This is a genomic window from Erythrobacter sp. F6033, assembly GCF_023016005.1.
Lineage (GTDB): Bacteria > Pseudomonadota > Alphaproteobacteria > Sphingomonadales > Sphingomonadaceae > Erythrobacter.
Map to the genome: position 1 here is coordinate 681,246 of NZ_JALKAZ010000001.1, position 115,343 is coordinate 796,588.

Annotated in this window: 104 protein-coding genes and 1 tRNA gene (2 of these 105 cut by a window edge); 63 read left to right on the top strand and 42 right to left on the bottom strand. The window is 57.5% G+C overall.

Annotated elements, in window-relative coordinates:
• Both MWU39_RS03175 and MWU39_RS03180 read right to left on the bottom strand, forming a co-directional pair.
• Positions 1 to 1,903: the 5' portion of an EAL domain-containing protein gene (locus MWU39_RS03175; protein WP_247158530.1), read on the bottom strand. 431 nt of this gene lie to the left of the window's left edge; only the first 1,903 of its 2,334 coding nucleotides appear in the window; the start codon lies at positions 1,901 to 1,903; its stop codon lies off the left edge, out of view.
• Positions 1,904 to 2,008: 105 nt separating this feature from the next.
• Entirely contained in the window at positions 2,009 to 4,225 is a 2,217-nt protein-coding gene (locus MWU39_RS03180) for a FecR family protein (protein ID WP_247158531.1), read from the bottom strand.
• Positions 4,226 to 4,385: 160 nt separating this feature from the next.
• Between MWU39_RS03180 and MWU39_RS03185 the strand changes: the two genes are divergently transcribed.
• The 5 genes from MWU39_RS03185 (at position 4,386) to MWU39_RS03205 (ending at position 15,573) form a co-directional block, all read left to right on the top strand.
• Positions 4,386 to 5,981: a ShlB/FhaC/HecB family hemolysin secretion/activation protein gene (locus MWU39_RS03185; protein WP_247158532.1), complete on the top strand. Its 1,596-nt coding sequence runs from the start codon at positions 4,386 to 4,388 to the stop codon at positions 5,979 to 5,981.
• Between the two features lie 264 nt (positions 5,982 to 6,245).
• A complete protein-coding gene (locus MWU39_RS03190) occupies positions 6,246 to 7,637 on the top strand; it encodes a multiheme c-type cytochrome (protein ID WP_247158533.1) in 1,392 nt (463 codons plus the stop codon).
• 3 nt (positions 7,638 to 7,640) lie between these two features.
• A complete protein-coding gene (locus MWU39_RS03195) occupies positions 7,641 to 9,596 on the top strand; it encodes a heme-binding protein (protein ID WP_247158534.1) in 1,956 nt (651 codons plus the stop codon).
• Positions 9,597 to 9,598: 2 nt separating this feature from the next.
• Positions 9,599 to 11,455, top strand: coding sequence for a hypothetical protein (locus tag MWU39_RS03200; RefSeq protein ID WP_247158535.1), 1,857 nt, complete (start codon positions 9,599 to 9,601; stop codon positions 11,453 to 11,455).
• Positions 11,455 to 15,573: a hypothetical protein gene (locus MWU39_RS03205; protein ID WP_247158536.1), complete on the top strand. Its 4,119-nt coding sequence runs from the start codon at positions 11,455 to 11,457 to the stop codon at positions 15,571 to 15,573. Before MWU39_RS03200 ends, MWU39_RS03205 begins: the two co-directional genes overlap by 1 nt.
• Positions 15,574 to 15,610: 37 nt before the next feature.
• Here MWU39_RS03205 and MWU39_RS03210 read toward each other — a convergent pair whose 3' ends face one another.
• The 4 genes from MWU39_RS03210 to MWU39_RS03225 are packed head-to-tail and all read right to left on the bottom strand — an operon-like array spanning position 15,611 to position 21,558.
• On the bottom strand, positions 15,611 to 16,480 hold the full coding sequence (locus MWU39_RS03210; protein WP_247158537.1) for a metallophosphoesterase: 870 nt from the start codon (positions 16,478 to 16,480) through the stop codon (positions 15,611 to 15,613).
• Positions 16,481 to 16,482: 2 nt separating this feature from the next.
• The gene (locus MWU39_RS03215) at positions 16,483 to 18,240 is read right to left on the bottom strand and encodes a cytochrome c3 family protein (RefSeq protein WP_247158538.1); all 1,758 of its coding nucleotides are present in this window, start codon (positions 18,238 to 18,240) and stop codon (positions 16,483 to 16,485) included.
• Between the two features lie 10 nt (positions 18,241 to 18,250).
• A complete protein-coding gene (locus MWU39_RS03220) occupies positions 18,251 to 19,114 on the bottom strand; it encodes a hypothetical protein (RefSeq protein WP_247158539.1) in 864 nt (287 codons plus the stop codon).
• A complete protein-coding gene (locus MWU39_RS03225; RefSeq protein ID WP_247158540.1) occupies positions 19,114 to 21,558 on the bottom strand; it encodes an NAD(P)-binding domain-containing protein in 2,445 nt (814 codons plus the stop codon). The genes MWU39_RS03220 and MWU39_RS03225 overlap by 1 nt, the downstream gene beginning before the upstream one ends.
• Before the next feature lie 108 nt (positions 21,559 to 21,666).
• Here MWU39_RS03225 and MWU39_RS03230 point away from each other — a divergent pair, with 108 nt between their 5' ends.
• A complete protein-coding gene (locus MWU39_RS03230) occupies positions 21,667 to 22,635 on the top strand; it encodes a tetratricopeptide repeat protein (protein WP_247158541.1) in 969 nt (322 codons plus the stop codon).
• A 52-nt stretch (positions 22,636 to 22,687) separates the two neighbouring features.
• Here the strand turns inward: MWU39_RS03230 and gdhA are convergent, their stop codons facing one another.
• On the bottom strand, positions 22,688 to 24,043 hold the full coding sequence (gene gdhA / locus MWU39_RS03235; protein WP_281501064.1) for an NADP-specific glutamate dehydrogenase: 1,356 nt from the start codon (positions 24,041 to 24,043) through the stop codon (positions 22,688 to 22,690).
• A 245-nt stretch (positions 24,044 to 24,288) separates the two neighbouring features.
• Here gdhA and MWU39_RS03240 point away from each other — a divergent pair, with 245 nt between their 5' ends.
• The 3 genes from MWU39_RS03240 to MWU39_RS03250 all read left to right on the top strand — a co-directional run bounded on the left by MWU39_RS03240 (position 24,289) and on the right by MWU39_RS03250 (position 31,090).
• Entirely contained in the window at positions 24,289 to 26,022 is a 1,734-nt protein-coding gene (locus tag MWU39_RS03240) for a BCCT family transporter (protein WP_247158543.1), read from the top strand.
• Between the two features lie 354 nt (positions 26,023 to 26,376).
• The gene (locus MWU39_RS03245; RefSeq protein ID WP_247158545.1) at positions 26,377 to 29,049 is read left to right on the top strand and encodes a TonB-dependent receptor plug domain-containing protein; all 2,673 of its coding nucleotides are present in this window, start codon (positions 26,377 to 26,379) and stop codon (positions 29,047 to 29,049) included.
• Between the two features lie 79 nt (positions 29,050 to 29,128).
• Positions 29,129 to 31,090: a tetratricopeptide repeat-containing sulfotransferase family protein gene (locus tag MWU39_RS03250; protein WP_247158546.1), complete on the top strand. Its 1,962-nt coding sequence runs from the start codon at positions 29,129 to 29,131 to the stop codon at positions 31,088 to 31,090.
• On the opposite strand, the gene MWU39_RS03255 is transcribed toward MWU39_RS03250, so the two are convergent.
• Complete coding sequence (locus MWU39_RS03255; RefSeq protein WP_247158547.1) at positions 31,087 to 31,425, bottom strand: tRNA-binding protein; 339 nt, start codon at positions 31,423 to 31,425, stop codon at positions 31,087 to 31,089. The two genes, MWU39_RS03250 and MWU39_RS03255, sit on opposite strands and share 4 nt — an antisense overlap.
• 121 nt (positions 31,426 to 31,546) lie before the next feature.
• Here MWU39_RS03255 and MWU39_RS03260 point away from each other — a divergent pair, with 121 nt between their 5' ends.
• The 10 genes from MWU39_RS03260 to MWU39_RS03305 all read left to right on the top strand — a co-directional run bounded on the left by MWU39_RS03260 (position 31,547) and on the right by MWU39_RS03305 (position 42,446).
• Positions 31,547 to 32,038: a (2Fe-2S)-binding protein gene (locus tag MWU39_RS03260; RefSeq protein WP_247158548.1), complete on the top strand. Its 492-nt coding sequence runs from the start codon at positions 31,547 to 31,549 to the stop codon at positions 32,036 to 32,038.
• Positions 32,039 to 32,041: 3 nt separating this feature from the next.
• The gene (locus MWU39_RS03265; RefSeq protein WP_247158549.1) at positions 32,042 to 34,282 is read left to right on the top strand and encodes a molybdopterin cofactor-binding domain-containing protein; all 2,241 of its coding nucleotides are present in this window, start codon (positions 32,042 to 32,044) and stop codon (positions 34,280 to 34,282) included.
• Between the two features lie 41 nt (positions 34,283 to 34,323).
• Positions 34,324 to 34,785, top strand: coding sequence for a c-type cytochrome (locus MWU39_RS03270; protein WP_247158550.1), 462 nt, complete (start codon positions 34,324 to 34,326; stop codon positions 34,783 to 34,785).
• Positions 34,786 to 34,804: 19 nt separating this feature from the next.
• Entirely contained in the window at positions 34,805 to 35,749 is a 945-nt protein-coding gene (locus MWU39_RS03275) for an XdhC family protein (protein WP_247158551.1), read from the top strand.
• A complete protein-coding gene (locus MWU39_RS03280) occupies positions 35,742 to 36,326 on the top strand; it encodes an NTP transferase domain-containing protein (protein WP_247158552.1) in 585 nt (194 codons plus the stop codon). Before MWU39_RS03275 ends, MWU39_RS03280 begins: the two co-directional genes overlap by 8 nt.
• A gap of 176 nt (positions 36,327 to 36,502) precedes the next feature.
• A complete protein-coding gene (gene eda / locus MWU39_RS03285; RefSeq protein WP_247158553.1) occupies positions 36,503 to 37,141 on the top strand; it encodes a bifunctional 4-hydroxy-2-oxoglutarate aldolase/2-dehydro-3-deoxy-phosphogluconate aldolase in 639 nt (212 codons plus the stop codon).
• Between the two features lie 39 nt (positions 37,142 to 37,180).
• Positions 37,181 to 38,272 (top strand): FAD-dependent oxidoreductase, encoded by a 1,092-nt coding sequence (locus tag MWU39_RS03290; protein ID WP_281501143.1) that lies wholly within the window; start codon positions 37,181 to 37,183, stop codon positions 38,270 to 38,272.
• 45 nt (positions 38,273 to 38,317) lie between these two features.
• Complete coding sequence (locus MWU39_RS03295; protein ID WP_247158555.1) at positions 38,318 to 40,456, top strand: bifunctional TVP38/TMEM64 family protein/FAD-dependent oxidoreductase; 2,139 nt, start codon at positions 38,318 to 38,320, stop codon at positions 40,454 to 40,456.
• A gap of 95 nt (positions 40,457 to 40,551) precedes the next feature.
• Positions 40,552 to 41,841, top strand: coding sequence for a nucleoside transporter C-terminal domain-containing protein (locus MWU39_RS03300; protein ID WP_247158556.1), 1,290 nt, complete (start codon positions 40,552 to 40,554; stop codon positions 41,839 to 41,841).
• On the top strand, positions 41,841 to 42,446 hold the full coding sequence (locus tag MWU39_RS03305; RefSeq protein ID WP_247158557.1) for a CDP-alcohol phosphatidyltransferase family protein: 606 nt from the start codon (positions 41,841 to 41,843) through the stop codon (positions 42,444 to 42,446). Before MWU39_RS03300 ends, MWU39_RS03305 begins: the two co-directional genes overlap by 1 nt.
• 1 nt (position 42,447) lies before the next feature.
• Here the strand turns inward: MWU39_RS03305 and MWU39_RS03310 are convergent, their stop codons facing one another.
• The gene (locus tag MWU39_RS03310) at positions 42,448 to 43,254 is read right to left on the bottom strand and encodes a DUF1499 domain-containing protein (RefSeq protein ID WP_247158558.1); all 807 of its coding nucleotides are present in this window, start codon (positions 43,252 to 43,254) and stop codon (positions 42,448 to 42,450) included.
• Between the two features lie 103 nt (positions 43,255 to 43,357).
• Entirely contained in the window at positions 43,358 to 45,052 is a 1,695-nt protein-coding gene (locus tag MWU39_RS03315; protein ID WP_247158559.1) for an iron ABC transporter permease, read from the bottom strand.
• Between the two features lie 32 nt (positions 45,053 to 45,084).
• Here MWU39_RS03315 and MWU39_RS03320 point away from each other — a divergent pair, with 32 nt between their 5' ends.
• The 4 genes from MWU39_RS03320 to MWU39_RS03335 all read left to right on the top strand — a co-directional run bounded on the left by MWU39_RS03320 (position 45,085) and on the right by MWU39_RS03335 (position 48,886).
• Complete coding sequence (locus MWU39_RS03320; protein ID WP_247158560.1) at positions 45,085 to 46,116, top strand: ABC transporter ATP-binding protein; 1,032 nt, start codon at positions 45,085 to 45,087, stop codon at positions 46,114 to 46,116.
• A 60-nt stretch (positions 46,117 to 46,176) separates the two neighbouring features.
• Positions 46,177 to 47,220 carry a Fe(3+) ABC transporter substrate-binding protein gene (locus MWU39_RS03325; RefSeq protein WP_247158561.1) on the top strand — a complete coding sequence of 348 codons (1,044 nt, stop codon included), beginning with the start codon at positions 46,177 to 46,179 and terminating at the stop codon, positions 47,218 to 47,220.
• Positions 47,221 to 47,223: 3 nt separating this feature from the next.
• Positions 47,224 to 47,922: a hypothetical protein gene (locus MWU39_RS03330; RefSeq protein WP_247158562.1), complete on the top strand. Its 699-nt coding sequence runs from the start codon at positions 47,224 to 47,226 to the stop codon at positions 47,920 to 47,922.
• A 136-nt stretch (positions 47,923 to 48,058) separates the two neighbouring features.
• Positions 48,059 to 48,886 (top strand): ferredoxin--NADP reductase, encoded by an 828-nt coding sequence (locus MWU39_RS03335; protein ID WP_281501065.1) that lies wholly within the window; start codon positions 48,059 to 48,061, stop codon positions 48,884 to 48,886.
• 87 nt (positions 48,887 to 48,973) lie between these two features.
• Here the strand turns inward: MWU39_RS03335 and MWU39_RS03340 are convergent, their stop codons facing one another.
• Positions 48,974 to 50,470, bottom strand: coding sequence for a hypothetical protein (locus tag MWU39_RS03340; RefSeq protein WP_247158563.1), 1,497 nt, complete (start codon positions 50,468 to 50,470; stop codon positions 48,974 to 48,976).
• Between the two features lie 501 nt (positions 50,471 to 50,971).
• Here MWU39_RS03340 and MWU39_RS03345 point away from each other — a divergent pair.
• The 4 genes from MWU39_RS03345 (at position 50,972) to MWU39_RS03360 (ending at position 54,039) form a co-directional block, all read left to right on the top strand.
• Positions 50,972 to 52,114 carry an acyl-CoA dehydrogenase family protein gene (locus tag MWU39_RS03345; protein ID WP_247158564.1) on the top strand — a complete coding sequence of 381 codons (1,143 nt, stop codon included), beginning with the start codon at positions 50,972 to 50,974 and terminating at the stop codon, positions 52,112 to 52,114.
• A gap of 12 nt (positions 52,115 to 52,126) precedes the next feature.
• Complete coding sequence (locus MWU39_RS03350; protein WP_247158565.1) at positions 52,127 to 52,867, top strand: SDR family oxidoreductase; 741 nt, start codon at positions 52,127 to 52,129, stop codon at positions 52,865 to 52,867.
• A gap of 447 nt (positions 52,868 to 53,314) precedes the next feature.
• Complete coding sequence (locus tag MWU39_RS03355; RefSeq protein WP_348646364.1) at positions 53,315 to 53,800, top strand: SET domain-containing protein-lysine N-methyltransferase; 486 nt, start codon at positions 53,315 to 53,317, stop codon at positions 53,798 to 53,800.
• Positions 53,797 to 54,039 carry a hypothetical protein gene (locus tag MWU39_RS03360; protein ID WP_247158566.1) on the top strand — a complete coding sequence of 81 codons (243 nt, stop codon included), beginning with the start codon at positions 53,797 to 53,799 and terminating at the stop codon, positions 54,037 to 54,039. The genes MWU39_RS03355 and MWU39_RS03360 overlap by 4 nt, the downstream gene beginning before the upstream one ends.
• Positions 54,040 to 54,166: 127 nt before the next feature.
• On the opposite strand, the gene MWU39_RS03365 is transcribed toward MWU39_RS03360, so the two are convergent.
• Entirely contained in the window at positions 54,167 to 54,421 is a 255-nt protein-coding gene (locus MWU39_RS03365; RefSeq protein ID WP_247158567.1) for a cold-shock protein, read from the bottom strand.
• 473 nt (positions 54,422 to 54,894) lie between these two features.
• Between MWU39_RS03365 and MWU39_RS03370 the strand changes: the two genes are divergently transcribed.
• Positions 54,895 to 55,920, top strand: a complete 1,026-nt coding sequence (locus MWU39_RS03370) for an aldo/keto reductase (RefSeq protein WP_247158568.1) — start codon at positions 54,895 to 54,897, stop codon at positions 55,918 to 55,920.
• 55 nt (positions 55,921 to 55,975) lie between these two features.
• Here MWU39_RS03370 and MWU39_RS03375 read toward each other — a convergent pair whose 3' ends face one another.
• Positions 55,976 to 58,657 (bottom strand): TonB-dependent receptor, encoded by a 2,682-nt coding sequence (locus MWU39_RS03375; RefSeq protein ID WP_247158569.1) that lies wholly within the window; start codon positions 58,655 to 58,657, stop codon positions 55,976 to 55,978.
• A 124-nt stretch (positions 58,658 to 58,781) separates the two neighbouring features.
• Positions 58,782 to 60,326 carry a hypothetical protein gene (locus MWU39_RS03380; protein WP_247158570.1) on the bottom strand — a complete coding sequence of 515 codons (1,545 nt, stop codon included), beginning with the start codon at positions 60,324 to 60,326 and terminating at the stop codon, positions 58,782 to 58,784.
• A 329-nt stretch (positions 60,327 to 60,655) separates the two neighbouring features.
• On the opposite strand from MWU39_RS03380, the gene MWU39_RS03385 reads away from it, so the two are divergent.
• The 11 genes from MWU39_RS03385 (at position 60,656) to MWU39_RS03435 (ending at position 73,145) form a co-directional block, all read left to right on the top strand.
• Positions 60,656 to 61,054: a tetratricopeptide repeat protein gene (locus MWU39_RS03385; protein WP_247158571.1), complete on the top strand. Its 399-nt coding sequence runs from the start codon at positions 60,656 to 60,658 to the stop codon at positions 61,052 to 61,054.
• 305 nt (positions 61,055 to 61,359) lie between these two features.
• A complete protein-coding gene (locus tag MWU39_RS03390) occupies positions 61,360 to 61,911 on the top strand; it encodes a lytic transglycosylase domain-containing protein (protein WP_247160292.1) in 552 nt (183 codons plus the stop codon).
• Positions 61,912 to 61,960: 49 nt separating this feature from the next.
• Positions 61,961 to 62,269 (top strand): TrbC/VirB2 family protein, encoded by a 309-nt coding sequence (locus MWU39_RS03395; RefSeq protein ID WP_281501066.1) that lies wholly within the window; start codon positions 61,961 to 61,963, stop codon positions 62,267 to 62,269.
• Between the two features lie 8 nt (positions 62,270 to 62,277).
• Complete coding sequence (locus MWU39_RS03400) at positions 62,278 to 62,589, top strand: VirB3 family type IV secretion system protein (protein WP_247158572.1); 312 nt, start codon at positions 62,278 to 62,280, stop codon at positions 62,587 to 62,589.
• A gap of 42 nt (positions 62,590 to 62,631) precedes the next feature.
• Complete coding sequence (locus MWU39_RS03405; protein WP_247158573.1) at positions 62,632 to 65,073, top strand: VirB4 family type IV secretion/conjugal transfer ATPase; 2,442 nt, start codon at positions 62,632 to 62,634, stop codon at positions 65,071 to 65,073.
• Positions 65,070 to 66,257: a type IV secretion system protein gene (locus tag MWU39_RS03410; RefSeq protein ID WP_247158574.1), complete on the top strand. Its 1,188-nt coding sequence runs from the start codon at positions 65,070 to 65,072 to the stop codon at positions 66,255 to 66,257. The genes MWU39_RS03405 and MWU39_RS03410 overlap by 4 nt, the downstream gene beginning before the upstream one ends.
• The gene (locus tag MWU39_RS03415; protein WP_247158575.1) at positions 66,254 to 67,063 is read left to right on the top strand and encodes a TrbG/VirB9 family P-type conjugative transfer protein; all 810 of its coding nucleotides are present in this window, start codon (positions 66,254 to 66,256) and stop codon (positions 67,061 to 67,063) included. The genes MWU39_RS03410 and MWU39_RS03415 overlap by 4 nt, the downstream gene beginning before the upstream one ends.
• A 37-nt stretch (positions 67,064 to 67,100) precedes the next feature.
• Positions 67,101 to 68,231: a TrbI/VirB10 family protein gene (locus MWU39_RS03420; RefSeq protein WP_247158576.1), complete on the top strand. Its 1,131-nt coding sequence runs from the start codon at positions 67,101 to 67,103 to the stop codon at positions 68,229 to 68,231.
• Between the two features lie 12 nt (positions 68,232 to 68,243).
• Entirely contained in the window at positions 68,244 to 69,284 is a 1,041-nt protein-coding gene (gene virB11 / locus MWU39_RS03425) for a P-type DNA transfer ATPase VirB11 (protein WP_247158577.1), read from the top strand.
• Positions 69,285 to 69,369: 85 nt separating this feature from the next.
• Complete coding sequence (locus MWU39_RS03430) at positions 69,370 to 71,577, top strand: RNA degradosome polyphosphate kinase (protein WP_247158578.1); 2,208 nt, start codon at positions 69,370 to 69,372, stop codon at positions 71,575 to 71,577.
• Positions 71,574 to 73,145 carry a Ppx/GppA family phosphatase gene (locus tag MWU39_RS03435; RefSeq protein WP_247158579.1) on the top strand — a complete coding sequence of 524 codons (1,572 nt, stop codon included), beginning with the start codon at positions 71,574 to 71,576 and terminating at the stop codon, positions 73,143 to 73,145. Before MWU39_RS03430 ends, MWU39_RS03435 begins: the two co-directional genes overlap by 4 nt.
• 3 nt (positions 73,146 to 73,148) lie before the next feature.
• Here the strand turns inward: MWU39_RS03435 and MWU39_RS03440 are convergent, their stop codons facing one another.
• Positions 73,149 to 74,012: a queuosine precursor transporter gene (locus MWU39_RS03440; protein ID WP_247158580.1), complete on the bottom strand. Its 864-nt coding sequence runs from the start codon at positions 74,010 to 74,012 to the stop codon at positions 73,149 to 73,151.
• A gap of 69 nt (positions 74,013 to 74,081) precedes the next feature.
• Between MWU39_RS03440 and MWU39_RS03445 the strand changes: the two genes are divergently transcribed.
• Both MWU39_RS03445 and MWU39_RS03450 read left to right on the top strand, forming a co-directional pair.
• Positions 74,082 to 74,158, top strand: a tRNA-Arg gene (locus tag MWU39_RS03445).
• Between the two features lie 124 nt (positions 74,159 to 74,282).
• Positions 74,283 to 74,624: a hypothetical protein gene (locus MWU39_RS03450; RefSeq protein ID WP_247158581.1), complete on the top strand. Its 342-nt coding sequence runs from the start codon at positions 74,283 to 74,285 to the stop codon at positions 74,622 to 74,624.
• Here MWU39_RS03450 and MWU39_RS03455 read toward each other — a convergent pair whose 3' ends face one another.
• The 8 genes from MWU39_RS03455 to leuC form a co-directional block, all read right to left on the bottom strand.
• Complete coding sequence (locus MWU39_RS03455) at positions 74,625 to 75,404, bottom strand: NUDIX domain-containing protein (protein WP_247158582.1); 780 nt, start codon at positions 75,402 to 75,404, stop codon at positions 74,625 to 74,627.
• 317 nt (positions 75,405 to 75,721) lie between these two features.
• Complete coding sequence (gene grxD, locus MWU39_RS03460; protein WP_247158583.1) at positions 75,722 to 76,054, bottom strand: Grx4 family monothiol glutaredoxin; 333 nt, start codon at positions 76,052 to 76,054, stop codon at positions 75,722 to 75,724.
• 39 nt (positions 76,055 to 76,093) lie between these two features.
• Positions 76,094 to 76,321: a BolA/IbaG family iron-sulfur metabolism protein gene (locus MWU39_RS03465; RefSeq protein ID WP_247158584.1), complete on the bottom strand. Its 228-nt coding sequence runs from the start codon at positions 76,319 to 76,321 to the stop codon at positions 76,094 to 76,096.
• A gap of 9 nt (positions 76,322 to 76,330) precedes the next feature.
• On the bottom strand, positions 76,331 to 76,654 hold the full coding sequence (locus MWU39_RS03470) for a DUF1476 domain-containing protein (protein ID WP_247158585.1): 324 nt from the start codon (positions 76,652 to 76,654) through the stop codon (positions 76,331 to 76,333).
• Positions 76,655 to 76,726: 72 nt separating this feature from the next.
• Positions 76,727 to 77,725, bottom strand: coding sequence for an NADPH:quinone oxidoreductase family protein (locus tag MWU39_RS03475; protein WP_247158586.1), 999 nt, complete (start codon positions 77,723 to 77,725; stop codon positions 76,727 to 76,729).
• A 13-nt stretch (positions 77,726 to 77,738) separates the two neighbouring features.
• Positions 77,739 to 78,338 (bottom strand): 3-isopropylmalate dehydratase small subunit, encoded by a 600-nt coding sequence (leuD, locus tag MWU39_RS03480; protein WP_247158587.1) that lies wholly within the window; start codon positions 78,336 to 78,338, stop codon positions 77,739 to 77,741.
• 12 nt (positions 78,339 to 78,350) lie between these two features.
• Complete coding sequence (locus MWU39_RS03485; RefSeq protein ID WP_247158588.1) at positions 78,351 to 78,557, bottom strand: isopropylmalate isomerase; 207 nt, start codon at positions 78,555 to 78,557, stop codon at positions 78,351 to 78,353.
• 46 nt (positions 78,558 to 78,603) lie between these two features.
• Entirely contained in the window at positions 78,604 to 80,031 is a 1,428-nt protein-coding gene (leuC, locus tag MWU39_RS03490; RefSeq protein ID WP_247158589.1) for a 3-isopropylmalate dehydratase large subunit, read from the bottom strand.
• Between the two features lie 124 nt (positions 80,032 to 80,155).
• Here leuC and MWU39_RS03495 point away from each other — a divergent pair, with 124 nt between their 5' ends.
• From MWU39_RS03495 to MWU39_RS03505, 3 genes are all read left to right on the top strand, one after another.
• Positions 80,156 to 80,569, top strand: coding sequence for a thioesterase family protein (locus MWU39_RS03495; RefSeq protein ID WP_247158590.1), 414 nt, complete (start codon positions 80,156 to 80,158; stop codon positions 80,567 to 80,569).
• A gap of 73 nt (positions 80,570 to 80,642) precedes the next feature.
• Positions 80,643 to 81,437 carry a fatty acid desaturase gene (locus MWU39_RS03500; protein WP_247158591.1) on the top strand — a complete coding sequence of 265 codons (795 nt, stop codon included), beginning with the start codon at positions 80,643 to 80,645 and terminating at the stop codon, positions 81,435 to 81,437.
• The gene (locus MWU39_RS03505) at positions 81,434 to 81,931 is read left to right on the top strand and encodes a sterol desaturase family protein (protein ID WP_247158592.1); all 498 of its coding nucleotides are present in this window, start codon (positions 81,434 to 81,436) and stop codon (positions 81,929 to 81,931) included. The genes MWU39_RS03500 and MWU39_RS03505 overlap by 4 nt, the downstream gene beginning before the upstream one ends.
• A gap of 202 nt (positions 81,932 to 82,133) precedes the next feature.
• Here MWU39_RS03505 and MWU39_RS03510 read toward each other — a convergent pair whose 3' ends face one another.
• From MWU39_RS03510 to MWU39_RS03570, 13 genes are all read right to left on the bottom strand, one after another.
• The gene (locus MWU39_RS03510) at positions 82,134 to 82,541 is read right to left on the bottom strand and encodes a SufE family protein (RefSeq protein WP_247158593.1); all 408 of its coding nucleotides are present in this window, start codon (positions 82,539 to 82,541) and stop codon (positions 82,134 to 82,136) included.
• A 52-nt stretch (positions 82,542 to 82,593) separates the two neighbouring features.
• Positions 82,594 to 82,770, bottom strand: coding sequence for a hypothetical protein (locus MWU39_RS03515; protein ID WP_247158594.1), 177 nt, complete (start codon positions 82,768 to 82,770; stop codon positions 82,594 to 82,596).
• The gene (locus tag MWU39_RS03520; RefSeq protein WP_247158595.1) at positions 82,767 to 83,024 is read right to left on the bottom strand and encodes a hypothetical protein; all 258 of its coding nucleotides are present in this window, start codon (positions 83,022 to 83,024) and stop codon (positions 82,767 to 82,769) included. The genes MWU39_RS03515 and MWU39_RS03520 overlap by 4 nt, the downstream gene beginning before the upstream one ends.
• The gene (locus tag MWU39_RS03525) at positions 83,021 to 83,368 is read right to left on the bottom strand and encodes a hypothetical protein (protein WP_247158596.1); all 348 of its coding nucleotides are present in this window, start codon (positions 83,366 to 83,368) and stop codon (positions 83,021 to 83,023) included. The genes MWU39_RS03520 and MWU39_RS03525 overlap by 4 nt, the downstream gene beginning before the upstream one ends.
• Positions 83,365 to 83,640, bottom strand: a complete 276-nt coding sequence (locus MWU39_RS03530; RefSeq protein WP_247158597.1) for a hypothetical protein — start codon at positions 83,638 to 83,640, stop codon at positions 83,365 to 83,367. The genes MWU39_RS03525 and MWU39_RS03530 overlap by 4 nt, the downstream gene beginning before the upstream one ends.
• Complete coding sequence (locus MWU39_RS03535) at positions 83,640 to 83,942, bottom strand: hypothetical protein (protein ID WP_247158598.1); 303 nt, start codon at positions 83,940 to 83,942, stop codon at positions 83,640 to 83,642. The genes MWU39_RS03530 and MWU39_RS03535 overlap by 1 nt, the downstream gene beginning before the upstream one ends.
• Positions 83,942 to 84,307, bottom strand: a complete 366-nt coding sequence (locus tag MWU39_RS03540; RefSeq protein WP_247158599.1) for a hypothetical protein — start codon at positions 84,305 to 84,307, stop codon at positions 83,942 to 83,944. The genes MWU39_RS03535 and MWU39_RS03540 overlap by 1 nt, the downstream gene beginning before the upstream one ends.
• The gene (locus MWU39_RS03545) at positions 84,304 to 84,648 is read right to left on the bottom strand and encodes a hypothetical protein (RefSeq protein WP_247158600.1); all 345 of its coding nucleotides are present in this window, start codon (positions 84,646 to 84,648) and stop codon (positions 84,304 to 84,306) included. The genes MWU39_RS03540 and MWU39_RS03545 overlap by 4 nt, the downstream gene beginning before the upstream one ends.
• On the bottom strand, positions 84,648 to 84,938 hold the full coding sequence (locus MWU39_RS03550) for a hypothetical protein (protein ID WP_247160294.1): 291 nt from the start codon (positions 84,936 to 84,938) through the stop codon (positions 84,648 to 84,650). The genes MWU39_RS03545 and MWU39_RS03550 overlap by 1 nt, the downstream gene beginning before the upstream one ends.
• 62 nt (positions 84,939 to 85,000) lie before the next feature.
• On the bottom strand, positions 85,001 to 85,381 hold the full coding sequence (gene pspC, locus MWU39_RS03555) for an envelope stress response membrane protein PspC (protein WP_247158601.1): 381 nt from the start codon (positions 85,379 to 85,381) through the stop codon (positions 85,001 to 85,003).
• The gene (gene pspB, locus MWU39_RS03560; RefSeq protein ID WP_247158602.1) at positions 85,378 to 85,686 is read right to left on the bottom strand and encodes an envelope stress response membrane protein PspB; all 309 of its coding nucleotides are present in this window, start codon (positions 85,684 to 85,686) and stop codon (positions 85,378 to 85,380) included. The genes pspC and pspB overlap by 4 nt, the downstream gene beginning before the upstream one ends.
• Before the next feature lie 16 nt (positions 85,687 to 85,702).
• Positions 85,703 to 86,392, bottom strand: coding sequence for a phage shock protein PspA (gene pspA / locus MWU39_RS03565; RefSeq protein ID WP_247160295.1), 690 nt, complete (start codon positions 86,390 to 86,392; stop codon positions 85,703 to 85,705).
• Between the two features lie 275 nt (positions 86,393 to 86,667).
• Positions 86,668 to 86,931: a hypothetical protein gene (locus MWU39_RS03570; protein WP_247158603.1), complete on the bottom strand. Its 264-nt coding sequence runs from the start codon at positions 86,929 to 86,931 to the stop codon at positions 86,668 to 86,670.
• Positions 86,932 to 87,049: 118 nt separating this feature from the next.
• On the opposite strand from MWU39_RS03570, the gene pspF reads away from it, so the two are divergent.
• From pspF to rbfA, 10 genes are all read left to right on the top strand, one after another.
• Positions 87,050 to 88,108 (top strand): phage shock protein operon transcriptional activator, encoded by a 1,059-nt coding sequence (gene pspF, locus MWU39_RS03575; protein ID WP_247158604.1) that lies wholly within the window; start codon positions 87,050 to 87,052, stop codon positions 88,106 to 88,108.
• Between the two features lie 84 nt (positions 88,109 to 88,192).
• The gene (locus MWU39_RS03580) at positions 88,193 to 88,504 is read left to right on the top strand and encodes a hypothetical protein (RefSeq protein ID WP_247158605.1); all 312 of its coding nucleotides are present in this window, start codon (positions 88,193 to 88,195) and stop codon (positions 88,502 to 88,504) included.
• 180 nt (positions 88,505 to 88,684) lie between these two features.
• Positions 88,685 to 89,275 (top strand): ribosome maturation protein RimP, encoded by a 591-nt coding sequence (gene rimP / locus MWU39_RS03585; protein ID WP_247158606.1) that lies wholly within the window; start codon positions 88,685 to 88,687, stop codon positions 89,273 to 89,275.
• Complete coding sequence (nusA, locus tag MWU39_RS03590; RefSeq protein ID WP_247158607.1) at positions 89,275 to 90,906, top strand: transcription termination factor NusA; 1,632 nt, start codon at positions 89,275 to 89,277, stop codon at positions 90,904 to 90,906. The genes rimP and nusA overlap by 1 nt, the downstream gene beginning before the upstream one ends.
• Positions 90,887 to 91,708, top strand: a complete 822-nt coding sequence (locus tag MWU39_RS03595) for a DUF448 domain-containing protein (RefSeq protein ID WP_247158608.1) — start codon at positions 90,887 to 90,889, stop codon at positions 91,706 to 91,708. The genes nusA and MWU39_RS03595 overlap by 20 nt, the downstream gene beginning before the upstream one ends.
• Before the next feature lie 17 nt (positions 91,709 to 91,725).
• The gene (gene infB, locus MWU39_RS03600; protein WP_247158609.1) at positions 91,726 to 94,260 is read left to right on the top strand and encodes a translation initiation factor IF-2; all 2,535 of its coding nucleotides are present in this window, start codon (positions 91,726 to 91,728) and stop codon (positions 94,258 to 94,260) included.
• A 13-nt stretch (positions 94,261 to 94,273) separates the two neighbouring features.
• Entirely contained in the window at positions 94,274 to 94,459 is a 186-nt protein-coding gene (locus MWU39_RS03605) for a hypothetical protein (protein WP_247158610.1), read from the top strand.
• A 10-nt stretch (positions 94,460 to 94,469) separates the two neighbouring features.
• The gene (locus MWU39_RS03610) at positions 94,470 to 94,910 is read left to right on the top strand and encodes a PaaI family thioesterase (RefSeq protein WP_247158611.1); all 441 of its coding nucleotides are present in this window, start codon (positions 94,470 to 94,472) and stop codon (positions 94,908 to 94,910) included.
• The gene (locus MWU39_RS03615; protein ID WP_247158612.1) at positions 94,910 to 95,467 is read left to right on the top strand and encodes a DUF1697 domain-containing protein; all 558 of its coding nucleotides are present in this window, start codon (positions 94,910 to 94,912) and stop codon (positions 95,465 to 95,467) included. Before MWU39_RS03610 ends, MWU39_RS03615 begins: the two co-directional genes overlap by 1 nt.
• 4 nt (positions 95,468 to 95,471) lie before the next feature.
• Positions 95,472 to 95,885: a 30S ribosome-binding factor RbfA gene (gene rbfA, locus MWU39_RS03620; protein WP_247158613.1), complete on the top strand. Its 414-nt coding sequence runs from the start codon at positions 95,472 to 95,474 to the stop codon at positions 95,883 to 95,885.
• Here rbfA and MWU39_RS03625 read toward each other — a convergent pair.
• Together MWU39_RS03625 and MWU39_RS03630 are read right to left on the bottom strand one after the other, a co-directional pair.
• Positions 95,882 to 96,454 carry a YceI family protein gene (locus MWU39_RS03625; protein ID WP_247158614.1) on the bottom strand — a complete coding sequence of 191 codons (573 nt, stop codon included), beginning with the start codon at positions 96,452 to 96,454 and terminating at the stop codon, positions 95,882 to 95,884. The genes rbfA and MWU39_RS03625 overlap by 4 nt on opposite strands.
• Positions 96,455 to 96,566: 112 nt before the next feature.
• A complete protein-coding gene (locus tag MWU39_RS03630) occupies positions 96,567 to 98,204 on the bottom strand; it encodes an AbgT family transporter (RefSeq protein WP_247158615.1) in 1,638 nt (545 codons plus the stop codon).
• 152 nt (positions 98,205 to 98,356) lie between these two features.
• Between MWU39_RS03630 and MWU39_RS03635 the strand changes: the two genes are divergently transcribed.
• Entirely contained in the window at positions 98,357 to 98,932 is a 576-nt protein-coding gene (locus MWU39_RS03635; RefSeq protein WP_247158616.1) for a thymidine kinase, read from the top strand.
• 32 nt (positions 98,933 to 98,964) lie between these two features.
• On the top strand, positions 98,965 to 99,678 hold the full coding sequence (locus tag MWU39_RS03640; protein WP_247158617.1) for a site-2 protease family protein: 714 nt from the start codon (positions 98,965 to 98,967) through the stop codon (positions 99,676 to 99,678).
• Here the strand turns inward: MWU39_RS03640 and galK are convergent.
• From galK to MWU39_RS03660, 4 genes are read right to left on the bottom strand one after another with little or no spacing between them, the layout of a single operon-like run.
• Complete coding sequence (galK, locus tag MWU39_RS03645; protein WP_247158618.1) at positions 99,675 to 100,718, bottom strand: galactokinase; 1,044 nt, start codon at positions 100,716 to 100,718, stop codon at positions 99,675 to 99,677. The two genes, MWU39_RS03640 and galK, sit on opposite strands and share 4 nt — an antisense overlap.
• Positions 100,715 to 101,800, bottom strand: coding sequence for a galactose-1-phosphate uridylyltransferase (locus MWU39_RS03650; protein WP_247158619.1), 1,086 nt, complete (start codon positions 101,798 to 101,800; stop codon positions 100,715 to 100,717). Before MWU39_RS03650 ends, galK begins: the two co-directional genes overlap by 4 nt.
• Positions 101,797 to 103,293, bottom strand: coding sequence for a glycerol-3-phosphate dehydrogenase (gene glpD, locus MWU39_RS03655; protein WP_247158620.1), 1,497 nt, complete (start codon positions 103,291 to 103,293; stop codon positions 101,797 to 101,799). Before glpD ends, MWU39_RS03650 begins: the two co-directional genes overlap by 4 nt.
• 8 nt (positions 103,294 to 103,301) lie before the next feature.
• A complete protein-coding gene (locus tag MWU39_RS03660) occupies positions 103,302 to 105,584 on the bottom strand; it encodes an alpha-galactosidase (RefSeq protein ID WP_247158621.1) in 2,283 nt (760 codons plus the stop codon).
• Between the two features lie 167 nt (positions 105,585 to 105,751).
• Here MWU39_RS03660 and MWU39_RS03665 point away from each other — a divergent pair, with 167 nt between their 5' ends.
• From MWU39_RS03665 to MWU39_RS03695, 7 genes are all read left to right on the top strand, one after another.
• Positions 105,752 to 106,576, top strand: a complete 825-nt coding sequence (locus MWU39_RS03665; protein WP_247158622.1) for an AraC family transcriptional regulator — start codon at positions 105,752 to 105,754, stop codon at positions 106,574 to 106,576.
• A gap of 258 nt (positions 106,577 to 106,834) precedes the next feature.
• Positions 106,835 to 109,741 (top strand): TonB-dependent receptor, encoded by a 2,907-nt coding sequence (locus tag MWU39_RS03670; RefSeq protein WP_247158623.1) that lies wholly within the window; start codon positions 106,835 to 106,837, stop codon positions 109,739 to 109,741.
• 217 nt (positions 109,742 to 109,958) lie between these two features.
• Positions 109,959 to 111,425, top strand: a complete 1,467-nt coding sequence (locus tag MWU39_RS03675) for an SLC5 family protein (RefSeq protein WP_247158624.1) — start codon at positions 109,959 to 109,961, stop codon at positions 111,423 to 111,425.
• A 43-nt stretch (positions 111,426 to 111,468) separates the two neighbouring features.
• Entirely contained in the window at positions 111,469 to 112,392 is a 924-nt protein-coding gene (gene truB, locus MWU39_RS03680) for a tRNA pseudouridine(55) synthase TruB (RefSeq protein ID WP_247158625.1), read from the top strand.
• A gap of 11 nt (positions 112,393 to 112,403) precedes the next feature.
• A complete protein-coding gene (gene rpsO / locus MWU39_RS03685) occupies positions 112,404 to 112,673 on the top strand; it encodes a 30S ribosomal protein S15 (RefSeq protein ID WP_247158626.1) in 270 nt (89 codons plus the stop codon).
• A 175-nt stretch (positions 112,674 to 112,848) separates the two neighbouring features.
• Positions 112,849 to 115,149: a polyribonucleotide nucleotidyltransferase gene (pnp, locus tag MWU39_RS03690; protein ID WP_247158627.1), complete on the top strand. Its 2,301-nt coding sequence runs from the start codon at positions 112,849 to 112,851 to the stop codon at positions 115,147 to 115,149.
• Between the two features lie 95 nt (positions 115,150 to 115,244).
• A protein-coding gene (locus tag MWU39_RS03695; protein WP_247158628.1) for a spermidine synthase crosses the window boundary here: on the top strand, positions 115,245 to 115,343 show its start. It continues 585 nt past the right edge of the window; 99 of the gene's 684 nt are visible here — the first part of the coding sequence; it begins with the start codon at positions 115,245 to 115,247; the stop codon falls past the right edge of the window.

Genomic DNA, 115,343 nt, shown 5'->3' on the forward strand with positions numbered 1-115,343 from the left:
GATTATTAATTGTTTTTAGCTTACTTTCAGCTTCGTCGAGGAAGTCATCATCGCTCAGCAATTGAGCTGATATGTTGACAGCGATATTGAGGGCAAAACCATTCGCACAAGCGGCGTCGAGTTTGCTCATGGCCTCGCCCATAACAAACACGGTCAGCTCTTTGATACGGTGCTTGGTTTCCAAGAGCGGAATAAACTCTGCGGGTGAAATACGGCCGAGTTTGGGGCTGTCCCAGCGGACCAAACACTCTGCTGAGCTTATCAAGTTGTCATTCAATCTGAGCTTGGGCTGATAAACAACCGAAATTGAACCATTTTCAAGCGCGTCATCCAATTCACCAAGCAGCCTTTGGCGGAATTGGGCGCTTTCGTGGATGGTCTCTGTATTTGATGACCACACTACATCGCGTTTGCGGGCATCAGCCGACGCATGGAGTGCACCTTCGATTGATGTGTCGGTCCATCCGAAGTTTGCGCTGATCCGAAAGCGTTCGTTCTCAACTTCAATCGGGGATGTGAAGAGCGCGCGTGCACTGGCGAAGATGTTATCGGGATCAGTGATCGCCCCGCTTGTTACCAGCCAACCAAAGATGCCGCTATCAATGCGATAGACCTTTGCATCGCCAGCCAGCAATTCAAGCCGCTTCACGATTTGTCGGTCCAATTGAGCGATGTTCTCGGTTCCAAGCACGGTCATGACGTCGACGAAATCGGCGATCCGGGCGACGGCAATATGTGCAGTGGGGTGCCGTTTAAGTGCGCCTGCCATAGCTGCAGCGTTGCCGATTCCGGATGCCGTATCGGTCATGCGTTCGGCCCGCAGGTTGGCAGCGGCATTCAAAGTGCGGTGCATGAATACAAACGCACCGAGGAAAAGGATCGAGCCGGAAAGCGGGATGTAAATCATCGATGCCTGATCGAGCATAAGAGCAGTGCCGATCAATCCGATTGCACAAGCCGTCGCCAATTGTGTTGGTTTGGACCAAGCCTTGTTTGAACGAGAGGCCCAAATCAATGCCGCCGCGATCATAGTAAAAACGAGGGCGAGCGTTAGGCCAGTTGATAGATCTCCGCGACTTCGATCCTGTAAGAGGGTCTCTGCTGCTTGAGCCTGAATGACCACCCCTGGCTTTACCCCGAACAATGCGGTCGGGTAGCGATCGCCAAGCTCAATCGCGGTGGCACCAAAGACGAACCGTTTCCCTTGGACATCTTCGCGTGCAACGCGGCCTTCCAAAAGGTCGATGAACGACACCCGCGGGATAGTTTCGACGTCGATCGCCTGATCAATGCGGAAAAATTCACCAACCGCGCCGGCTTTCTTTGCCAACATGTTGGGCAGAGATGGGCGCGGCATATCGCTCGTGGTGACGCCGTTGGGGTAGAATGTGATGTGGCCATCGGCGCTCGGGAAAACATTGACCGACGCAAGGAAGGCATGTTCGCGGAATTCCGGTATCGGCAAAGCTTCCGAATAGACTTCGCCGTCTGCAGTTTGATTGACCTGCCGAAATGTCGGCAGGATCACTGGCTGATCGATAGATGCAAATGCGGAAGCGAGGCTTTGATCGTCTGTTTGATTTGAATGCGAGGAGAAGTCGACGTCGAACGCGATTTGCTCTGCGCCAAGCCTATCAAGCTCGGCAACGGCTTTTGCGTAGTGGCTGCGAGGCCAGGGCCATTGATTGAGTTCCAACAGCGAACGCCCATCAATTTCGACAATCGCGATTTCACCGCTCGCTGGAGATATGCGCAAAGTATCGCGACCATCTCTGACGGAATTCTCGATCCCGTTCCCGATGCCGGAGACCAGCATCAAACACGCCGCCGCAGCCGCAATCACGAATGCCCACGCGCTGATCCGCGCATTCACATTTGGAAAGATTGATCGCGCAATTCGCAACGCACACCTCCTTCTAGCTGGCGCCCATCGCCAACAGAAAGATATCTATGCCTGAAAAGGGTTACCGCGCCGTTTGTATTGGCACACCCTTTTGCCTCGAATTGCTCAAGCAGGATCGAGAGATTCGATACTTTCAATCCGGCCCCGTGCGCCATCACGGTAATCGTGAAGATCAGCAGCCCCGCTACCCGCTCCATCGAATCCGCCCTCCACCAGCGCATTGTCCGAAAGTCCAAGGTCGCCGCCAAGATCGAATTCGTCGGAGTTGTTTAGCGTAACGGAGAAGCTGCCTCCATTTTGGGTCAGGCCAATGGTGTCATCGTCGCTGAAGTCTTTGCCGCCACTTCCGCCATTACCATTTCCGTTGTTGCCTTGGCCATTGGCACCGCCGTTACCGTTGCCGTTTCCAAAATTGCCATTGCCATTGCCATTGCCATTGCCATTGCCATTGCCATTGCCATTGCCATTGCCATTGCCATTGCCATTGCCATTGCCGTTGCCGTTGCCGTTGCCGTTGCCGTTGCCGTTGCCGTTGCCGTTGTTTCGGCCTTTGCCCCGGTTCTTGTCGTCATCGCCATCGTCATCGTTAGACTGACCATCATTGCTGTCGCTGTCGTCGCTTTCATTGGAGCCTAAGCCGAGGTCCGCACCGATATCAGTCTCGTCATCGGCGCTACCGGTTGAGTCGTCGTCATCTGCGATGGAATCGGTTTCATCGCCGCTTCCATTGCCACCGCTTCCGCCGTTCCCATTCTCGCGTTCGATGCAAAAGATCTGACCGCACGCGCGGCCGTCGCCGTCGTTCAAACTGTCGCGGCCTGAGGGTTCACCTTCATCACGACTATCGACGCAAATGCCTGCGATACAAAACCTCTGATCATCGTTCGAGTCTGAAGCATCGTTGCTTCCGTCAATCGCACCGTCGCCAACATTCTCGGGGTCGCCATCGCCGTTGCTCATGCCGTCTGGGTCCAACACAACAACATCGTCGGCATCATCATTTTGGCCGTTGCCGTTACCGTTACCGTTACCGTTATTGCCTTGGCCGTTGGCACCGCCATTGCCGTTTCCATTTCCGAAATTGCCGTTCCCGTTGCCAGGCGCGTTTTGATCATCGGCCCCGTCATCGGCCAAGACATCGACGTCGTCGTTATCATCTGGTTTTTCGCCGCCAGAGCAATTCGGAACGCCGGCACACGATCCGTTTTCCTGATCTTCGGCGTAGTTCAAATCATTGCCATCACCGACGTTCGGTGCAACCGGCTGATCTGATCCGTCAGCTTGCTCAATGATCGGCTCAACTACGGGCGGGTCGATGGAGACAGCGGAATCCACTACAGCGCCGTCGGAATCCGACTGTTCTGCGTCCGCTTCACCTGTATCGACTGCGTCGTCGATCGGAGTTGTATCCTCTGCTTCAATTGGCTTGGCGCCGATCACGGCTTCGATAGTTGAGTCTGCCGCGAATTCTGAATCATTTGCCGAGCGAACGTCGTTTGCTTCGGCGCCGCTGGTGTTGTCGTCTACGCGAACCGTTTGCGAGACAGGGATGGTCCCGACCCGGCGGTTTTTGTTCCCCGAGACGGCGTTGTTTATTGCAAGCCTGCTTGAGGACGCATTTGCAGGCTGGTCGGCACGACCATTATTGGATGCTGCTGCGACCGCTGGCGTTGCCTGCCCGGATGTCTCGCGGCGCGATGACACCGATTTGACGAATTCCGGTGCACCGCGAACGATTGCTTTCTGGATTTCATCGGCGCTTCGACCTGGCGCAACGATCATCAGGTTTTCAAGATCGCCCGCCTCCACAAGTCCGACAAGGCCGGGAGTCAGAAGTGCTGCCTCCAGATCATCGTTCGTCGCAACTTCGACTGCGCCTTCGGTGACTTGGACGCTTGAGTTTGTGCCGGAGACTGACACGTTAAAGGTCGTGCCCTTAACAACCGCCGCCATATAAGGGGTCTGCACACCGAAATGCGGTGTCGACTTTTTCTCGATTTTGAAAAGAGCGTTGCCGAGATTCTGGAAAAACTGGATCACTGGCCCAGCTTCTTCCGGCACTGCAACCTTCAATTCGGCGCGCGGTGAAACGACGACGAATTCTTGACCGCGAACGAGCACGGCGCGCCCTTTCGGGCCGGTGCGGATCACATCGCCTGGTTCGACGGTGCTGTTCTGTCGGGCGGAAAGCACTTTGCCATCGCGCACAATCGTAACGGTGCCGCTCGCTTCCGACACTTTCCAGTCCGGGGCCGCAGCAAGCGCGCTGGTGCTTGCGAACAATGTCGCGAGCGCAATCGTGCGTTTGGTGAAAGTGAACATGACCCAACTCTTCTTAAAAATATTTGTCGACGTAAGCCGAATAGCGAATGGGCGTTCAATGAAGGGTGAAAGGCGATGCTTACGGGGAAGTTAATTCCGGCTGACAGGTAAGGAATTCTTAGGTGTGAATGACTAGGCGGCCCATGAATTGGAGGCCCGAATGCTGTCGAATAAAGCGCTGGCTATGGTCGCATTGACGTGCGTACCAAGTTTTGCAGTGCATTCACAAAATGTTGAAAATACGCCGAAAATTGTGTTTTCGGATGTGTTGGTTGTTGCACAACCAGCGGTTGCGGCCCCGCGCGAATCCAATGATCAGATCAGCGCGGTTGTGATTTCGGGCAATGAAGCAATTGATGAGTTAAAATACCAGGCTAGGGTTGAAGCATTCTTTGGCGAGCCGCTGACCGATGAAGTGCTCGATCAGCTTACTGATGAGCTTGTTACTCTCGCGAAAGAAGAGGGCTTCCCTTACGCTCGAACCACGATTGACCGCGATGCTGCGGCTCTAGGCATTGTGCAGGTGAACGTAGACGAAGGGCGCATCGATGAGATCGCTTTTGACGGCTATGAAAACGCAATGGCGATGCAAACACTGTCGACATTGACCGGTCGGCCTGCATCAAAGCGTGATCTTGAATCCGCTCTGCTGCTTGTTTCCGATATTCCGTCGGTCTCGCTTCGCGGAGCAAAATTGCGCCGTATTGAAGGCCGCAATGTGCTGGTTGTTACGCTCGAAAAGCGTGATGCGCGGGCTCGCATCGGCTTCGACAATTACGGGACCGAGACTTTCGGGCCAATCCGCGCCAGCGCTTCGACCCAGATGACAGATGTTCTGTCATCGGCGGACGAACTGCGCACATCCGTCCGCATAAATCCGATTGAGCCGGAAGAATTGTTGTTCGTTTCCGGCTTCTACAAAACGCAGCTAACGGTAGATGGTCTGACATTCTCTGTATCTGGCGGGCTGGGGACCACGGATCCCGGCGGCGCTTTGGGTGGCTCTGACATCACCGGTGAAACGCGCCGGATCAACGCGCAATTTGCTATGCCTGTGAAGCGTACCAAAAAAGCGAGTGCATGGGTGGAAGGTGACGTTTCCTACGCCTCGATCAAGCAGGATGATCTTGGGGCGTTGCTTCGCGATGACACTTTGGTCACGGCGTCGGTCGGCCTGCGCACACGTTTTGCCTTCGCTGGCGGAACGGCGCGAACCGGAGTGTGGCTGGAGCGCGGCATAGGACTCCTTGGGGCAACCCGTCGGGGCGATCCGATTGCGTCGCGCGCCGATGGCGATGGCATATTCACCAAGGTCCGCTTTACGGCAGACGCCAACCTTCCGCTCGCGAAAAGATTGAGCCTCTACCTCTCTGCGGGTGGTCAAATTGCAGACAGGCCGCTGCTCGCCGGTGAAGAGCTCGGGCTGGGCGGCGCGTACCGCACGCGAGGATATGATTTTGCCGAAGTGCTCGGCGATGAAGGCGTCTATGGCCTTGCCGAGATGCGTTACAATTTGAACACGGGCGATCTTCCGCTCGATTTCCTCCAACTCTATGCCTTCGCTGATGGCGGATATGTCAATGACATCGCGCAATCGGGCGGTGAGGGCTCGCTGTTCTCGGCTGGTCCGGGAATACGCGCCCGTCTCGGCGTACTTGATCTGGAAGTCGAGAGCGCGTTCCCGCTGGGCGGAACGGGCGAGCGCAGCACCAGCGACGATCCAGAGATCAATGTGCGCGCCGGTGTGAGTTTCTGATCCTTCAGGCTGTGTTCCGACCTCGTCCGGGGCAATTACCAACTAACATTTGCTGCTTGCATCCGATGCCCACAATTGGGACAAGGTCGCGGGTTGCATGATATGTAGGAGTCGGGCTTTAACAGCCCAACTTGGCGGGACTGTACAAGTCTTCTGTCGGCAAGGTCGGTAGTCTGACGACTGTCGGCTTGGGCAGAAGACCTGTTTTGGGATTGTGTTCCGGCAGGCATGGACGAAACAGGCGCATCTCGCGGGGGGAATGAGATGACGACACCACAGGTGCAATGGCGGCCGAAATGGCTTGTCCGGCAGGATTCTGGCTTCGTGGCTAGGGTCACTGCCGCGCTTTGCTTGTTGATTGCAGTTCCAACCAGTGTCGCAAATAGCAACTCTACCTATGAAGGTGTGGCCAGCTGCGCCGGTTCGACATGCCATGGCCGAGCCGAAGGAAACGGTGCTGTGGTCCGTCAGGATGAGATCGCGACATGGCAGGAGCCATCTTCACCCAGCGGCGCGCACAGCAGGGCCTTCGCTGTACTTGCTGGCAAGCGCGGCCAACAAATCGCGACTAGTCTCGGGCTAGGCAAGGCCACCCAAGCTCCCGCCTGCCTCGGTTGTCATGCAACCTATGTTCCCTCTACGCAGCGTGGCGCCCGTTTCCGCACAGATGATGGTGTCGGCTGTGAAAGCTGCCACGGGCCATCGGGTGAATGGCTTGCTGCACACTATGCGCGTCCTGCAACGCATGCTTCGAACGTCGCGAAGGGTCTGACTCCTCTGGAGAACCCTCAGGCACGCGCAAATGTCTGCCTCGATTGCCACTACGGTTCGACCAAGACCGGCCAGTTTGTAACCCATTCAATGATGGCGGCGGGGCATCCTCGTGTATCGTTCGAACTCGACCTGTTTAGCGCCCTGCAACAGCACCACGATATTGATGGTGATTACACCGCGCGCAAACGTGCGCCGAACGCCGTCCGGTTCTGGGCAGTCGGGCAAGCCGAAGCGGTAAAACGTGCGACCAGCCTGTTTGCTAAGCCGAAATTTGGCGCGGAGGGCGCTTTCCCGCAGCTCTATTTCTACGACTGTCACTCCTGTCATCGGACCATCACCGATGCACAGCAACGCAAGCTGACTTTTGAAACCAATCCGGGCCGCCCGATTCCATTTGGCAACCCGCCGTTCAATGATGAAAATATCATCATGCTTTCGGCGGTCGCGGGCGCGCTTGTGCCCGGCCAGGCAGACAGCTTTAAATCGGCGAGCCGCGATTTCCACCGTGCCATGGGACAAAGCGGATCGGACGCAAGGCTTGCCGCGCAGGAGCTTTCCCGGCGGGCAGGGGCGCTGTCCAATGCGCTAAGCCAGCGTGCCTACGCAGATGCCGACGCGTTTCGGGTGATTGAGATCGTATCGAGCAAGGCGACGTCTGATCGGTTCACCGACTATGCCGGATCGGTTCAGGCTGTGATGGCGATCGACACGCTGCTCAACGCGCTTGTGAAAGAAGGCCGTGTTTCGGTGGGCGCAGCGGCGGGAATACGGAGCAATATCAATCGCGCCTATGCTTCCGTGGCCGAACCGAATGCATACCGCCCCGCCGAATTTCGCTCGGCCCTTAAATCCGCTTCCGGCGCAATTGGAAGGTTGCGCTGATCGATGAAGGGGGGATGGAAAATACTGGCAGCGGCGCCTCTATTGGTGCTCGCGTCGTGCGGAGGAGGGGGAAGCTCGCCAAGCGGCGGCGGAACCAGTTCTGGTCCACCTACGCCTCCACCGCCACCGCCATCGCCGCCACCAACCGGCGGGTTCTTCAGCGTTCCTGCGGCAGAAAGCCTTAGCGCTGCAGAAGTCGGAGCCGTCATTGCACAAGCTGCCGCTCAGGCCGCGTCTCAGGGGGACGCGGCAACAATCGCTGTCACGGATCGCGTCGGCAATGTTCTGGGCGTTTTCCAAATGCCCGGCGCTGGCGCCACAGCGGACATTCCCGGCGCGCCCAACGGGCAAAATATCGATGCGCAGGGACTGACCATACCAGCGACAACGGCAGCCATCGCGAAGGCAGTGACCGGAGCCTATTTGTCGAGCGGCGGGAACGCGTTTTCAAGCCGGACGGCGAGCATGATCGTGCAAGAGCATTTTCCGCCTGCACCCACAACAGCCGGATTGGAAAGTGGCCCTCTGTTCGGGGTGCAGTTCAGCCAATTGCCGTGCAGCGATCTTGTGAGCCGCGCAAGCGACGGCATGATCGGTCCGCAGCGTTCGCCGCTTGGCCTGTCGGCTGACCCTGGCGGTTTCCCGCTCTACAAGAACGGTGTCGTTGTTGGCGGTATCGGTGTCATTGCAGACGGCGTTTACGGATCCGATCCGAACGTGCTCGATGTCGACAACGATGTAGATGAACCGATCGCCTTGGCCGGGACGGTAGGGTTCGAGGCACCAGTCAGCATCCGCGCAGATCGCATTTTCGCCGATGGAACATCACTGCGATACACCGATGCGACATACGCGCAGCTTAGCTCGGTCAGCGGCGCTAGCTTTGCAGGCACAGCCGGATCGATTGTTGCGGTCGCGGGATACCACTCTGGTGGCGGTCTGATCGCGGGCACTGCCTATGGCAGCGAAGCCTCTGGCATCCGCCCTTCGACGGCGAGCGAATTTTCGCTGACCGACGCGTTTGTCTTATCGAATGGCGCTGGCATGAACCGCTTCCCCATTCGCGCTGGCACAGACGGGGCGGACATTGCTTCGCCAATTACCAGCGCAGAGGCTCAGGCAATCCTCGAAGAGGCCTTTAAGGTGATGACGCGCGCGCGGGCGCAAATCCGTCAGCCATTGGATAGCCGCGCGCAGGTGAGCATCAGTCTGGTCGATACTCGGGGGCGGGTGCTCGGTATCGTTCGTTCCCCCGACGCACCGATTTTCGGCATTGATGTGAGCCTTCAAAAAGCGCGCACAGCGAACTTTTTCTCCGGCGCATTCGCCGCGAATGAGCTGGGCGCTGCGGCTGGTGAAGTGCCGCAGTTCGTGAACCGCGTTCGGACTTTCCTGAATGATCCGAACGCTCTCACCGGATCGTTTGCCTTTGCGGATCGATCTGGCGGCAATCTGTCGCGGCCTTTCTTCCCCGATGGCGAAGTCGGTCAGCCGCATGGGCCGCTCTCGCGCCCTATCGATCAATTCAACCCGTTTTCAACCGGTCTGCAATCTGCGTTGATTGTCGGCAATGTCGGTCAGCATCTCGGCTTTGTTCAGGGCGCCAATCTCGACACTCCTGACAATTGTACAACCCTGCCTCAGATAAATGCAGGCGAGACGCGGCTGGATAACGGAATCCAGATTTTCCCCGGCTCGGTGCCAATCTATCGCGGCAACCAACTGGTCGGCGGGATCGGTGTTTCGGGCGACGGGATCGATCAGGATGATATGATTTCGTTTCTCGGCCTCCATAATGCTGGGCAAAGCATCGGCGGGATCAACAATGCGCCGCTGGATATCCGTGCAGACCGGATTGTGGTGCAGGTTGGCGGGCGTGAAGTTCGATTGCGTTACGTCAATTGTCCGTTCGCGCCGTTCCTCGATACCAATGCGCAAAATGTGTGTGAGGGGCTGTAGCAATGGCTGTCTCGCTCATTCCTTTAGCGATGATCGCGCAACCAGCGCAGCAGGCTGAAGAACCGCCTGTTGTTCCTGCGCAAGAAGAGACGGTTCAGGAGCCGGATTGGGAGAAAGAACCGCCGCCGGTTGATCCCGGCATCATCGAAGGCCGTGAGCGGCCCGGTTTCCAAGGAGAACTGCCAGACCGGATTGACCAGACCAACGAAGGCGCTGCGCGGGCTCCTCCACCGGAAGCATTTCCGACAGACCAGATTCCGATTCCAGATCGCTGGCGGCTGATCGAGGATTTGGGGCTGCTCAAAGAGGACATCCTCGATCCGTACAACCAGAACACTTACAAGGGTGATCGCCCGATCAATCCGGATAAGGTTCCGTGGTTGCCAATTACAGGCGATGACTGGTTCTTCGTCGTCAACGCGATCAGCGACAGCGTCTATGAGCCGCGCACATTCCCAATTCCTGTCGGCATCCAGACCACCGAAGACGTCGACCGTTTGGATGTGTTCGGCGATGATTTTTCGACCGTCCTGTCCCAGACATTCATTGTCGGCGCTGCGCTTTTGAAAGGCAGCACGGCCTATAAGCCGCCCAGCGTCGAATACCGCGTAACGCTCGCTTACAACGTCAATTATGTCGACGTGCCCGAGCGAAGAGTATTGTTTGTCGAGCCTTCGCAGGAAAGCGACCGGCTGGATCATTTCCTCGGCGTGCAGGAAGCCTTTGTCGACTACCACTTCACGCAGTTCGACAATGACCGTTTCGATTTCATCTCGATCCGTGCCGGCATCCAGCCGTTCCAGTCCGATTTCCGCGGTTTTCTGTTCAACGACAACCAGCTCGGCGTGCGGCTGTTCGGTAACCGCGACAACAACCGGTTTCAGTTCAATCTCGGCGCGTTTTGGCGGCTTGAGAAAGACACCAATAGCGGCCTGAATTCAGTCGTGAAAACGCCGCGCGATGACTTTGTGTTTATCGCCAATGCCTATCGGCAGGACTTTCTTATCCCTGCGCTGACCAGCCAGATCACTTTCGCTTACAACCGGAACCGCGAAGCGGGCGATATCGAGATTGACGATAACGGATTTCCCGTGCGCCCGGCACTGCTCGGAAACTTGCGTGGGCGCGATTACGATGCCTACTATATCGGCTACAACGCCGATGGCCGCGTCGGACGGATCAACGTCACCGCGAGCGCCTATTGGGTGCTGGGCGAGGATCGGAACAACATCTTCACCGGCGAACCCGCCAGCATCAATGCGCAGTTCGCAGCGGCGGAACTTAGCTATGACCGGGACTGGATGCGGTTCCGCCTGTCGGGTGCATATCAAAGCGGCGACAGCGATCCGTTTGACGACACACAAGGCGGGTACGACGCGATCTTTGAAAACCCGGTCTTTGCAGGCGCGGACACATCATATTGGATACGCCAGACCATCCCGTTTGCTGGCGGCGGACGCGCGGTTTCTGTGAATGGCCGCAATGGCATCCTGAACAATCTGCGCAGCTCGAAGGAACAAGGGCAGTCGAACTTCGTCAATCCCGGCCTTATTTTGGCAGGAGTGGGCGCAGACTTAGACCTGACACCGGAATTCCGGCTTTCAGCCAATGCCAATCATCTCTGGTTTGAAGATACAACGTCTCTGCAAGTGCTGCGCAATGAAGGCTCGATCCCGAAAGAGATTGGCTATGATCTGTCGGCGGCTGCGATCTGGCGACCCAAGGCAAACCAGAACATCGTTTTCCGCCTGTCCGCTGCGACACTGATCGCTGGTGATGGTTTCCGCGATCTGTTCGATGCGCGGGCTGGCGGGCGCGAATTCGTCTCTGTTCTTGCAAATGTGGTGCTGACTTACTGATGAAACAGCTACGCGCATCTCTCGGCAAACACTTGCTACAACAACTCGCTCTGGTGGCGGCGATTGTCACGCTTGGCCTGGCGATCTTCGCAAATGAGACAATGGCGGCGGATAAGGAAAAGCCGGTCAAGCGTGATTACAGCCGCGTGATTGCCGCGCCTGCACCTGCGAACCAATCGGTCGCGCAGATGATGGCAAAGTCGGAAGGCTGCAACACCTGCCACGTCAAAACTGATGCACCGACAATGCACGTAACACCCGCCGTGCGGCTGGGTTGCACCGATTGCCACGGCGGCGATGCGAGCGTTCGAGGCAATTCGGAATTGCCGCATGATCATGCTGATTATGTCGCGGCACGCGACCGCGCCCACGTTCTACCGAAATATCCCGATAGCTGGCACTGGCCGTCGTCGGCGAACCCGAAACGCTCTTACGCGCTGCTCAACAAAGAAGCGCCGGAATTTGTGAAATTCGTGAACCCATCGGACTACCGCGTGGCGCGCGAGGCATGCGGGTCTTGCCATATTCAATCCATCGAAGCGGCTGAACGTTCGATCATGGCGACAGGCGCGATGCTGTGGGGCGGGGCGTCGTACAATAACGGTCTGCTGCCGTTTAAGAACTATCTGCTCGGTGAAGCCTACACCCGCAATGGCAAACCTGCGAAACTTGTCTCGCCAACCGGTCCAAGCGGCGAGCTGACCGAAGATCAGATTGCGCGGGGCGCGATCAAGGAAATGTATCCGCTGCCGACATGGCACGTGCTGCCGCCGGGGGACATCTTTCGCGTGTTTGAGCGCGGCGGGCGCACAATCAACTCGCAATTCCCCGAAATCGGTTTGCCCAACCCGACGGGGCAGATTCAACGGCTTGAGGAGCCGGGCCGACCCGACCTGAAACAGTCCAACCGTGGTCCGGGAACCGGTCTGCGCGTAGCGATCCCTGCGCTGAATATTCACAAGACGCGCCTCAACGATCCGTTTACATGGTTCATGGGTACCAACGATCAGCCGGGCGATTATCGCCATTCCGGCTGCGCCTCCTGCCATGTCGTTTACGCCAATGACCGTGAACCGCGCCACTCGCTCACCTATGCAAAATATGGCCGCGATGGTCAGACGATCACAAGCGATCCAACGATTGCCAACAAGCTCGAAAAAGCCTCGGGCTATGGCAAGGATGATAAGGGTCATGGCGGTCTGAAACAGCCGGGCAAGACCTATGACGATGATGCGCTAACGATTGATGGCAAGATGAAGGAAAAGGGGCACCCGCTCCAGCACGTCTTCACCCGCTCAATCCCCACTGCGCAGTGCATGAATTGCCATATGCACCAGCCGAACATCTTCCTGAACTCGTATCTCGGTTACACGATGTGGGATTACGAGAGCGACGCGCCGCTGATGTGGCCGAAAGAGCAAGCCTATCCCACTGCCGAGGAAGTGCGCGAAGTCATCAAGCGCAACCCCGAAGGCGCAGCTCCGCGCGGCAAATGGGCTGATCTCGATTTTCTCCGCAATGTCTATGACCTCAATACTGAGGCCAAGGACACGCAATTCGCCGATTATCATGGCCACGGCTGGAATTTCCGCGCGATCTTCAAACGCGACCGCGAAGGCAATCTGCTCGATAAAGAAGGCGAGATTGTCGACAATGACGATCCAGAAAAATGGCGCAAGGAAGGCGAGGGCAAGTTTGTCGAGCCCGGCACCAACCCGGGCAAAGCCGTTCACCTGATGAGCATCCACGCCGAAGTCGGCATGCAATGCGCGGATTGCCATTATGAGCAGGACAGCCACGGCAACGGACTGATTTATGCCGAGGTCGCAAACGCGATCGAGATCGGATGTAAGGATTGCCACGGCACGCCGGACGCATACCCGACACTGCGCACTAGCGGCCCCGCTGCTCCGCCAAAAGGCCACGATCTTGCGCTGCTACGCAACCCGGATGGTAAGCGCCGCTTTGAATGGATCGACAATGGCGACGGCTCGCGCAAGCTTATGCAACGGTCGATTGTTGACCCAGAGCTTGAGTGGGAGGTCAGCCTCGTCAAAGACTCGGTCGATCCCGACATGCCCACCTTCAACGGCAAAGCTGCGCGGGCCAAGCTGATGAGTAAATACGGCGCGGAAACTGGCAAGTTTGAATTCGGAACCGGCGTCGAAGAAGAAGACCGCGCGCACCAGGATCCGGAGATGGCGTGTTTCACATGCCACCTGTCTTGGACGACGAGTTGCGGCGGGTGTCACCTGCCGATTGAAGCCAACTGGAAGACCAAATCGCATCGCTATGAAGGCGGCGAAACGCGCAATTTTGCGACCTATAACCCGCAGGTCGCGCGCGATCAGATGTTCCAGTTGGGTAAGCACCAGACGACCAAGGGCAATCAGACCGCACCGGTCCGCTCGTCATCGGCGCTGGTATTGTCTTCGACCAATATCAACCGCGAGCGTATCTACGTGCAGCAGCCGCCGATCAGTTCGATTGGCTTCTCCTCACAAGCCTTCGCGCCGCATTTCCCTCACACTGTACGCGGCACTGAGACCAAAGGCTGTTCGGACTGTCACCTCTCAGAAAAAGAAGACAACAACGCGATCATGTCGCAGCTCCTGCTGCTCGGCACGAACTATGTGAACTTCGTCGGCATGCATGCATGGACCGGACAGGAAGACGGCTTCACCGCCGTTCGCGTGACCGAATATGAAGAGCCGCAGGCCGTCATCGGATCCTACCTGCACAAATACGCTTATCCCGATTATTGGGGCATGCATGTCGATAACAATGGTCGCGAACTCAAAGACTGGGTGCGCGGCAAAGCCTTTGACGAAGATCTGAGCGGGGAAACTAAACCGTTCGAGGAATTCGTCAATGTTCACGAGGGCACAAAGGACCGCGTTGGCTGCCTACAATTGCGCGGTGAGTATATGTTCGTGGCGGAGGGCCGTGGCGGCTTCCGCGCGTACGATGTTGCCTCGATTGCAAACAAAGGCATTTCCGAGCGGATTATCACTGCGCCATTCTCACCGCTTGGCCATGACACGCATGTCGATACCACCAACGCGACCTGCATGGCGCTGGCTACGAACCAGCCCATCGCGCCGACGCGCAGCACAGCGGAACTGCGTGAGATCAATCAGGAACAGGCGTTCCTGCCGATCTACAATTATGCGGTGATTACCGATGCGGTTGAAGGCTTGGTGTTGGTCAATGTGAATACGCTGGCTGACGGCGAGTTCCGCAACAACAATCTCGACCGTAAGGTTTTTGCGGATGGCAGCACTGCTTGGAACCCCGATGGTGTTCTGAATGGGGCTTCGCACATTCACCTTGCTGGTGAGGTCGCTTTCATCACTGCGGATCGAGGGCTTGTAGTGGTTGATCTGGCCGATCCCAGTGCGCCGAAAGTTGCTGCGATTCGCGAGCTGACCGACGCACGGGCGAGCACGATCCAATTCCGCTATCTCTGGGTCACCGATGTAGATGGCGTAAAGCTGTTTGATGTCACCGACATGCGCAATCCGGTCGCCGTGCCAGAAGGTACGGTTCCATTGGCCGATGCGCAGCGCATCTATGTCGCGCGAACATATGCCTATGTCGCGGCGAAGAATGACGGTCTTGTGATCATCGATGTGACCCGTCCGCGTGCCCCTGTGATCTCGCAAAAAGTCACGCTTGGCGGGACGCTCAACGATGCGGAGGACGTGATCGTCGCCTCAACCAATGCCTCGCTGTTTGCCTATGTCGCCGATGGCCGCAACGGGATGAAGGTGCTGCAACTGACCAGCCCCGACAGCCAGCGCAACTTCTATGGCTTTAGCCCGAAGCCAGTGCCGGAATTGGTCGCATTCGCAAAAACATCCGCGCCAGCGATTTCGCTGTCCAAAGGCCTCGATCGGGACCGTGCGGTGGACGAAACCGGCGGTCAGATGGCGGTATTTGGCAGGCTTGGTTCACGGCCATTCACTCGGCCCGAGATGGAGAAGCTCTTCATGACCCGATCAGGCATTCCGTGGAAGGTCTCCGACGAGGTCAACATGAATGCTTGGATGGGCGCAAACCTTGATGAGACGCCGCGTAACGTGCGCCGCCGCGAGGATGATTTCACCGGAGAATAGATGACCACTGGCCGCACGATTGCAGCGGCCCGTTTGATCAGGTTCGCTCGTCGAGTAGTCCCTGCATCATGGGTTTCAAATGGTCGCTATACCGCGCGAGCGTTGGCCAATCGCCAACAGGCTGCAGGTGCGTGACAAGCGTATCATCATGCCAGCGGTGCAAGCTGTAGAATGGCGGTTCGGCGTCCACGATCCCGCGCTCATCTGCGACCTCGGTATCAACAGGGCGCAGGTCCAGCGTGACGGCAGGTGCGACGGCTGGTGTCACGCTAAGCGGGATACCGGCAACAGCTGAAAACACCGGGCGATGCAAATGACCCGATCCGATACCGACAATCTGTTTGTGGCCGGAGACGACGGCGTGAAAGCGCTGATACCAGGGTTCGCTAGCCTTGGGATCCATCCAATCGATCCCGGCCACAACTGGCGGGTGATGCAGGAAGATCATGGTCGGCGTGTCAGGATGTGCCTCAAGTTCACGCGTAACCCACGCCGCGCGTTTTTCGCAGAAGCCGCCACCATGGCGGCCCTGTTCCAGCGAGTCGATGCAGAGCACGCGAAATCCGTTGAGCTCGATGGCATATTGCACAAAGCCATCGTCATTTTCGTATCCCGGAAACACATCGACCAGAATACTTCGGGTGTCGTGGTTGCCTGTCATCGGATAGACGGGGAAGGGGCAGGCTTCGATTGCGCTGCGCAAACGCGCGTAACAGTCCCGGTCGCCGCCATCAGCAAGATCGCCGGAAAGGATAAGGATATCCGGCAGAACATCCTGTGCGAGGATATGATCGCGGACATCCAAAAAGCGTTTGTAATTGAACTCGTTTTCACCCGCGCTCGGGTCAAAGCCGATATGAATATCGGTTATCTGCGCGATCAAAAGCGCCGGTTTGGCATCTCCCATCCTCAGCGCTTTATCCCTTCGAGTATGGCAACCAGATTGGCGGGCATTTCATCCCCCCTCTCCGGCGCCCATGGTTTGGCAGGCGTGTGATAGGCGTGGCACATAGCGCAGCTTGATGGCACGATTTTGTCGGTTTTCACAGCCGCCTCGCCTTTGTGGCAATCGCGGCAACTGGCGAGATCGGGGATCAAGAGGTCGGTCGCTTCGCCAGATGTATCGGCTTCGTGACAACTGATGCAGGTCTCATCCTTGTGAGCTTCATGATCAAAATAGCCGTGGAAGAGGAATTGGTCGGGCAGGTTCACTGGCATCACATCCGCAACACCATTGGTGGTGGTGGGCAGGTGGCATTCGCCGCACACACCGTTGGGCCCGAGTGCGTTGCTGATCGAAAGGTAGGCGCCGAATGGCCGCCCGAAATTGGAATAGTAGCGGCGGCCTTGCGCGAATTGGCCGGGGCGGGTTCGTCCGCTTGATGCTGCCGGACGCGACCCGCGACTGACCTTCCTTAGGTCTTCACGAAGGTCATCGACATCGCCGTGACGCAGGCTAGTGAAACCCGAACCCGAGCGGCCCGAGACGAGGCTGTGGCAGCTTTCGCAGGATGACTCCATTTCGACCGGTTTGAAGCCGACTTTGTCGTCCGTTTCAGTGTGGCAATCGCTGCATTCCAATGCCGCGCCATATTTCCCGATGCTCAGCGCCATTCGGGCGACACCGCCCTGCTCATCCATGTGGATGTCATGCGGGAAGATAAGCCCGCTCATTTCGACTGGATTTGCATCGAGCGAGACGCGCATCGGCTTATCAGCGGCGAGCTTGGTGTAGAAAGTCGGGCGGAACTGCGGATGCTCTTCGCCGAAATCGTGCGCATTGCCGAGCGACGTGTCGGTCAGGCGCGTATCGAGATCGTTGTGGCAATCGGAGCAGAATTGCTGGCTGGCCGGTTCTTGCTTGACTGGGCCTTCGTGTTCGGTGTGGCAGTTCACACAGCCGAGTGGGCCTTCCTTGCCAAAGCTCTCGGCGATTTTCCACTGGAGCGCATCGCCAGCGCTGAACGGCGGCATGCCGGTGGCAAGGCGCGGTTTGTCGGCGTGGTCGCCCAATTCCTCGTGGCAGGTCAGACAGGTCGCATCCTGCACCGATACAAAGGGCGTGACGTGGCAGGCTTCGCAGTTTTCTTCGAGGCTGTGGTGCGCAAGACTCAATTCGCCAGTGCTCCATGTGCTGTCGAACACAACCTGTCCGGGCATATCGCTTTCCGGATCATTCTCGACCGGATCGCGGGTCAGGTGCGTGATTACGGGGATCGAAAGTAGAGCGATCAGAATGACTGCCGCAAACGCCCAAGACATGATCCGTTTGCTGGGTAGGGCGCTGGCCAAAGCAAAGCCGCGCAGCACGTCTTTCGTGTCGCTGCTTTCCGCCTGCTTGATCGTAATGCTGGTCGTGTCTTCGCGCCCAATCGTCAGCCGCGATGAGCCAAGCGACAGTTCCGCGCCTGCATTGGGCGCGATTTCAGCGCTGGTTTCCGTCTTGCCATCAATCCCGAAGCCAAGCCCGCTGACGCTTTCGACGATCAGGGTGCCATCGGGCGCTTCGTGGATGCGGACGTGATGTTGCTCAACCGCAAGATCTGGCAGATGGATGTCGTTATCAGTGGCGCGGCCAATCGTCAGATCGGATTGATCGAGCGTGCGATCGCGCACAATTTCCCGCCCGGCGGTGGTGAAATCTACAGTGCGGATCAGGAACGCCATGCTCTCACCCTCACCAATAATAGAACACGCTCACGACATGCGCGAGCAGTGCGGCGAGCAATGCGATGGTCGCCGGAATATGGATGAAGAGCCACACTTCGAGCAGCGCACGGATGCGCAAGTGGCGGCGGATTTGGGCAAGCTGTTCGGATCGGCGAGTAAGCAATGTGGTAACGCGCTCTTCGGCTTCGCTTCCTCCTGAAGGCATGTTTTTGAGAGCTTTCGCCGTGGCACATCCCGGATAGGAACCGGAAAGGCGACCCAGAGCGCCTCCGTAGAACACATCCTGTTCAAGCGCGGCGATAATCAGATCAGATTGTGCGCGGTCGAGCGGTTGCGCTGCGCTATCAAGCTGGCGGTCAATCGCGGTCAGCGCGTCGATCATCTCCCCGCGCGTCAGTTCCTTGCGGTTTGAACTCAGTTCGGCGGGCAAGGTGGCGTAGGCCCAGACGCCGTAAATGCCGGTGATGATCACCAGTAGCATCAGCACATAGGCGAGCGTATGGACGTTCCAGCCGATTTGGAAACCAGTGTGAAGCGTACCGATCACGATCAGTGACAGCCCGAGCCACACATGTGCGCTCGTCCAAGCTTTCAGGCTCCAGTGACCGGTTGTGATATTACGTTTGCGCACGCCCAGCAGGGATAGCCAGATGATCAGCAGCAGCCCGATCGTGCCCAGCGTATAGCCATACCAGCTGCCACCATTCGGGCGCGGCTCCTGATCAATCAGCGCATAGCCGACGCCTGCCGCAATGCAGAGCACGACCGCAATTTTCAGCCAGCGCCAGTTCCTGTGCTTAAGGAAGCTGACATGATCGGCATCGCGCCTTTGCTCGTCCTGCTTGAACTTGTTCTGCGCTGTGCTGGCCATCACTCAACATCCTCGGTGATCTTGGTGAAGGTCAGAAATTTGTCGGGTGACACGCGGATCGCCGCGCCAGTCGGGCAGGCGCGCACGCAGGCGGGGCCGCCTTTGATCCCAGCGCACATATCGCACTTGATCGCCTGTTTCGGCTGTTCGGGATCGCCATTGGTCTTGCGCCATTTCGCCGATGCCTCGCCGGGGCCGGGGCCGCTGCCAAATAGCAGCCATTGCAACAGCGATGGTTTCTTCGGCGGTTTCGGATCCATGCGGATCACACCGTAGGGGCAGTTGCGCTGACAATTGCCGCAGCCGATGCAGGTCTCGTCGATAAAAACTTCGCCATCGGGGCCGCGCTTGATCGCGTTGGGCGGGCAATCGGCCATGCAGTGTGGGTGCTCGCAGTGGCGGCATGACGTCGGCACGTGAAGGTGCGCGTAGGTTTTGCCCGCCTCGCGATCGAGCCGCGAAAGTCCCTCATGCGCGTCGGCGCAGGCGCTTTCGCAATTGTCACAGCCAATGCAGAGCTTCTCATCAATCAGCAGCACGTCGGTCGCTTCGCCCAGTCCCTGATCGACGAGGAAGGATGCGGTTTCAGAATACATATCGACGGCGCCGTCAAAATCGTCTTTGCGGCTTTCGATAAAGGCGTTGATCTCGCGCCGACCCGCCATATCGGAGAGCGCACGCTCGCGCACAGCAGGGTTGCGCTCCATCAATTCCATAAAGCCTTCGCCAGGTAAGCGGATAACTTCGGACTTGATTGCAGCCTTCACCGTCGCGGTGCGCGCTGATCCGTCGATCACTGCCATTTCGCCAACATAGCTGCCAGCGGGGAGGTAAGAAAGGAACACGGGCCTTCCGCCGATGGCCTTCTCGACGATCATCGAACCGCGGCGGATGATGAAGATGTCTTTGTCATCCGCGCCTTCTTCGATGATCACCTGACCGGCGCGGATATCCATCACTTCGCTGCTTTCGACCAGCGGCGCGACGTCTTCTTTGGTCAGGCCCGATCCGAACATTTGCAGCAATTGCCGCTCAACCGAGATGCGATTCACCGCGCGCGCTGCGCCGGGTGATGTGGCAATCAGTTTAAGCGCAGCGGTGCGCGACAGTTCAATGGCAACAACAGGTTCAGCGGCGCGAATGGTAGCGCCCCTGCGACGACCAGAGATCAGGCCGACCTCGCCAAAGATTGATCCTTGCTCGATCGGCACGGTGATTGATGGATCATCCGGATTGACTTCAACCGCGACGGAGCCCTCGGCGATGGCAAACATCGACGATCCCGGCGCGCTGCGGGTGAAGATCACGTCGCCCGCCTCGTAAGCGTGAACCGCGCTGTCGAGCATCAGTTCGCGCAGCTGCAGCGTGGAAAGCTCTTCGAGGATGGAAACATTGCCGCCAAATATTCCGAGCCAGTGTTCGACATCGTGATTGCCGGGCAGAACGCTGAATTTCTCGGCGAGGATCGGCTCGTCGGCAGGCTTCAGTTCCTCATTACCGTTGAGGAATTCGATCACGTCATAGCCCTGGTTCATGCAGTGCTTGATCAGCGGATACCCCGCGAGCGCGCCGATCACGTGAATGCCGGGTTTGGTGGTTTCAAAAGCAGGTGTCAGCTTGGGAAAAGCGCCGCGTTCTTCACTGGTGAACTCGATCCCCATCGCTTCGACAAAGCCGCGCGGCGGCTGTGAACCGGTGCGCGCGATTATACGGTTGCAGGGAATGGTTTCCTGACCGTCGCGCGTTTCCAGCACCAATTCGCCGTTCTTCACCTCGGCAGGGCTGGTTTCGCGGCGGACGCTGATGCGCCCCTCTTGTTCGGCTTCTTCCAGCAAAGTGACATTGGCTGCTTTCGCGCGGGCGAAACTGTCGCGGCGGTTGAGGATAGTCACAACATTGCGCTGCGCATCATCAGCCGCGAGTCCCAGAGCGTTCTCGATACCTGCGTCGCCAGAGCCAACCACGGTGATGTGCTCGTCGAAATATTCGCCCGGATCATCCAGTTGGTATTGGATCATCGGATCATCGGCGCCGGGGCAGCGCAGCATATTCGGATTGCCTTGCGTTCCAATGCTGAGAACGATGGTTTCCGCTCGCACGGTCTCCCCGTTCTTCAGCGTGATCGTGAAATTGCCTTTGTCGCCTTCGACCTTGGCAACCTCGGCATTCATCATGACGTTCACATTTTGCGCGGCGGCCTGTTCGTCCCAAATGCCAAGGATCGTCTCGCGCTTGCCCGCGTCGAAATCAAAGTCACTGCGCAGTACCAGATTGGAGGGCGTCGCCATGACGTGCTTGCCCTTTTGGTACTTGTAAATCGTGTCAGAGAGGTGATCGGTTTTTTCGAGTAGGACGTGGCTCATTCCAAGCGCTGCTGCGTGTGCAGCGGCACTCAATCCGGCAGGGCCGGAGCCAACAATGGCGACTTTATACAAGTCCGACAATCTATCCCCCCCTTTGGATAGATTTACACCCATCGCCACCATAGGGAAGTGGCTCAAAGATGCCAGAGAGAATTGCTCAATTCTCCCGGCGATGTTAGCGCCCGGCACATGGGATTGGACAACGAAATGACCGAAGCTGACACCGATACGAACGCCAAGACTGAAGGCAGTTCGAAAGCTGGCTGGATTTTGCTTGGCGCGGCGGCGCTGCTGGCCGCTGGATCGGTCGCATATAATGTGATGGATGCGGGCGGCGGAGAGGAAACCGAACAGGTTGCCGCAAGTGGCCAGCCAAGCATCGAAGATCTGCGAAAACTTGCCGAAGCATCCTCCGATGATGCAGGCGCGTGGGGTGATCTAGCCTACGCTCATTTCGAACAAGGCGAATTTGCAGAGGCCGCCGCTGCCTATGAAAAGGCTGTCGAGATTGATGCTGGCGCTGCGATCCTTTGGTCTGCGCTGGGTGAGGCGCGGGTGATGGCCAATGACAGCGCCGCACCGGATGCCGACCCGCTTCCCGCTGCGGCGATGGATGCGTTTGCGAAGGCACTGGCGATCGATGATAGCGATCCAAGAGCGCGCTATTTCATGGCGGTGAAGAAAGACGTTGATGGCGATCACGCAGGCGCAATTGCGGACTGGCTCGATCTGCTTTCTGATACGCCGCCCGGTGCGCCGTGGGAGCAGAACCTTGTCGAGACCATCCAGCAAGTCGGTGCGATCAACGATATCGATGTTGCGCAGCGCCTAGCCGCTGTCAGCGATGGCAGAATGCCGGTTGCGAATGGCCCTGCAGCGTCAAATGTTCGCGGGCCGAGCGAGGCAGAACTGGCCGCGGCAAGCGCAATCCCACCCGGTGAGCAGCGCACCATGGCCGAAGGAATGGTCGCCCAACTTGAGGCCCGCCTTCAAAGCGAGCCGGACAATCTGGACGGATGGGTCATGCTGATGCGCAGCCGCATGACATTGGGAGAGCCCGGCAAAGCAAAGACCGCGCTAACCGCCGCTGTCGCCGCCAATCCAGACTATGAAGGCGAATTGAAACGGCAGGCGCAGGCGCTCGGTGTGCCGCAATAAAAAGGGCGACCCAATCGGGCCGCCCTTTTGAAATTGCGCTTTGGCGTGGTGCTTAGACGACGCCGAATGCCAGCATTGCGTCTGCGACTTTTTTGAAGCCTGCGATGTTTGCGCCCTTCACATAGTCGACATAGCCATCGCCATCGTCGCCATACTCTACGCATTTCTCGTGAATGCCTTCCATCAGATCGGTCAGCATGTCGCCAAGGCGCTCCTGGTTCCAGCTGATCCGCTCCGAGTTTTGGCTCATTTCGAGGCCTGACACCGCAACGCCTCCAGCGTTCGCCGCCTTGCCCGGTCCATAAAGGATTTTGGCATCGTGGAAGACTTTTACGCCTTCTAGCGTGGTGGGCATATTCGCGCCTTCGGAGACGCCTTTGCAACCATTGCTGACCAGCGATTTCGCTTCGTCTTCATTGAGCTCATTCTGCGTGGCGCAAGGCAATGCGAGATCGCATTCGACGCCCCACGGCCGTTCACCTTCGTGATATGTCGCGCCTTTGAACTCATCGGCGTATTCGCTGATCCGGCCGCGTTTCACGTTTTTCAGGTGTTTGACCCAGTCGATCTTTTCTTGATCGATGCCGTCCGGGTCATGGATGAAACCACCGGAATCCGACATGGTCAGAACCTTGCCGCCAAGCTGCGTGATTTTCTCCGCTGCGTGCGTCGCGACATTGCCTGATCCGGAAATAACGGCGCTTTGCCCTTCGACATCATTACCCTGATGTTTGAGCATGTTTTGCAGAAAATAGACCGCGCCGTATCCGGTCGCTTCGGGCCGCATCTGCGATCCGCCATATTCCTGACCCTTGCCAGTTAGCACACCTTCCCAGCGATTGGTCAGGCGTTTGTATTGGCCGAACATGTAGCCGATCTCGCGACCGCCAACGCCGATGTCACCCGCAGGCACATCGGTGTTCGGGCCGATATGACGGTAGAGTTCTGACATAAAGCTTTGGCAGAACCGCATCACTTCGCTGTCGCTCTTGCCGCGCGGATTGAAGTTTGCGCCGCCTTTGCCGCCGCCCATAGGCAGGCCCGTGAGCGAGTTTTTGAAAGTCTGCTCGAATGCGAGGAATTTGAGCACGCTTTCCGTCACACTCGGATGGAACCGGATGCCGCCTTTATATGGGCCAATCGCGTTGTTGTTTTGAACGCGCCAGCCGCGCTGTACGCGGATATTGTGGTTGTCATCTTCCCAGCAAACACGGAACGAAACGACGCGATCCGGCTCTGCAATGCGGCGCAGGATTTGCGCTTCGTGATATTCGACTTTGTCGGACATGAATTCAAAGATGTCCTGCGCCACTTCGTGCACAGCTTGGATGAATTCGGTTTGCCCCGGATTGCGTTTTTTTACGCCTTCCATGAATGTCGCTAGGTCTACGTGATCTGAAACGGCCAAAGTGCTTCTCCCCCAAAAAACAGCGCGACCAACGGATTTGATGGTTTTGTTATGTGGCTCTCTATCAGCGCAAAGCGCAGTCCATGCAAGGGTTGCGACCCTTCCCAATCGGTAGGGTTGCAAAAGAGGGCCAGCCGTATAGGCTTATCTACTCTTCCTTCACCGCGCAGTTGTTTTGGGCTTTTCAATGGCCTGCATCCGCGCAGCTTCGCTCTTTGGCGGGCCAACCAGAGACGCGTCTTTTTATGACTGACAATTCCGCAGCAACCACTTCGACAGATGATCTGCCGATTGAACCGCCGATGGTCGAATTGTCGATCCCGACACATGACAGCGGTTTTTATGACGGGTTCAGCCGCGAGGTCTCGATCCCCGGCAAGATCATTGTTTCGCTGCTGATTATGTGGGCGATATTCTTTCCGCTCAATGCGATTGAAACGCTGAAGGCGGCGAATGATTCCATTATCGCGATGTTTGGCGGCTGGTACATCTATCTGACCGCCGCTCTAGTTGTAGTGTGCCTTGTTCTCGCGCTGATCCCGCAATCGGGAAGGCTGCGTCTGGGCGCTCCTGATGAGGCTCCTGAGTTCAGCCGCTTTTCGTGGTTTGCCATGCTTTTCGGCGCAGGTATCGGGATCGGGATGCTAACATTTTCTACCGGAGAGCCGCTCGCGCACTTCGCCAACAACCCCGACATCATTCGCGGGGATGTTGAGGCACTGTCTGCCGAAGCTGTGCGATCCGCTTACATGTACACATTCCTGCACTGGGGCTTCGGCGCGTGGTGCACCTATGCGCTCGTTGGCCTCGGCATCGGCTATGTCTCGCACCGCCGGGGATTGCCTCTGACGATCCGGTCCAGCCTTGCGCCGCTGTTTGGCAAAGTGATGTCTGGTATCGGCGGGCATATCGTTGATGTGGTCGCCGTGGTCGCGACGATCCTTGGCGTGGCTTACACGTTGGGCTTCGGCGTTGAGCAGTTTGTTGCTGGCCTTTACCGGATCGGATTTGGCGAATGGCTGATGACGGAAAAGCCCGATGGTGGCGGTCTTGGCGCGTCTTCGATGGGGATTATTCTGGCGCTTGTCGTGCTCGTCGGGGCGTCGACGGTCAGCGCATTGTCGGGCGTCGGCCGCGGGATCAAATGGCTTTCCAACCTCAATATGGGCCTTTCTTTTGGTCTGCTCGGGCTGTTCGCGGTCGCTGGATCGGGGCTCTATGCCATCGAACTGCTTTGGAGCGGGACTTTGGATTACATTCTCACACTGCCTCAGCAAACGCTGACCTTGTTCAAGGCTGACGGGAGTGAAGTCGGTGATGCGCTGGTCGCGTGGCAGCTTGGCTGGTCGGTTTCTTATTGGGCGTGGTGGATCGCGTTCGCTCCTTTTGTGGGCATGTTCATCGCACGCATTTCGCGCGGTCGGACGATCCGCGAATATGTGCTCGGCGTGGCGCTTGTGCCGTCGCTGATGTGCTTTGTCTGGATGGCGCTTGCGGGTGGCACCGCGATTGATCTTGAGCTGAGCGGTGCTGCGGGCGGGTCCATCCTCGAAGCATCAATGGCGGATCAGCTTTATGCGACGCTTGCGGTTATGCTCAGCGAAGGGACCATGATGATCGTTTCGGGCCTCGTCGTAATTCTGCTGATGACATACCTGATAACCTCCGCAGACAGTGCGATCCTGATCGTCAACACGATCAACGGGGCTGGCGATGATGAGGGCAGCCGCCGTTATCACATCGTATTCTGGGGCATCGCGCTCGCTTTTGTGGTCGGCTCCATGTTGATTCTTGGCGGGATTGAAGCGATCCGCGTCACCATGATTATCGGCGCGCTGCCGTTCTCTGTCGTGGTCGCGTTGATGGCCATTTCGATCTGCAAGGCAGTGGCTTATGATCTGATCCGCAAGCGGCATGGTGTTCCGACCACCGCAGAGGCGTGTGAGAACTGGGACGGGAAAGTAACTCCCGCTGAATAAGTAGTGTGATTTTTGCCTATCTATAAATACAGATAGATGCATACTTGCCACTATTTGAATTTGTAGATGATATTTTGCGCGCCGTTTTTAGTAAAAATCCAGATAGATTTGCTTCATAGGTGAATTACATCAGGTGGACTTGAAAGTTCGCACTTTGACTTTGTTTGTGGTTATTCTGCAACAAGCATGTCGTTGTTCTGCAAATCTTACTGCCTAGCTGTGGCCACCTGCATAATGGGTTGTTATTGGGAACTGAATCGAACGTGATGCTTATCAGTAACTGTTCGTTTCTTGGGGAACGCCGTTGCACTCTGCACCCGCGACCCAGTCGAAAGCTCAAAAGGGGCCCATTACATGTCGAAGTTTATTGGCGGCGCGTCAGCAAGCGCGCTCGCAATTGCTATCGCATCACCTGCAGTCGCACAGGACAACACCGCTCAGCCAGAAGCAGAGCAACCTGAGCAGCGCGGGGGTGTCAAAACCATCGTCGTTACCGCGCAAAAACGCAGTGAAGACCTTCAAGACGTTCCAGTATCAGTCGCCGCTATCGGCGCTGAACAGCTCGATGAGCTGAACATTGATACGTTCGAAGATTATCTCGAGCAGCTGCCGACTGTTACCGCAGGCGGCAACGGCCCGGGCCAGAGCACGATCTACATTCGCGGTCTCGCATCGACCACGCCGAACATCACCGTTGCCGGTGTTGCCGGTCTCGCCCCGAACGTGGCGCTGTATCTCAATGATCAGCCGCTCGCGCAGCCGGGCCGTAACCTTGATGTATACGCGGCCGACCTTGAGCGTATCGAGGTTCTCTCCGGTCCACAGGGCACGCTGTTCGGCGCAAGCTCGCAGGCTGGCGTTGTCCGTCTCATCACCAACAAGCCAAGCCTGAACGGTTTTGACGCTGCATTCTCTGCTGGCGTTTCCTTCACCAAAGGCGGTGAAGCAAGCTATCAGGGCGAGGCCATGGTCAACGTCCCTGTCAGCGATAACATCGCGCTGCGCGGTGTTGTCTATCTCGACGACAAAGGCGGCTACATTGATAACGTCGCTGGCACGCGCTCGCTTCGTGAAAGCGGCCGGTTCCGTCCAGCGGGCACTGTCCGTTCGAACGGTGTCCCGGTGAACGCCAACCGCGGCGGTTTCCAGTCTGATGCGGCAACGCTCGCGCTGATCGATGCCAATGTCGACTTCATCGAAGCTGACAATGCCGGTATCGCTCAGGATAACTTCAACGACACCCAGTATGCTGGTTTCCGCGTAAGTGGCCTTTGGGAAGTCACTCCTGATTGGACAGTGACCGTCGCGCACCAGCGCCAGAGCCTTGAATCAGATGGCGTGTTCTTCGCCGATCCTGAATTGAACGGCCTAGACGATCTCGAAATCGAGCGTTTTGAAGAAGATCGTCTCGAAGACAACTTCTCGAACACAAGCTGGACGGTCGAAGGTCGCCTCGCGATGCTCGACGTCGTTTACACCGGTGCTTACACCGACCGCGAAAGCACGCAGCGTGCGGATTACACCGACTATCTGTTTGTCGGTCAATATCTGCCGTATTACATCTGTGATGGCGGGGTAACGTATCCCGGAGCAGGCGGTCCTGCTGGCACTTGTCAGGCCCCGAACCTTTACATCAACTCGTTCAGCAAAACCGAAGTGTTCACGCAGGAACTGCGTTTTAGCACTCCGGATGACTGGCGCATTCGTTTCCAAGGCGGCGGTTTCTATTCGGACCTCAGCCTCGAAGAGCGCGTCGACTTTGCCTATCCGGGCAACGTAGCGGCCCAGCCATTTGGTCCGTTTGCGCCGAACTTCCCACAGGACACAGGCTTCACTTCGCTTGACGGTCCGTTCCCTGCAGAAACGATCTTCCGTAACGACATTCGCCGTACGGACGAGCAGTTTGGCTTCTTTGGTGAAGCCAGCCTGGACGTTGTGCCAGACTTGCTGACCGTCACCTTCGGTGCGCGTTACTACGACATCGAAGTCGACTTTGAAGGCAGCGCAAACGGTTCGTTCTGTAACTCGGGTGGAACGGATCAGAACGCGTTCGGCACCGACATCAGCGATCTTTATGATGGTGACGGACAGTTCACTTTCATCGGTTCGTGCGATCCGGCGCTTCGTCAGACATTTGATCTGAACGACAGCTTGGCGGACATTGAAGCGGCGGGTCTTTCCGCAACACAGGCACAGCAAGTGTTCAACGCCGTTCGCGCGCCAGATGTGGCCGCGACTGACGGTGTTATCGTGAAGGGTACGGTCACACTGACCCCGAACGAAGACCTGCTGTTCTATGCGACCTATTCGGAAGGTTTCCGTCCGGGTCTGCTGAACCGTCCAGGCGGCGCGGCTGGTCCAAACGGCTTCACCGTCCCATTCGCTGTCGATACCGATGAAGTGAAGAACTATGAACTCGGTTGGAAAATGGACCTGATCGATGGTCAGTTCCGTTTCAACGGTTCGGCTTTCTTCGTCGACATTTCGAACCTGCAAACGCAGATTTTTGATCCTTCGATCACCAACCTGTTCTTCTCGGATAACGCTGCAAACGCAGAGATCTACGGTGTCGAAGCCGACTTCACGATTGCTCCATATGCAACGCCGGGTCTGACCATTGCGGGTGCTTTCTCGATCCTCGACACAGAGATCACCGAAGTGCTTACCCCGACAACCGACGTAATCGCCGGTTCGGAACTGGCCTTTGCGCCGGGCTTCCAGGGTAACCTGCGGATGCGTTACGAATGGGATCTGTCCAGCTCAACCGAGGCTTACATCCAGCCGCAGGTCAGCTATTCGGGATCGAAGTTCACCGACATCATCCAAATCAACAACATCGAACTCGACAGCTACACGATTGTCGATCTTCGCGCCGGGATTAAGAAAGACCAGTGGTCGTTCGAAATCTTTGGTGAGAACCTGTTCGATGAGCGCGCTCAGATTTCGGGCAACTTTGGTAACGACCGTGCGCGGATCGTCACCAACCGTCCGCTGACCGTGGGCATGCGGGTTGGTTTCGACTACTAATCGAAACGAATACCATCATTCGAAGGGCGGGGGTGAGCAAGGCGTTCACTCCCGCCTTTCTTTTGTCTAGACGAGAGCCATGACCCGCGAAGCACAGCTAAAATCCGCGCAGCAAGCGATGCAGGCAGGACAGTTTGACGCTGGCCTTGCCGAGGCGCGCGCTATTCTCTCCGAAGCAGAGGGCGACGGCGAAACGCTGTATCTGGCGGCGGTTGCCTCGCGGTATCTCAGGGATTTCAGCGGCGCTCAGGATTATCTGGCGCAGCTGCACGCGGCGATGCCGGAATATGGCCGTGCGTGGCAGGAGGAGGGGCATCTTGCCTTGGCTCGCGGTAACAATGCCGCAGCCCTCGACGCCTTCACACGCGCCACCCGATTCAACCCTGCTCTGGAAGCGAGCTTTCGAGAACAGGCACGGCTGCTAGGCGAGGCAGGGCGCGTTCCCGAAGCACAGGCCGCAGCCGCGCAGCAACAGCGCCTTTCGCGTCTGCCGCGTGAACTGGTCGCGGTCACCAATCATCTTGCTGAAGGTCGCGTGATCCGGGCCGAGGAAATCTGCCGCCACTATCTGCGGCAACATCCCCGAGATGTCGAAGGTATGCGCCTGCTGGCTCGGATCGGGATAGAACTTGGCATTCTGGAGGACGCGGAGTTCCTGTTGGAAAGCGCGGTGGCCTTTGCGCCCGACGATATTCAGTTGCGTCTCGACTATGTCGACGCGCTGCGGCGCAGGCAGAATTTTGAGAAAGCGCGCAGTGAAGCGGAAGCACTCTATGCCCGTGATCCCGAAAACCCGCTGTTCCAATCGCGCCTAGCCATCGAGAGCATGCAAACGGGCGATTATGATCGCGGCTTAAAGCTGTTCGATGCGGTGCTGGCGAAATTGCCGAACGATCCCGCGAACCTAACCAGCAAAGGTCATGCTCTGAAGACCACTGGCGCGCAGGCTGATGCTATCGCGAGCTACCGCACGGCGATAGCGTCGAAGCCCGATCACGGCGACGCGTGGTATGCTCTGGCGAACCTCAAGACGTATAAGTTTGAAGACGCCGAACTTGCCGCGATGCAGGAGCAAGCCGCGCGTGCCGACCTAGCCTTTATGGACCGGGTTCATATCGCATTCGCTCTGGGCAAAGCGCATGAGGATCGCGGCGATTACGAGGCCAGCTTTGCGTCCTACGACGAAGGCAATGCGCTTAAGCGCGCGCAGACCCGTTACAGCGCGGAAAGCATGGGCGAAGAGCTGGCCAAACAGCGCGAATTCGCGACCGCCGAGCTGTTCAAGAAGCATGCGGGTCAGGGCCACGATGCGCCTGATCCAATCTTCATTCTTGGTCTACCGCGCGCAGGATCGACCTTGCTTGAGCAAATTCTCGCCAGCCATTCGCAGATCGATGGAACGCTGGAATTGCCCAATATCCTAGCCCTCGCGCACCGCCTTCGCGGACGAAAGGCCGGGCAGTCACGCTACCCCGAAGTCCTGCATGATTTGACAGGCGAGCAGCTTGAAAAGTTCGGACAGGAATTCACCGAAAACACGCGCATTCACCGGCAAGGCGCGCCGTATTTCATCGACAAGATGCCAAACAATTTCCGGCATATTGGCCTGATCCATCTGATCCTGCCGAATGCCAAAATCATCGATGCGCGCCGCGCGCCGATGGATTGCTGTTTCTCAGGCTTTAAACAGCTTTTTGCCGAAGGGCAGGAGTTCACATACGGACTTCATGAGGTTGGCCGGTACTACGCCGATTACGTCGATCTGATGGAACACTGGGATGACGTGCTGCCGGGCAAAGTTCTGCGGGTTCAACACGAAGATGTTCTCGACGATCTTGAAGGACAGACCCGGCGGATGCTCGACTTCCTCAGCGTGCCGTTTGAAGAAGCGTGTCTCGCCTTTCACAAGACAGAGCGCGCTGTGCGCACAGCCTCCAGCGAGCAAGTGCGTCAGCCGATCAACCGCAAAGGGCAGGGCGCATGGCAGCCATTCGAACCATGGCTGGATCCGCTAAAGGACGCGCTCGGCGATCTTGCCTAGGCTAGCCGCGCGCCATCCGGCACATCACCGTCCGGTGTTGCGAGTACAATCGCGCCGCCCTCATCGGGAAAGCCGAGCACCAACACTTCAGACATAAACGGACCGATCTGGCGCGGCGGGAAGTTGACGACGCCCATCACCTTGCGCCCGATCAAGCTTTCCGGCGTGTAATGCTCGGTGATCTGGGCCGAGCTTTTCTTCGTGCCGATCTCGTCGCCAAAATCCACGATCAGCTTGATTGCAGGCTTACGCGCTTCGGGAAACGGCTCGGCAGAGATCACCGTTCCAGCGCGAATATCCAGCGCCATGAATGTGTCGAATGTCGTTTGTTCCATGCCACTATATTAGGTCAGGAAGCAGGCACGTGAAAGAGTCTTTGGTGCGCCTCTTCCCAAGGCGCGGCGCTTAAGATAAATTGCGTTTCGCAACCGAGAGCACATGCGGGGAATATTCGAAATGGCGAGCTTCACTCTTAATGGTCAGCCGGTCACGGTCGATGCGGATCCGGCGATGCCGATCCTTTGGGTCGTGCGTGAAAAGGTCGGTCTTCCAGGCACCAAATTTGGCTGTGGTATCGCGCAATGCGGAGCCTGCACCGTGCATCTCGATGGTGAACCTGTGCGCAGCTGTTCGACACCCGTTTCCGCCGCCGAAGGGCGCGAAGTGACCACTATCGAAGGCATCGCCGGCCCCGAGGGCGAACTGACAAGAATTCAGCAAGCCTGGATCAGCGAGCAAGTTCCGCAATGCGGTTATTGCCAGTCTGGCCAGATCATGGCTGCGACTGCTTTGCTGCGCGACAATCCGAACCCGAGCGATGACGATATTGATGCCGCGATGTCCGGGAATATCTGCCGCTGCGGCACCTACACCCGCATCCGCCGCGCGATCAAAGTCGCTGCAGGTCAGGAACAACCGCTCTCCGAACGTCTTTCGGGGGAGGCATAAGCCATGAACGATCTTACTCCTGAAAAGAAACAGCGCAGCAAACTGGCCAAATGGAGCCGCCGCGGATTTATTGGCGCTGGCGTTTTGGCGGGTGGCGGATTGCTGATCGGTATTGGCGTTCGTCCCGGTAACCCGGTTGGTTCGCTCGCATCGAAGGTTGCTGGCGGCACTGGCGAGCAACTGGTCAACAGCTGGGTTAAAATCGACGCGAACAACATCGTGACAGCGATCGTTCCGCATTGCGAGATGGGGCAGGGCGCGCATTCGGTGCTTGCACAGATGCTCGCGGATGAACTCGACGCGGCTTGGGACAATGTCCGCGTGATGCAGGCTCCGGCTGATGGCAGCTACATCGTCAGCGATACGGCGCGTATGTTCGCTGCACCGTTTACGCTCAACGCAGCCGACTGGCTCGAGCCGACATGGGATGGTCTGTTCACCCAGCTTGGCAAATCGATGGACCTGCTGATCACTGGCGGTTCGTCTTCGATCCGGTCAACCGGCCAATATCAGATGCGGATCGCAGGCGCTGCTGCGCGCAAAATGCTGATCGGTGCAGCGGCCGATGAATGGGGCGTTCCTGCGGGCGAAATCGAGACCAAAGACAGCACACTTACACATAAGGCGTCGGGCAAATCTGCGCCGTATTCCGAATTTGCGAGCGCGGCTGCCGAACAACCCATGGATGCAACGCCAACGCTCAAAAAAGCTTCCGAATATCGCTTGATGGGTAAGAGTAAGCTGCGCACGGATATTCCTGCGAAGATCAATGGCACGGCCGAATTCGGCATCGATGCTGCGCCGGAAGGACTTGATCTGTCATACGCAGCCGTCATCCGTCCGCCAGTGCCCGGCACGTCTGCCGAAAGCATGGATGCTAGCCGCGCAAAGGACATGTCCGGCGTGCATCAAATCTTGAACATGGGTAACTTCGTCGCCGTCGTCGCTGACAGCTACTGGCAGGCGCAGCAGGCGGTAAACGCGCTCGACATCACATGGAGCAAATCGGAAAGCCCGATCAAGACCATGGACGATCAATTCGCAGCCTTCGCCAAAGCGATTGACGCTGGCGGTGAAGAGGCGGCGGCGCGCGGTGATGCCAAAGCCGCCTTTGATAAGGCCGCGACCAAGATCGAGGCGGAATACAAAGCACCGTATCTCGCGCACGCACCGATGGAGCCGCTCAATTGCACCGCGAGCTTTGCGGATGGCAAATGCGAGATCTGGACCAGCACCCAGGTGCCTTTGATGGCGCGCAGCGCGGTGGCTGAATCCGTTGGCCTATCGGCTGACGATGTGACCATTCACCACCCCTATCTGGGCGGCGCTTTCGGTCGGCGATTGGAAAGCGAATATGTCTCCATGGCGGCCCGCGTTGCCAAGGCAACAGGCTATCCGGTCAAGCTGATCTGGAGCCGTGAGGAAGACACGCAAAAGGCGATGTATCGCTGCGCCGACCTATGCCGGTTCCGCGCCGGTTTGGACGAGGATGGCAAGTTGTCATCCTATCACAGCATCTTCACCCAGCGCCATGATCCGGCGGAAGCCTGCGTCCCTGCGATGTATGACATTCCCAACACCAGCGTGAATGTGGCGGAGGCCGAATTGCATCTGCCGTTTCAGGCGTGGCGCTCTGTCGATCACTCCCAGCAGGGCTGGTTTATTGAGAGCTTTATAGATGAAGCGGCCTTTGAAGCGGGCACCGATCCGCTCGAATACCGGCTTGCCATGTTGAAGGATGCACCGCGTCACACGGCTGTTCTGCAAAAGGTTGCCGAGATGAGCGACTGGTCTGGCGAACGCGCCGAGGGCACTGCAAAAGGCGTCGCAATTGTCGAAAGCTTCGGCACAATTGTCGCCGAAGTGATCGAAGTCGACATGTCGAATGGCAAGCCGAAAATGCTCAATTGCTGGGCTGCGTGTGATGCGGGTTACGTGATGAATCCGGATGGATTCCGTAACCAGATCGAAGGCGGCATTGTCTTCGGGTTGACCGCTGCGATGTATGGCGAGCTTGAGCTTGTCGATGGCGCGGTCAAGCAAAGCAATTTCCACGATTACAAGATGTTGCGCATGAACGAAGTGCCGAATATCGAGGTTGCCCTGATCAATTCGGGCGATGTTCCGGTAGGCGGTGCAGGTGAACCGGGACTGCCGCCAGCGGCTCCAGCGCTGACCAATGCGATCTTCGCCGCTACGGGTGAGCGAATGCGCGAATTGCCAATTGCGAAGCGTTTCACTTAAGCGTTTCAACAGAGACACAACGAGACATAAGGGGACAGACCATGCGCAAACAGGCGTTGATGGGTACCGGATTACTGACAATCATGCTGACCGCATGTGGCGGATCGAGCGAACCAGAAGTGGTTGAGCAAATCGTCGTGAGCGAGCCGGGTGAGATTGCTCCGGTTGAAGCTCCGGCTGGTGACAGTTCTGTCGATCTCGTCGCGGCTGGTGAAGCCGCCTTCGCAGTGTGCGGTGGGTGCCACGTTGCAGAAAGCGGCGAAGCTTCGAGAGCGGGCCCCAACCTTTACGGCGTCGTTGGCAGATCTGCAGGCTCGCTCGATGACTTTGCCTATTCCGATGCGCTGGCAGGGTCTGGCATCACATGGGATGCCGCGCAGCTCGACGAGTTTATTGCCAACCCTTCCGCGGCCGTTCCTGGCACAATCATGGTGGCTGGTGCGGTCGCCGATGACGAACGGCGCGCAGCCATTATCGCGTATCTGGAAAGCCTGAGCGAGTAAGCGTGGGCGGGGCAGCCCGGTGCATTTTCACAATGTCTTTCTGTTCCTGAACGAGGCTCGCCTCGCTGGGAAAGCGAGTGTGCTCGTCACGGTGTGCGCAGTAGAGGGCTCCTCTATGCGCAATCCGGGTACGGTGATGGGCGTCGCCGAAGATGGCAGCTATTCCGGGTCATTGTCCGGAGGCTGCATTGAAAATGCCGTCGTGGCCGAGGCGCTGGATGTCCTTAAGGCAGATGCACCGCGCATTGTTCGCTTTGGGGCTGGCTCTCCTTATCTTGACATAAAGCTGCCCTGCGGTGGCGGGCTTGATCTGCATTTTCAGCCGCTGGGTTACAGCGATTTGGCGGCCGCCTGCCTCGGTTCAATTCGGGGACGGTCGGCGTTTTCCATCGCTTTGGCGGATGGCAGTGCGCAGCATGTTCCCGCATGGGAGCCCGCCCAATTCGATGTGCGCTCTGGCACCGGAATATTCGGGCATTGGCCCGCGCCGCAATTGCAGATTGTGGGCCACGGCGCCGGTGTCGAGGCGCTCGCCGATTTGGGGCGGACGATGGGATGCTGGGCAAGCGTGCTCACATCTGACGAGGCCATTGTCGCATCGCTCAAAGCGGCAGGCAACGCCGTTCAACTGATCGAGCGGACCACCCAGACCGACCTGCTCGAAAGTGATCCTTGGACGGCATTTGTCTTCCTGTTCCATGATCACGATTGGGAGATTGATCTGATCGCCGCAGCGCTTGACCTACCGCACTTTTACTTCGGTGCGATGGGCGGCCGCAAAGCGCACGCCATGCGCAGCGAAGCGCTCCAGAAAAAAGGGATCAACCAAGAACAACTCGCGACAATTCATGCTCCGATTGGCCTGTTCCATTCTTCGCGCGATCCGCAAACGCTCGCGCTATCAACGCTCGCCGAAGTGGTGCGTGCCTATCATGGGGCCGATTTTGAGGCAGAGCGTGCCTGAGCAAAAGCGCTTGGCTGTTGCGGTTCTCGCCGCGGGCGCATCGCGAAGGTTTGGCGAAGCCGACAAGCTAAGCGCCGAATTTCGGGGCGAGAAACTGGGGCTTCACGCGGCCAGGGCCATTCCGCGCCACCTGTTTCAGAATGCTTGGGTGATCTGTGCCCAGACAGAGCATCCCTGCGCTGCCGAGTGGCGCGCGATGGGCTTTGATATTCGCGCCAACCCTAAGGCGAACGAAGGCATGGGAACATCGGTCGCGCTTGCCGCTTCACTCGCGGCTTTCACCAAAGCGGATGCGCTGATGATCGTGCTGGCAGATATGCCGTTTGTCCCGGAAAGCCACTTAGAAAAATTGGTCAAACGCGCGCTGGCGGACGGCCCCGATCACATTGGCACTTCGGCAAACAAGGACGCCTGCCTGCCGCCCGCGATTTTCGGATCGGATCATTTCGCGCGGCTTGCGCAGCTGGCGGTGGACAAAGGTGCGCGTGAAATATTGTCGAGAGGGGCGGTTGTAGAATGCCCGCCCGATTGGCTTCGGGATATTGATACGTCGGGCGGTCTGGCGGCTTTGGCCTAAATCCTGACGCGCAATGTTTTGTGCTGCCGAGTACGAAAAAAGCGTTTCGTCTTTCGGCGCACGCGGGTATCGCGAGCCAGACGCCGAGAGGGTTTTTCCCTACGACAACACAGGATAGATGCATTTGGGTGCGGCGGTTCCGCGGGGTCGGAACCGATTGGACAAAGGGATAGAAAATGGCCGGATTGAATGAACGATTGAAAGCAGCACCGGTGGTGCCTTTGATCGGAGACAGCGACGCGGACCGGGCGGTTGCCACGGCAAAAGCGCTCGGCGAGGGCGGTCTCAGCGTGATCGAGGTTGTGCTGCGCAGCGAAGGTGCGCTCGAAGGCATGAAGGCGATTATCGAGCATGGCGGCGATATGATCGTCGGTGCGGGCACCGTTCTGACGCTTGATCAGGCAAAAGAAGTCCACAAAGCGGGCGCGCAGTTCATCGTTTGCCCCGGCCTTGTCGATGAAATCGCCGAATATTGTCTTGCTGAAAGCATCCCGTTCTTCCCCGGCACAATGACAGCGGGTGAGGTGCAACGCGCCTATGCTTTGGGCCTGCGCGATGTGAAATTCTTCCCGGCAAGCCTCGCTGGCGGTGTGCCCATGCTGAAAGCGCTGGGTTCGGTGTTCCGCGAAATGCGCTTTATGCCGACAGGCGGCGTTTCAGCGGCGAACCTGCCCGAATTTCTTGCCTTGCCGCATGTGATGGCATGCGGCGGAAGCTGGCTCACTCCGAAAGATGCGGTCGAAGCGGGTGACTTCGCCGAAGTCACCCGGCTGGCTGCGGAAGCGGTCACCATCGCTCAGTCCGCACGCGGCTAAGCCGCCAATCGGCTGACTATCACCGCGCACAATATCCTTCTGGTCGGCGGCGGCCACGCGCATGTGGCGGTCCTCGCCGACTGGATCCACAATGGCATTCCGGCAGCGCGCGCGACGCTGCTGACGCCGTCTCGCACGCTTCGCTATTCGGGCATGGTTCCAGGGTGGATCAGCGGCCAATATTCGCGCGACGATGGTCTGGTCGATCTGGCCGCACTGGCCGATAGCGCAGGCGTGGATTTGGTGTTGGAGCGATGCGAGCAAGTTGATCCCGAAGGCAAAACGGCACGCGCTTCCTCTGGTACGGTCATATCCTACGACCTTTGCTCAATCGATACGGGCGGCGTTGGCCGCGCAGCGCAAGTGTTGGGTGATGATGCACGGATATTGGATGTCCGCCCGATTGATCGCTTTGTTGATCGTATCGAAACGATCGGAACGCCCGCGCATGTAGCGGCGGTTGGTGGCGGTGCCGGAGGCGTAGAGCTTGCCTTTGGCCTACGCAATCGCGGCGGTTCTGCGCCGAGTAAAATCACTCTGGTCGCCGGAAGCGAAGGACTGCTTCCAACTTTCAATAATCCAGCTCGCGCAAAAGTTGCGAATGAGCTTTGTCTTCAGAGCATCGCGGTGATCGAAGCGGATGCGACTATCGAAGACGGAGTGCTGAGAGCGGGGGACAGCGCGATTGGGGGTGTCGATCTGATCGTCGCCGCCTTGGGCAGCGGCGCACCTGATTGTCCGAGGGAAAGCGGGCTCGCATGCGACGATCACGGCTTTATCGCGGTCGATAAGTTTCAGCGTTCTACGTCGCATCCGCACATCTTTGCTGCCGGTGATGTCGCGGCGCGGCAGGACTGCGTTGTTCCGCATTCGGGCGTCCACGCCGTCCACACCGGGCCGATCCTTGCAGACAATCTGCGCGCTGCCGCAGCCGGGCTTCCGCCTGCCAAATCCTACACGCCGCGCTTTACCAATCTGTATCTGATGTCGACGGGCCGAGGTGAAGCAATCGCAAGCTATGGGCCTTTTGCGGCGCAAGGGCGCTGGGCGGCAAAGCTCAAACACTGGATCGACACACGCTGGCTGAACCAGTACGCGGATTTAAGCGGCACGAAGCAAGATAGCGCGTAACCAATCGCGTATTCGCTGCGAACAAGGGGTTAGTCAGGCAAATATATGAAAAAACTTCTCATCATCGCCGCGCTCGCCGCGCTCGTCGCCGCATATTTCTATTTTGATCTTGGAGACAAGTTCACGATCGAAGGGATCAAAGAACAGGTCGATGGCGCGAAAGGGTTCTATGATGAGAATCCGTGGTTGGTTCTGGGCGTTTTCTTCCTGATCTATGTCGGCGTAACAGCCGCATCCTTGCCCGGCGCTGCGATACTGACGCTCGCGGCTGGTGCGCTGTTCGGCCTCGTCACCGGCACGATCCTTGTCTCGTTCGCCTCCACATTGGGCGCGACGCTTTCCTTCTTCTCCTCACGCTATGTCCTGCGCGATTCCATTGAGTCGAAGTTCGGAGAGCGTTTGAAAGCGATCAATGACGGGCTTGAGCGGGATGGCGCGTTCTATCTGTTCACGGTCCGCATGATTCCGGCGATCCCGTTCTTTGTTGTGAACCTTGTGATGGGCCTGACCCGGATCAAGACGTGGACCTATGTCTGGGTTAGCCAGATCGGGATGCTGCTGGGCACGATCGTTTATGTGAACGCGGGAACGCAGCTCGCGCAAATTGACAGCCTTTCAGGCATCGCCTCACCTGCGGTCATCGGATCGTTCGTCCTGCTTGGCATTGCCCCTTGGATTGCCAAGGCGATCATCGGCCTGATCAAGCGGCGGAAGGTCTATAAAGGCTTCAACAAGCCCAAGAGCTTTGACCGCAATCTGGTGGTGATCGGCGCGGGTTCGGCTGGCCTCGTCTCGGCCTATATCGCGGCCACGGTCAAGGCGAAGGTAACGCTGGTCGAGGCCAAGGATATGGGCGGCGATTGCCTCAACACCGGCTGTGTGCCCAGCAAGGCGCTTATCAAAAGCGCCAAGGTTGCCTCGAACATGCGTAACGCGGACCGGTATGGCTTGCAGCCTGCGGAACCCGTGGTGCCGTTCAAGCAGACCATCGCCCGTGTGATGGATGTGATCAAAGCCATCGAGCCGCATGACAGTGTCGAACGGTACACCGAGCTCGGCGTGGATGTGGTGAAGGGCTATGCCACAATCATCGATCCGTGGACGGTCGAGATTGCCCGCGATGATGGCGAAACCCAGCGTCTCACCACCCGCAGCATCATTATCGCCAGTGGGGCGCGGCCGTTTGTGCCGCCGATCGAAGGGTTGGAAGGCAGCGGATACCTAACCAGCGACACGATGTGGGAAGCGTTCGGCCAGATGGACGAAGCACCAAAGCGCGTCGCAATCCTGGGCGGCGGACCGATTGGCAGCGAGATTTCACAAGCACTTGCGCGGCTTGGCTCGAACGTCACTCAGGTGGAAATGGCAGACCGCGTTCTGGGCCGTGAGGACGAAGAAGTCTCCGCGCTCGCTCAAAGCGTGCTCGAAGAATCCGGCGTGACCGTTCTGACCTATCACAAGGCTGTGAAGGTTGCGGGCGGCAAGTTGATTGCCGAGCATGGCGACAGCACCGTCGAGATACCTTTTGACGCGCTGATCGTTGCAGTGGGCCGCCAAGCGCGCTTGACCGGATTTGGCCTCGAAGATATCGGTGTCGACACGTCGAAAACGGTCAACACCGACGAATTTCTCGCGACCAAATTCCCGAACATTTATGCCGCTGGCGATGTGGCCGGGCCGTATCAGTTCACCCACACCGCCAGCCATCAGGCATGGTTCGCCAGCGTCAACGCTCTGTTTGGCACATTCAAGCGGTTCAAAGCCGATTACCGCGTGATCCCGGCGGTGACGTTCCTCGACCCCGAATTTGCGCGCGTTGGCCTCAATGAGACCGAGGCGAAAGAGCAGGGCGTCGAATATGAAGTGACGACTTATGAGCTGGATGATCTCGACCGCGCAATCACCGAAAGCGAGACGAAGGGCTTCGTCAAAGTGCTGACCCCGCCGGGCAAGGATACGATCCTCGGCGCGACGATTGTTGGTAGTCATGCGGGCGAGTTGCTCGCTGAATATGTGCTGGCGATGAAGCACAAGCTGGGCCTCAACAAAATCCTCGGCACGATCCATTCCTATCCGACCATGGCGGAGGCGAACAAATTCGCCGCGGGCAATTGGAAACGAGCCAACAAGCCGGAAAAGCTGCTCGGCTTCGTCGAGAAGTACCATTCATGGCGGCGCCGATAGAGCTTTGACGATCTGCGGAATGTTGGCGCTTTGTCGATCATTCCGCATAAGGTGCCAGACGAAGCGCCCGCTTGGGCGCAAAGCGGGGATACACATTGGAATTGTTTGACCAGCTGCGCGGTTTGCTCGGTATCGCGGCATTGTTGAGCATTGCATGGGGCATAAGCGAGGATCGCTCTGGCAGGCCAAGCTGGCGCTGGATCGTCGGCGCGCTTGTGCTGCAAGGGGCGCTAGCATTGGTGATCGTGCGCGTGCCGTTTGTCTGGGATTTGATGGCCTATGCCAATGAAGCCGTGTCCGCGATTGAGCGGGCGACGCTGGATGGCTCATCCTATATGTTCGGCTATCTCGGCGGCGCATCGCTGCCGTTTGAACTGAAAGACGGCGCGCAGCCTCCGCTAATTATCGCGTTCCAGATATTGCCGCTGGTGATCGTGTTTTCCGCGCTGGCGGCGCTGTTGTGGCATTGGGGCGTGCTGCGCTGGCTGGTGAACGGGCTGTCGTTCCTCCTGCGCAAGTCTCTCGGGGTGAGCGGCGTTGTCGGCCTTTCTGGCGGGGCGAACATGTTTCTTGGCGTGGTGGAAAGTCCGCTGGTCGTGCGCGCCTATTTCGCGCGGATGAGCCGAGCAGAACTGTTTCAGGTCATGGTGCTGGCGATGGCGACCATCAGCGGCGCGATCCTAATTCTCTACGCCACCACATTGCGCGATACGGTGGACGATGCCGTGGGCCATATGATTTCCGCCTCGCTGGTCTCGCTTCCCGCCGCTTTGCTGATCGCGAAGCTGATGGTGCCGGGCAAACCCGATGACGAAGCGACCGAAACCGGCAGTGAAGACAACGCCGAAGAGGGGCTCAAATACGATTCCAGCATAGATGCCATCGTCAAGGGCACGATGGACGGAATGCAGCTGTTCCTCGCCGTGATCGCGGTGATCATTGTGGTGTTCGCGTTTGTTTCGCTAGCCGATCAGGTGCTGGCGCTGTTCCCGATGGTCGGTGATGAGCCGCTATCGCTCAAGCGCATATTCGGCTGGCTGTTCGCGCCGCTAATGTGGTTGATCGGCGTGCCTTGGGGTGAAGCGCAGGCGGCGGGCGGCGTTATGGGGACCAAAGCGATCCTCAACGAATATGTCGCCTATCTGGAACTCGCTGCGCTGCCTGAAGGAACGTTTAGCCCGCGCAGCTTGCTGATTGTGACATACGCGCTGTGCGGCGTCGCCAATCTTGCGAGCGTGGGCTTGCTTGTTTCCACTATCGGCACTTTGTGTCCTGAACGGCGCGCAGAGGCAGCGGGGCTGGGCATCAAAAGCTGGATCGCAGGCAATATTGCCACCGCGATGACAGGCGCGTGGATTGGCCTTGTTACGTTCGGTGCGACCTGATGTTCGATGCCAAAATCCGCCCGCTGATCGACCCGCCGCTTAATCGATTGGGTAGGGCGATGGCACGCGTGGGGATCAGCGCGAATATGCTGACCTTTGGCGGACTGTCTTTGGGGCTGGGAGGTGCTGTGGCCATCGCTCTCGGCCAAGTGTGGATCGGCCTAGCGCTCATCGTCGCAAACAGGCTTGCGGATGGACTGGATGGTGCAGTCGCGCGTGCAAACGGACCTACGACGCTTGGCGGCTATTTCGACATTGTCGCCGACTTTGCGTTCTACGTGTCGGTTCCGCTCGGCTTTGGCGTCATGGCGGCGCAGAACACAATGTCCGCTTTGGTGCTGGTGGCCAGTTTTGTGCTGACAGGCGTCAGCTTCCTCGCTTTTGCTGTGATCGCGGCAGAACGCGGCGAAGCAAACGATGCGCATGGAAAGAAGAGCTTTTTCTACTCAACCGGTTTAGCTGAGGGCGCAGAGACTATCGCGGTGTTTATCGCGATGTGCCTGTTCCCCGCATGGTTCGCGGTGCTCGCCTATGGCTATGCGGCGCTCTGCGTGCTGACCGTGTTTCAGCGCAGCGCTCTTGCGGTGGTTCAGTTCAAAGACTGATTTAACGCTGCCCGATCTGTCCTGCGACGAGTTCGCGCAGTTCGGCAACACGCGCTGCATTTGCGCCTAAGTCGCTGCGTCCAACGCGGCTGGTGGAGCGGAAATCAATCTCGTTTTCGCCAATGCGCGTAACCACATCATCTTTGAAACCGAACCAGAAAGTTTCGGCCACGCCTTCAACCCGGCCAGCCTCTGCATCCGGGCGGATTTCGGTAATCCCCATCTTGTCCATCGCAGCGGCGACAGCGGCCACTGCATCGGCTTTGCTTGCACCGCCGAGTGGCAGTGGGCGCAGCGTTGGGTAAGTGTCGTTGATGATCTGGGCGTGTGATTTGATGGCCAGCTCAGGATTGGACTCTTTTGTGGATGCGTACTGTTCCAGATCACCGAGCGGCGTCTGATAATTGTTCAAAGCATTTGCGCCAAACTCTTTGCGTGCAGCCCGTGTCTCTGCGGAAAAAGCGGGCGGCGTCGCCGTATCGGTTGCAACATCATGGATAGGGTTTTCGCCAGCGGTCGTTTGCGCCGAACCCAACATCAACAGCGCGCCAACCGGCATTGCCACGCCAATGGCTGGCAAGATCCAGCCTTTGCGGGGCTTCTTAATCAGCGCCATGATCAGGAGCACGAGGCAGACAACGCCGACAATGCCCAGGACCCAAAGCCCAAAGCCGCCGATCAACGTGCCGAGACCCGTTTGCCAGCCCCACAGCCCGAACTTGGTGCCGAGTGCCGCCACCGCAAAATAGAGCGGAAGGAACACGATGAGTGCGAGGGCGAGTTTGGATTTCCATGAGACGTTTTTCATGCGGGTTGGTTAAGCGTGCCAGAATGGATTGGCAATGGCGCTGAACAATCGGCCACTCTAGCCCGCCGTAAATTCCGGCAAGCCATCTGCGAAGCCACCTTTTTTAGCTCTTGTTCAACCGGTTGAGCAGTAGCACTGGCAATAGGCCTGCACCGAGCAGAATGAGCGCTGGAATTGAGGCTTCGACCAGCCGTTCGTCGCTTGCGAGCCGGTAAGTGCGGGTCGCCAGTGTTTCGAGATTGAACGGTCGCAGGATGAGAGTTGCGGGAAGTTCGCGCACGGTGTCGATAAACACGAGCGCCGCAGCGGCGAGCAGGCTAGGACGCAATAGCGGGGCGTAGATGCGGGTGAGCACGCGGGCGGGGCTCGCGCCCAAAGAGCGTGCCGCATGGTCCAGCTTAGGCGGGATTTTCGACAGCCCGCCATCCACCGAATTATAGGCTACCGTCATAAACCGTACCGAGAGCGCGTAGATCAAGATGATGCTCGTGCCAGTCAGGAGCAATCCTCCGCCATAACCGAACGTGTCGCGGGCAAAGCGGGTGATGCCAACGTCCACCGCTCCCAGCGGGGCGAGCAGGCCCACGGCGAGCAATGCGCCGGGCAGCGCGTAGCCGAGCGTGGCGACGCGGATTGATCCTTGCACAGCGCGGCTGTTTGATCGCGCCTTCGCGAATGCGAGCAGCAGGGCTGCGATCAGGCAGGTGAGCGATGTCGCGAGGCCCAGCCGCAGGCTTCCGCTGGCATATGTGCCGAGTTGACCTGCGGCAGAAAGCGCCACATCGCTGCTGGCGAGCCAAGCAAGATGCGCGGCGGGAATGCCGAAGCCCAGTAGAACCGGAAGGGTGCAGGCAATTGTCGCCAACCACTTTCCGGTAGCGGACAGTTTGATCAGTGGTTCGCGCTCGCTGGCGGAAAGCCCGTCGCGGCTGTCGCTGCGTCCTTTGCGGGTGGAAGCCTCCAGCGCGATCAACACAACGACGAACACCAGCATCATTGCCGCCAGTTTCAGCGCCGCCTGCTTGTCGCCCATCGCCAACCAGCTGCGGAAAATGCCGGTGCTGAATGTCGGGATCGCGAAATATTGCGCGACGCCGAAATCCGCCAGTGTTTCCATCAGGACAAGCGCCAATCCGCCTGCAATCGCTGGCCGAGCGGCGGGCAAGGCGACTTTGAAAAACGCGCTGTTTGGTGACGCGCCAAGGCTGCGCGCGGCTTTGAATTGCGAATGGCTTTGCGCGGCAAAAGCTGCGCGCGCCAGCAGATAGACGTAAGGGTAAAGCACAATGCCGAGTACAAACGCGCCGCCGCCCAAGGACCGGATCTGCGGGAAGCGATAACCGCCTGCGGTCCATCCGAAGAGATCGCGCAAGCCGGACTGCACTGGCCCGGTAAAATCGAGCAGATCGGCATAGATATAGGCGGCGATATAGGCAGGCACAGCCAGCGGTAGGATCAGCGCCCATGCCAGCATTTTGCGCCCTGGAAATTCAGCCGCTGTCACCAGCCACGCGGCGCCTGTCCCAGTGATCGCAGCGAGCCCGCCTGCAAACAGCATTAGCAATGCCGTGTTCGCCGTGTAGCGGCCCAAGACCGTGCTGGCGAGGTGCGCGATCGCCTCCATCCCGCCGCTGGGTGCGGAAACAAGGATCGCGATGATTGGCAAGCCTGCCAGCGCCGCGATCACCAACGCACCAATCAGCCAGCCATTCGCGGAAAACGAGCGGGTCGGCGCGGCGCTGGCGCTTGCCGCATCACTTGCTTCTGGCGCATCAATCTGACTAAGGCGGCTTACCAAACCTGTAATCCTTTCACGTCCGGAAGCTTTCGTTGAGCCTTGAATTTCGACATATTGCCCATGCTTACGGTGAAGGGAGTGGCCGTGTACGGGCGCTGGAAGATATCAGCTTTACCGCACCGACCGGTGAGATCACGTGCCTGCTTGGATCGTCCGGCTGCGGAAAGTCAACCTTGCTGAACCTCGCGGCGGGTTTGCTCGATGTGCAGCAAGGCGAAATTGCGCTGGGCGGAGAGGTTTTGGCTGACCCGTCGCGCAACCCTCCACCTGAAAAGCGTCCCGTGGGTTTGGTGTTTCAGGATGGGGCGCTGTTCCCGCATATGAATGTCGCGACCAATATTGCCTTTGGCCTCGGCGGATCTGACCAAGGCGCTGTTTCGAAATGGCTCGACCATGTCGGGCTCGCCAATCTGGGTGAGCGATACCCGCATGAGCTTTCCGGTGGGCAGCAGCAACGCGCCGCTTTGGCCCGCGCTATGGCGCCGGGGCCGCAGGTTTTGCTGATGGATGAACCCTTTGCCAGCGTCGATATTGTGCTGCGCCGCCGCCTGCGCCGCGATTGCCGTTTGCTGCTGAAAGAGCAGGGCGCAACCACCATCCTCGTCACGCATGATCCGTCCGAAGCGCTCGACGTGGCCGACCGGATCGCCGTTATGGAAGGCGGGCGCATCATCCAGTTTGGCACACCGAAAGAGCTGCACGATACGCCGCAAGCTGCCTCTGTCGGCGCAATTTTTGGCGGCGCTCAGACCATAAAAGCGACGCGCGGTGGTGATGGGCTGCACACCGAATTCGGCGATTGGCCGCTCGAATGCCTCGCGGGTGAATTGCCCGAAGGTGACCGTTTCGATCTGCTTGTTGCGGCGAACAATATGCATGTCTTTGCCGACGAAAACGGCCTGCTTGTGCGCGACCGACATGTCTTGCGAGTGGGTGAGCGGATCGTGATGACGGGCAAAGACGGCGGCGAAATCACATTTGAAGGTCTGGCCGGAATGGAGCCATCGGATCGCTACCGCGTATTGCCCGGTGCCGGCAGCGTGCGGGCATTTGCGACAATATAATACTTGCGCCGATTTCTACTAATGATAATCACTCGCAAGAACTGATTTGAAGGATTCGATATGAAAAAGGGTATTCTCGGCGGCCTGTTGGCTTTGGCGGTTACCGCTTGTGCGCCGTCTGCGGATGAAGGCGCGGCCGGAACCGAAGCTCTTTCCGGCGAAGTGAACCTGTATTCCTCGCGCCACTACGACACCGATCTGGCGCTGTATGAGGATTTCACCGAGCAAACCGGCGTGAAGGTCAATCTGATCGAAGCCGATGCCGATGCCCTGATCGAGCGTATTCAGAGCGAAGCGGAATTCACGCAGGCCGACCTCCTCATCACAGTTGATGCGGGCCGTCTCTGGCGCGCCGAAGAGGCGGGCGTGCTCGCTCCTGTGACAAGCGAAGTCTTGGCAGAGCGTCTGCCAGCCTATCTTCGCCATCCAGACGGCCTGTGGTTCGGTCTGTCGACCCGCGCTCGCGTGATCATCTATAACAAATCGGCGGGCGAGCCTGCTGGCCTGACGTCCTATGCGGACCTCGCCGATCCTGCCTATCGCGGCGATATCTGCATCCGTTCCTCATCGAACATTTACAACATCTCGCTGCTTTCCAGCATCATCGCCAATAGCGGCGCGGATGCTGCCGAGGCGTGGGCGAAAGGCGTCGTTGCAAACTTCGCGCGCGATCCGCAGGGCAATGACACCGCGCAGATCGAAAGCGTCGCTGCTGGCGAATGCCGCATTGCCGTGGTGAACACTTATTACCTCGCGCGTTTTGCCGGGGGCGATGAAGAGCAGAAGGCGCTGTTCGACAAACTCGGTGTGATCTTCCCCGATCAAGACGGCAATGGCACGCATATCAATGTGAGCGGTGCGGGCCTTGTGAAGGGCGCTCCGAACGAAGCAAACGCGATTGCTTTCCTTGAATATCTGACTTCCGAAAGCGCGCAGCGTTACTTCGCCGATGGCAATAACGAATACCCTGCCGTTGAAGGACTGGAAGCCAATTCGGCGGTGGAATCGCTTGGTTCGTTCAAGCCCGACACGCTCAACGCGGCGCAGATTGGTAGCAATCAGGCGCAGGCCGTGCAGATCTTTGACCGCGCAGGTTGGAACTAAGCAGTGAAGCTTCGCACCGTTTTCGCCTCCGCGCTCCTCGTTGCGACTCCTATTGTGGCTGGTTGCACTGCTGAGAGTGCCGAAGTCGAAGAAGGTGTAAAAGACGCGGTAGAGGATGGCCCGACCTTGCCAGAGCGGCTTGTCTTTATGGCGGGCCATGTCGAGGCGGGCATTGCGCTTTACCGTGCAGGTGAAAGCACCGCTGGCGGCCCGCATCTGCTCCACCCGGTTTCGGAAAGTTACGCCGACGAACGTGAGGGGCTGGACGCCATCGGGTTCGATCCTGCGCCGTTCGAAGCGGTGTCTGCCGCTTTGGAAGCGGGCCGTCCTGCTGCCGAAATCGAGCCGCAACTGGCCGCAGTTGAGGCGAACCTTGCTGAAATGCGCGGCAAAGCTGGCGGGGAGCCTGCTGACCTGATCGGTTACCTGATGAATATGATCGCCGAAGAATACGCGATTGGTGTGACTGATGGTGCTGTCACCGATGCGGGCGAGTATCAGGACGCTTGGGGCTTTGCCAAAGTCGCGCGTCAATTGGCGGATGATCCCGGCACACCCAATGCCGAGGCAGTTCGTGCCGAAATCGACGCTTTGATTGCGATGTGGCCTGCCGGTGCGCCGGTTCCACCAGCCGATCCGGCCTCGGCTGAAGACGTGTCTGCGCAGGTTCAGAAAGTGCTGACGACCCTCGGCGCCGTGTAGAACACCGAGGGCTGACCAAGCCGCGCTTTCAGCCAATATCGCTAAACTACCTTGAAGCGGGCGGGCGAAACGTCCATTTGCGCCTTCAATCCGGCCGCTCAATCATGCGGCGTTTTTGTTATTTGAGGCACATGTTTTGACCGATCCTGTAACCCTGCCGATCACCGATCGCGATCAATTCAATGAAAGCGGCGCGCTTTCTGTTGAGACCGTCACCTATGTCCACCACTGGACCGACAGCCTCTTCACGCTGAAAATCACCCGCCCGCCAAGCTTCCGTTTCCGCTCGGGTGAGTTCGTGATGATCGGTCTGCCGGGTGACAATGGAAAGCCGCTACTGCGCGCCTATTCGATGGCCTCGCCCAGCTATGACGAGGAAATCGAATTCCTCTCCATCAAAGTGCAAGACGGCCCGCTGACCTCGCGGCTTCAGCATATCAAGGTCGGCGATCCGATCTATCTCGGCAAAAAGCCGACAGGCACGCTTGTTACCGACGCGCTGCTGCCGGGCAAACGTCTGTTTATGCTGTCCACCGGCACCGGCCTCGCACCGTTTATGAGCCTTGTGCGCGATCCCGAAGTGTACGGCATGTATGACGAAGTGATCGTCGTTCACTCTGTGCGTCACAAGGAAGAACTGGCCTATCGCGAGCTGCTGGAAAGCAAGCTCGAAGGCGATCCGCTGCTCGAAGATGAAGACCGCGAGCGGATGATTTATGTGCCGACTGTGACGCGCGAAGAATTCCGCACCACAGGCCGTATCCAGACGCTGATCGACAATGGCGAGCTGTTCAAGGACAGCAAAGGTCCGCAGAAATTTGATCCCGAAAATGACCGCGTGATGCTGTGCGGCAGCATGGCGATGATCAAGGATCACGCGGCCGATCTGGAAAGTCGCGGCTTTGAAGAAGGCGCGAATAGCAAGCCGGGTCAGTTCGTGATCGAACGGGCTTTTGTGGGGTAAAGCGATCCTGCTGCTTCAGCTATTGGTGAGATAGCCCGTCAGCCTGAATGGCCGATTTTGAGGTGGGAAGCGGACATCGCGTTTCGCCTAATTCGAAATCAGCTCGCTTGGCTTGAAAACCCGCACCACACCTGTTGTTGGATAAGAAACCATAACCACATCGTCGGCGAAGTTTTCGTCTCGGGCCGTTACAGCCGAACCCGCGCCTATGCCTGTGTCAAAAATCACCGGCGCAGCATATGTCGGAGGCGTTGCTGCACCAGAATTTTCTGGGACGGTATTTTCAAAAACTAAGGATTGCCCGGTGGCTGAAACAACCACCAAATCTTTTCTGGTCTGATCATTGGGGCGTACACCCACGAATGAACCTTCAAGAAGAGCCACGGGCACTCCGCCGCTCCAAGAAAAAACCGTTTGAACGAACTCATCGTCTTGATCTTGAGTGATTACAATCAGTCGATGTTGTCCGCCTTCGGTGCCGTCGGTCACCAAAACCGTCATGATTCTGGGCACGGCACTTTTTGTTCCGCGCGAAAATACATCAACGATTGAAAGCTGCGTGGAGGCTTGTGTATCGATTGGCACGACCTCAAGCTCCTCATAGATTTGATCCTCGTTGGAATCGCCAAGCAGCACAAGTTCGTTGGTATTATAATCTATCGCTAGCAGATTATCGAAATTCGAATTGTTAAAAAAATCAGGTTGGTAGAGCCGTTGAGCGAACGACGTTGTGGTTAGATGGCAGAGTGAGCGTCCCTGAGAAGTTTGACTGATCAAGGCATCGTTAAAGACGGTGAACCCGTTTGAATCAGATTGCCTATCAAGACGCACAACAGACAGCCCCTGATTGCGTTGACCGATCCACACAAAATCTTGGCTTGTGTCGACGCGGCCTTGGACAAAGCATGGGTTCGAAATCGAAAAGCCATCTCTGCGCGCGAAAGGCCGGTCCGATGCACTGCTGCTTTCAGTCGTAAACCATGAGACTTCATCATCGGTTTCGCTGGCAACAAGTAGGCCGCTAGCCCAGTCGACGAACGACTGGAAATTGAAGTCCAACGTGCCCTTTTCAAGGAAGGAAACATCCCCAAAAGTTTCAGCTAGGGTTGCTCGATCAAACTGCGAATAGTCGAAATAGCCAAAGCCGCTATCTTCGCCAAAGAAGAGCAAGCGTTCTTGATCACCGCTCATACCGCCATCAATATTTTGCTGCGCTATTACCTCTGAGATGCCGGCATTTGTTTCCGCATTTACATTACCGCTGACAAGTCTGACGCCGGGGTCAAAGACCGCAACGGGCCTTCCTGGGCCTGAAAAACCCCTGACCGCTATCACCACATTCTGCGTGGCTACTGCGCCGCGGCCGTCTTCAGCTCTGATTTCGATTTGGATTTCAACAGTCTCGTCTTGATTCAAAGACGGCGCACGCCACCGTGTTGCGAGCGCGTTGATGTCATCTAAACGGGTGGCCGTAGGACCCGCGACCTGACTCATAGTAATCGTAATTGAATCACCATCTGGATCGGTTGTTCCATCTGCTTCGATAACAAATTGATTTTGCTCTAAAACATTAGTGGTGCTCAACTGAAATTGTATTGTTGGCGCACGGTTCGTCGGCTGAGGGGTAGAGGTAGAGGTCGGCGTTGGAGTATTGCCTGAGCTTCCCCCGCCCCCGCAGCCCGCCAAAGCCAATACCAATATTCCGCAAGTAAGAGACGGTTTAGATCTACCTTTCCAATCAAGGTACAGTTGGGTCCAGAGAATTCTGTTTCGCACTTAGCCCCCGCTTTTCTCACGCAAAATACATATCCAGCGAAGGTATAGGGAAACGCGAAGAACGTCAAAGTTATGTTTTCTAACCAAATTTTTGATTGATCGAGACATATTCCCAATTTGGCCTGCTGAATGGTTCAACTTGCCAAAGTTCTTTCGAAAATGAGCTTCATCGTCCGCAAATGAGTCGTTAGCCGACCCTCCGCAATCGCGGCCCTTGCGCCCACTTCCACCTTTCGCGCTTGACCGCAGACGCTTACCGCGCTTCATTCGGTTCCAGAATAAAACCGAATTCTGGAAGAGAGAACCTGAATGCTCGATACCGCCCACCGCACCGCCTATAACGAAGACCACGAGGCGTTTCGCGACACTGTCCGCAAAGTGCTGGCCGAGCATATGGAGCCTTACCTCGACCAGCACGAGGAAGAGGGCATCGTTCCGCGCGAGGCGTGGAAGGCGTTGGGCGAGGCGGGGATGCTGTGCCCGACCGTTAGCGAAGAGAATGGCGGCCTCGGCCTCGATTTCGGCTTTAACTGCGTTCTGGCGGAAGAGCTTTGCTATCTCGGCACGTCGGCTGGCTTCACTCTGCAAAACGACATCACGGTCAATTATTTCGAACGGCTCGGTAGTGAAGAGCAGAAGGCGAAATATCTGCCCGGCATGATTTCCGGCGATATCATCACCGCCATCGCGATGACGGAGCCGGGTACCGGTAGCGACTTGCAAGGCATCCGCACCACTGCGGTGGAGGATGGCAATCACCTCGTCATCAACGGCTCCAAAACCTACATCACCAACGGCCAGAACGCCGACGTGGTGATCGTGGTTGCGAAAACCGATCCGTCGGCAGGAGCAAAGGGCACCTCGCTGGTGTTGGTCGATGCGGGAACGGAGGGCTTTGAGAAGGGCCGCAACCTCGACAAGATCGGCCAGCACAGCGCCGACACGTCCGAGCTGTTTTTCCAGGATGTGCGCGTGCCCAAAACCAATATCCTCGGCGCGGAGGGGCGCGGCTTCGTCCATCTGATGGAGGAACTGCCGCAAGAACGCCTCAGCATCGCGGTTGGCGCAATGGGCGGGGCACAGCGCGCCTTTGATGAAGCAGTGAAGTTCACCAAAGATCGCAAAGCATTCGGCACCACGGTGTTCGAGTTTCAGAACACCAAATTCACGCTCGCCGATCTGAAAGCGAAATTGCAAGTCGGCTGGGCGCATCTCGATTGGGCCATCGCCCGCCACCTGCGCGGCGAGCTAACCACGGATGAGGCCAGCGCGGCTAAGCTATGGCACACCGAAATGCAGTGGGAGATGGTCGATGCCTGCCTGCAATTGCACGGCGGCGCGGGCTATATGAACGAATACGCCATCGCCCGCCTGTGGCGCGACGCCCGGGTTCAGCGCATCTATGGCGGCACCAGCGAGATCATGAAAGAAGTCGTGAGCCGCGCAATTTAGGGATTACCAGACATGACCGACCCACTCGACTTTACCGGCAAACACGTCCTCGTCATTGGCGGGTCGGGCGGTATCGGCAATGGCATTGCGCAGAGCTTTCGCGCGCGCGGTGCCAGCGTCACTGTCACCGGTACGCGCCCCGATGCAGGCGACTATCTGGAGGCGGAGGACAGCGACTTTACCGGGCTTACCTATGTCCACCTTGATGTGACAAAGCGAGAGGCCGCCGCCGCATTGCCCGATCTGGTCGGCGCGGTTGATGTGCTGATCCAGTGTCAGGGTATCGTGCGCTATGGCCGTCAGGAATTCGAGCGCGAAGGCTGGGACGAGGTTGTCGATGTGAACCTCAATTCCGTAATGGATCTCGCCCGCGCGTTTCATAACGGGCTGGCGGAGAGAGACGGGTCGATGACCGTCGTTTCGTCCGTTGCTGCGTTCAACGCGACTAAGGGCAACCCGGCATACGGCGCGTCAAAAGCGGGTGCGGCGAGCCTTGTTAAAACCTTGGGCGAGGCATGGGCAAAGGACGGCATTCGCGTGAACGGAATCGCGCCGGGCTTTGTCCCGACCAAGATGACCACGGTGACAACCGAACATCCCGAACGCAGCGCGGGCGCACTTGCGATGATCCCGATGCGGCGGTTCGGCACGCCGGAGGAAATGGCGGGCGCCGCGCTGTTCCTCGCATCCCCGCTCAGCTCTTACATGACGGGGCAGACGCTGGTCGTTGATGGCGGCCTGACGCTGAGCTGATCGGCGGTTTGTGCGCTCGTTCGGTTTCAGCCGACTGCTCGCTACGATGAAATGACTGAATGTGAGTGTGGAAACGGACTACAAGGTTTGTGGTAAGTATTAGCCGTCCACTTCTTATGACCTGCAACTTGTAAATCGTGATGGTCATAACCATTTTATATATATCGAGAGCACGTTTTATGCGCCCTTTCGACTGAGAGACAATTGCGCTCCCGCACTAGGGAGATCGCGAGTTGAGCCTCAACAGACTTCTTTATGACCACCAGATCGCTTTGATGAATGCCGCTACGGCAGAACCTCGTCCTGCGCCGAACGGCTGCGTCGATCATCATGAGAACTTGATTCACGAAGCTCGACAAAAACTCGGCGTCGCCCAGTACCCTTTCGCAAAGATCAGGGCCGCTGGCTCACTGTCTTATCACCCAACTACAGACTGAGGAATCTCAAATGATAGCTGCTATCGAAGAACGCACTGCAGATGGTCGCGGTCAAGGTATCTTTACCCTAGGACCATTTAGCAAAGGCGACATTCTCTATGTCGGCGTGCTTGATGATAGGCCGATAACCAATCACTCGCATGCCTCGCAAATCAGCAAGACCAGCTTTGGATTTCACAAGGGATTGAGTTCCAAGTTCAACCATTCGTGCGATCCGAATTGCGGCATCGTGCTCAACGATACCGGCGGCCATAATATTGTCGCGATGTGCGATATCGCTGCCGAAGACGAAGCCACATATGATTACGCAATGCGCAACTACCGGATCGAACATTTCGTCGGCCCATGCGGTTGTGGGAATGCCAATTGTCGCCGGTCAATCACAGGCTGGAAAGACCTGCCTCAGCAACGCAAGCATGACTACGCCGGATTCGTTGCGCCCTACCTTATCGAGATGGACGCCGAGCTTTCGCACCTCGAAAGGATTGATACATGATGATCCCTGACAAGTTCCTTCCGCGCTGCCACCCCCACATGCTGTGTGAGGATGGCGGTATAGACACTTCTCAATGTGAGGCGCTGACGCAAGACATGGCTGAGCTTCGGGAGATGGGCATTATTCTCACCTTGGTGGGAAACTATGCGGTTGGTGCCTATCGATACACCAATCTCAGCGATGCGCTTGCACAAGCACGCAATAATCAACCACAGCTACAAAAACCCCCCGCCGACTAGCGGCGGGGGATAAAGTTGGAGATCAAAAGGCAAATTGCCCTAAAACCCCTCGGGTCGCGTCGTTGCAGATGCACCCTGCATTTCAAGAGCCGGGAGCGGTTAAACCCCCGGCTCTGATTGGTTGGTGTCAGCCCTGCTGTTGGCTGGCTTGGTCCTTGCGGTCCTGGTCCTCGCCCTGCTGGTGTTGCAGGTTTACGGCACGTTTTTTGCCTCCGTCGACTTCGCTGGTTTCATAGCTGAAGCGCTGATCGACCTCGGGGACCTGACCTTCCTGTTGAAGGCTTGCCTTCTCAAAGCGGAGCGCATCGCCACCCTTTTCGGGGGTGATTGAGCCAGTGCCAACGCTGCTGTCGTAATTCTTGATCTTGCCGTAATGCATCATGTGTCATTCCTTCGAACGAGTGTGCAGCGCGCCAGAATAGACCCGGCTGCGACTATGAGGCGGAACTGAAGGAAAGGGCTTCCGACTGTGGAAGCGGTGACCGTCGATTGCGACTGGTAGCTGATCGATAGATGGCTATGGCGGCCCGAGATTACAACGGCACGATGAAGCCTTGTGTCCGTGTCGCGTCTATGTCCACATATGGGTCGCAAACAGAAGGCCTACTTTCAAGAGTGTATGACTTTCCTACATGCGCCAATTTATGCCAACGCGGATACCTAAATTGTCTGAAGAGAGAACTGAGACGAGTTGGAGGGTTGTCATGTGTGTCCTACATGGGCCTTTTCCAAGGAAATCATTGGTTTAACCCTGTAGGCACCGCATGACACATGGCCCAAAGTGTCAAGCAGTGTTGGAAATTATCGCCAAGCCATTGCCCTGGGAATCGGGCCAATGTTGCAAAGGAGAATGACATGAAATTCACCGCACTTGGCCCGTCCGGCCTGATGATTTCGCGCCTTTGCCTTGGTTGCATGACCTATGGTGACACGACCAAAGGTTGGCATGGAGACTGGCTGCTGGGCGAAGAAGACAGCCGCCCGTTCTTTCGCGCGGCGCTGGAAGCAGGGATCAATTTCTTCGACACAGCCAATGTCTATGCGGGCGGCACGTCGGAAGAGATCACCGGAAAGCTGCTGAACGAAATGGCGCGGCGGGACGAGATCGTCGTTGCGACCAAAGCGTATTTCCCGTGGAAGCAGGCTCCAAATTCTGGCGGCAATTCGCGCAAAGCTCTGATGCAGGCGGTCGATGACAGTCTGACGCGGCTGAACATGGATTATGTCGATCTGTTTCAGATTCACCGCTGGGATGATCGCACCCCGATCGAGGAAACGATGGAGGCGCTGCACGACATCGTGAAGGCGGGCAAGGCGCTGCATATCGGCGCATCGTCAATGTATGCGTGGCAATTCGCGAAGGCTCAGGACGTGGCGCGCGCGAATGGCTGGACCCGCTTCATTTCAATGCAAAACCAGCTCAATCTGCTTTACCGCGAAGAAGAGCGTGAGATGCTGCCGCTGTGCGCGGATCAGGGTGTTGGCGTGATTCCGTGGAGCCCGCTTGCCCGTGGCCGTCTGGCGCGGCCTGTGGGTGAGGACACGGTGCGCAGCAAGACCGATGGCGTGGGCAAGATGCTGTACAAGGATGATGAGGCCGCCGATCAGGCGATCATCACCGCGCTGGCGGACATCGCCGAGAAACGCGGTGCATCCATGGCGAGCGTCGGGCTGGCATGGCACTTTACGCTGCCCGCCGTCGCCGCTCCGATTATCGGCGCATCAAAACCGCATCATATCGAAGCCGCCGTGGCCGCGCTCGATATCGAGCTGACTGACGAGGAGCTGAGCGCACTCGAAGCACCATACCGGCCCAAAACGCCAACCGGCATGGGCATGCCGCTGCCTCCGATGGATAAGGTTTCGGTTGTGAAGGACTGACAAAAAAGGCCGCCCCTCACGGAGCGGCCTTAAGGTTGTTTCGGAGAGGGTCCGATTAGAATTCGGCTTTGATGCCAAGCGAGACAGAGGTGCCCACCTGATAGGTGTTGATCTCGATCCGGTTCTCGCCAAGCTGCTGGAATTCGAAATTGTCGCGGCCAAAAATGTTGCGCACTTCGAATGACAGTTCCAGCGGGGTGCCGACGCCGCCGATCTCGGTCCGGGCGACGAAATCGACGGTCAGGCCAGGGTCTTCGACCACATCGGGCAGAGCGCCCCCGCGAAGGGTCACGCGCTCGCTAGAATAGTTGAGAAGGATTGTGGCCTGCTGCGTTTTCTCGGTGTCTTCGATGCCGATGGAGATGTTGCCGACATGGTCCGACTGGCCAACCAACGGGGCGCCATCGTCAAAGATCAGCGCGGCGAGCTGGTTCGGGTTGGAAGTGGTGGGAGAAATGTCGCCAGCGCCGACTTTGATTTGCGATTTTGAGTACGTGTAGTTTGCGAGGAGCAGCAGCTGTTTGGTTTCAAAGAATGTCCCGCCAAGGCCGAACAGGTCGATGCCATAGGCGAAGTCGATCTCGGCCCCGTAAAGCTCGGCACTCGGCGCGTTGGCAAAGCTGGTCAGCACCTGACCTGAGGCGGAGATCAGTGTGTTCTCGATCGGGTTGTCGATCTCTTTGTAGAAACCGGCAAGGCTGATCCGGTTGGGCCCGCCGAAATAGTATTCGGCGCGGGCTTCGGCATTGATCAGCTCGCTATCGGTCAGCAACGGGTTGCCGCGAAAACGGCGGTTGGATTCGGGATCGAAATAGGTCTGCTCGACCAGCTCGCGAAATTGCGGGCGGGCGATGGTTTTCGAAGCGGATAGGCGCAATTGGAAGTCTTCCAGCGGCTCCCACGTGATCGTGCCGCCGGGCAGAAAATAATCGTTGTTGTTGTTGGTCGGCGTCGCCCCGGCGATAGGAGTGTTGAAGATTGTCTGATCAAGAGCGACGAATTGCGCGGCGTCTTCGTAACGGACACCGGCTTCGATTGTCAGCGTTTCAAATGGCAGCCAACGGAACAGGCCGTAGCCCGCCTTTGTTTCGATCCCTGCGTCAAACACGGGAAAGGGTGATGCCTCGGTCAAGGTAACGTTGAACCCGGCGAGGGTTGCATCGTTGATGATCTGTCCGGGACGGCGCAGGCCAAGAGCCGGGACGATGGAATCGTCCAGCACATCGCCCGAGATGAAAGGGCGGAACTCGCGGCTGGAAGAACGGCGGGTGGTGTCGGAATAGGCACCGCCAACGGTCACTTCGAAGCTGTCGAAAAGTTCGTAAGAAAGGTCGGCTCCGGCGAACCAGAGCTCTTCCTGCAGATCATCGAAGGCAACCGTTGTGATACCAGCGTCGGAAAGCTGGTTGAAATAGGCGACGAAGAAATCGCCATACGGATCGCCGGGGATGTTTGTGCGGGTGTAGCTGACGGTGGTGTTGAAAGGAGCTTCGCGATCGGTGCGGGCATAGCCGCCGCGCAGATCGATATTGACGCGGTTGAAATCAAGCTCGGCAACAAGCTGCGTGTCGATCAATTGCCGTTCGAAAAACGCGGTCTGCTGGGTCTGGAAATCGAACCCGTCAAAGCCGGGCAGAATATCGGTACCCTGCTCAAGTCGCGAGGTTTTGAGCGTGTCGCGGATGTAGAGATTGGTCCAGCGGATTGTGTGCTCGCCAAAGTCGAGACCGATCCCGATGAGGCCGTTTACGAGGACATTCTCGTCGGTGATAAACGTGCTGAAATCCTGGAACAGTTCGGACAGGTCCGAGCTGCCGCCTTGGCTGATCACCGTGCGATTGCGGAGGCTGTTTTTGATCGAAGCGGTGGCGATGATGCCGAGATACGTGTCTTCGCCAAGTTCGATGGATGCGCCGCCGGTGATCGAGCCGGAATAGTTCGGGCGCTCATTGCCTTCTTTCAGGAGGGTGACGAGATTTGTTGGCAACAATTCGCCAGCAATTGCTTCGGACGTTGCAAGATCGACGCTGCCGATACGTTCGCCGCTATCGAGGAAGGCCTGAAGGTTTGGCGGGACGTCGCGCAATCCGGTGTCGAAGCCGAAGGAGTCGAGATCAGAACCAGCATAGGTCAGGCTGTTTTCAAATGTGGTTTCGCTGTCGCCGCTGATCGAGAAGCTGACGCTGAGGAAATCCTCGACCGGCACGGCTTTGGTGGTCAGGTTGATAACGCCGCCGCCAAATTCGCCGGGATAGTTGGCCGAATAGGTTTTTTGGACGAGAGACGATGCGACAACGTTGGTCGGAAAAATATCAAGCGGGACAACCCGGCTCAGCGGTTCCGGACTTGGCAACGGAAGCCCGTTGAGCAGCGCGAGCGAATATCGATCACCCAAACCACGCACAAAGACGCGGCCATCGCCCACCACGGCAAGGCCAGACACGCGGCCCAGCGCGCCGGCGATATCGCTTTCGCCCGTGCGGGCAATATCGGCTTCGGAAAGGACGTTAAGAACCTGCGTAGAATTTCGCTCGGGATTGCGATTGCGCCGACCGGTCACGATAATGCCGCCGCCAGGTACCGAAATGTCGGGCTCTTCCTGGATCTCTTCGGCGTCCTGCTCCGGTTCTTCGGCATTTGCCGGAGGCTCGTCCGCAGACTGCGCGTACAGAACACTCGGAAAGCTGAGCGATGTGGTGAGAAGCAATAACCCTGCGAGGCGTGTGCCGGTCGACATAATACGAGACCCCTTCGATCTTAGGTCCGGAAACGTGATGGGTCTTGCGACCCGGAATTTTAACTGGCGAGGGAGGCACCGGACAAACTGCGCGGTGCCTCCCCCGGATGTGAGTGTCGCCCGATCAGTAAACCGGGAGCGAGGTGCAGGCGCCGGTCGCGCTGCCAAAGTCCATGATCGATGAGTTACAGGTCCAATCGCCGAACACGTCCGTCACACCGATTTCGGCGCGAGCTGTGAAGAAGCTTGAGCGGGCTGTTGCATCAAGCACAGGCACGGCGCTTTCCGTTGCACCGTTGATGAAGGTGCCCGTCAGCGTCAGCGTGCCAACAAGGTTGTTGTTGGTGCCAGCGTCAACAACCGCCTGAACTTCGGTATCGGCGACACCCGACGAACCACGAACAGGGCGGTTCACTCCGTCGCAAATGAGCGAGTCAAAACCGATGATCGCTGCGAGGGTGATCTGTTCGTCAATGCGGATGCAGACATCGTCAGCGCTATCAACATCGATGACGCCGTTGCTCAGGCCCAGTGCAGGGCCACCGCGTGCCCGGATCGCTTGCGAAGATGAAGAGGAGCGCTGTACGAATGTGAAGCCGTTCACTTGCAGGCGGCTCTGCGGAAGAGCGTTGCCGGGAGTACCGTCAGCAAGATCATCCGGAGAGTCGAATTCGATCAGGCTGTCCCCGGTGCCAGTACGCTGAACGACCAGCACGTTTTGGACATTGGCCTGCGCGCCAGAATCCACATCAAGGGAGTCATCCGACGCACCGATCACGGCGAGATCGCGGACATTTACGGACCCACCGAAGAATTCGACACCATCATCCGAGCTATTGAATGACAGCAGGTTGTTGATGATCGTGCCGGAACCGGTTCCGCCAGTGGTCAGCGATTGAAGTTCATTCGACTGCTGTAGTTCGAAACCCGAATACCGGATCTGGTTGAAGGTGAATGAGCCTGAGCTGTCCGCGCTGTTCGTGCCGCCAAAAGGAGTGGCGACCACGGTGCCTTCGAGCTGTTGTTCGCATTGCGGGTTGGCATTGGGCGCGGCGGCTGTGTTGAAAGTCTGGTCGGAGCAATCTGATACCGGCGCGCGGCCCAGCAGCACGACGCCGCCCCATTGTGCCTGACTGTTATCATTGCTGAGGCCCAGCACGTTGTCACGGCTGGTCCAGACGATTGGCATCGTCGCCGTCCCGTCCGCTTCGATAGTGTTGCCGCGATTTACGACAAGGAACGATTCAGCCTGTGCGAAGAAGATCACGCCCGGCTCAACTGAAAGGGTCACATCGGTGTTGGTGCTGTTGAACCCCTGATCGGTGCCAACGTTTACGCGGCCATCGATCTGGTAAAGCAGGCCGTTCACAAATGGCAGATTGTCATCGACTGTGAATGTCGATGGAAGGCGGCATACGCGGTACTCACCGGTTGGCCCTGTGATCGTGCCTGCATTGGTCAGACCGCCGGCCGTGTTGATCGTCGGGCAACCTGCCGCCGGAGTGACAGTCGCTCCGCCGGTCGGCGTCGCTGTCGGCGTTGGGGAAGGCGACGGGTTGTTGATGATGATATCACCACCAGTGCCAGGCGAGACAATTTCATCTGCGCCGCAGCCAGCAAGAGCAACAGTGCTGGCGCCAAGAACGAGAATACGTTGAAAATTTTTCACAGCGAGCGGTCCCCTAAAAAAACCGAGAATCGGATCACGCGATCAGACGCGCTGGGACCCCGCTAGTGATGAGTCGTGACAGTTTTTTTTCTGAGTTACGGTTTCAATTCACTATCCACATGCTTTTTCGATTGTGACACTTTTTGGTCAATTGGTGCGTTTGAATTCACCTTGAAGAGCAAAATTCCGCTGGATGTGATAAGATTTATTACACAAGAAAAACAGTGGAATAGATCGAAATGTTTCTCAAAAATTACAGAAATGTCACATATGTTGCAGTTTTATGAATTCTATGTCACATTCCTAAATAATCAGAAGGGATGAGGCATATGACACTCACAGCACTTGCGATTGCGCTGGCGGCATCAAATCCGGCTGCAGATACAAGCGCCGCACAAACTGATGCGACCACTCAACCTGAAGAACTTGGAGCTGCGAGCCTCGCCAAAGGTGAAAGCGGGCAAGCGATCCGCGCGCTTGAGCCTCAGTTGAAATCCAACCCGAGCGATCCGGCGCTTTTGATCAATCTCGGCATCGCGTTTGCGCAAGCTGGCGAAGAAGCCAAAGCTCGCGCGATGTTTAAAGCGGCGATGTCGAGCCATAAGCAGCTTGAGCTTGAAACCGCTGACGGCAATTCAACAGATTCCCGCCGATTGGCTCGCAAGGCGATCGCCATGCTTGATCGCGGGGAATTTCGCCCTGCGAACCGTCTGGTAATGCGCGACTGATCGCGATTTTTAGGCCCCTAAGCGGCGGCATGGTTGCCGCTTTGATGGTCGACCACGTTATTTATGGCGGGCCTCGCCACAGCGGCGAGGCCCGCTTTGTTTTAGGTGTGTAGTTTTGATGGTCTGGGCTCTAAATCCAACGAATGGTTAATTCGCGGTTGTCTAGCCTCTGTCACCTCAATGTCATTTAGGGTAGACATGGCGTGTGGGAAGTGGAGGCTCGGGTCGTGATTCTAGCGCGCGCAGGTAAATATGTGTTGGCTTTGACAGCCAGCTTCTGTGCCATTGCGGCGCAAGCGGATGTTATGGAAATCGACAGCACAGGCGCACGCTGGGTGGCTGGCGGTGTTCCTGCCGCTGCTCCTGCCACCCTTCAAATTACTAGTGCTCAGCGAGCGACGATCGAGACCGCCATCCCTAATGGAGCCGCTGCAAATCCGCAGCACACCGCGCTTGGCGTGCCTGCCCGCTACGCAGCGAAAATTCAGGAACTTGCGGCTCGTTATGATCTCAGCCCATCACTGCTCGAGGCGCTTGTCTGGCAGGAAAGCCGCTGGCGTGAGAACGCGGTTTCTCCCGCTGGAGCCCGCGGGCTGGCGCAATTGATGCCGGGCACTGCGCGTTACCTTGGCGTCGACCCTGACAATCCCGAAGCCAATCTTGAAGGCGGCGCGCGCTATCTGCGAGAGCAACTCAACACGTTCGATGGCGATCTGGAGAAGGCGCTGGCGGCTTATAATGCGGGCCCGGGCCGGGTAATCCGGGCGGGCGGCATACCGAACATTCGCGAGACACAGCATTATGTCGCGGCGATTATGGGGCGTTTGGCGAACCATTCGCGACCTACGACGCGATAATGCCGCATTCATCGATTTGACGTACTCAGTAAGGACAATGGACACCATAATGACTTCGCTCTTTCGAATGCCAGCTCGATTTGCTGCTTTTCTTACCGTGTTCTTGATGCCCGCTGTGGCGTCGGCTCAGGGTGCTGATCCGCAAGGCGCAGGGCCGATCAACAACGCGCTGCTTTGGCTTCAAGGCACGTTGCTGGGCACTGTTGCGACGACTGTTGCTGTTATGGCCGTCGCTGCCATCGGCTTTATGATGCTGACTGGCCGGATGAACTGGCGCTTTGGTGCGACAGTGATCATTGGCGTCTTCATCCTATTTGGCGCGACAACCATTGTCGCTGGCATTCAATCGGCGGTTTAGGAAAGGCGATGAGCGATCTCGTTCGAAATCCGGTGCACCGTGCTCTGACCCGACCTCAGATGTTCATGGGCGTGACGATGAATTTCTTCATCATCAATCTGATGGTGACGACGATCGCGTTTCTTATTCTCAAAAATCTGCTCATCACAAACGGGCTATTGCTGATCGCATTCTTGGTGGTGCCTTTCGTAATGCATACGATTGGCTATTTTGCTTCACTGCGTGAACCGCGCATTTTCGACCTTTGGATCACCAAGGTTTCCAAATGCCCGCGCATCCCGAATTACAAGCGTTGGGGCTGCAACAGCTATACCCCCTGACACGAAGACAACACTGGGCCACCCGAAGGAGGGCCGAGCACTATGGTAAAATGGATCGGAGCGGCTGCATGGAGCGCGAAAGAAGCGCCCGCTGGCGATCGCCTGCCATACGAGCGTCTGATCGACGAAAGCACGGTGTTGCTCCGCGATGGTTCAGTGATGACCGCCATTCAGGTACCCGGTCTACTTTTTGAAACCGAGGATTCCGACGCGCTGAATGCCCATGCGGTGACGCGTGAGGTTATGCTGCGCTCGACGCTCGATGCGCGTTTCGTGATGTATCACCACGTGATCCGCCGCCGCGTGGAAGTTGAGCTGGATGCAGAGTTCCCTGACCCCCTTTCTCGCCACATTGACGCGCGCTGGAAAGAGCGGCTTGCTGGCGGATCCCTGTTCATCAATGACCAGTTTGTCACTCTGATCCGCCGCCCAGCGCGCGGCAAAACTGGCCTGCCCGAAAGGTTCGCCAAGTTCTGGAGCCGCCGGGGACAAGAAGCGCTTGAAGCGGATTACAAGGATCTGCGCAGCTTGAAAGCGGCGGCGACGGGCCTCGTGGCTTCGCTATCGTCTTATGGCGCGAGTGTTCTGGGCGATTATTCGGCACCCGGAGGCGGGACCAATTCGGAAATGCTCGAATTGCTCTCTGCCATCTATAACGGCGAGATGCGTCCAGTGCGACGTCCGCATGAAGACACCGACATCGGGCAAATGCTGCCCTATCGCCGCGTCAGTTTTGGTCTTGATGCGATGGAACTGCGCGGTAGCGGCAATCCTGATTTCTCGGCGATACTTGGCCTGAAAGACTATCCCGAGGCGACATCGCCTGGTCTGCTCGATAATCTGTTGCGCCTTCCATACGAGATGATCGTGACGGAGAGCTACGCGCCAAACGAGCGCACAACAGCCCGCGAGCGCATTGATCTCGCACTGCGACGTTCGCGTTCGGTTGATGAGGAGGCAGCAGCCGAACGATCAGACATGATGGCGGCGCGTGATGCACTGAGCAATGGCGGCGTCGGTTTTGGCGATCATCACCTGACTGTGTTGGTGCGCGAAAGCACGCTTGATCGGCTTGATGATGCCACGGCCGCTTGCGGGGCGGCTCTTGCTGATACTGGCGCGATCGCGGTGCGTGAAGACACCAATCTGGAGCCGTCTTTCTGGGCGCAATTCCCGGGCAATGAGGAATACATTGTGCGACGCGCGCTCATTTCCTCTGCCAATATGGCGGGTTTCGGCAGCTTCCACGGCTTTGCTCTGGGACAAGCTGACGGCAACCATTGGGGCGATGCTGTCACATTGCTCGAAACGACCAGCGCCACGCCGTTCTTCTTCAACTTCCACCACGGTGATCTTGGCAATTTCTCGGTCATCGGTCCGTCGGGCTCGGGTAAGACGGTGGTGATGAATTTCCTTGCGGCGCAGGCGCAGAAATTCAAACCGCGCACGATCCTGTTCGACAAGGATCGCGGGGCGGAGCTGTTTATTCGCGGGATTGGTGGCCGGTATGACCGGATCAATCCGGGCGAACCGACCGGCTTCAACCCGCTCTCGCTGCCCGATACGCCTTCGAACAAGGCATTCCTGCGCGATTGGCTCGGTGTGCTGCTGGAAGCAAACGGGCCAGAGGAATTTGCGACGATCAGCGCGGCTGTGGATGCCGCGTATCAAAACGCGCCAGGTTTGCGACGTCTCCGCCATTTCAAGGAATTGCTTGCCGGGTCGCGCAGGCCGGAGCCGGGTGATCTCGCAGACCGACTGGCTGCGTGGATCGGCGAAGCTACTGGTGACGGCGGCGAACACGCCTGGTTGTTCGACAACGATCGCGACCTGCTTGACCTCGATCAGCGTGTGCTCGGTTTTGACATGACGCAGCTGCTCGAAAACCCGCGGCTGCGCACGCCAGTCATGATGTATTTGTTCCACCGGATTGACGAACGGTTGGACGGTCAGCCAACCATGATCTTGATCGATGAAGGTTGGAAAGCTCTCGACGATGAAGTGTTCGCCGCGCGTATTCGCGACTGGCTCAAGACACTTCGGAAGCGCAACGCGCTGGTCGGGTTCGCAACGCAGTCTGCCAAGGATGCACTGGAAAGCCGCATTTCGACTGCCTTGGTCGAGCAGACAGCGACGATGATATTCATGCCAAACAGCCGCGCCCGGCCCGAAGATTATTGCGATGGGTTCGGCCTGACCGATCACGAATTTGCGCTGATCCGCTCTCTGCCGGCGCACAGCCGCTGTTTTCTGGTACGCCAGCCCGATGCCAGCGTTGTCGTGCGTCTCGACCTGTCGGGTGCACCAGAGGTTCTGACGATCCTGTCTGGCCGCGAAGCGTCTGTGCGGCGCCTTGATTTGCTCCGTGAAGCGGTCGGTGATGACCCTGCACAGTGGTATCCATCGCTGACCAACCGGGCATGGCCTGACGGTTCGACAGAGGTTGACGAGCAAGGCCAGCCAATCTGGCAGGCAGCCGAATGACGACGACTTGCGATCTTGCTGCCGAGGGAATGGGCACTGGCGTTTCCGCCGCTCTAACGGCGGTGGATTGCATTGCATCTGAAGTCAGCGAACAGGCGTTTTCGCGCATATTTGGGGCAGACGGTGAATTCGCCCTGGCTCTAACCCTCATACTCGTTCTCTACGTCGCGTTTTTCGCGATCAGTTTGATGCTCGGTCGCAGCAATCTGTCGATACGCTCTCTTGTGCCAAAGATGCTGACGCTCGGCCTTGTCCTTAGCGTCGCGACCAGCTTCGCCGCGTTTTCTGCGATCTTTTATAATCTGTTCGTCGGCGGTCCAGATGAAATCGCGAGTGTAATTACAGGTTCAGACGGGTCGGCTACGGCCACATTCGCGCAGAAGCTCGACATTGTGTTTCTGGCCGTTCAGCAGGCCAGCGGCGACACGACCGATATCAGCGCATTTTCGCCAGAAGGCATGATGTGGATCGGGGCGATGCTCTTGCTCTTGGGTACTGTCGGATTGCTGGTAACGGCGCGCATCGGGCTGGCACTACTGCTCGCTGTCGGGCCGATCTTTGTTGTTCTCGCGCTGTTCAATGGCACGCGGGGCCTGTTCACTGGTTGGCTCAAAGGCGTGACAATGCTCGCGCTCGCGCCGCTCTTCGCAGTCCTCGGTGGATCAATCATGCTCGAAATGGCGGTGCCAATCCTTGCGGCTTTGGTCGCGGTTCCCGGACAGATTGATCAGCAGGCGGCGATGGCGTTCTTCCTTGTGGGCGCAGTGCATATTGCGTTGATGTTCATTGTCCTAAAGGTCGCCACCACGATGGTATCTGGTTGGCAAGTCTTTGGCCTTGTCCCGTCAAAGGAAAACGCTTCCGCGCAGGAGGTGGCACGACCAGCGCCAGCGGCCGCTCCTGTGCTCGCAGGACAGGCGCGCGCTGCGCCCGTTGCCACTTCTACCGCTTCCGCGCAGCGCCGCATGGATGTGGCGCCGCAAACGACCTACGTGGCCGCTGCCAATGATAGCGGCCCAGGCGGATCGACCACTATTCGCGAGACGAAGGTCTACGCCACCACTTCCGGAGGCGGCCAAACCGCTCCGCTCAATCCATCAAGCTCGCGCACGCGCGGCATTGGCAACCGTTTCCGCTCGGCAGGGACCGGAAAAGCCTTCTCAAAACCGGAGAGCACTTCATGATCCGCGTCGACACCGTTCGGCTTTCACTCTGCGCCGTGGCTTTGGCCTTCGCCGCACCGGCTTTTGCCCAGAGCGATGCGCGCTTACAGACACGCGTCTACGATGAAACCGCTGTCTTCACGATCCCGGGCAAGGTCAAAGTTCAAACCACAATCCAGTTTCGCAGCGACGAAGCGATCGAGAATGTTGCGATTGGCGACAGTCAGGCTTGGCAAGTGCAGCCAAACAAAGCGCAATCGCTGCTATTCGTGAAGCCGCTTCAGCCCAATGCAAAAACCAATATGACGGTTGTGACCTCCCTGCGGACGTATCTGTTCGATTTGGTTGCCAGCCCCCGCAACAACCCGCTTTACGTGATGAAATTCAGCTATCCGAAGGCGGAAAAAGCCGAGGAAGAAGCGAGACTGGCTGCGGTGGAAGCGAAAGAGCGCGAACAGGCGACAGCGGTCGAATTGGCCGCCGCCAATGATCCTTACGCTGTGGCCGATCCGGAATTGCTGAATTTCGAATGGGAGAGCGAGGGCGACCGAGACCTGTTCCCGGCGCGCGCATATGACAACGGCGATGCGGTGTTTCTGACATGGCCGGTTGGGACACCGATCCCGGCGATCCTCGTGACCAATTACGATGGCGAAGAAGGGCCGGTTAATTTCACCGTTCGCGGCGACACGGTGGTGCTTGATACGGTCCCGGCGAAAATCATTTTGCGATCCGGTGAGGATACGGCGATCCTGACCAACAATGGTCCGGTGCCATCTCAGTCGCGCAGCGCGGCAGCCTATGAAAAAAGGAACCGCGGATCATGATGTTGGCGAACCAGTCTGATGTGAGGGAGACGAAGTAATGCGTCTTGCAATGCGACTTCCGGGAAAAAAGGGCGAGGGAGATACCCCGGCTGAGGGCGATCCGCGTGACAGCGAGTCTGCGGAAATCATCGACCTTGCGAGCCGCAATGGTTTTCCTGCCGTTATTGACCGCAAAGCGAAATCAGAAGGTCTCGGACTTGCTGCTGGCGTTGCGATTGTCGGCTTGCTCGGAGCGGTAACATTTTGGGCCATGAATGCTGCGCAGCAAACGGGTGACCAGCAAGCGGTCGGCAATCCGAATGTTGCGGCGCCCGCTCAGGTCGCTGCAGCACCCGTTGCGCCTGCGCCCGTTAATGCGCCTCAAGAGGTACAGCCCGCCGCTGCGCCAACGCCGACTCCGATCCTGTCCAACAACCCCAACGCATCTCGGGTCCCGGTGACCAATCCCTATGCCAGCCCGACAATGGTGTTCGATGCCAGCACGGGAACGCAGGGCAACCGACTGGTTGAAGCGCCTGCAACCCCCGTCGCCAGCGCGACCAGCACTGGTGACACAGGTGCGCTTGGCAGTGCAGCTGCCTTTGCCAGCCGCGTGGGCGGTGTAGGGGGCGGTCCGGCTCAGGCCCGGCCCATGACCAACCCTTCGACGACCGTAACCGAGGGGACTCTGATCCCGGCGATCCTTGAGACTGCGATCAACACCGATGTGCCGGGCTATGTTCGCGCTGTGGTGAGCCAGGATGTGCTCAGCTTTGATGGGAGAAACGTACTCGTCCCGCGTTCTTCGCGTTTGATTGGCCAGTACCAGTCGGGCGTGCAGCAGGGCCAGAAACGCGCTTATGTGATCTGGACCCGCTTGATCCGACCCGATGGCGTATCGGTCAACATTGCATCGCCTGCGGTCGGGTTTGATGGCACAACCGGGCTCGCTGGAGATGTCGATAGCAAGTTCTTCCAGCGCTTCGGTTCGGCTCTGCTTCTTTCGTTGGTTGATGGACTTGGCGCAATCGCGTCCGGCGGGACCAGCGTGATCCTTGGCGGTGGTCAGAGCGCGGCCAGCACCGCGCTTCAACAGGATGGCCAGATCGGGCCAACCATCCGCGTCAGCCCCGGCGAACCCATCCGCGTCTTTGCCGCGCGCGATCTCGACTTCAGCACAGTTCAGTGATCGCCGGATAGTATGAGCGCCGATATCCATCCGTTTGAGACTTCCAGCGATACCAGCAGTTCCGCCGATTCTGATCAGGTGGACAGCCTGATCGCGATGGGCGAACGCAGCGTCTATCTCGACGCCTATCTCGAGCCGTTTAAACGCTGGTTGGACCGCGACACGGTCACAGAGATCATGGTCAATCGACCGGGTGAGGTCTGGATTGAGGACGCATCCGATCCCGGGATGAAACGAATTGAAACGCCGGAGATTGATGATCGCCTCGTGCAACGTCTGGCGGAGCAGGTCGCGCGGGTTTCGCATCAGGGGATCAACCGCGAACATCCTCTGTTGGGTGCGACGCTGCCCGACGGTGCACGTATCCAGTTCTGCGGACCTCCAGCCAGCCGAAAGCATTGGATTATGGCGATCCGGCGTCACAGGCGGCTCGATCTGCCGCTTGATGCCTACGATTCAGGCCCGCTTTCGAGCGAAGCTGAAGTGTCGATGCCCGACCCGCAAATGGAGCCAATCGCTTACTTGCGAAAGGCAATCCGTGCGCGAAAGACTGTTCTGATCTCGGGTGGCACCAGCACGGGTAAGACCACGTTCCTCAACGCGATGCTTGGCGAAATACCGCAGGAGGAGCGCGTGGTTCTGGTCGAGGATACGCCGGAGCTGCGTTTCCCGGGCGAAAACTCGGTCGGCCTTGTCGCGGTAAAAGGCGAATTGGGTGAGGCAAAAGTCACGGCAAACGAGTTGCTACAGGCGGCGTTGAGATTGCGCCCTGATCGCATCGTCCTCGGCGAATTGCGCGGCGCGGAAAGCGTTTCATTCCTTCGAGCGATCAACACCGGCCACCCTGGCAGCTTTTCGACCATTCACGCCAATTCGCTGAATGGCGCGCTCGAGCAATTGTCTTTGATGGTGATGCAGACGGGCATTGGTCTCTCCCGCTCCGACACGATTGCCTATTCCGCCAGCGTAATTGACGTGATTGTCCAGCTGGGCCGCGATACAAACGGCAAACGCGGCATTACACAAATCGCCGATACGCGCTCGCTCGTGTGAATCAAGTGACAATCCCTATTGGGTGAATTAGACCGCGTTCCAGCCGATCACGACGAACAGTTTAAGAGGAACCGGAACGCATCGCATGAGCAGCACGCCGATCATCGATAGGGCGAACCATCCGGCGGCTCCAGCGGGCACCGAAGCGCCTAAGCCTGTTACGAATGCTGCCCCCGAAGGTGCATATTTCAATCGCGAACTGTCATGGCTCTCCTTTAACGAACGCGTTTTGGCAGAGGCATGCAACGAGCAGTATCCTTTGCTTGAAAGGCTTCGCTTCCTTTCGATCTCCGGCAGCAATCTTGATGAATTTATGATGATCCGCGTCGCCGGGCTTGTCGGTCAGGCGCAGCGAGGGATTGCCAAACCTGCCATTGATGGCCGGACACCGACCCAGCAGCTCGTCGCGATAAGAGAAAAGCTGGAAATGCTATCAGCGTGGCAGCAGGATATCTGGCGGGACCTACGCGACCGTCTTGCTGACACGGACATTCATGTCGCTGATGAGCGCCGCGTAAACCCTGCTGCTCACAAATGGCTGGAGGAGTTCTTTCTCGAAGAGATATTGCCCGTCATCACACCGCAGGCTCTTGATCCGGCGCATCCATTTCCGTTCGTCCAGAATGAAGGAATTGGCCTGCTCTTTACGCTCACCCGTGAAGCCGATCAGGAGCAGATCATCGAGATGATTTTGATCCCGAGTGCGTTGCCCAGGTTCGTGCGCGTTCCCGGCGATCACAGCGGGCAAGGCGAGGCAATTTACATCTCCATCGCGAGCCTCATTCAACGCTATGCCCGTAACCTGTTCCCCGGCTTCGCTATCGAAGGCGACGGCATGTTCCGCGTGCTGCGCGACAGCGATATCGAGATTGAGGAAGAGGCAGAAGATCTCGTGCGGACATTCCGCAGTGCGATCCAGCGGCGGCGCCGCGGCCAAGTGATTCAGCTTGAGCTGGAGGATGACTTTGATCCGAAGGCGGAGGCAATTCTCCTTGAGCAGCTTGGCGTTCACGAAGCGGCCGTGATCAAAACCGATGGCATGATCGGGATTGATGGATTGGCCGAGATTGTCAGTGAAGATCGTCCAGACCTAAAATTCGATGCCTATTCGCCGCGCTATCCGGAGCGCATACGCGAACACGATGGAGATGCCTTTTCTGCGATCCGCGAGAAGGACATCATCATTCACCACCCTTACGAAAGTTTTGAGGTGGTGGTCGATTTCATCAAGCGAGCGGCAGAAGACCCCGATGTCGTGGCGATTAAACAGACGCTTTATCGCGCTGGCTCTCAGTCGGCGGTGATCAGCGCGCTGATTGATGCTGCCGAACGCGGCAAGTCAGTCACCGCAGTGGTCGAGTTGAAAGCGCGCTTTGATGAAGAGCAGAACCTGACATGGGCGACGAAGCTGGAGCGCGCCGGAGTTCAGGTGATTTACGGTTTCACCGATTGGAAAACGCACGCAAAAATCGCGATGGTTGTGCGGCGTGAGGATGATGGGTTTCGCACGTACTGCCATTTCGGTACTGGCAATTATCATCCGATCACAGCGAAGGTTTACACCGATCTGTCGTTTTTCACGGCAGACCCAAAGCTTGGCCGTGACGCGGCAAAAATGATGAATTTCGTGACCGGATATGTCGAGCCAGGTTCGCTCGATCTGATCTCTATTGCTCCGCTTAATCTACGCGAGGAGCTTTACCACCGGATCGACGCTGAGATCGCCAATGCAACTGCGGGTAAACCGGCTGCGATCTGGATGAAGTGCAACCAGATAACCGATCAGGGCATGATCGACCGGCTCTATTCCGCGAGCGATGCCGGCGTTCAGGTCGAATTGGTTGTGCGGGGCATTTGCTGCTTGCGTCCGGGCGTCCCCGGCATGAGCGACAACATCCGTGTGAAATCCATTATCGGGCGGTTCCTCGAACACAGCCGCATTTATGCCTTTGCCAATGGAGAAGCGATGCCCGGAACCAACGCGGCGGTGTTCATCTCGTCAGCGGACCTTATGGGACGCAACCTCGATCGGCGCGTTGAAAGCCTGATCCCGGTGCTGAACCGCACAGTTCATGATCAGATTTTGCAGCAGGTGCTGCTCGCGAACATGCTCGATACAGAGCAAAGTTGGTGGCTGCATGGCGACGGCAGCTACTCGCGGGTTGAAACCGATGGAAAGCCGTTCAACTGCCACCGGTACTTTATGACGAACCCGTCTTTGTCGGGCCGGGGCGGGGCGCTTGAAGCGGGCGGCGTGCCTAAGCTTTCTCTGCGCAAGGGGCGTAGCGGATGAACCTTCGGAAAAAGCGTGCAGAACGCGACGGGGCATTTTCCGGGGCTACCCCCGAACGCGCAATCATTGATATCGGTTCGAACACCGTCCGGTTGGTGGTTTATGGCGGGTCCATGCGCGCGCCTGCAGTTCTCTTGAATGAGAAAGTTGCGGCGAAACTTGGCCGAGACATCGCTGAGACAGGTGCCTTGGCAGACGAAGCCGTCGAGCTCGCCATGCGCGGGCTCAGGCGGTTTGCGCTGTTGTTGCAAGATTTGGGTGTGGACGATGTCGAGACCGTTGCAACAGCAGCCGTCCGCGATGCCAGCAATGGTGAGAAGTTCGTAGCTGGCTTGCGCGAGTTGGGTTTCAACCCGCGCGTTATCACAGGTGAGGAAGAAGCCTGCCTAAGCGCAAGCGGTGTTGCTGGAGCTTTCCCAGATGCCACGGGCATCGTTGCGGACCTTGGCGGCGGGAGCCTCGAGCTCATCGACGTAGCCGATGGCGCACCGGGTTCTGCCGTATCTCTCCCTTTGGGCACGCTCAGACTACCTGAATATCGCAAAAAAGATAATGACGATTCCGCCATGCGTAAGTCGCTGGAAAAAGCGCTGAAAAAAGGTGCGGGCGAGTTCGTGGGCTCTGGTGGTAAGGACAAACCGCTTTATCTGGTCGGTGGCACATGGCGCACCATGGCGGTGTTCGCGATGCAGGAGCAGGGCCATCCGCTGTCCGACCCGCACGGCTTTGAAATGTCCGCGAAAGAGGCGAAAGGTCTGGCGAAAACGCTCGCCGGGATGTCACCGGAGGATTTGAATACGCGTGATCGCATTTCTTCGATGCGTTCGGAAAAGCTCCCCAATGCGGCGATACTTTTGCAAGCGATGCTTGCCCGGATTGAGCCCAGCGGTCTTGTCTTTTCATCATGGGGACTGCGCGAAGGACTGCTCTATGACCGCCTGCCAAACCATGCGAAATCGCAAGATCCACTGCTCGCAGGAATTGGTGTTTTCGCTACCCAGCGCGGCGCACCGCCGACGCTTGCGGCTAGGATCGCGGCGTGGACTGTCGATGCGGCACCGTCGCAGAAGCACGGCACCGAGCGGTTGCGATTGGCGGCTACCATGCTCGCGCTGGCATCAATGCAGATCGAGCCAAACATTCGGCTACCCCAAGCGATTGACTGGGCGTTGCACAAACGCTGGATAGCCGTTTCTGGGAAAGACCGCGCCATGATGGCTGCGGCCGTGGCGGCGAATGGCAATCACCCGGAATTGCCGGAACAAGTCACCGAACTGGCCGATGATGACGCGCTCAATGAAGCGATCTGCTGGGGGTTGGCGGTCAGGTTGGCGCGGCGGATTGGCGCGAAGTCCCGCCGTTCGCTCCAAGCAAGCCGCCTGGTGGTTCGGGATGGAAAGCTCGTCCTACGGCTTGAGAAAAGCCATGCAGCTCTATTCGGCATTCCGACTGAGAAAGACATCAAGCTGCTTGCGGGAAAACTGGATATGGACTGGAGCGTTACCATCGTTCCAGATGGTGAGCTGAAGTCGGATGATGATGGCCACGCAGACGTGGCTGCGCAGTAAATACTAGGCTTCGCTGCGACGCTCTTTCGAAGAGAACGGCGAGAAATCGGTGTCGGTATCGAATAAATCCACACCTTCGGCCTTCTTCAGCTTACCAACCACCAGATACGTCACAGGCGTTAGAGCGGCTTCCCAGAGCACTTTGAGCAGCCAGTTGGTGATCATCACCGTGATCACTGCCTCGGTGCTCCAGATGCCGTAGAATGCGATCGGGTAGAATATCAGACTGTCCACGCCTTGACCCACTACGGTAGAGCCGATCGTACGGGTCCACAGAGCCTTACCTTTGGTCCAGACCTTCATCTTGGCCATGACGAACGAATTGACGAATTCGCCGGCCCAGAAGGCGACGATAGAGGCGAGGACAATTCGCCATGTGCTGCCGAACACGGATTCGTAGGTTTGCTGGCAGATCGATCCCGGCACGCTGTTGACATCGTCTTTCAGCTCCATTGAGCCGGAGGCCGCGCATTCCCACCCGTCAAATGCGGGCAGGCTGACCACAACATAGCTCATAAAGGCGAGGAAGATCATGGCCGCAAAGCCGGTCCAGATGACGCGGCGAGCGCGCGCAAACCCGTAAATCTCGGTCAGAATATCGCCGATGACATACCCAAGCGGGAAAAACAGTATGCCCGCACCGTAAATGAAGGTGCCATCGGCAGCTGGCCACCACCCGTCCGGCCACCAGCTTACCTCAACAAAGGTAAGCTTCGCCGCGCCAATAATGTTGGAAAGCAGCAGGATCGCGACGAATGCGGCCATGACAAATTCGTAGTAGCGGAACGATACCGGCGCGCTGCTGGTCGCGGTGATCCCGTCATTCGGATCGGTATCGAAAGCGGCGGCAGGATCGGTCTTTTCCATATCTCGGCCCCTAGCGCGATTTGCCTATGCCGCAAAGCGCGCTATTGGGCGGTCAGCCGTGTTCGGCGCGCGCCCGTAGCTCATCTGGATAGAGCGCGAGACTTCTAATCTTGAGGCAGCAGGTTCGAGTCCTGCCGGGCGCGCCAACTCCACTCATCTTTTCAGAACCACGGGTCGTGCCGCCTTTCGCATGTTTGCGGACGGGCGTCGTGCAGGGTTCAGGTGATGATAGGCAGTCTCGAGTCTCCAGATTTGCAAAGGAGACAGTAGATGAAGACCCTTTCAACGTTTGCACTTGCCGCAGCAGCCTTGTCGGCGCCGGCGGCAGTCCTCGCTCACCCGATCATCGTTGAACGCGATCGCGGCATGCCGATTGCGCCAAATAATGACAGCAATAAATGGTGGCTCGATTACAAGACAGATATCAGCGAGGCGAAACGCGAGTTGAGAAGCGATCTGCGCCGTGCGACCGATGAAGAGGATCGCCGCGATGCGCATGAGGAATATCGCAACGAAATCGCGGACGCCAAACACGATTACCGCAAGGAAATGCGTGAGCGCGGTTACCGGGTTGCGAATTTTCGCGAGAACCGCCGCCTCGCGAGACGATAGTCAGCCGCGCTGAACGGTCGAAAGCAGTTCTGCGGTTATCGGATATCCGGCATTTTCCATAATGCGCAGCATTGGTTGATCGTTGTTGTCATCGATCTGCGGAATGATGGTTTTGACCGGGATAGCTTCGGCCTGTGCACGGGCTTCATCAAAATTGGCAAACAAGGCCAAACGCTCAAGATTGCGGCGAGTGGGGAAGATCAGCTTGATCTCACCGCGCTCCGCCGCGTCGAGTGCGCCCTGTGCGCTGGTCCAGAATAGCCGTGTGTTCTCTGAATTGTCGATCGACACATCCACCTCGCCTGTGCCCAAATCAGCGAGGTAGAAGCGGGTGTCATAGACCCGCGAGAGCTTCTCATTCTGGGGAAACCACCGGGCAAATGGCACGATCTGGTCTAGGTCTAGGCTCCATCCGAACGCCGCTAGCACCGGCGCGAGCGCGCCTTCGGCTTCGATCATAACCCGCGCTTTTGCGGCGCTGTCCGCTGTAATGTCACCCGATAGGCCCAATGCGAGACCGGTCTCCTCCAGAGTTTCGCGGATCGCGGCTATCTGGTGTGCGGCTTCGTCAACGGAAAGGTCAGGCCCGGCGATTGTTTGCGCCAACTCGAAATCGGCCGGATCCACGCGGCCTCCGGGGAACACGGCCATGCCGCCCGCAAAGGTCATTGTGCGAGAACGAACCGTCATCAGCACTTCTGGAGCCCCTCCATCAGGCGCGCTGCGGAAGATTACGATGGTTGCTGCTGGAATGCCTTCGGGGCTGGATTCGCTGTTCATGGGATAAGTGATGGCCTGCCGAACGGGCCTTGCCAAGTGTTCCTGACCATTCAGAGGAGCGGGGATGCGGGTATGTGTCGGCGCACTTTACATCACGGCACACTCTTAAATTTCGATAACCATCTAAGTCACTAAAAAACTTGGATACTGTGATTTTGGCACGGTGGGTGCATTGTTATGGGCAAGTCCAAATGGTCTTGAAATGAGGTTCGACCTTTCCTGGTCTCTAGGTCGACCTCCCCGTAAAAAAAGAGCCGCCTTGCTTTGGTCAGCAAGGCGGCTTCTTTTTTGCCTAGCGCGTTGGCGCTGGATTCAAATCAGCTTTCGGCTTTGGCGACACCTTGGTCGTCCATCATCTGCTTCAGCTCACCAGCTTCGAACATTTCCATCATGATATCGCTGCCGCCGACAAATTCGCCTTTGACGTAAAGCTGCGGGATGGTTGGCCAATCGGAATAGGTCTTGATGCCCTGGCGGATTTCCATGTCCTGCAGCACGTCAACGCTTTCATAAGCGACGCCGCAATGATCGAGGATCGCAACGGCTCGACTGGAAAAGCCGCATTGTGGGAAGAGCGGTGTGCCCTTCATAAACAAAACGACGTCATTTTCGCCGACGAGAGTGGAAATTCGGGTGTTGGTATCAGCCATGATTGATGCGGCCTTCAGTTTGATTGGTTTGTCGAGGAATTACGTGGGGACCACAGTCGTAACTTGCAAGGCGTGCAGTTCGCCGCCCATCTTTCCGCCCAGGGCACCATAGACCATCTTGTGTTGCGCCACGCGGGTCTTGCCCGCGAATTGCGGTGCAGTGACTTTGGCTGCCCAATGATCGTTATCACCGGCGAGGTCAGTCAATTCGACAACTGCACCTGGCAAGGCCGCGACAATCGCGGCTTCGATATCGGGCCCTGACATTGGCACGGCTTAGCTGTCGCCCATCAATTGGCGTTTGGCTTCGACAGTCATCTCTTCGAGCTTTGTCCGAATGTCAGCTTCGCTAACGTCCGTGTCAGCGCCCGTCAGATCGCCGAGCAGTTTGCGGATCACGTCTTCATCACCAGCTTCTTCGAAATCGGCCTGAACAACGGCTTTTTTATAAGCGTCGGCCTCTTCCTCGGTAAGGTTCATAAGGTCAGCAGCCCATTCGCCGAGCAGGCGATTGCGACGTGCGGCCACTTTGAAGGCGGTTTCTTCGTCCATGGCGAACTTGGCTTCTTCGCCGCGTTGGCGATCCTGAAAATCTGTCATTGGTGTCCCTCCGAAAGTATCGGGTTTGAAATAGGGGTGGGCAGGCCTCGCAACAAGGCTTCCACCATTGAATTAATCGATGGTGACGACGAGTTTTCCAACAGCTTCACGGTTTTCCAGTTTGGCAATCGCTTCGCCAGCGCGCTCTAACGGGAAAGTTTCCGAAACGAGCGGGTCGATCTTGCCAGCCTGCATCAGCGCAAAAAGCTCTTTGACTTGCTCAACAAACTTCACTGGTTCGCGTGCAGTAAATGCTCCCCAGAAAACGCCGCAGATATCGCAGCTTTTCAAAAGTGTGAGGTTGAGTGGCATCTTCGCAATGCCAGCTGGGAAGCCGACCACAAGAAATTTGCCTTCCCAAGCAATCGAACGCAGCGCAGGCTCGGAATATTGGCCGCCAACAATGTCATAGACGATGTTCGCACCATTCGGGCCGCATGCAGCTTTGAATTTGTTGGCCAGTTCCTTCGACGCCGCTTTGTCCATCTCATCGCGCGGGTAGATTACGACCTCATCAGCGCCCGCTTGCTTCGCAACTTCGCCTTTCGCTTTGCTGGAGACAGCCGCGACGACGCGCGCACCGAATGCCTTGGCGAGTTCGACCGCCGAAAGCCCGACACCGCCAGCCGCGCCAAGGATTAGGACGACATCACCTTCTTTGATGTGGCCGCGATCTTTCAAACCGTGGATCGTGGTGCCGTAGGTCATCAGAAGCGATGCAGCTTTTTCGAAAGGCACACCATCAGGGATCGGGAACATCCGGCCCGCTGGCACAATGACCTTTTCTGCAAGGCCGCCATTGCCGATGCCCGCCATTACACGATCACCGGGTTTGTAATTGTCGACGCCTTCGCCAACCGCCTCAACCACACCGGCCAGTTCACCGCCCGGCGCGAAAGGACGCTCGGGTTTGAACTGGTACATGTCACGGATGATGAGCGTGTCTGGATAATTTATCGCGCAGGCTTTCACCGCGACGAGCACTTCGCCTTTGCCGGGTGTGGGAGTATCAATTTCGTCGAGCTTGAGTGTTTCCGGTCCGCCAACTTCGTGGCTTAGAATGGCTTTCATGTGGGTCTCTCCCTTAGATTTGTGTGCCTTTGGCGAGCCAGTCCTGCGCTTGGGCGCGCCGGCTCTCGAATTGTCCGATCTGGGTCTGCCGCTCCAGCGTGAGCGCCACTTCATCGAGACCATTCAGCAGGCAATGTTTGCGGAATGGGTCGATGTCGAAGGCGAAGCGGTCTTGAAACGGTGTGGTGACCGTCTGAGTGTCAAGATCGACGGTAATCTCGTGCCCGTCGCGGGCAACTTCCAATAGACGGTCGATGGCTTCCTGGGGGAGCACCACGGGCAGGATACCGTTCTTCACCGCATTGCCGGAGAATATGTCCGAATATGAAGGCGCAATAACCGCGCGAATACCCAGATCGAGGATTGCCCAAGCGGCGTGCTCGCGGCTCGACCCGCATCCGAAATTGTCACCGGCGATCAGGATGGGTGACCCAGCATAGGCGGGATCATCGAAGACATTTCCTTCGACCGCGCGGATTGTCTCAAACGCCCCTTCGCCGAGGCCTTCACGGGTGATGGTTTTCAGCCAAGCGGCTGGGATGATAATGTCGGTATCGACATTCTTGGCGCCGAACGGAATGGCGCGGCCTTCTATCCGCGAAAGAGCATCCATTGTGACCGTCCCTCAATCAGTTTCTGGCGGCTCGCCGGAGGGCGCCTTTTTTGCCTGATCGGCACCGATGGCGCTGTCTTCGGTCTTTTGCTTGAAGCGCTTGCCGGCATAGAGCAGCGCGGCGGCGATAGCGGCAGAGCCAATGGTTGCGGCAGCACCGATAGCGGCGTTGCGCGCAGTGTTGTTTTTCGGCGTGTCTTCAGGGGTCTCTTTGGTCATAGCTTTCTCATGCGGCTCGATTGCGGGGTTTGCAAGGGATCAGCGATCAAAGGTCGCGGACATCTGTTAGCCGACCTTTGATTGCTGCAGCAGCAGCCATGGCTGGCGAGAGCAGGTGGGTGCGTGCGCCGGGACCTTGGCGGCCGACAAAATTGCGGTTTGAAGTCGAAGCGCAGCGTTCACCAGCGGGTACCTTATCCGGGTTCATGCCGAGACAGGCCGAGCAGCCGGGCTCACGCCATTCAAAACCTGCGTCGGTGAATATCCGATCAAGGCCCTCTTGCTCGGCCTGACGTTTGACCAAGCCGGATCCTGGCACAACTATGGCCCACCGCACGTTGGAGGCTTTTGTGCGCCCGTTCAGTACCTCTGCAGCGGCGCGAAGATCTTCGATCCGGCTGTTGGTGCAACTGCCGATAAAGACGTTTTCAATCGGCACCTCAGTAAGAGGGGTGCCGGGTGTCAGCCCCATATAGTCGAGGCTCTTTTGAGCCGCTGCCTGTTTGCTTTCATCAGGGAAGCTTTCGGGCGCGGGCACCACGCCGCCAATCGGGAGGACGTCTTCCGGGCTAGTGCCCCAAGTTACCGTCGGCTCTACGTCAGCAGCATTGATGACAACCGACTTGTCAAACTGGGCACCGTCATCGGTGTGCAGAGTGCGCCAATACGCAACGGCATCGTCCCAGTCTTTGCCAGCCGGTGCCATCGGACGGCCTTTGAGATAGGCGAAAACGGTTTCATCAGGCGCGACCAATCCAGCACGCGCGCCGGCTTCGATGCTCATATTGCAAACCGTGAGCCGCTGCTCGACGCTCATTTGCTCAAAGACCTTGCCGCGATATTCGATGACATAACCATTGCCGCCGGCCGCTCCGATCACGCCGATGATGTGGAGGATCAAATCCTTGGCCGTTACGCCGCTGGATAATCCTCCTTCAACGCGGATTTCCATGGCTTTCGAACGTTGGAGCAAGAGCGTCTGTGTGGCGAGGACATGCTCGACTTCACTGGTGCCTATTCCGAAAGCGAGCGCGCCCAGACCGCCGTGGCTTGCGGTGTGAGAATCGCCGCAGACAATTGTCGTGCCCGGCAGAGAGAAGCCTTGCTCCGGACCGACCACATGGACGATGCCCTGTTTCTCGTCAGCATCGCCGATATACTGGATGCCGAACTCGGGCGCGTTCTTCTCCAGCGCGGCCAGCTGCGCCGCGCTTTGCGGATCGGCGATGGGCACGTTGTTGCCGCTGGCATCGCGTCGCGCCGTTGTCGGCAAATTGTGATCGGGCACAGCCAGTGTCAGCTCAGGGCGGCGCACCGGACGGCCAGCAATCCTAAGCGCTTCAAAGGCTTGCGGACTGGTCACCTCGTGCACCAAGTGCCGATCAATATAGATCAGCGCGGTGCCGTCATCGCGGATTTCGACCACGTGGTCGTCCCAGATCTTCTCATAAAGGGTGCGGGGTTTGCTGGCCATGATCGCTTTCTAAACTCTTTTCTCGACTGCGATTAGCGGCCCTTGCGCAACACTGGCAAGACACCGCAGAAATAACCTGCATTTGGTCATGGAAATGTAAGACCTCAGATGCTAACTTACATTCATGTCAGCAACAGCCCCTGCTTCTCCCTATGCCTTTCCGATCAAGGTCCTTCCCGAAGACATCGACTTTATGGGACACGTGAACAATGCGCGTTACCTCAATTGGGTGCAGGATGCGGTCCTGGCCCATTGGAACAAGCTTGCTCCGGCAGAGGAAGTGGCGAGCAAAGCGTGGGTCGCTCTCAAGCATGAGATAACCTACCGCAAACCCGCTTTTCTTGAAGACGACGTTATCGCCAGCACGGTGCTTGAGCATTTCAAAGGTCCGCGCGCATTCTATCGCACCGTGATTAAACGCGGCGAAGAGGTTCTGGCCGAAGTGCAATCGAGCTGGTGTTGTATCGATGTGGAAACGTTGCGTCCCGCGAAGATCGGCGAGCACATGCGCGAGTTCTTCTTTCCCGACGCGGATTGAACGCTGCGCTTTCAGTCGTGCCGTCTTGAGGTTATACGCACCCGAATGACCTGCCTGCGCGTATCTGATTGAGATGGCATCCCGTTTTTCCCTTCCTGCTCGCCCGGCTCAGGCCGGGATAGGCCTTGCGCTTGCTACGCTGATCGCTGGCAGTTGGCTGGGGATTCATATTTTCGGGATGTTCGTTTTCGAACTTACGCTGGCGAACCTGCCCTTCGCGCTTGCTCTTGCAGCGGTGCAATGTTGGCTGTCGGTCGGCGTGTTTATCATCAGCCATGATGCGATGCATGGCAGTTTGGTTCCCGGAAAGCCGAAGGTGAATTCCGCCATCGGTGCGGTTTTGCTCGCGCTCTATGCGGGCTTTGGCTGGAAGACATTGCGCGATGCGCATTTCACCCACCACAAGCTAGCGGGTCACGCGGGCGATCCTGATTTTGATGAGAGTAATCCGCGCAGTTTCCTGCGTTGGTACGGGACATTCTTCAAACGCTATTTCGGCTGGAAATCGCTCCTGTTCGTGCACACCGTTGTTGGTATCTATTGGCTGGTGCTCGGTATCCCGATGGCGCAGATATTTATCCTTTATGGGGCGCCGGCGCTCCTATCTTCGCTCCAACTTTTCTATTTCGGCACGTTCCGCCCCCATCGCCATTTCGCGAGCGCGAGTGAGCAGCCTTTCGTCGATCGGCACAACACCCGCAGCGACGAATTCGGCACTCTGGCCAGCCTCGCCACATGCTTTCATTTCGGCTATCATCTGGAGCACCATCGGCGTCCCGATGTGCCATGGTGGGCATTGCCAAGTGCTCGTAAGGCAGGCGTCGGGGCTTCGCCAGATGCGAAGGATTTACAAGAGGTCGCCACATGAGCTGGCTCGAAGCCATTTCAATCACTTTAGCCGCCGTGATCGGCATGGAATTGTTCGCGTGGTACGCGCACAAATACATCATGCATGGTTGGGGCTGGGCATGGCACCGTGATCATCACGAACCGCATGACAACGCATTTGAGAAGAACGATTTGTTCGCGGTCGTTTTCGGCACGATCAACGCCGCAATGTATATTTTCGGTTCGCTCTATTGGGAGTGGCTGTGGTGGGCTGCGCTCGGCGTAAACCTCTACGGTGTGATCTATGCCTTCGTGCATGATGGGTTGGTGCATCAGCGCTTCTTTCGCTGGGTTCCCAAGAAGGGATACGCAAAGCGGCTGGTTCAGGCGCACAAGCTGCACCATGCAACCATCGGCAAAGAAGGCGGTGTCAGCTTTGGATTTGTGTTCGCCCGCGATCCGCAAAAGCTTAAAGCCGAACTGAAGGAACAGGCGAAGGCTGGTGTTGCCGTGGTTCGAGACGCGCGCGTCTAAATCGCCCTAGGGTGACACCAAATAGAGTTGGCGTGCTTTGGAAATTTTGCGTATCCCACTGTAAAATATACGCAAATCCACCCAATTGATCCGGCTAATGTGACTTTCCGCGATACATGTGTCAGGCGCGTCTTTTTGAGGTCATGTCGACAATATCAAAGAGCCAATGATGCTCTATGGCATTTGGCCTGATGTAGGAAAGTCAGGCCGCAGCGATCCGCGCAGCGTGCTCTTTTACCAGCGCGATCATATTTGGAACGCCCTGCGTCCGGTTGCTCGATAGCTGGTTTTTCAGGTCAAACGGCTCAAGCATTCCGGTCACATCCATTGCCGCGACCTCAGTCGCAGGCTTATCCTGAACGGCGGCGATGACCAGCGCGACAATCCCTTTGGTGATTGCGGCGTTGCTGTCGGCAAGGAAATGGAGAGCATCGGTCTGCTCGGTAGGATAGACCCACACCGAAGCCGAACATCCGCGCACCAATGTCGCATCCGTTTTCAACGCGTCAGGCATTGCATCCAGCTCGCGGCCGAGCTCTATCAGCAGCCGATAGCGCTCATCGCCTTCAAGGAATTCATATTCTTCGAGGATGTCCGAAAGTGTTCGCATGCCGGGCTATTTAGGCGGCCCGGCCGTCATGTCCACCATTCACGGCGTTTGTTTAACCGGAAAGCCCGCCGGGCCGCGTGAATGCGAAATAGATGACGTAGAACCAGCTTAGAAATCCGTGCAGGATGGCCCATAGGATAGACTGGTTGGTGGTCCACGAAATAGCAACGGCAATCGCGCTGCCCAATCCTATGCCTGCCTGAGCGGCCTGACCGCCGGTGCTGCTCATAGCTCAACTCCGCTGGCGATAGCTTCCAGCTTCTTGATGCGTTCTTTGAGATCGGCGACTTCGATGCGGGCTGCGCCGACCCCGGCACCGCCTTCGATCTCTGGCGCGCTCGCATGGTGATGCGTCGTATGCGGACGGTCGAGCTCTTCGCGCTTCAAATCAAGCCAGCCCTGCCAAGCACGCAGTAGCGCAAAGGCAACGACACTGATGCCGACCACACAGGTCGCGGCGATCATGAAAATCGGGTCGATCATTCGCTCAAATCCTCCACCTTATTTGAGGCATCCAGTTTGGTTGAAGAGCGCCGCGCGATATCCCCGCGCAGGCTTTCAATTTCTCGGGCAATCCGCTGCGCAGTGCGCGCCTCGGTGCCGTTATTGTCTGTGGCAATCCGTTCGAGCACTTTTACGCGGTCGCGCAATTCCTCAAGCTCGTGCGCATCGATTTCGTCCTGATCGGCGTTGTTGGACGGGGCCGATCGCTCAGACGCTCCCATCTCTATCAAACGGGAGTTTTCGTGGCGCAGGCGCAAATTGCGGTTCCGCTCGTATGCCCACAGCGCGATAAACGCGATCAAGATGATGGCCATCCAGTTCATCGGGCGGTGCTTTCGATTTTTGCCTGCTGTCCGTTGTTGTCACGCAATGCTTCAATCTCTTCCGCAAGGCCGATTGATTGATCGGTGGCGATCCGTTCGAGCACTTCGACGCGCTTGGAAAGCTCCATATCTTTCGGCTCGGTCGCTTCTGGCTGACCAGTCGCACGCTTTGTTTGGCGCAGCAGGAGCCAGACAGCGCTTGCTCCAACAGCCGTCGCCAAAGCAGCGATTTGCAGGGCGTCCATTACCAAAGGCGTGTCGGGACCAAACATCAGGCGTTCTCCGAACTCTTACTGTGGGTGACCTGGAGATCGCGCAGCGCGTCAATCTCGTCCGAAAGCATTTGGCCGCGATCGGTCGCCAGACGTTCGAGTACGCGCAGACGGTCTTCAATCATCGCGGTCCGTTCAGCCAGATCGCTAGTGCTATTGGCTCCGCCGCTCCGGCCATTTTCCCGCTCGTCTTTCTCGAGATAGTAGGCAGTCGCCTTGGAAATGATGCCGTTCACGCTCGCGCCGATAATCGACAGAACAATCAGGACAAAGCCAAAGATCACCACCAGTTCGAGATCCATCACGCGTTTCCTTTGTCCGAAAGGTTCTCAAGCTGGCGATCGCGAAGTTTATCGATCTCGCTGCCAAGCCCGTAACCGCTATCGGTCACGATCCGCTCGACATTGGCCATGCGGTCTTTGACTGAAGCAAGTTCGGCTCTCAGTTCCGCGTTTTCCTGTGTCAGCAGGGTTACGCGTTGGCGGGCTTCACCGTCATTGCTTGGCTTGAGCGACTGGCCCCACATACCTTCGAGCGGGTATCCGTGTCGGATCTTAAGCCGGGTTGTATGGATCCATCCGGCAACACCAGCTGCGCCAATGGCGAGCCCTCCGGCAATGATCCAAGGAAGATGCGGAACGATTGTTGCTGCTGCGTCGACGCTCATGCTTTTTCTTTCTTGTCTAGGTTTAGAGGGACGCCGCTATCGGCGCGTTTCGATGACGTATCGCGCAAAGCTTCGATTTCGTCCGCCAGCGAGTAGCCGCGGTCTGTTACGATCTTTTCGAGGACAACCATGCGGTCTTGCATCGCATCGAGTTTGTCATTGAGATCGCGATTTTCGGTCTTCAGACGCTTGGTTTCAGCGGTGTCGCCACGCTTGCTTTTACCGCCCCATTCGTCTTCTAGCTCGTATCCGTGCTTTGCACGGATCAGATTGTTTAGCAGCCATGCACCATACGAAACGGCAATGATGGCAATGACGAAGCCGGGCCCACCCCAATCCATTACACTCGCTCCCCTGACTTACTGTTGGTTTCCAGTCCAAGCGGAACACCCGCATCAGACGTTTCGACTTCTCTGACGTCGCGCAAAGCTTCGATCTGCGTCGCAATGTCATAACCGCGGTCGGTCACGATGCGCTCGAGCACTTGCACCCGGTCTTCCAGTTTTGCGACCTGGCTCGAATATTGAGCAGCTTTCTCGGCAGTCGCTTGTGCAGTCGTATCGACCTGCATCTCGGCAATTTTCTGCTTATGCTTTGCCCAGATGGCGACCATCGGAATGGTGCAGCCCATGATGATTGCAATGATTGGAATGAATTCACCCGGCACGTGTGCCTCCCTATTTATCTTGTAGTTTAGCGCAGGCGCTCGATTTCGGCGGTCAGACGCGGATTGCTGCTGACATAGTGCGTTTCGACGGCTGCCAGTCGGCGATCAATGTCGCGGAAATTGGCGCGGATTTCGCGTGCTGTGCGCTTTGGACTCTGCCGGACACCTTGCCAGTATTTCTGTTCCTGAGCGTCGCGATAGAGATGCGGCGGTTTCTTGTTCAGCAAGACACCGGCGGCGATGTAAGCAGCGATCGCGAGTGGCCCGAGGGCAAAGATCGTGAGTGCAATCGCTCCTATGCGAACCCAGAAAGTGTCTACGCCTGTATAGTCGGCGATCCCGGAGCAAACACCCATCAATTTGGCGTTGTGCTTGTCACGGTAGAGTTTCGTGCGGGGCGAATTCATTGCTTTGCTCCCTTTTTCTCGGCGAGCATCTGTTCGAGCTCACGCAGTTGCTGGTTGTCGGTTTCCTGGTCCGCCATCAGGCGTTTTACGGGTGAGAATGATGGGTCGTCAGAGGCCACCAGCCGCTCGACAGTATCCATCCGCTCATCCAGGCGCTTGGCGAGGTTGTAGAGCTCTTCGAGCAGCACCTCGTCATCGGTCGTAATGGTCGCCGCGGTCTTCCACTTGGTCACATAGTGCAGGATTACCCACGGAAGGCCGATGAAGAGCGTTGCAACAACAAAAACTGGAATAAAATCGTCCACCTGAAATACCTCTTATTTAATCTTTGTTGTCTGACGCGGGCTTGCCCAACGCCTTCTTCATTTCTGCAAGCTCATCGTCGATCGCGTCCGCGCCTTCGAGCGCAGCGATTTCGTCAGAGAGCGACGGTGTCGCGCTGTCTTCAGCGATTGAGAGCGACTCTGCGCGGCCTTCGGCGTAATCCACCCGCCGTTCGAGCTGGTCGAAACGGGCCAGCGCGTCATCGGTGCGCTCGTTGCTCATCAAAGTGCGTAGTTTCACGCGGTTCTCAGCGCTTTCAAGGCGCGCCGCGATCTGCGTCTGGCGGCTGCGGGCTTCGCGCAGACGGTGCTGCAGTTTTGCAATGTCTTCCTCGTAAGCGCGCAAGGCGTCGTCCAGAACGGCGATTTCCGCTTTGAGCTGATCGCCCATGCCAACGGCTTTTTTCTTCTCAACCAAAGCGGCACGAGCTAGATCTTCGCGCTCTTTGCTCAGCGCAAGCTGGGCTTTGTCCGCCCAGTCAGCTTGCAGCTTGTCGAGCTTGATAACGTGGCGATGCATTTCTTTTTGATCTGCAATAGTGCGCGCCGCGCTCGCCCGGACTTCAACCAGTGTCTCCTCCATTTCGAGGATAATCATGCGGATCATCTTGGTCGGATCGTCCGCCTGATCCAGCATGTCGTTGAAATTCGCAGCGATGATATCTCGGGTGCGGCTAAAAATGCCCATAAAGGCTACTCCATCTAAAAACGGGTTCTTGACGCTCAGGCCAGATTCTTTGTCGTTGCCGTAAGTTTGCGTCGGAGTGGGGCTCCTGCGCAAGGCTTCAATTTCGGCATCCAGACGCGAAAGACCATTTTGGCGCGCAATTGGGCCAAGGGTTTGAACCGAAGCGGGCTTGCTGCCGGGGCGCGCAGGGGCTGTGGCGCCAAGGGCAGCTTTTGCGGGGGACTGATCCCGCTCCGGCTCAAAAGGGTTGGTTTCGCGTTTGGTCACGGTTTGGCTCAAGCCATCTCAGCCAGAACAACAGTGTCGCCATGCGGCTGTGCAAAGCTTGCTGCGTTCGCAGTGCCGGTGCCAAACTGTGAGGTCAGGACGACCATCGCGCTCATGGCTGCGATGCTGGCGAAAGCGGCTTGACCCAGTTTGCTGGACCAGAAACTCTTGGCGAAGAACAGGTTGCTGTACATGGTGGGTATCTCCCGACTTGATAAACTTTTCGGCGTTTCCGGCCCCTTGCCGGTGTGTTCGCCTTGCTTGTCCACCATTTTGCAATCGGCGTGCCAAACTTGAAAAACGGCGCAAAACTGCGGTTTTTGCGCGATCCCCAACTTTTGGTGTTGGTTTCTATTGCCAAGCATTGGGAAATTTCACTATACATTGGCTATGGAGCGCGAAAATCAGTTTATCGGCCAATCCGGGGCATTCCTTGATGCGGTCGAAAGGGCGTCTCGCGCTGCCCCTATGAGCCGCCCAGTGCTCGTCATCGGTGAGCGCGGGACTGGCAAGGAATTGATCGCCGAACGGCTTCACCGTCTATCAACCCGTTGGGATGAGCCTCTCGTCACCATGAATTGCGCGGCGCTTCCTGAAACCCTGATCGAAGCCGAATTGTTCGGTCACGAAGCGGGGGCCTTTACAGGTGCTACCAAAGCGCGCGCCGGAAGGTTTGAAGAAGCCGACAAGGGCACTTTGTTTCTCGACGAACTGGGCACATTGTCGATGGGCGCGCAAGAGCGCCTGCTGAGGGCGGTGGAATATGGCGAAGTCACCCGGATTGGCTCTTCGCGTCCGATCCGCGTTGATGTCCGCATTGTGGCCGCAACCAATGATGATCTGCCCGCGCTGGCCGAAAGCGGTGAATTCCGGGCTGATCTGCTCGATCGGCTTAGCTTTGAAGTCATAACACTGCCGCCTCTGCGCGTTCGCGAAGGCGATGTCGGCGTTTTGGCTCAGCATTTTGCGCGGCGTATGGCGGCTGAATTGGATTGGCATCAATGGCCCGGCTTTGCGCCGCATGTGAACGAGCAACTGGAAAACTACGCCTGGCCCGGCAATGTCCGCGAGCTTCGCAATGTGGTGGAGCGTGCGGTCTATCGCTGGGACGATCCAGCCGAGCCGATCTCACATGTCCAATTCGACCCGTTTGACAGTCCGTGGAAGCCAGTTTCCCCATCGCATCGCAAATCCGAACCGGCTGTCAGGTCTCCAGCAGACGGGCAGGGCGCGCAACCGGCGGGTGCTGGCTCACTTGGTGTTGATCTTGACCATGTCGACGATTTGCGCGCCGCGGTGGATATGCACGAACGGTCAATTGTGCAGCACGCGCTGGGTAAGCACCGCTGGAACCAGCGCCAGACGGCAAAGGCGCTTGGACTGAGCTATGATCAGCTGCGCCATGCGATCAAGAAGCATGGCCTTATGGAAGAGCAAGCAGAGGATTAGACGCCTCTTATCTCCATGTTTCTGCTGCAATAACTGCTTGTTTACCCATGCGCCTTAAAACCCTTCGTGTGAAAGGGGTTTTGTATGCGTATCGTTGGCGATGTGATCGATAATGTTTTCAGCAGCTTCCGGTTGGTTATGCTGCTTATATTCGGTGCTGTTATGCTTTTTGGTCTGTTTATGACCGTCGGAGCAAGCGTTGTTGCGCCGCAAGTCGTCGATGCCGCCGCTGAACGCGCAGAACGTCTGGGTGAACGCGCTATCGAAGCCGAACTCGAAGCAAAGCGTACTCGCGAAATGAGCAAGGATGGCTGGGGTTATTCTGAACCAGGCAGAGGCTCTGGCTCGACTTACGAAGATGGTGAGTATGTTGGCGGCTGGGGCAGCGACGACTAAATACCGCTTCAATACCGCTTTTCAAATAAGTCTGGAATAGTCCGCTTGGCCCTTGCCAAAGCGGCGGAGTGGGCCTAACTGCCTCTCATCCCGACATTGTCGATACAAGTTTGGATGCTGGCGCCGCAAGGGGCCGGCACAAATCGGCTTTGTCATGTTGAAACATTATGACGGATTTTGATGAGCGATATCGCGCGCCTTACTGACCTGATCGAACCGGAAGCTGCGGCTTTGGGTTTTGAACTGGTGCGCGTGAAGATGATGCCATCGGAGGCCGGTGACGGCGGTGAAGCGCTGCAGATCATGGCCGAAGACCCGGCAACGGGTCAGCTTATCATCGAACAATGCGCCGAGCTTTCGCGCCGCGTTTCCGATATGATCGACGCACGCGAAGAAGCGGGCGAAGTGCTGATCGAAGGTGCCTATCACCTCGAAGTGTCATCGCCAGGTATTGATCGTCCTTTGACCCGTGAAAAAGACTTCACGAATTGGGCAGGGCACGAAGCGCGCATCGTTATGACCAAAGGCTGGTCGGGTGACGGAGCCAAAGGTTCGGGCGAACAGCGCGTATTTAAAGGCGAGCTTATCGGCATCGATGGTGATATGGTGCAGATAGACGCCGTAAACTTGGGTAAGGTTGAACTTCCCCAGTCAAAAATTCACGCAGCCAAGCTTGTCCTGACGGATGCGCTGATCGCTGCAACCAAACCGATCGACACCACTGGTGCCGAAGACATTGTAGAAGACACTCAAGAAAAGGCAGACGACTGATGGCCAGTGCCATTTCCGCCAACAAGGCAGAACTTATCGCGATTGCAAACGCTGTTGCTTCGGAAAAGATGATCGACAAATCGATCGTTATCGAAGCGATGGAAGAAGCAATCCAGAAATCAGCCCGTAACCGTTACGGTGCCGAAAACGACATTCGTGCGAAGCTCGATCCGCAAACCGGCGATCTGACGCTGTGGCGCGTTGTCGAAGTGGTCGAGGAAGTTGAAGACTACTTCAAGCAGGTCGATCTGAAGCAGGGCCAGAAACTGCAAGAAGGCGCGGCCATCGGCGACTTTATCGTTGATCCACTGCCTCCAGTTGATCTGGGCCGCATCGATGCCCAGTCCGCAAAGCAGGTTATCTTCCAGAAAGTCCGTGATGCTGAGCGTGAGCGTCAGTTCGAAGAGTTCAAAGACCGCGCTGGTGAAGTTATCACCGGTGTGATCAAGTCGGTCGAATTTGGCCACGTGATCGTCAATCTTGGCCGCGCCGAAGGCGTTATTCGCCGCGATCAGCAAATTCCGCGTGAAGCCGCTCGTGTCGGCGAGCGTGTCCGCGCGCTCATCACCAAAGTGGAACGCAACAATCGCGGTCCGCAAATCTTCCTCTCACGCGCCGCGCCTGATTTCATGCGCAAGCTGTTCGCGCAGGAAGTGCCTGAAATTTACGATGGCATCATCGAAATCAAAGCCGCTGCTCGCGATCCGGGTTCACGCGCCAAGATCGGCGTGATCAGCCACGACAGCAGCATCGACCCGGTCGGCGCCTGCGTTGGTATGAAGGGTAGCCGCGTTCAGGCCGTCGTGCAGGAATTGCAGGGCGAAAAGATCGACATCATTCCATGGTCGGAAGATATCGCGACCTTTATCGTGAACGCCTTGCAGCCGGCAACGGTTGCCCGCGTTGTTCTCGACGAAGACGATGGCCGTATCGAAGTCGTTGTTCCGGATGATCAGCTTTCGCTGGCAATCGGTCGCCGCGGCCAGAACGTGCGTTTGGCCAGCCAGCTTACCGGCAACCAGATCGACATCATGACCGAGGAAGAAGCTTCCGAGAAGCGTTCCAAGGAATTCGCCGAGCGTTCGAAAATGTTCGAAGAAGAGCTCGACGTCGACGAAACGCTTTCGCAGCTGCTCGTGGCCGAAGGCTTCGCGATGCTCGAAGAAGTCGCCTATGTCGACAAGGCCGAACTGGCCGCGATCGAAGGCTTCGACGAGGACCTCGCCGAGGAACTTCAGAGCCGTGCTCTTGAAGCGATCGAGCGTCAGGAAGAAACCCACCGTATCGCCCGCCGCGAACTCGGCGTGGAAGATGATCTGGCGACCATGCCGCATCTCAACGAAGCTATGTTGGTTGTGCTTGGCAAAGCTGGCATCAAAACACTTGATGACTTGGCTGACCTCGCGACTGACGAACTTATCGCGAAGAAACGCGAAGCGCCTCGTCGCCGCAACAACACAGACGGCCCGCCGATGCGTCGTCCGCAGCGTGAACAGGACAAGGGCGGCGTGCTTGGTGAGTATGGCCTGACTGAAGAGCAGGGCAACGAAATCATTATGGCTGCCCGCGCACACTGGTTCGAAGACGAGCCTGACACTCAGGAGGCCGCCGATGCGGACTCCACACAATGAGCGCGTAAGTTCAGACATCGCTGAAACGCCCCGTTCCCGGCAAGCTGATAAAGCTTCCGGGAGCGAGCGGCGCTGCATTCTTTCAGGAGAGACGCATCCTCGCGAAAGCCTCGTGCGGCTTGCGATTTCTCCTGATGGTTTGGTCTTGCCCGATCCCGGTGCAAAGGCACCCGGACGAGGCGCATGGATCGCGCCAGACCGCGCTGCACTTGAAGCGGCGATCGCTGATGGCCATTTCAAACGGGCATTGATGCGCGCCTTCAAGGGCGGGCCGGCCAATACAGACGGAGAGCGCGTAACGCTTTCCTACTCCGATGATTTGCCGCAGCAGATCGAAATGGCACTGACCCGTCACCTGACAGACCGCCTTGGGCTGGAGATGCGCGCTGGCAACGTCGTGGCAGGATCGAGTCGGATCGAGGAACAGGCACGACAAGCCCGTCTCGGCCTATTGCTCCATACCAGCGACAGCAGCGAAGCTGGCCGCAAGAAACTGGACCAGGCCTGGCGCGTGGGAGCCGAAATCGAAGGGTCCGGAGCGCGCGGTCAGGTCTTACCACTGGACCGCGATGCGCTCTCTGTGGCATTGGGCCGCGAGAATGTCGTCCATTTGGGCGTTTCGGGGCGGCCTGAAGATTTGGAAGGTTCCAAAAAGGCCCGCGCGGCGAACCGCGTGGCACAGGCGGTAAATCGCCTAGTGGGATTTGCAGGCGGCGCAGATGCCGTTTGTGATCGGCCTGTTTCAGACGAAGCGCTAGCCGCGCCATCCGGCGCTGGCGGCGACGACAGAATTGATACGTGAAGGATTAACGAGCTAGAATGAGCGACGAACCAGAAAAACGCACCCGTAAACCGCTAGGCCTCAAAAGGGCGGTCGATGCTGGCGAGGTCAAGCAGACCTTTAGCCACGGCCGCACCAACAAGGTTGCGGTTGAGGTGAAGCGCCGCCGCAAGCTCCTTAAGCCCGGCGAAACTCCGCCTGAGCCGACGCCTGCACCGGCCCCTGCGCCCGCACCGGCACCTGAACCCGCAGCTGAAAAGCCCGCGGCCAAGAAGCCTGCGAAACGCGCACCTGCCGGTGAAACCGCGCAGGAACGCGTGAAGCGCCTTCAACTCGAAGCGGAAGAGCAGCGCCTTTCCCAGCTTGCCGATGATCGCAAGCGTGAAGAGCAGCAGGCCAAAAAGCGTGAGGAAGAGGAAGCTCGCCAGCGCGAAGACAACAAGAAGGCCGAGGCAGACGCCGAAAAACGCGCTGCTGAAGAAGCGAAAGCGGCTGAGCAGACTGAGGCTATGGAAGCCGAAGCTCCCGCTGCTGCCGCTGCGCCAGTGGAAGAGGCCAAGCCGGCAGGACGCAAGTTCACTCCTGTCGCGCGTCCAGAGCCGAAGCGCCCTGAAAAGAAGAAGAAAGAGGACAAGCGCGCCCAAAAAGATACAGGCGGCGGCAGCGACAAGCGCCGCTCTGGCAAGCTGACCGTTACCAAAGCGCTGAACGAGGACGAAGGCCGCCGTGCCCGCAGCCTCGCCGCGCTGAAGCGTGCGCGTGAAAAAGAACGCCGTATGCAAGGCGGAGGCTCATCCAAGCCGCGCGAGAAACAGGTTCGCGATGTTATCGTTCCCGAAGCGATCACCGTTGGCGAGCTCGCCAAACGGATGGGCGAAAAGGGTGCGGACCTCGTCAAAGAGCTGTTCAACCTGGATATGATGGTCACCGTCAACCAGACGATTGATCAGGAAACCGCCGAACTGCTCGTCGAACAATTCGGCCACAATATCGAGAAGGTTTCTGAAGCCGATATCGACATTGTCGCTGAAGAAGATGTTGATCCGGAAGAGACGCAAAAACCGCGTCCACCGGTCGTCACCATCATGGGCCATGTCGACCACGGCAAAACCTCGCTGCTCGATGCCCTGCGCGGCGCCAATGTAGTCAAAGGCGAAGCGGGCGGTATCACGCAGCATATCGGCAGCTATCAGATCACAACCAAGGGCAAGAAGAAGATCACCTTCCTCGACACCCCGGGCCACGCCGCATTCACCGAAATGCGTCAACGCGGCGCGAATGTGACTGATATTGTTGTGCTGGTTGTGGCGGCGGATGACGGCATCATGCCGCAGACCATCGAAGCCATTAAGCACACCAAAGCGGCTGGCGTCCCGATGATCGTTGCTATTAACAAGATGGATAAGCCGGAAGCCGATCCGAACAATATCCGCAGCCGTTTGCTCGAACACGAAGTGATCGTGGAATCGATGTCGGGTGAAGTTCAGGATGTCGAAATTTCGGCGACCAAGAAAACCGGTCTTGATGAGCTGATTGAGAAGATCGAGCTGCAGGCTGAATTGCTTGAGCTGAAAGCACGCCCGGATCGCGATGCGGATGCGACTGTGATCGAAGCTCAGCTGGACAAGGGTCGCGGCCCTGTTGCGACTGTGCTCATCACACGCGGCACTCTGAAGCGCGGCGATACATTCGTCGTCGGCACGCAAAGCGGCCGTGTGCGTGCGATCGTCAATGATCAGGGTAAGCAGATCAAGGAAGCTGGCCCGTCCATGCCGGTCGAGGTCCTTGGCCTTGGCGGTGTGCCGTCGGCCGGCGATCAGCTGACCGTGGTCGAAAACGAACAGCGCGCCCGCGAAGTGGCCGAATATCGCCAGGAAAAGGCAACCGAACAGCGGACCGCCCTGGCCCCGACCAGCTTCGATACGATGTTCAACAATCTTGCATCGGATGTCATCGAATGGCCGGTTCTGGTCAAAGCTGACGTTCAGGGCTCGGTTGAGGCGATTGTTACCTCGCTGCACAACATTTCGACCGACGACATCAAAGTCCGCGTGCTGCACGCAGGCGTCGGCGCGATCACGGAAAGCGATGTTACGCTTGCCGCTGCATCGAATGCGCCGATTATCGGTTTCGGCGTGCGTCCAAACGCGAAAGCGCGCGAACTCGTCAAACGCGATGGCGTGCGGATGATGTATTACGATGTCATCTATCACCTGACCGAAGCGGTCGCGAAGGAAATGGCCGGCGAGCTTGGTCCGGAACGGATCGAAACCGTTGTTGGCCGTGCTGCGGTTCAACAGGTCTTCAAATCGGGCAAGCGCGACAAAGCGGCCGGTCTGCTGGTCGAAGAGGGCGTTATTCGCAAAGGCCTCTTCGCACGTCTCACGCGCGAAGATGTTATCGTTTCGGCGACAACCATCGCCTCGCTGCGGCGCTTTAAGGACGACGTGGACGAAGTCCGCTCAGGCCTCGAATGCGGCGTAGTGCTCGAAGACACGAACGATATTCAGCCGGGCGACCAGCTGGAAGTCTTCGAAGTTGAAGAGCGCGAACGGACGATTGAGGTGGGGTGAGGACCGCTAACACTTGAGTGATCAGGAAGGCGACCACGACGACAGTCGGTACATGACCAACGAAGAGTTGGAGGCGCGTCGCTGGGCAGCGCTTCCTTGGCACAAGCGCATGTTAGAGAGGCTTTTGTCCGCCGGTTGCTCGATTGATCTTTTCGTAATCGTACTGCTCATCGGTTTGCCGACGTTGTGGTTCAGCTAGGGTCGAATGAATGAGCTGGGAAGACCAAATTCAGGCGGGGGCCGAAGGTTCGCCGCACTCAAACCTACTCGGTTCAGAATTCGTCTCCTTCGACGAGGAAACGCTGACTGCCACCATGCAGTTCACGGTCAAACGTGAAATGACCACATGGCGCGGCGGCGTGCAGGGCGGTTTGGTCGCCGGGTATCTCGATGATGTGATGGGCTATGCCTATGTCGCGGCCACTGGCGGCGAGATGGCACCGCTCAACCTCGAGATTTCCATGTCGCTGATCCGCTTGATCCCGGAGGGCGCCAAAGTGATTGGCAAGGGCAGGGTGGTGAAAGCCGGGCGGCGCGTTGTCTTTCTCGAAGGGGAGTTGTTGGCCGAGGACGGCACGATCTATGCCCGCTCTACTTCCACTGCGATCCCGACACCGCGTCCGTCGCCCACCGAAACGGGCATGGGCTGATGGCCAAAGAACAGAGACGCTATCTGGCGCTGCTGGGCAGCATCAATATTGGCGGCAACCGGATCAAGATGGTTGATCTGAAAGCCGCGCTTGAAGCGGCGGGTTTCAAGGATGTTTCGACCGTCGCGGCAAGCGGCAATGTGATCCTGACCGACTCTCGCGATGCGCCGACCATTGAAGCCGAGCTCGAAAGCACTGTGCAAGGAACATTTGGTTTTAAATCCTGCGCGATGGTCCGCACCGAGGCGGAAGTCCGTGCTGCGATTGACGAAAACCCGTTCCATGGCATCGGGCCGGAGCACGGATCCGATAAGATGGTGCATTCAATCTTTCTGAACCATCAGCCTGAACAGGCGAGCGTTGATGCTCTGATCGAGGAACACAAATCAAAGGGCAGCGAGCGGCTTGCCTTGGGTGACCGCGTGCTGTTTCTCGACTATGTGCACGGCGTTGGTGTGTCCGATCTATCCAGCAAGTTTCTGGAGCGGAGGCTTGGCTGTAAGGGCACGGCTCGCAATATGAACTCGCTCAAGAATATCCTTTCAAAGATGGTGTAGCCCGATGGCCCGCAAAGATCCCTTTACCGCCGAACAGCAATCGGTCCGCGTCCTGAAGGTGGGCGAGCGGGTGCGGCATATCCTGTCTGAACTTCTTGCGCGGCAGGAAGTGCATGATGAGGTTGTGAGTGCTTCGAACATTTCGGTTACAGAAGTTCGTCTCACGCCGGATCTGCGGAACGCCACCGCTTATGTGAAACCGCTATTGGGCGCGAGTGAAGACGATGTGGTGCAAGCGCTGCGCCAGAACACAGCGTTTCTTCAACGCGAAGTTGCCAAGCGGCTGGGCCTGAAATTCGCGCCCAAGCTTAAGTTCCGCAAGGATGAGAGCTTTGCCGAGGCGGATCGTATCGAAGAGCTGCTGCGCGATCCAAAGGTTGCGCGCGACCTTGATGATGAAGACGGTGAAGACGCCTAATTCGGTGTCATCCGCGCGCGAAATTTAATCTTCACATTGTTGCCCACGACCAGCTGATAGCTTTTCATGCCGTATTTGCGCCGGTCAATTGTCGTGGTCGCGGTGAAACTGACGGCTTCTCTTGCGCCGGCTTTGTTAGGATCGCTGTCGAATCTTACGTCCAGCGTTTGAGGCTTGGTTACGCCGCGTGCGGTGAGGTTCCCTGAAACTGTCCCCCGGGTTGGGGAGGAAAGCGTGAGCGATTTGCCTACGAAGCGAACCGTAGGATACTTTTCGACCCAGAAAAACTTGTCTCCGCGCAGCCGTTTAAGCGTGGTCTCGTCCGGTGCGGTTAAAGATGTTGTATCGAATGTGACGTCGATAGCCGCTCTTTCAGGAGCATCGGGAACAATGACTGCCTTGCCCCGCATTTTGGGGATCGTCATGGTCTTGCTGGACAGACCGAAAAACGAGACTTTGGCGCTCAGTTCGCTGGCGCCGGGGTCCAGCGAGTAATTGCGCGGCGCGCTGGTGTTACCGGCAAAAGCCAATGCCAAAAGAGGCACGAATATCAGGTGTTTTGGTCGCAAAGTCTTGCTCCTTGTTACCCCGTTATACGTCCCACTTGCGCAGAAGGTTTCACTTGGTGAAATTTGTGCGGCGGGATGGATCAATGACCCATCCCGCAATCACGTCAGCTTGCTATCCGCCCGAACCGGGTAGCGCATAGGCAACCGGCGCATCCGGACCGAGCGGAATGCCGAGATAGAACCACAGCACGATCAGCAGGGTGCCGGATACCAGCAGCCAGATCGAATAGGGCACCATCATCGCGGTAAGGCTACCTAGACCGAAGTCTTTCACCCAACGCTGCGCAAAGACGAGGATCAGCGGGAAATACACCATTAGCGGCGTGATGATGTTGGTTGCGCTGTCACCGACACGGTAAGCAGCCGTTGCGCCTTCAGGACTGATCCCGAGCAGCATCAGCATCGGCACGAGGATCGGCGCAAGCAATGCCCACTTCGCGCTGGCGGACCCAACGAAGAGGTTCAGCAGACCGGCAAAGATCACCATAAGCCCAAGCACGATTGGCAGCGGCAATCCGGTGGACTGGATCGCATCGGCGCCGTGAACGGCGGAGATCAGGCCAAGGTTCGACCAACCGAACATCGCAACAAAGTGCGCGGCGGCGAAGGCGAGGACGAGGTAATACCCCATGTCCTTCATCGATTCCGCCATCATGTTCACCAGATCGCGGTGGTTCTTGATCGCGCCAACCGCGCGGCCATAGGCCCAACCTGCAAGCAGGAAGAGCAGGAAGAACGCTGCGACCAGAGACTGGTAAAGCGGGCGAAGTTCCGAATGGATCGAGCAATCTGGAATGGCTGCACCGGCTTCGTTCAAGCACGCACCTTCATTGATCAAAGGCGTGCCCGGGGCGAAGACCATCGCCACCCAAAGCAGGACGACGAAAAGGACCGCCAGACCCGCATGACGCAGACCTTTGCTGGCGAGTGCCGGGTCTTGCACGGTCGGATCGGCATCATCGCCAGCGCCCGCGATTGCGCCGCCGGTCCAAGGACCAAGGCGCGGTTCGATGACTTTGTCTGTGACGTACCAAATGATCGGCAAGAACAGGAATGTCATAGCGCTGATGAAGTACCAGTTGCCCGCGATGTTTGCCGTCCATGATGGATCAAGCGCGCTCGCAGCAACGGCCTCTTCGGTGATGCCGAACAGCAAGGCATCAAGCTGGCCCGGCGAGATGTTGGCCGAGAAGCCACCCGAAACGCCCGCAAATGCAGCTGCGATACCAGCCAGCGGATGGCGTCCGGCAGCCGCAAACAGGATGCCAGCGAGCGGGATCAGCACCACATAACCCGCATCGGCCGCATGGTTGCCCAGCATCGCGACGAGCGCGACAACCGGCGTGAGGAGAGCTGTTGGCGCCGCTTTGACAGCTTTTGCCATGCCCGCAGCGAAGAAGCCGGAGCGTTCGGCGACACCAGCACCCAGCATCACGACCAAAACATAGCCGAGCGGGTGAAAGTGCGTGAATGTCTTAGGCATTTCAACCCAGAGGCGTTGGATGTTGTCTGCCGATAGCAGACTGACCGCTTCGATCTGAAGCGGTGCTCCGGTGGCTTCATCGAGCGTTGTCGGATGGAACGCCGACACGCCAAGTGCAGCGCAGATGATCGAAACCACGACCAGTGCGACGATCAGATAGAAGAACAAAAACACCGGATCAGGCAGCTTATTGCCGCTCCGTTCGATCCAGCCCAGAATGCCGGTCATCCCCTGACCGCCGTTTTCAGCTGCTGCCGCACCTGCCATGAAAAATCCCCATTTTGTATTCGCAATTGGCCGTGTGCCTAACATTGCGGCGCGCGCCTGTCTGCCCTCTGAACGCGCTGCCTGTTGATGCGCAGTGGACACAGCGCCGCGCACGCTTGTGCTGCGAGGTGCGCGGTGCAAGTCTTGCGGGCATGGCAAAGCTGTATTTCTATTATTCGAGCATGAATGCGGGCAAATCGACGACTCTGCTTCAGGCCGATTTCAATTACCGCGAACGCGGCATGACAACGATGTTGTGGACCGCCGAACTGGACACGCGCAGTGACGGGATGGTGCGCAGCCGCATCGGACTTGAGGCCGGTGCGTATCTTTATGCTCCCGATACCGATCTTTGGTCGGCGATCAGTGTGGCGCATGAAAACACGCCGTTCGATTGTGTTCTGATTGATGAAGCGCAGTTCCTGACCAAGGAGCAGGTCTGGCAGCTTGCCAAACTGGCGGATCAGGTCGGCATCCCGATCCTGTGTTACGGCATCCGCACCGATTTTCAGGGTGAATTGTTTCCAGGTTCGGCGGCTCTGCTTGGCATTGCCGATGCGCTCGTCGAGTTGAAGGCAGTGTGCCATTGCGGGCGCAAAGCCTCGATGAATTTGCGCGTCGACGCAGAGGGCAAGCCGGTGGCTGAGGGCGCCCAAACAGAGATCGGCGGGAACGACCGCTATTTGGCACTGTGCCGGAAACATTTCAGCGAAGCGTTGGAAGCCTAGCTTAAGGCTGCGCGGCACCCTACTTACCGACAATGTCTGAAACCATCATCCTCGCACTGATCCTGATCCCGTGCCTCGTCATCGCGATTGTCTTTCATGAAGTCGCGCATGGCTATGCTGCCAAGGCATTGGGAGACAACACGGCGAGCGATCGCGGTCGGTTGACGCTCAACCCGATCCCGCATGTCGATCCAGTGGGCACATTGTTGGTCCCGGGGTTTCTCGCGCTTTTCGGCGGTCCGGTGTTTGGTTGGGCCAAGCCTGTGCCGGTCAACAAGCACCGTCTGAACAATCCGAGATACGGAATGATGGCCGTTGCGGCTGCTGGTCCGGCGAGCAATTTCGTACTCGCCCTGATCGCCGCAATCCTGTTCGGATTGTTCGCGCCGGAAGGCGTGCGCTTTGGCGATGATGTCGGACTGTCGATGCTGCTTGTCGATGCGGGCGGCGATCTGCGCCCGCTAACGTCAATGCTCTACTACTCGATCTTGATGAATGTCTTTCTCGGCCTGTTTAACCTGTTGCCGATCCCACCATTTGATGGATCGCACATTGTTGGCGGAATGTTGCCTGATCGGCTTCGCGCGGAGTGGGAGAAGCTGCAACAGGTCGGCATGTTCCTGTTTATCGCGATCATCGCGGCGAGCTGGGTTTTTGGAACCGGCTGGATTGCGCAGATTGTGATGCCGCCCGTTTCATGGACGGTGGACCAGTACCTGAGCATCGCGCAGTTTATCGGAAGCTAGACCCCGCCCACGGCGTCAATAAATCGGGCGTCTGAATGGCGATCCAGCAACGCTTTGAGCCAATATTCGCGCGCCGATTTCTCAACGCAGGCGACAATACATCCGCCAAAGCCGCCTCCGGTAAGACGCGCTCCCACTGCACCCAGTTCGGTCGCAGTTTCCACCAGCGCATCAATTTCCGGCAATGACATCTCGAACAGATCACGCATCGACACGTGGCTTTCATTCATGGCTCCGCCGAGTGCGGGCATATCGCCTGCCCCAAGCGCGGCGATGGCTGAGTGAACACGGATATTCTCGCTGACACAGTGGAGCGCGCGGTTCTTGGGCGCGTCATCCAAATCCGCGCTGACAACATCATCCCAATCGAGCAAACATAAATCTTCGGTGCCGAAGTACCGTTTGGCGGTGTCGCATTCCACTTTGCGGGCGGCGTAGCGGCCGTCGGTCAGCTTGCGGGTCTTGCCCGAATGCACGACCACCAGCTCATGCGTGCTGGGCAGGGCGACAAGCGTGTAGTCGAGCAAGCGTGTGTCCAGCGCCATCGCCGTGCCCGGTGTCGCGAGCGCGACCGCCATCTGGTCCATGATGCCGCACGGCACACCCATATAATTGTTCTCGACCCGGCGGGCCGCCACCGCGAGTTCGACATCGCTTGGGCCTTCGCCTTTCGCGGCGCGGGCGGCCTTCAGCACGGCAACGATCAACGCAGCGGAAGAGGATAGACCTGAGCCTTCTGGAATGGTCGAGACAACGTCCAACGTCGCTCCGCCATCGAGCAGTCCGAGTGTGTTTGCCTCGCGCAATGCACCGACACAAGGATCCGCCCAATCGCCCACGGCTTCGTCCGCCAAATCTCGGATCGCCGGGGCATCATAGCCGCCCGAGCTGACCGCAACAGCGCTGTCGCCGCGTGGAGCTAGAGTGACCTCAAGGCCAACTGCCAGCGCGGCTGGCAAAACCATTCCGCCATTATAATCGGTGTGTTCGCCGATCAGATTGACGCGGCCCGGCGCGCTTGCAGTGAAGTGCTCGCTCACTTTTCGTGTTCTCTCAAGGCAGCGACCGCGCTTTCCGGCATGACATCGACGGTGAAGGTACCGGTGTGCTGTTCGACAGAGGCAAGATATTTCTGCCGACCGGGTGCGCGCAGCAATGGGTAGAATTGCACGGTGAAGTGGTAGTTTTCTGATCCGCCAGCGGGTGCGGCGTGGAATGCCATCATCGTCGCAGCAGGTTGCCGGAACAGCGCATCATAGCGACGTGTCACTTCACCAAGCCAATAGGCGAGGCCTTCGAGCTCTTCATCACTGCAGTCCCACGGCCCTTCGCGTCGGATGCGCGGTGCGATCCAGACTTCGTAAGGGAAGCGGGCAAAGCGCGGCACGAAAGCAGCGACGCCGCCTGTTTCGCCGAGGCCATAATCGGGTAGGGCGGCGGTGATCTCGCTCGCCAAGTCGTATCCATCCGCAAAGGCATCAATCGCGCGCTGCTGAATTTCGGGCACCCTTTCAAACCCGTAAATCTGCCCATGCGGATGGTGCAGGGTCACGCCCACTTCGTCACCGCGATTTTCGAAGGGCAGGACATAGCGACAACCCGCATCGAAAAGCGTTTGATAGCGGTCAATCAAGGCCGCGATCAGCACCTGGCGGCGATCGCCACCTATCGAGTGCAAATTGCCAGTGGTTTCCGGCCCGTAGACCACGACATCGCACGCGCCTTTGGCTGGTTCGCTGGTGATACCTGCAAGCTCAGCAGCATTCGCAGCGCTCGGGTGGAAAGCCGCAAACTTGTTTTCGAAAATCGCCAGTTCGAAATCGCTGAATGGTATTTCGGTTTCCGGGCCATCGGGCCGCGTTGGGGCAAGTGGATCGTCTGCGGCGCTCGGTTTGAATGTGCGGTTTTGCCTATGCGCGGCATAGACATTCCATTCATTGCGCAGCGGATGGTGACGGATCTCGCCGCCTTGCGCGATCTCATCCGCGCTTTCCGGTTGCAGCGGCAGATCGTGCGATGTGCGGCCATACAGGTGCAGCATGCGCCCGTCCGCCTTGCGGTGATCGCGGCGATAGGTCGGCGCGCCGCCAAGCGAGCGGGGAAGGGAGACCGGCTCGCTCATGCCGCGACAATCCGGTTTGTGAACCAGTTTTCGACCCGTTCCTGAGCGGCCTTATCAAGATGCAGCCGCAGTTTGCTCCGCCGCCACAGCACATCCTCTGCGCTCGTCACAAATTCATGGTCGACGAGATATTCGAGCTCGCGCGCATAGAGATCGCCGCCCAGATGTTCGCCCATATCATTCAGGCCGCGCGCATCCCCGATAAGCGTTTCCACTCTGGTGCCGTAAGCGCGGAACAAGCGGCGCATGCCTTCGGCTGGAAACCAGTCATATTCCATCTGGAGTTTCGCAAGCTGCGCATCGAATTGCTCAACAGGAATATCCCCGCCTGGCAGATATTTATCAGCAGTCCATGCGTCACCCGGCAGCCCGAGTTTCTCAATCGCATGCTCGGCAAGTTTGCGATAGGTCGTGATTTTGCCGCCAAATATCGAAAGCAGCGGCGGCGCTTTACCATCCTCGCCCTGGTCCAGCTCGAACACATAATCGCGCGTGACGGTCGAATTGTTTGCCGACTTGTCATCATAGAGCGGGCGAACCCCGGCATAGCTGGACACGGCTTGTTCCGGCGAAATATCTGCCTTCAGATACTCGTTCGCGGCATCACAGATATAGGCGGCCTCTTCGGGCGAAATGTCGATCCCTGTCGGGTCGCCTTCAAAACCCTGATCGGTTGTCCCGACCAAAGTGAAGTCACGTTCATAGGGTATCGCAAAGATGATCCGGTCATCTTTATTCTGGAAAATGTAGCAATGATCACCCTCGAACAGGCGCGGGAAGATCAGATGGCTGCCTTTCACGAGGCGCAGGTTTTCATGCGCGTTACCCGGCATCGCGCGGCCAAGCACTTTATCGACCCATGGACCTGCTGCATTCACCACATTGAGGGCGGCAACGCGCTCTTCCGTGCCATTGGATGTGCGCAGATCAGCGATCCAGATGTCTTTGCGGCGGTCCAATCCGGTGCATTCGGTTTGCGTGCGGATGTCCGCCCCATGCTCTTTCGCATCGACGCAATTGAGCACGACAAGCCGCGAATCTTCGACCCAGCAATCGGAATATTCAAATCCGGTTTCGAGCCGGTCCTCCAGAATCCCGCCATGCGGCGCGGCATGCAGGTCGAGCGTGCGGGTAGGGGGCAGGATTTTCCGCCCACCCAGATTGTCATACATAAACAGGCCGAGGCGCAGCATCCATTTTGGACGCAGGCCCTTGTCATGAGGCAACACGAAGCGCAGCGGCCAGATTATGTGCGGCGCGATCTTCAGCAAGCGCTCCCGCTCGATCAGGCTTTCGCGAACCAGCCGGAATTCCATATGCTCCAGATAGCGCAACCCGCCGTGCACCAGTTTGGTTGAGGCGCTGGAGGTGTGGCTTGCGAGATCATCCTTCTCGACCAGCAAGACAGAAAGGCCGCGTCCGGCGGCATCGCGGGCAATTCCGGCGCCATTGATCCCGCCGCCAATTACCAGCAGATCATAGGGTTCGCTCATTGTCGGGCTTACTCGCAGGCTTCGAGGTGATAGATCAGACACGTATCAGGGAACGTGAGTGGCGGTTGCATACCATGCCCCATCAACGCTGCACCTGAAAAGATGTGCCCGTCTTCGCGCAAATCGGCTGCATCAACGATTGAGGGCATGCTTATTGACGGATTGAACCACGGCCAAATCATCCGGACCCGGTATTTCGCATCCGGGTTCAAACCGCCCAGCACGATGCGGGCAGGCATTGTGGCCAGTTCGGTTTCCAGCTTGGCGAAGGAAAAGATCGCTTCGCACTGATCCTGAGCGACGCAGCCGACCAAGTTGCTTGTCTCGCCACGCTCAAGCCGGATGAAACGGCCCGAATGGATCAGATCACGGTGTTTCTTATGAAGCGCGATCCCGGCTTTCAGCGTCTTGAAATCCGCCTCGCTTTCATCGCGCAGATCCAGCTCCATTCCCATATGACCCAACATCGCGCTGCCCACGCGGAAAGCCATACTGAACTCGCGCCCGGTGATGTGGCACCGGCGAGGGCCGACATGGTTGCCAAGCACTTTGAGAGGGAAAAAATGGCTTGCCCCGCGCATGATATGCTGGCGCTGGCGCGCATCGTTGTTGTCCGAAGTCCAGATCCGGTCGGCATGGCGCATAATGCCGAAATCCGCGCGCGCTCCGCCCGATGAACAGCTTTCAATCTCAAGATCGGGATGAGCGCTGCGCAGCTTCGCGATCAGCTGGTAAACCGCCTGTGTCTGACGATGCATCGCGCCGCGACCGCTGCTGGCGGGGTGGTTCGTGTCGCGGTTCATGTCCCATTTGATGTAGGCGATCTGGTATGTGCCGACGAGGTCGGTGATCCGCTCGAACAGATAATCGAACACAGCTGTTTTGGTCAGATCAAGCGTCAGCTGTCCACGGAACGGGACGGCATCGACGCCTTCTGCTTTGAGCACCCAGTCGGGATGTGCGCGGTACAGGTCGCTGTCTGGGTTGACCATTTCCGGTTCAAACCACAATCCGAATTCCATGCCGAGTTCGCGGACTTTGTCAGCAAGCGGGTGAAGGCCGTTTGGATACAATTCTGGAGTAACCCACCAATCGCCGAGCCCAGCGCCATCGTGGCGGCGCGATCCGAACCAGCCATCGTCGAGCACAAACCGCTCCGCGCCGACATTGGCGGCGGCTTGCGCGAGATCAAGCAGATCATCCTCTTTGTGGTTGAAATAGACGGCTTCCCACGTGTTGTAGTGGACTGGCCGCGGTTTGGCATTGGTACGCGCGTCGAGCACTTCGCCGTTCAAATAATCGTGAAACGCATGGCTGACCGCGTTGAAACCGTTGTCAGACCAACACGCGAGGAAGTCGGGTGTCTGATAGCTTTCGCCCTGACTCAGCCGGATTTCACCGGGGAATGATAGCTCGCCCATCTGAACGAGTGAATGACCGTCGCTGTGACGATCTATTCGTAGGCGGTGATTGCCGCTCCATGCGAGATGAAAGCCGAGCGCCATTCCACCATTTTCGGAAGTCTGCGGAGTCGCCATGATTCCGCCGGGAAATACATTGTGGCTGGTGCGGCCAGATTTGTTTTCGCGGACGATGCTGCCTTTGAAGTCGGGGACTTCCTCAATCGCGAATTCGTGCGCCCATTTGCCTGTAAAGCTAAGGAAACGTGTAAGCCGAGGGTCGAGCGGCAGACAAAGGGCTGCGCACCAATCGACCTCCAGATCGCGCTGACCCGTATTCTCAATTGTGGTGCTGCAAACAAGCATGCCAGTGCCTTCGCTCAGGGCGAGGGTGTGCTGTGCTGCGATGCCGGTGGTTTTGTCTTTGCAGAAGATGCTGATCTCTGCCGGAGACATCTGTTCGACGCGTTCGATTCGCAGATCGATGGCCCAATCCTCGCCTGATCGATGCGCGATCAGGCCCGATGGACCGGAGATTCCCGTCCCTATTTCATTGAGAATTGACCCGCGCAAAGGAACAGAAGCGCTGCCGGGGGCGTGTTGCTGGGTTGAAAGCAAGGCCAATTCATCCGGATCAACGCCCGGCAAATCACGTCCTGCATAAACAACAATCGGACGCATGCCTTTGCTGGCTTCCAGCGCGATCAAAGTGCCTCCTGCGCGGAGCGCGTAAAAGGAATGGTCGGCCTCGGCCTGATCGGCTGGATCGTCAGCTGGAACAGGGCCGTGCTGATGAACCGCAATATCGCTGTTCACAGGCGTCTCGCCGGCGTCAATGCCGCTATCATTATCCGCATAAGCAGCGGCGCCATTTTCTGACGTATCAGCCATCCAAGGAATCCATCCCGTGTCCCATCGCGTCTCGGCTCAAAATCCCCATCAGCCGACCTGCGTCTCAAGCCAGTCAATTTCGCCGATATGGCGCAATTGTGAAGAGGTGTTTTGGCAGCGCATGAATTTTTTGGTATCTCGCTTGCGTCAAAGGAGTTGTGGTCGGCATGTGGGAAGAGAAGGTCTACAAGCAGAATATGCATCTGTCTCCCATCGGGGGCATAAAGATTGCTTGTTTCTTGAACAAAGGTGTCGGCGTTTTGACCGCGCGACGCACATTGCCGCATTTCACTCTCGTCTATGTAACTCGGGGCAAGGGGCATTACCGCGATGAACGCGGAATTGAGCTGGATGTGAATGCCGGCGATGCGATCCTCATCTATCCAGGCGTCGAGCATTGGTACGGCCCCGCGAGAGGTGAAAGCTGGGATGAATTCTATCTCGTTTTCGAAGGGCCTGTCTTTGATCTGTGGCGTGAGGCGAAGTGCATAGATGAGGAGCGACCCGTAATTGCGTTGCATCCGATGGACTTCTGGCGAGATAGAATCCTGGGCCTGATCAGTGGAGCAAGCGCGCAGACCGAGAATGAGCTTGTACGAGAGTCTATCGGTCTTCAGGGCCTGCTAGCCGACATCGCCAAGGCGAGCGAAGTGGACATGGTTGATGATATCGCCTGGCTCGAGCAAGCAAAGCAAGCGATAGCGGAGACGATGGACGTTCGCATCGCCGCGACGCGGATGGAGCAATCCTATGAAGCATTCCGCAAACGTTTTCGAAAGCTGTCTGGCCGTTCACCCGGGCGATATCGCACCAGCCTCTTGATGGAGCGCGCTTGTACGATGTTAAGCGAGCCGGGAGTATTGTTGCGCGACATTTCCGACGAGCTGGGTTTTTGCGACGAATACCACTTCAGCCGCCAGTTCAGCAAAACGGTTGGTTGGTCGCCATCCGAATACCGTTCGAGAATTGGGCGTGACCAAACAATGATTTGATAATTTGGTCCTTGTTTGACCTCTTTCGGCTTAAATTTGCGCCTAGCAAGGGGCTTCGTTGCAAATTTGCGACACATTCGCGCTGCCAATGGCAAATGATGCGTGGGTAAATCCCAAAAAGTTCATGCCAGTCCAATCCGCCCATGGAAAACATCCCGGCGTAAGGCAGAATTTACATCACGGCCCATCACGGGTCTGCTGGCGTTACCCGATCCTGTCGAGATCAACCGAAATGGGTAGGCCTAAAGGGAGAGAGCAATGAAGATTTCGAAGCGGGCCATTCTGGCTCAGTCCGCCGCTTTTGCTGCAATCGCCATTTCGAGCCCAGCGCTCGCGCAGGACAGCGATCAAGCTGATACCGTCGAAGGCGAAGAAAACGTAATCATCGTCACCGGCTTTAAGAAAAGTCTGCAGGACTCGATTGATCTCAAGCGCAACAGCTCGGTTGTTGTTGATGCCGTTTCGGCGGAAGACGTCGGCAAGTTTCCTGATCAGAACGTCGCAGAATCGCTTCAGCGCATCACCGGTGTGGCGATTGACCGTTCCGGTGGTGAGGGCCAGTTCATCACCGTCCGCGGCCTCGGTCCAGAATTCAACGCCGTACTCCTTAACGGACGCACACTTGCAACGGACAATGATGGCCGCGAATTCTCGTTCGATGTGCTTTCATCGGACATTATCCAAACCGCCGAAGTTTACAAATCATCGCAGCCATCGCTCCAGTCGGGCGGTATTGGTGCGGTTGTTAATGTGACAACCGCAAAGCCGATTGACCGTCTCGGCTTTAACGCGACAATTTCAGCTGCGGGCATTTACGAAGAATTGTCCGACGAATTTGGCACCGATATCAGCGGTGTGCTGTCGTGGTCGAACGGTAACGTTGGCGCTCTTTTCGGCGCTAGCTACAGCAAACGTAACGCTCAAATTGATCGCAATCTTACCAATGGCTTTGCGCTTCGTCAGGGCAACCCGGCAATCTTCGCGCCCGAGTCCTCCTCAAATCTTCAGCCCACCGACATTTCGGAAGAGTCAGCGCCTGGCGCACTTGACGGCGGCCTGCCAGCAGGCGCTCGCTTGCAGCAACAGGTGATCTTCAGTCGCGACGATCAGGAGCGTGAACGTCTCACCTTGAACGGCGCGCTTCAATTCAACATGGCGGACCGTGGGACGCTGACGTTTGACGGACTATATTCGAAGTTCGAGATTGATTCCTTCGATACACAGTTCTCGGGTTTCTTTTCGCCGCCCTTTATTGACCCGGTGGTAGATGCGAACGGAACGGTAACGTCCTTTAGCCGCCCGAGCCTCGATTTTCAGGCACGCAACCCGGACATCGCTGGTCTGGTTGGCGCATCGCAAAACGACAACGTTCTCACGTCGAACAACCGCGAGGCGGAAACGTTGGCGTTCGGCGCAAACTTCGAATTTGAAGCAACCGACCGCCTAACAATTGTGGCTGACGCTTCCTATTCGAAAGCGACGCGCGACGGCACCAATCCGTTTGTGGTTTTGGGCGCGCTTGCCCCGACATCGCCTTTGATCCAGTCGACAAGCACATCGGGCATCTCGACAATCACCAATATCAACGCAGCCGACTTCGTCGATACATCGATCCAGCGTTTGCACTTTGTGAATGTAAACCGCACGCGGGTTGATGATGAGGTGATCGAATTCCGCTTTGATGGTGATTGGGAAGTGGACGCCGGACCGCTCACCAAAATTAGCTTTGGCGGTATTTCGACCGACCGCAGCAAATCGCGCGATCTGTTCGATAACTTCGCCGATCCTGATGGCGAAGGCCCGCTTTCGGCCAGTAATATCTTCTGTGCCTATTGTGGTTACACGGTCGGGTTCGATGAATCGATTTTGAACCAGTTCTCCTTCGATGGCTTCCTATCCGGTGTCGAAGGGGCAGACACAGTCCCTTCGACGATCTTGAATGCATCATTCGCTGATGCCTTTGCTCAGCTAAACGACGTTGCAAACATCAACGATCCGGCGCGCACCGGCGGTAACACGGCTGCCCTTCTGGCATACCTGAATGGCGGCGGTCTTGATCCGGTTCTCGGGATATACACCCCGACATTCAACGCTTCGGGCAGCTTTGAGGTGGAAGAGCAAATTTACGCCACTTACATCAACGCTGAACTGGGCGGTGAATTCGGCGGCGGTGTTCCATGGTCGGCCAATTTCGGCGCACGCGTAGCATGGACAAACGTGCTTTCGAGCGGCGTTGATCAGCCGGTGGTCGAATTTACAGCGAACATCAATGACACGCAGCTTGAACCGATTTTGGCTGTGCCTGTGCCGACGTCCGTTTCGAACGACTATTTCAACTTCCTGCCATCGGCCAATTTCAAGGTCGAACCGACTGCGGATACGGTCTTGCGTTTGAGCTACGCCCGAACAGTTACGCGCCCGACGCTGACCGCGCTGGGTGTTGCCAACACGTTCGGCGGACGCTCCGATGCGCCTTTGTCAGGCGGTGGTAACCCGTTGCTGGAATCGTTTGAAGCAGACAACTTTGACATCAGCTTTGAGTGGTATTTCGACAATCTGAGCTATTTCAGCGTTGCCGGTTTCCACAAAGAATTGGGCAATTTCATCCAGAGTGAGACTGTGCTTGTCCCGCAGCAAATCCGCCTGTTTGATTCGACGGGTGTGCAGCCTGATCAAATCGTGACCCGCGATTTTGCTGACACCCGTCAGCGCAACGGTCTTTCTGGTAGCATTAGCGGTGTTGAACTTGCCTTCCAAAAGACGTTTGACAACGGCTTTGGCGGTATCGTGAACTACACCTACGTCACATCATCGCGTGACAATGCTCCGGCTGGCGATCTTGGCTTTAACGGCTTTACGCCGCACACCGTGAACGTCACCGGCTTTTATGAAAACGGCCCGTTTGCGGCACGCGTTTCGTACAATTACCGCGATGGTTTCTTGGTGCTTGGTCAGGCTGAATTTGCTGAACCGCGCCAGCGTGAAGCCTTCGGACAGCTGGACGCATCGGCAAGCTTTGAACTGACAGACCAGTTCCAAATCTTTGCAGAAGGCATCAACATTCTCGGCGAAGATACACGCGACTTCTCGCGCTTCCCCAACCGTCTGTTGACCTACACCCGTACCGGTGCACGCTACACATTGGGTGTGCGCGCATCGTTCTAATCAAACTTTGGGTCGCCAACTTGCTTAACGTGAGCCGTCTCGTGCAAGCAAGTTGACCAGAGACGGCGGGCATTCCAATCGAAAGGAATGTCCGCCGTTCTGTTATCGGGCGGGTTTTCCCTAAGACGATAGGGCGCCCCACTGTTCACGCCTGCAAAGCTGTGACAGGAAAGCTGTAAAGCCGCGCCGCAAGAGCGCTGCAGGGAGAGACAATTCGATGAGTACTGTCCAAATCGCGGTCTTTGTTGGGATCACCGCCCTTATCGCCTTTGCAACCTATCTGCATTGTCGCGGCAAATTGAGCGACGGCCATTCGGGTGAGAAGGACTACTTCCTCGCGAGCGGTGGGCTCAAATGGTACTTTATCGCAGGCTCGATCACGCTGACGAACCTCTCCACCGATCAGCTGATCGGGATGAATGGCAACCAGATGGCGCTACTCGCATGGTGGGAGTTTGCTGCCGTTGCTGGGCTGTTGATCCTGACCTTCGTTTTCTTGCCAGTTTACTACAAGAACAACTGCACGACGACGACTGAACTGCTGCAGAAGAAATATAACGACAAGAACATTCGCGCGCTGATCAGCGTGCTGTTCCTGTTCGGCAATCTGTTCATTTTCCTGCCCGCGATCCTTTATGGCGGGTCGCTGTTCCTGCTTTCAATGGTGGGGCTGGATACGGGGCTGGAGAATATCCTGATTGTGGCCGTGATCCTCGCCACAGTCGGCGCGTGCTATGCCATTTTCGGCGGTTTGCGGGCGGTTGCAGTGTCCGACACCTATTCGGGCGTGCTCATCCTCGGCCTTGCGCTGCTGGTCGTGTATCTCGCTCTGCAAGCGATTGATTTTGACCTGACGGGCATTCCCGCAGATCGGCTGACCTTGATCGGAAGCGCCGACAGCCCGATTCCGTGGCCTACTCTTCTGACGGGCATGATTTTCATCCAGACATTCTACTGGTCGACCAACCAGACAATCACTCAGCGCGCCATGGCCGCGCCCAGTATCAAGGAAGCGCAAAAGGGCGTGCTGACGGCAGCGGGCATCCGCTTGCTGATCGTCCCGGCCATCGTCGTGATCCCGGGCATAGTGTCTTACAAGCTGTATGGCGACATTGGTGATGCAGCCTATGGCCGCATTGTGGGTGATGTGCTGCCTGTGTGGCTCTCTGGTGCGTTTGCAGCCGCTTTGGCCGCTGCTGTGCTGACCACGTTTAACTCGATCCTCAACGCCTCTGCCGCGCTCTATGTCTGCGACATTCACGAGGCCTATGTCGACAGGCCAAAGTCTGTTGCCAGACTGAGCGCCATTGTTTCGATTGCGATGTCGGTTCTGGCGCTTGCTCTGGTGCCGTTCTTCGCGAGTCAGGAAAGCCTGATCAACACGGTGCAAGAGCTTTATGGCTTGCTGTCCATGCCAATCCTTAGCGCCTTCGCTGTCTGCTTGCTGTTCAAGAATGTGAAGGCAGGCGCGGCGATGATCGGCGTGGTCACCGGCGTCGTATTCTATGGTTTCTGGAGCATGGTGTGGGAGCCAGCCCATTACATTCACGGCATGGCCGTTACTTTGGTGCTATCGATTGTGACCGCGCTGGTCATGAATAAGCTGGTTTATGGCGAGACCCCGGTCTTCTCACTTGGCGGAGCCGAGACAGAAGGCATGGAGAATGAAGGCAGCGCGGCGTAAACCTTCACTTGAGGCTGACGCGCGCTCCGTCTAGCGCGGGGGCATGTCAGATCTGAAACCCGCGCCTCACGGCTGGATCGTCCTCGATAAGCCGCGCGGGCTTGGCTCGACGCAGGCGGTTGCGGCTGTGAAGCGGAATCTTCGCGAAGGCGGCTATGCCAAGACCAAGGTCGGGCATGGCGGCACGCTCGATCCGCTGGCGGAGGGCGTGCTGCCTATCGCGCTGGGTGAGGCGACCAAGCTGGCCGGGCGAATGCTCGATGCCAGTAAGATCTATGAATTCACAATCCAGTTTGGCGAGGAGACGTCCACGCTCGACACCGAAGGCGAGGTTGTCGCGCGATCCGATATCATTCCCGAGCCAATGGAGGTCTATCGTACTGCAATATCGAAGTTCAGAGGAAAGATTGACCAGCTACCTCCCGCATACTCGGCTATAAAGGTCGATGGAAAGCGAGCTTACGACCGCGCGAGGGCAGGCGAAAAAGTAGATTTGAAAAAGCGCACTGTGACAGTTCACGCGTGGAATGTTCTCGGTCAGCCAGCAGAAGATTCTGTCACGCTGATCGCGCATGTTTCCAAGGGGACATATATCCGCTCTCTTGCACGAGATATCGCCCGTGCTCTTGGAACCTATGGCCACGTTACTTATCTTCGCCGTACAAAGGCGGGCCCGTTTCACCAAAATCAAGCGATTTCGCTGGACAAACTCAACGAAATTGGTAGTGGCGCGCCATTGAAAGACCTCCTCCTGCCGCTCGAGGCGGGGCTGGACGACATCCCGGCCTTAATTCTCGATCAGACAAGTGCGCAGGCGGTCCGCCAGGGCCGGGTCCTGTCTGAGCTGCCCCAACCATCCGGGCTTTACTGCGGCATGCTGGACAATGTTCCGGTGGCGCTGCTGCAAATTGCGGATGGCACGGCCAAGGTCGTGCGGGGTTTTAACCTTCCCGATGTCGCTGAGTAAGAGAGAATACTATGTCGGTTTCACCCGAGCGTAAGCAAGAAGTTATCAAAGAACATGCCCAAGCCAAAGGCGACACGGGCAGCCCCGAAGTACAGGTTGCGATCCTTACCGAGCGTATCAAAAACCTGACTGACCACTTCAAAGGCAACCACAAAGACAACCATTCGCGCCGCGGCCTTCTGATGATGGTCAACAAGCGCCGTAACCTGCTCGCCTATCTGAAAAAGAAAGACGTCGAGCGGTACAACGCCCTGATCCAGAAACTGGGTCTGCGTAAATAAGAGTTTCGTGAAAGGCGGCTCCTTCGGGGCCGCCTTTTTCGCATTGGGGGTCACAAGCATCCGGCTGGTGACTTCAGGGGCACAGAAAGACAGCCCCGCACCGGACCGGGACGGTATCCCCGGCACAAGTAGGCCCCGCATTGCAATGTGGCAGGCGGGTTCAAAAGGAAAATACATGTTCGACAAGAAAACCGTATCGCTGGAGTGGGGCGGAAAGACCCTCACCCTCGAAACAGGACAGATCGCCCGTCAAGCAGACGGCGCCGTTCTGGCCACCTATGGCGAAACCGTGGTGCTGTGCGCAGTAACCGCCGCCAAATCCGTGAAAGAAGGGCAGGATTTCTTCCCGCTCACCGTTCACTACCAAGAAAAATTCTCTGCAGCTGGCCGTATCCCGGGTGGCTTCTTCAAGCGTGAAGGCCGCGCGACCGAAAAAGAGACGCTGACATCGCGTCTGATCGACCGTCCGTGCCGGCCGCTGTTCCCGGAAGGGTTCTACAACGAAATCAACGTCATCTGTCAGGTTCTGTCTTACGATGGCGAAACCGAGCCAGATATCGTTGCGATGATCGCGGCATCGGCTGCGCTGACCATTTCCGGTCTGCCATTCATGGGCCCAATCGGCGCAGCTCGCGTCGGCTACAACAACGAAGGCGAATATGTCCTCAACCCGACCGTCACCGACGCGCTGGGTGAAGACGGCAATCTCGACCTCGTAGTCGCTGCAACGCAAGACGCCGTGATGATGGTTGAATCCGAGGCGAAAGAACTCACCGAAGAGCAAATGCTCGGCGCTGTGTTGTTCGCTCACGAAGAAAGCCGCAAAGTCATCGGCGCGATCATCGATCTCGCTGAACAGGCTGCGAAAGACCCATGGGAACTCGCCCCTGTCGAAGACAAAACCGCAACTCTCGAAGAGCTGCGCGGCGTAATCGGTGACGATCTGGCTGCTGCTTACAAGATCACCGACAAATCTGCCCGTCAGGATGCTGTGAACGCGGCCCGTGAAAAGGCCCGCGATCACTATTCTGATCTCGCTGAGAGCGATCCGGCAGAATATATGGGCCGTCTCAAGCTCGTGAAGAAGCTGGAAAGCGACATCGTTCGCAAGGCTATCCTAAAGGATGGCCAGCGTATCGATGGCCGTAAGACTGACGAAGTTCGCCCGATCGAGGCGATGGTTGGTTTGCTTCCACGCACCCACGGTTCGGCGCTGTTCACCCGCGGTGAAACGCAGGCGATCTGCACCACCACGCTCGGTACCAAAGATGCCGAGCAAATGATCGATGGTCTGGAAGGCCTGTCGTACAGCAATTTCATGCTGCACTATAACTTCCCGCCATATTCGGTTGGCGAAGTGGGCCGCTTTGGTTTCACCAGCCGCCGCGAAACCGGCCATGGTAAGCTCGCTTTCCGCGCGCTCCGTCCGGTTCTGCCGACTGTTGAGGACTTCCCTTACACTATTCGTATGCTCTCAGACATCACCGAGTCCAACGGCTCGTCTTCGATGGCAACAGTGTGCGGCGGCTCGCTTTCGATGATGGATGCAGGCGTTCCGCTGAAGCGTCCAGTTTCGGGTATCGCGATGGGTCTGATCCTTGAAGGCAGCGACTTCACTGTTCTTTCCGACATTCTGGGTGATGAAGATCACCTTGGTGACATGGACTTTAAAGTCGCCGGTTCGGAAGAAGGCATCACCTCGCTGCAGATGGACATCAAGGTTGCCGGCATCACGCAGGAAATCATGACCCAAGCGCTTGAGCAGGCGAAAGCCGGCCGTGCGCACATCCTGGGCAAAATGACCGAAGCTCTCGGCGCGTCGCGCGGCGAAGTTTCCAAGCACGCTCCGCGCATCGAAACCATGCAGATCGACAAGTCGAAGATCCGCGACATCATCGGAACGGGTGGCAAAGTCATCCGTGAGATCGTCGCTGAAACCGGCGCCAAGGTTGATATTGACGACGAAGGCACGATCAAGATCTCGTCTTCGAACGCTGATGAAATCGCAGCTGCACGGGCCTGGATCGAAGGCATCGTTGAAGAAGCCGAAGTCGGCAAGATCTACAACGGCAAAGTCGTTAACATCGTCGATTTCGGCGCATTCGTGAACTTCATGGGCGGCAAGGACGGTCTCGTCCACGTGTCCGAAATGAAGAACGAGCGTGTTGAAAAGCCGACGGACGTCGTTTCCGAAGGTCAGGAAGTGAAGGTCAAGGTTCTCGAAATCGACCAGCGCGGCAAAGTCCGTCTGTCGATGCGAGTTGTTGACCAAGAGACCGGCGAAGAGCTGGAAGACACCCGCCCACCACGCGAACCGCGCGGTGACAAAGGCGGACGCGGCGGTGGCCGTGGTCCGCGCCGTGATGGTGGCGGAGGCCGTGGTCGCGGTCCGCGCCGCGATGGCGGAGACAAAGGCGGCGACAACGGCGGTGGCAATGATGGCCCAGCGTCGATGCCCGACTTCCTGAAGGACTAATCCTCCTTCGCTAAGGCAATAAAGAGGGGCTGCGGGTTCGCCTGCAGCCCCTCTTTTGTTTAGGGCGGCGAGGAAACGAAGAAAGAGAACACACCATGCTACCGCGCGAAACACTGGCCACTGCTGATATTCCCGGCGGGGAAGAGCAATTGGCTCTCGTCAGCCATGGCAGTGATTTTATCATCATGCTGGGC

Excerpts from the sequence above, each read along its gene's own strand:
- MWU39_RS03180 (WP_247158531.1), bottom strand. The coding sequence starts at position 4,225 with ATGTTCACTTTCACCAAACGCACGATTGCGCTCGCGACATTGTTCGCA.
- MWU39_RS03185 (WP_247158532.1), top strand. The coding sequence starts at position 4,386 with ATGCTGTCGAATAAAGCGCTGGCTATGGTCGCATTGACGTGCGTACCA.
- MWU39_RS03190 (WP_247158533.1), top strand. The coding sequence starts at position 6,246 with ATGACGACACCACAGGTGCAATGGCGGCCGAAATGGCTTGTCCGGCAG.
- MWU39_RS03195 (WP_247158534.1), top strand. The coding sequence starts at position 7,641 with ATGAAGGGGGGATGGAAAATACTGGCAGCGGCGCCTCTATTGGTGCTC.
- MWU39_RS03200 (WP_247158535.1), top strand. The coding sequence starts at position 9,599 with ATGGCTGTCTCGCTCATTCCTTTAGCGATGATCGCGCAACCAGCGCAG.
- MWU39_RS03205 (WP_247158536.1), top strand. The coding sequence starts at position 11,455 with ATGAAACAGCTACGCGCATCTCTCGGCAAACACTTGCTACAACAACTC.
- MWU39_RS03210 (WP_247158537.1), bottom strand. The coding sequence starts at position 16,480 with ATGGGAGATGCCAAACCGGCGCTTTTGATCGCGCAGATAACCGATATT.
- MWU39_RS03215 (WP_247158538.1), bottom strand. The coding sequence starts at position 18,240 with ATGGCGTTCCTGATCCGCACTGTAGATTTCACCACCGCCGGGCGGGAA.
- MWU39_RS03220 (WP_247158539.1), bottom strand. The coding sequence starts at position 19,114 with ATGGCCAGCACAGCGCAGAACAAGTTCAAGCAGGACGAGCAAAGGCGC.
- MWU39_RS03230 (WP_247158541.1), top strand. The coding sequence starts at position 21,667 with ATGGGATTGGACAACGAAATGACCGAAGCTGACACCGATACGAACGCC.
- MWU39_RS03240 (WP_247158543.1), top strand. The coding sequence starts at position 24,289 with ATGACTGACAATTCCGCAGCAACCACTTCGACAGATGATCTGCCGATT.
- MWU39_RS03245 (WP_247158545.1), top strand. The coding sequence starts at position 26,377 with ATGTCGAAGTTTATTGGCGGCGCGTCAGCAAGCGCGCTCGCAATTGCT.
- MWU39_RS03250 (WP_247158546.1), top strand. The coding sequence starts at position 29,129 with ATGACCCGCGAAGCACAGCTAAAATCCGCGCAGCAAGCGATGCAGGCA.
- MWU39_RS03255 (WP_247158547.1), bottom strand. The coding sequence starts at position 31,425 with ATGGAACAAACGACATTCGACACATTCATGGCGCTGGATATTCGCGCT.
- MWU39_RS03260 (WP_247158548.1), top strand. The coding sequence starts at position 31,547 with ATGGCGAGCTTCACTCTTAATGGTCAGCCGGTCACGGTCGATGCGGAT.
- MWU39_RS03265 (WP_247158549.1), top strand. The coding sequence starts at position 32,042 with ATGAACGATCTTACTCCTGAAAAGAAACAGCGCAGCAAACTGGCCAAA.
- MWU39_RS03270 (WP_247158550.1), top strand. The coding sequence starts at position 34,324 with ATGCGCAAACAGGCGTTGATGGGTACCGGATTACTGACAATCATGCTG.
- eda (WP_247158553.1), top strand. The coding sequence starts at position 36,503 with ATGGCCGGATTGAATGAACGATTGAAAGCAGCACCGGTGGTGCCTTTG.
- MWU39_RS03295 (WP_247158555.1), top strand. The coding sequence starts at position 38,318 with ATGAAAAAACTTCTCATCATCGCCGCGCTCGCCGCGCTCGTCGCCGCA.
- MWU39_RS03305 (WP_247158557.1), top strand. The coding sequence starts at position 41,841 with ATGTTCGATGCCAAAATCCGCCCGCTGATCGACCCGCCGCTTAATCGA.
- MWU39_RS03310 (WP_247158558.1), bottom strand. The coding sequence starts at position 43,254 with ATGAAAAACGTCTCATGGAAATCCAAACTCGCCCTCGCACTCATCGTG.
- MWU39_RS03325 (WP_247158561.1), top strand. The coding sequence starts at position 46,177 with ATGAAAAAGGGTATTCTCGGCGGCCTGTTGGCTTTGGCGGTTACCGCT.
- MWU39_RS03345 (WP_247158564.1), top strand. The coding sequence starts at position 50,972 with ATGCTCGATACCGCCCACCGCACCGCCTATAACGAAGACCACGAGGCG.
- MWU39_RS03350 (WP_247158565.1), top strand. The coding sequence starts at position 52,127 with ATGACCGACCCACTCGACTTTACCGGCAAACACGTCCTCGTCATTGGC.
- MWU39_RS03355 (WP_348646364.1), top strand. The coding sequence starts at position 53,315 with ATGATAGCTGCTATCGAAGAACGCACTGCAGATGGTCGCGGTCAAGGT.
- MWU39_RS03360 (WP_247158566.1), top strand. The coding sequence starts at position 53,797 with ATGATGATCCCTGACAAGTTCCTTCCGCGCTGCCACCCCCACATGCTG.
- MWU39_RS03365 (WP_247158567.1), bottom strand. The coding sequence starts at position 54,421 with ATGATGCATTACGGCAAGATCAAGAATTACGACAGCAGCGTTGGCACT.
- MWU39_RS03370 (WP_247158568.1), top strand. The coding sequence starts at position 54,895 with ATGAAATTCACCGCACTTGGCCCGTCCGGCCTGATGATTTCGCGCCTT.
- MWU39_RS03375 (WP_247158569.1), bottom strand. The coding sequence starts at position 58,657 with ATGTCGACCGGCACACGCCTCGCAGGGTTATTGCTTCTCACCACATCG.
- MWU39_RS03385 (WP_247158571.1), top strand. The coding sequence starts at position 60,656 with ATGACACTCACAGCACTTGCGATTGCGCTGGCGGCATCAAATCCGGCT.
- MWU39_RS03390 (WP_247160292.1), top strand. The coding sequence starts at position 61,360 with ATGGAAATCGACAGCACAGGCGCACGCTGGGTGGCTGGCGGTGTTCCT.
- MWU39_RS03395 (WP_281501066.1), top strand. The coding sequence starts at position 61,961 with ATGACTTCGCTCTTTCGAATGCCAGCTCGATTTGCTGCTTTTCTTACC.
- MWU39_RS03400 (WP_247158572.1), top strand. The coding sequence starts at position 62,278 with ATGAGCGATCTCGTTCGAAATCCGGTGCACCGTGCTCTGACCCGACCT.
- MWU39_RS03405 (WP_247158573.1), top strand. The coding sequence starts at position 62,632 with ATGGTAAAATGGATCGGAGCGGCTGCATGGAGCGCGAAAGAAGCGCCC.
- MWU39_RS03410 (WP_247158574.1), top strand. The coding sequence starts at position 65,070 with ATGACGACGACTTGCGATCTTGCTGCCGAGGGAATGGGCACTGGCGTT.
- MWU39_RS03415 (WP_247158575.1), top strand. The coding sequence starts at position 66,254 with ATGATCCGCGTCGACACCGTTCGGCTTTCACTCTGCGCCGTGGCTTTG.
- MWU39_RS03420 (WP_247158576.1), top strand. The coding sequence starts at position 67,101 with ATGCGTCTTGCAATGCGACTTCCGGGAAAAAAGGGCGAGGGAGATACC.
- virB11 (WP_247158577.1), top strand. The coding sequence starts at position 68,244 with ATGAGCGCCGATATCCATCCGTTTGAGACTTCCAGCGATACCAGCAGT.
- MWU39_RS03430 (WP_247158578.1), top strand. The coding sequence starts at position 69,370 with ATGAGCAGCACGCCGATCATCGATAGGGCGAACCATCCGGCGGCTCCA.
- MWU39_RS03435 (WP_247158579.1), top strand. The coding sequence starts at position 71,574 with ATGAACCTTCGGAAAAAGCGTGCAGAACGCGACGGGGCATTTTCCGGG.
- MWU39_RS03440 (WP_247158580.1), bottom strand. The coding sequence starts at position 74,012 with ATGGAAAAGACCGATCCTGCCGCCGCTTTCGATACCGATCCGAATGAC.
- MWU39_RS03450 (WP_247158581.1), top strand. The coding sequence starts at position 74,283 with ATGAAGACCCTTTCAACGTTTGCACTTGCCGCAGCAGCCTTGTCGGCG.
- MWU39_RS03455 (WP_247158582.1), bottom strand. The coding sequence starts at position 75,404 with ATGAACAGCGAATCCAGCCCCGAAGGCATTCCAGCAGCAACCATCGTA.
- grxD (WP_247158583.1), bottom strand. The coding sequence starts at position 76,054 with ATGGCTGATACCAACACCCGAATTTCCACTCTCGTCGGCGAAAATGAC.
- MWU39_RS03465 (WP_247158584.1), bottom strand. The coding sequence starts at position 76,321 with ATGTCAGGGCCCGATATCGAAGCCGCGATTGTCGCGGCCTTGCCAGGT.
- MWU39_RS03470 (WP_247158585.1), bottom strand. The coding sequence starts at position 76,654 with ATGACAGATTTTCAGGATCGCCAACGCGGCGAAGAAGCCAAGTTCGCC.
- MWU39_RS03475 (WP_247158586.1), bottom strand. The coding sequence starts at position 77,725 with ATGAAAGCCATTCTAAGCCACGAAGTTGGCGGACCGGAAACACTCAAG.
- leuD (WP_247158587.1), bottom strand. The coding sequence starts at position 78,338 with ATGGATGCTCTTTCGCGGATAGAAGGCCGCGCCATTCCGTTCGGCGCC.
- MWU39_RS03485 (WP_247158588.1), bottom strand. The coding sequence starts at position 78,557 with ATGACCAAAGAGACCCCTGAAGACACGCCGAAAAACAACACTGCGCGC.
- leuC (WP_247158589.1), bottom strand. The coding sequence starts at position 80,031 with ATGGCCAGCAAACCCCGCACCCTTTATGAGAAGATCTGGGACGACCAC.
- MWU39_RS03495 (WP_247158590.1), top strand. The coding sequence starts at position 80,156 with ATGTCAGCAACAGCCCCTGCTTCTCCCTATGCCTTTCCGATCAAGGTC.
- MWU39_RS03500 (WP_247158591.1), top strand. The coding sequence starts at position 80,643 with ATGGCATCCCGTTTTTCCCTTCCTGCTCGCCCGGCTCAGGCCGGGATA.
- MWU39_RS03505 (WP_247158592.1), top strand. The coding sequence starts at position 81,434 with ATGAGCTGGCTCGAAGCCATTTCAATCACTTTAGCCGCCGTGATCGGC.
- MWU39_RS03510 (WP_247158593.1), bottom strand. The coding sequence starts at position 82,541 with ATGCGAACACTTTCGGACATCCTCGAAGAATATGAATTCCTTGAAGGC.
- MWU39_RS03515 (WP_247158594.1), bottom strand. The coding sequence starts at position 82,770 with ATGAGCAGCACCGGCGGTCAGGCCGCTCAGGCAGGCATAGGATTGGGC.
- MWU39_RS03520 (WP_247158595.1), bottom strand. The coding sequence starts at position 83,024 with ATGATCGACCCGATTTTCATGATCGCCGCGACCTGTGTGGTCGGCATC.
- MWU39_RS03525 (WP_247158596.1), bottom strand. The coding sequence starts at position 83,368 with ATGAACTGGATGGCCATCATCTTGATCGCGTTTATCGCGCTGTGGGCA.
- MWU39_RS03530 (WP_247158597.1), bottom strand. The coding sequence starts at position 83,640 with ATGTTTGGTCCCGACACGCCTTTGGTAATGGACGCCCTGCAAATCGCT.
- MWU39_RS03535 (WP_247158598.1), bottom strand. The coding sequence starts at position 83,942 with ATGGATCTCGAACTGGTGGTGATCTTTGGCTTTGTCCTGATTGTTCTG.
- MWU39_RS03540 (WP_247158599.1), bottom strand. The coding sequence starts at position 84,307 with ATGAGCGTCGACGCAGCAGCAACAATCGTTCCGCATCTTCCTTGGATC.
- MWU39_RS03545 (WP_247158600.1), bottom strand. The coding sequence starts at position 84,648 with ATGGATTGGGGTGGGCCCGGCTTCGTCATTGCCATCATTGCCGTTTCG.
- MWU39_RS03550 (WP_247160294.1), bottom strand. The coding sequence starts at position 84,938 with ATGGGCTGCACCATTCCGATGGTCGCCATCTGGGCAAAGCATAAGCAG.
- pspC (WP_247158601.1), bottom strand. The coding sequence starts at position 85,381 with ATGAATTCGCCCCGCACGAAACTCTACCGTGACAAGCACAACGCCAAA.
- pspA (WP_247160295.1), bottom strand. The coding sequence starts at position 86,392 with ATGGGCATTTTTAGCCGCACCCGAGATATCATCGCTGCGAATTTCAAC.
- MWU39_RS03570 (WP_247158603.1), bottom strand. The coding sequence starts at position 86,931 with ATGGTGGACAAGCAAGGCGAACACACCGGCAAGGGGCCGGAAACGCCG.
- pspF (WP_247158604.1), top strand. The coding sequence starts at position 87,050 with ATGGAGCGCGAAAATCAGTTTATCGGCCAATCCGGGGCATTCCTTGAT.
- MWU39_RS03580 (WP_247158605.1), top strand. The coding sequence starts at position 88,193 with ATGCGTATCGTTGGCGATGTGATCGATAATGTTTTCAGCAGCTTCCGG.
- rimP (WP_247158606.1), top strand. The coding sequence starts at position 88,685 with ATGAGCGATATCGCGCGCCTTACTGACCTGATCGAACCGGAAGCTGCG.
- nusA (WP_247158607.1), top strand. The coding sequence starts at position 89,275 with ATGGCCAGTGCCATTTCCGCCAACAAGGCAGAACTTATCGCGATTGCA.
- MWU39_RS03595 (WP_247158608.1), top strand. The coding sequence starts at position 90,887 with ATGCGGACTCCACACAATGAGCGCGTAAGTTCAGACATCGCTGAAACG.
- infB (WP_247158609.1), top strand. The coding sequence starts at position 91,726 with ATGAGCGACGAACCAGAAAAACGCACCCGTAAACCGCTAGGCCTCAAA.
- MWU39_RS03610 (WP_247158611.1), top strand. The coding sequence starts at position 94,470 with ATGAGCTGGGAAGACCAAATTCAGGCGGGGGCCGAAGGTTCGCCGCAC.
- MWU39_RS03615 (WP_247158612.1), top strand. The coding sequence starts at position 94,910 with ATGGCCAAAGAACAGAGACGCTATCTGGCGCTGCTGGGCAGCATCAAT.
- rbfA (WP_247158613.1), top strand. The coding sequence starts at position 95,472 with ATGGCCCGCAAAGATCCCTTTACCGCCGAACAGCAATCGGTCCGCGTC.
- MWU39_RS03630 (WP_247158615.1), bottom strand. The coding sequence starts at position 98,204 with ATGGCAGGTGCGGCAGCAGCTGAAAACGGCGGTCAGGGGATGACCGGC.
- MWU39_RS03635 (WP_247158616.1), top strand. The coding sequence starts at position 98,357 with ATGGCAAAGCTGTATTTCTATTATTCGAGCATGAATGCGGGCAAATCG.
- MWU39_RS03640 (WP_247158617.1), top strand. The coding sequence starts at position 98,965 with ATGTCTGAAACCATCATCCTCGCACTGATCCTGATCCCGTGCCTCGTC.
- MWU39_RS03650 (WP_247158619.1), bottom strand. The coding sequence starts at position 101,800 with ATGAGCGAGCCGGTCTCCCTTCCCCGCTCGCTTGGCGGCGCGCCGACC.
- glpD (WP_247158620.1), bottom strand. The coding sequence starts at position 103,293 with ATGAGCGAACCCTATGATCTGCTGGTAATTGGCGGCGGGATCAATGGC.
- MWU39_RS03660 (WP_247158621.1), bottom strand. The coding sequence starts at position 105,584 with ATGGCTGATACGTCAGAAAATGGCGCCGCTGCTTATGCGGATAATGAT.
- MWU39_RS03665 (WP_247158622.1), top strand. The coding sequence starts at position 105,752 with ATGTGGGAAGAGAAGGTCTACAAGCAGAATATGCATCTGTCTCCCATC.
- MWU39_RS03670 (WP_247158623.1), top strand. The coding sequence starts at position 106,835 with ATGAAGATTTCGAAGCGGGCCATTCTGGCTCAGTCCGCCGCTTTTGCT.
- MWU39_RS03675 (WP_247158624.1), top strand. The coding sequence starts at position 109,959 with ATGAGTACTGTCCAAATCGCGGTCTTTGTTGGGATCACCGCCCTTATC.
- truB (WP_247158625.1), top strand. The coding sequence starts at position 111,469 with ATGTCAGATCTGAAACCCGCGCCTCACGGCTGGATCGTCCTCGATAAG.
- rpsO (WP_247158626.1), top strand. The coding sequence starts at position 112,404 with ATGTCGGTTTCACCCGAGCGTAAGCAAGAAGTTATCAAAGAACATGCC.
- pnp (WP_247158627.1), top strand. The coding sequence starts at position 112,849 with ATGTTCGACAAGAAAACCGTATCGCTGGAGTGGGGCGGAAAGACCCTC.